Origin of the sequence: Saliphagus sp. GCM10025317 (assembly GCF_042663665.1) — an archaeon.
GTDB lineage: Archaea > Halobacteriota > Halobacteria > Halobacteriales > Natrialbaceae > Natronosalvus.
On the sequence record NZ_JBHTAQ010000005.1, the window covers coordinates 2144604 to 2256756 of the forward strand.

General features: G+C 63.0%; 110 protein-coding genes and 3 pseudogenes (1 of these 113 running past the window's edge). 59 read left to right on the plus strand and 54 right to left on the minus strand.

Annotation, left to right across the window (positions count from 1 at the left end; all coding sequences use genetic code 11):
- Nucleotides 1–22 precede the first annotated feature (22 nt).
- Both ACFQS4_RS12465 and ACFQS4_RS12470 read right to left on the minus strand, forming a co-directional pair.
- Complete coding sequence (locus tag ACFQS4_RS12465; protein WP_497901815.1) at nucleotides 23–1549, minus strand: (R)-citramalate synthase; 1527 nt, start codon at nucleotides 1547–1549, stop codon at nucleotides 23–25.
- A 187-nt stretch (nucleotides 1550–1736) separates the two neighbouring features.
- A complete protein-coding gene (locus ACFQS4_RS12470; RefSeq protein ID WP_497901816.1) occupies nucleotides 1737–2099 on the minus strand; it encodes a DUF192 domain-containing protein in 363 nt (120 codons plus the stop codon).
- Between the two features lie 93 nt (nucleotides 2100–2192).
- Between ACFQS4_RS12470 and ACFQS4_RS12475 the strand changes: the two genes are divergently transcribed.
- Nucleotides 2193–2855 (plus strand): DUF7097 family protein, encoded by a 663-nt coding sequence (locus tag ACFQS4_RS12475; protein WP_497901817.1) that lies wholly within the window; start codon nucleotides 2193–2195, stop codon nucleotides 2853–2855.
- A gap of 75 nt (nucleotides 2856–2930) precedes the next feature.
- Nucleotides 2931–3065 (plus strand): DUF7128 family protein, encoded by a 135-nt coding sequence (locus tag ACFQS4_RS12480; protein WP_312908162.1) that lies wholly within the window; start codon nucleotides 2931–2933, stop codon nucleotides 3063–3065.
- A gap of 41 nt (nucleotides 3066–3106) precedes the next feature.
- On the opposite strand, the gene ACFQS4_RS12485 is transcribed toward ACFQS4_RS12480, so the two are convergent.
- Nucleotides 3107–3361, minus strand: coding sequence for a DUF7508 domain-containing protein (locus tag ACFQS4_RS12485; RefSeq protein WP_497901818.1), 255 nt, complete (start codon nucleotides 3359–3361; stop codon nucleotides 3107–3109).
- Entirely contained in the window at nucleotides 3361–3843 is a 483-nt protein-coding gene (locus ACFQS4_RS12490; protein ID WP_497901819.1) for a DUF5796 family protein, read from the minus strand. The genes ACFQS4_RS12485 and ACFQS4_RS12490 overlap by 1 nt, the downstream gene beginning before the upstream one ends.
- A 211-nt stretch (nucleotides 3844–4054) precedes the next feature.
- On the opposite strand from ACFQS4_RS12490, the gene ACFQS4_RS12495 reads away from it, so the two are divergent.
- Entirely contained in the window at nucleotides 4055–4933 is an 879-nt protein-coding gene (locus tag ACFQS4_RS12495) for a shikimate kinase (RefSeq protein ID WP_497901820.1), read from the plus strand.
- Nucleotides 4930–5259 (plus strand): chorismate mutase, encoded by a 330-nt coding sequence (locus ACFQS4_RS12500; RefSeq protein ID WP_497901821.1) that lies wholly within the window; start codon nucleotides 4930–4932, stop codon nucleotides 5257–5259. Before ACFQS4_RS12495 ends, ACFQS4_RS12500 begins: the two co-directional genes overlap by 4 nt.
- Nucleotides 5260–5460: 201 nt before the next feature.
- On the opposite strand, the gene ACFQS4_RS12505 is transcribed toward ACFQS4_RS12500, so the two are convergent.
- The 3 genes from ACFQS4_RS12505 to ACFQS4_RS12515 form a co-directional block, all read right to left on the minus strand.
- Nucleotides 5461–6261 carry a cupredoxin domain-containing protein gene (locus ACFQS4_RS12505; protein ID WP_497901822.1) on the minus strand — a complete coding sequence of 267 codons (801 nt, stop codon included), beginning with the start codon at nucleotides 6259–6261 and terminating at the stop codon, nucleotides 5461–5463.
- A gap of 53 nt (nucleotides 6262–6314) precedes the next feature.
- Nucleotides 6315–6941, minus strand: a complete 627-nt coding sequence (locus ACFQS4_RS12510) for a cupin domain-containing protein (protein WP_497901823.1) — start codon at nucleotides 6939–6941, stop codon at nucleotides 6315–6317.
- A 145-nt stretch (nucleotides 6942–7086) separates the two neighbouring features.
- Nucleotides 7087–8181, minus strand: a complete 1095-nt coding sequence (locus ACFQS4_RS12515) for a DUF7351 domain-containing protein (protein ID WP_497901824.1) — start codon at nucleotides 8179–8181, stop codon at nucleotides 7087–7089.
- Nucleotides 8182–8351: 170 nt separating this feature from the next.
- Here ACFQS4_RS12515 and ACFQS4_RS12520 point away from each other — a divergent pair, with 170 nt between their 5' ends.
- Nucleotides 8352–9716: a flavin monoamine oxidase family protein gene (locus tag ACFQS4_RS12520; protein WP_497901825.1), complete on the plus strand. Its 1365-nt coding sequence runs from the start codon at nucleotides 8352–8354 to the stop codon at nucleotides 9714–9716.
- A gap of 671 nt (nucleotides 9717–10387) precedes the next feature.
- Here ACFQS4_RS12520 and ACFQS4_RS12525 read toward each other — a convergent pair.
- From ACFQS4_RS12525 to ACFQS4_RS12545, 5 genes and pseudogenes are all read right to left on the minus strand, one after another.
- The gene (locus tag ACFQS4_RS12525; protein ID WP_497901826.1) at nucleotides 10388–11305 is read right to left on the minus strand and encodes a bacterio-opsin activator domain-containing protein; all 918 of its coding nucleotides are present in this window, start codon (nucleotides 11303–11305) and stop codon (nucleotides 10388–10390) included.
- 365 nt (nucleotides 11306–11670) lie between these two features.
- Nucleotides 11671–12390, minus strand: a pseudogene (locus ACFQS4_RS12530) (PAS domain-containing protein); the annotation flags it as partial.
- A gap of 150 nt (nucleotides 12391–12540) precedes the next feature.
- Nucleotides 12541–13212, minus strand: a complete 672-nt coding sequence (locus ACFQS4_RS12535; protein WP_497901827.1) for a hypothetical protein — start codon at nucleotides 13210–13212, stop codon at nucleotides 12541–12543.
- A complete protein-coding gene (locus tag ACFQS4_RS12540) occupies nucleotides 13205–13840 on the minus strand; it encodes a hypothetical protein (RefSeq protein WP_497901828.1) in 636 nt (211 codons plus the stop codon). The genes ACFQS4_RS12535 and ACFQS4_RS12540 overlap by 8 nt, the downstream gene beginning before the upstream one ends.
- Nucleotides 13833–14534, minus strand: a complete 702-nt coding sequence (locus tag ACFQS4_RS12545; protein WP_497901829.1) for a hypothetical protein — start codon at nucleotides 14532–14534, stop codon at nucleotides 13833–13835. Before ACFQS4_RS12545 ends, ACFQS4_RS12540 begins: the two co-directional genes overlap by 8 nt.
- 403 nt (nucleotides 14535–14937) lie before the next feature.
- Between ACFQS4_RS12545 and ACFQS4_RS12550 the strand changes: the two genes are divergently transcribed.
- The 3 genes from ACFQS4_RS12550 to ACFQS4_RS12560 all read left to right on the plus strand — a co-directional run bounded on the left by ACFQS4_RS12550 (nucleotide 14938) and on the right by ACFQS4_RS12560 (nucleotide 17500).
- Nucleotides 14938–15759, plus strand: coding sequence for an alpha/beta fold hydrolase (locus ACFQS4_RS12550; protein WP_497901830.1), 822 nt, complete (start codon nucleotides 14938–14940; stop codon nucleotides 15757–15759).
- 533 nt (nucleotides 15760–16292) lie between these two features.
- Nucleotides 16293–16715 carry a VOC family protein gene (locus ACFQS4_RS12555; RefSeq protein WP_497901831.1) on the plus strand — a complete coding sequence of 141 codons (423 nt, stop codon included), beginning with the start codon at nucleotides 16293–16295 and terminating at the stop codon, nucleotides 16713–16715.
- Nucleotides 16716–16867: 152 nt separating this feature from the next.
- The gene (locus tag ACFQS4_RS12560) at nucleotides 16868–17500 is read left to right on the plus strand and encodes a LysE family translocator (protein WP_497901832.1); all 633 of its coding nucleotides are present in this window, start codon (nucleotides 16868–16870) and stop codon (nucleotides 17498–17500) included.
- Nucleotides 17501–17650: 150 nt separating this feature from the next.
- Here ACFQS4_RS12560 and ACFQS4_RS12565 read toward each other — a convergent pair whose 3' ends face one another.
- Nucleotides 17651–19081 (minus strand): FAD-binding oxidoreductase, encoded by a 1431-nt coding sequence (locus ACFQS4_RS12565; protein WP_497901833.1) that lies wholly within the window; start codon nucleotides 19079–19081, stop codon nucleotides 17651–17653.
- A gap of 149 nt (nucleotides 19082–19230) precedes the next feature.
- Between ACFQS4_RS12565 and ACFQS4_RS12570 the strand changes: the two genes are divergently transcribed.
- From ACFQS4_RS12570 to ACFQS4_RS12580, 3 genes are all read left to right on the plus strand, one after another.
- On the plus strand, nucleotides 19231–20142 hold the full coding sequence (locus ACFQS4_RS12570; RefSeq protein WP_497901834.1) for a helix-turn-helix transcriptional regulator: 912 nt from the start codon (nucleotides 19231–19233) through the stop codon (nucleotides 20140–20142).
- Nucleotides 20143–20572: 430 nt separating this feature from the next.
- Nucleotides 20573–21619: an ABC transporter ATP-binding protein gene (locus tag ACFQS4_RS12575; RefSeq protein WP_497901835.1), complete on the plus strand. Its 1047-nt coding sequence runs from the start codon at nucleotides 20573–20575 to the stop codon at nucleotides 21617–21619.
- Nucleotides 21616–22506 carry an ABC transporter permease gene (locus ACFQS4_RS12580; RefSeq protein WP_497901836.1) on the plus strand — a complete coding sequence of 297 codons (891 nt, stop codon included), beginning with the start codon at nucleotides 21616–21618 and terminating at the stop codon, nucleotides 22504–22506. Before ACFQS4_RS12575 ends, ACFQS4_RS12580 begins: the two co-directional genes overlap by 4 nt.
- Before the next feature lie 28 nt (nucleotides 22507–22534).
- Here the strand turns inward: ACFQS4_RS12580 and ACFQS4_RS12585 are convergent, their stop codons facing one another.
- Nucleotides 22535–22930: a CopG family ribbon-helix-helix protein gene (locus tag ACFQS4_RS12585; RefSeq protein ID WP_497901837.1), complete on the minus strand. Its 396-nt coding sequence runs from the start codon at nucleotides 22928–22930 to the stop codon at nucleotides 22535–22537.
- A gap of 100 nt (nucleotides 22931–23030) precedes the next feature.
- Between ACFQS4_RS12585 and ACFQS4_RS12590 the strand changes: the two genes are divergently transcribed.
- Nucleotides 23031–23903: a hypothetical protein gene (locus ACFQS4_RS12590; protein WP_497901838.1), complete on the plus strand. Its 873-nt coding sequence runs from the start codon at nucleotides 23031–23033 to the stop codon at nucleotides 23901–23903.
- A 118-nt stretch (nucleotides 23904–24021) separates the two neighbouring features.
- Here the strand turns inward: ACFQS4_RS12590 and ACFQS4_RS12595 are convergent, their stop codons facing one another.
- Nucleotides 24022–26286: a CDC48 family AAA ATPase gene (locus ACFQS4_RS12595; protein WP_497901839.1), complete on the minus strand. Its 2265-nt coding sequence runs from the start codon at nucleotides 26284–26286 to the stop codon at nucleotides 24022–24024.
- Complete coding sequence (locus ACFQS4_RS12600) at nucleotides 26283–26531, minus strand: DUF7127 family protein (protein WP_497901840.1); 249 nt, start codon at nucleotides 26529–26531, stop codon at nucleotides 26283–26285. Before ACFQS4_RS12600 ends, ACFQS4_RS12595 begins: the two co-directional genes overlap by 4 nt.
- A 195-nt stretch (nucleotides 26532–26726) precedes the next feature.
- Between ACFQS4_RS12600 and ACFQS4_RS12605 the strand changes: the two genes are divergently transcribed.
- The 3 genes from ACFQS4_RS12605 (at nucleotide 26727) to ACFQS4_RS12615 (ending at nucleotide 29096) form a co-directional block, all read left to right on the plus strand.
- On the plus strand, nucleotides 26727–27503 hold the full coding sequence (locus tag ACFQS4_RS12605) for an alpha/beta fold hydrolase (protein ID WP_497901841.1): 777 nt from the start codon (nucleotides 26727–26729) through the stop codon (nucleotides 27501–27503).
- A 239-nt stretch (nucleotides 27504–27742) separates the two neighbouring features.
- Entirely contained in the window at nucleotides 27743–28738 is a 996-nt protein-coding gene (locus ACFQS4_RS12610) for a PhoU domain-containing protein (RefSeq protein ID WP_497901842.1), read from the plus strand.
- A gap of 130 nt (nucleotides 28739–28868) precedes the next feature.
- Entirely contained in the window at nucleotides 28869–29096 is a 228-nt protein-coding gene (locus ACFQS4_RS12615; protein WP_497901843.1) for a DUF7511 domain-containing protein, read from the plus strand.
- Between the two features lie 28 nt (nucleotides 29097–29124).
- Here ACFQS4_RS12615 and ACFQS4_RS12620 read toward each other — a convergent pair whose 3' ends face one another.
- Nucleotides 29125–29496: a 30S ribosomal protein S8e gene (locus tag ACFQS4_RS12620; protein ID WP_497901844.1), complete on the minus strand. Its 372-nt coding sequence runs from the start codon at nucleotides 29494–29496 to the stop codon at nucleotides 29125–29127.
- Between the two features lie 285 nt (nucleotides 29497–29781).
- On the opposite strand from ACFQS4_RS12620, the gene ACFQS4_RS12625 reads away from it, so the two are divergent.
- From ACFQS4_RS12625 to pstB, 7 genes are all read left to right on the plus strand, one after another.
- Nucleotides 29782–30870 (plus strand): PstS family phosphate ABC transporter substrate-binding protein, encoded by a 1089-nt coding sequence (locus tag ACFQS4_RS12625; protein WP_497901845.1) that lies wholly within the window; start codon nucleotides 29782–29784, stop codon nucleotides 30868–30870.
- A 63-nt stretch (nucleotides 30871–30933) separates the two neighbouring features.
- Nucleotides 30934–31902: a phosphate ABC transporter permease subunit PstC gene (pstC, locus tag ACFQS4_RS12630; RefSeq protein ID WP_497901846.1), complete on the plus strand. Its 969-nt coding sequence runs from the start codon at nucleotides 30934–30936 to the stop codon at nucleotides 31900–31902.
- Nucleotides 31903–33498, plus strand: a complete 1596-nt coding sequence (gene pstA, locus ACFQS4_RS12635) for a phosphate ABC transporter permease PstA (RefSeq protein ID WP_497901847.1) — start codon at nucleotides 31903–31905, stop codon at nucleotides 33496–33498.
- A gap of 472 nt (nucleotides 33499–33970) precedes the next feature.
- Nucleotides 33971–34945 carry a PstS family phosphate ABC transporter substrate-binding protein gene (locus ACFQS4_RS12640; protein ID WP_497901848.1) on the plus strand — a complete coding sequence of 325 codons (975 nt, stop codon included), beginning with the start codon at nucleotides 33971–33973 and terminating at the stop codon, nucleotides 34943–34945.
- Nucleotides 34942–35871 carry a phosphate ABC transporter permease subunit PstC gene (gene pstC, locus ACFQS4_RS12645; RefSeq protein ID WP_497901849.1) on the plus strand — a complete coding sequence of 310 codons (930 nt, stop codon included), beginning with the start codon at nucleotides 34942–34944 and terminating at the stop codon, nucleotides 35869–35871. Before ACFQS4_RS12640 ends, pstC (ACFQS4_RS12645) begins: the two co-directional genes overlap by 4 nt.
- Nucleotides 35871–36770 (plus strand): phosphate ABC transporter permease PstA, encoded by a 900-nt coding sequence (gene pstA / locus ACFQS4_RS12650; protein ID WP_497901850.1) that lies wholly within the window; start codon nucleotides 35871–35873, stop codon nucleotides 36768–36770. The genes pstC (ACFQS4_RS12645) and pstA (ACFQS4_RS12650) overlap by 1 nt, the downstream gene beginning before the upstream one ends.
- Nucleotides 36767–37642 carry a phosphate ABC transporter ATP-binding protein PstB gene (pstB, locus tag ACFQS4_RS12655; RefSeq protein WP_497901851.1) on the plus strand — a complete coding sequence of 292 codons (876 nt, stop codon included), beginning with the start codon at nucleotides 36767–36769 and terminating at the stop codon, nucleotides 37640–37642. The genes pstA (ACFQS4_RS12650) and pstB overlap by 4 nt, the downstream gene beginning before the upstream one ends.
- Nucleotides 37643–37907: 265 nt before the next feature.
- Here the strand turns inward: pstB and ACFQS4_RS12660 are convergent, their stop codons facing one another.
- Nucleotides 37908–38837: a DMT family transporter gene (locus ACFQS4_RS12660; protein ID WP_497901852.1), complete on the minus strand. Its 930-nt coding sequence runs from the start codon at nucleotides 38835–38837 to the stop codon at nucleotides 37908–37910.
- A gap of 268 nt (nucleotides 38838–39105) precedes the next feature.
- Here ACFQS4_RS12660 and ACFQS4_RS12665 point away from each other — a divergent pair, with 268 nt between their 5' ends.
- Complete coding sequence (locus ACFQS4_RS12665; RefSeq protein WP_500193533.1) at nucleotides 39106–40173, plus strand: DUF7972 family membrane protein; 1068 nt, start codon at nucleotides 39106–39108, stop codon at nucleotides 40171–40173.
- Nucleotides 40174–40213: 40 nt separating this feature from the next.
- Here ACFQS4_RS12665 and ACFQS4_RS12670 read toward each other — a convergent pair whose 3' ends face one another.
- Complete coding sequence (locus ACFQS4_RS12670) at nucleotides 40214–41035, minus strand: nucleoside phosphorylase (protein WP_497901854.1); 822 nt, start codon at nucleotides 41033–41035, stop codon at nucleotides 40214–40216.
- A 175-nt stretch (nucleotides 41036–41210) separates the two neighbouring features.
- Between ACFQS4_RS12670 and ACFQS4_RS12675 the strand changes: the two genes are divergently transcribed.
- Complete coding sequence (locus ACFQS4_RS12675; RefSeq protein ID WP_497903195.1) at nucleotides 41211–41633, plus strand: DUF488 family protein, N3 subclade; 423 nt, start codon at nucleotides 41211–41213, stop codon at nucleotides 41631–41633.
- Between the two features lie 81 nt (nucleotides 41634–41714).
- On the opposite strand, the gene ACFQS4_RS12680 is transcribed toward ACFQS4_RS12675, so the two are convergent.
- The 3 genes from ACFQS4_RS12680 to ACFQS4_RS12690 form a co-directional block, all read right to left on the minus strand.
- A complete protein-coding gene (locus tag ACFQS4_RS12680; protein ID WP_497901855.1) occupies nucleotides 41715–41999 on the minus strand; it encodes a hypothetical protein in 285 nt (94 codons plus the stop codon).
- A 4-nt stretch (nucleotides 42000–42003) separates the two neighbouring features.
- Nucleotides 42004–42180, minus strand: a complete 177-nt coding sequence (locus tag ACFQS4_RS12685; RefSeq protein ID WP_497901856.1) for a hypothetical protein — start codon at nucleotides 42178–42180, stop codon at nucleotides 42004–42006.
- Nucleotides 42181–42448: 268 nt separating this feature from the next.
- Entirely contained in the window at nucleotides 42449–43477 is a 1029-nt protein-coding gene (locus ACFQS4_RS12690) for a DUF4382 domain-containing protein (protein ID WP_497901857.1), read from the minus strand.
- 358 nt (nucleotides 43478–43835) lie between these two features.
- Here ACFQS4_RS12690 and ACFQS4_RS12695 point away from each other — a divergent pair, with 358 nt between their 5' ends.
- A complete protein-coding gene (locus tag ACFQS4_RS12695; RefSeq protein WP_497901858.1) occupies nucleotides 43836–44414 on the plus strand; it encodes a J domain-containing protein in 579 nt (192 codons plus the stop codon).
- Between the two features lie 92 nt (nucleotides 44415–44506).
- The gene (locus tag ACFQS4_RS12700; RefSeq protein WP_497901859.1) at nucleotides 44507–46108 is read left to right on the plus strand and encodes a GTPBP1 family GTP-binding protein; all 1602 of its coding nucleotides are present in this window, start codon (nucleotides 44507–44509) and stop codon (nucleotides 46106–46108) included.
- A gap of 13 nt (nucleotides 46109–46121) precedes the next feature.
- On the opposite strand, the gene ACFQS4_RS12705 is transcribed toward ACFQS4_RS12700, so the two are convergent.
- Nucleotides 46122–46685: a gamma carbonic anhydrase family protein gene (locus tag ACFQS4_RS12705; RefSeq protein WP_497901860.1), complete on the minus strand. Its 564-nt coding sequence runs from the start codon at nucleotides 46683–46685 to the stop codon at nucleotides 46122–46124.
- 138 nt (nucleotides 46686–46823) lie between these two features.
- On the opposite strand from ACFQS4_RS12705, the pseudogene ACFQS4_RS12710 reads away from it, so the two are divergent.
- Nucleotides 46824–47497, plus strand: a pseudogene (locus ACFQS4_RS12710) (IS6 family transposase).
- Nucleotides 47498–47510: 13 nt separating this feature from the next.
- Here the strand turns inward: ACFQS4_RS12710 and ACFQS4_RS12715 are convergent.
- The 3 genes from ACFQS4_RS12715 to ACFQS4_RS12725 all read right to left on the minus strand — a co-directional run bounded on the left by ACFQS4_RS12715 (nucleotide 47511) and on the right by ACFQS4_RS12725 (nucleotide 50347).
- The gene (locus tag ACFQS4_RS12715; RefSeq protein ID WP_497901861.1) at nucleotides 47511–48008 is read right to left on the minus strand and encodes a hypothetical protein; all 498 of its coding nucleotides are present in this window, start codon (nucleotides 48006–48008) and stop codon (nucleotides 47511–47513) included.
- 639 nt (nucleotides 48009–48647) lie between these two features.
- A complete protein-coding gene (locus tag ACFQS4_RS12720) occupies nucleotides 48648–49448 on the minus strand; it encodes an IclR family transcriptional regulator (protein ID WP_497901862.1) in 801 nt (266 codons plus the stop codon).
- Nucleotides 49449–49654: 206 nt separating this feature from the next.
- Entirely contained in the window at nucleotides 49655–50347 is a 693-nt protein-coding gene (locus tag ACFQS4_RS12725; protein ID WP_497901863.1) for a type 1 glutamine amidotransferase, read from the minus strand.
- 238 nt (nucleotides 50348–50585) lie between these two features.
- Between ACFQS4_RS12725 and ACFQS4_RS12730 the strand changes: the two genes are divergently transcribed.
- From ACFQS4_RS12730 to ACFQS4_RS12755, 6 genes are all read left to right on the plus strand, one after another.
- Nucleotides 50586–51836 carry a Zn-dependent hydrolase gene (locus tag ACFQS4_RS12730; RefSeq protein WP_497901864.1) on the plus strand — a complete coding sequence of 417 codons (1251 nt, stop codon included), beginning with the start codon at nucleotides 50586–50588 and terminating at the stop codon, nucleotides 51834–51836.
- 150 nt (nucleotides 51837–51986) lie between these two features.
- Nucleotides 51987–53624: an ABC transporter substrate-binding protein gene (locus tag ACFQS4_RS12735; RefSeq protein WP_497901865.1), complete on the plus strand. Its 1638-nt coding sequence runs from the start codon at nucleotides 51987–51989 to the stop codon at nucleotides 53622–53624.
- A 58-nt stretch (nucleotides 53625–53682) separates the two neighbouring features.
- Entirely contained in the window at nucleotides 53683–54642 is a 960-nt protein-coding gene (locus tag ACFQS4_RS12740; protein ID WP_497901866.1) for an ABC transporter permease, read from the plus strand.
- Nucleotides 54642–55523, plus strand: coding sequence for an ABC transporter permease (locus tag ACFQS4_RS12745; RefSeq protein WP_497901867.1), 882 nt, complete (start codon nucleotides 54642–54644; stop codon nucleotides 55521–55523). The genes ACFQS4_RS12740 and ACFQS4_RS12745 overlap by 1 nt, the downstream gene beginning before the upstream one ends.
- A complete protein-coding gene (locus tag ACFQS4_RS12750) occupies nucleotides 55520–57685 on the plus strand; it encodes a dipeptide ABC transporter ATP-binding protein (RefSeq protein WP_497901868.1) in 2166 nt (721 codons plus the stop codon). The genes ACFQS4_RS12745 and ACFQS4_RS12750 overlap by 4 nt, the downstream gene beginning before the upstream one ends.
- Before the next feature lie 2 nt (nucleotides 57686–57687).
- On the plus strand, nucleotides 57688–58359 hold the full coding sequence (locus ACFQS4_RS12755) for a DUF1028 domain-containing protein (protein WP_497901869.1): 672 nt from the start codon (nucleotides 57688–57690) through the stop codon (nucleotides 58357–58359).
- Nucleotides 58360–58694: 335 nt separating this feature from the next.
- On the opposite strand, the gene ACFQS4_RS12760 is transcribed toward ACFQS4_RS12755, so the two are convergent.
- Nucleotides 58695–59606, minus strand: a complete 912-nt coding sequence (locus ACFQS4_RS12760; RefSeq protein WP_497901870.1) for a DUF726 domain-containing protein — start codon at nucleotides 59604–59606, stop codon at nucleotides 58695–58697.
- A gap of 433 nt (nucleotides 59607–60039) precedes the next feature.
- Between ACFQS4_RS12760 and ACFQS4_RS12765 the strand changes: the two genes are divergently transcribed.
- From ACFQS4_RS12765 to ACFQS4_RS12780, 4 genes are all read left to right on the plus strand, one after another.
- On the plus strand, nucleotides 60040–61389 hold the full coding sequence (locus tag ACFQS4_RS12765) for a ribonuclease J (protein ID WP_254156682.1): 1350 nt from the start codon (nucleotides 60040–60042) through the stop codon (nucleotides 61387–61389).
- A 1-nt stretch (nucleotide 61390) separates the two neighbouring features.
- Entirely contained in the window at nucleotides 61391–62443 is a 1053-nt protein-coding gene (gene idsA3, locus ACFQS4_RS12770) for a geranylfarnesyl diphosphate synthase (RefSeq protein WP_497901871.1), read from the plus strand.
- A gap of 133 nt (nucleotides 62444–62576) precedes the next feature.
- Nucleotides 62577–63203, plus strand: coding sequence for a DUF8159 domain-containing protein (locus tag ACFQS4_RS12775; protein ID WP_497901872.1), 627 nt, complete (start codon nucleotides 62577–62579; stop codon nucleotides 63201–63203).
- A 129-nt stretch (nucleotides 63204–63332) separates the two neighbouring features.
- On the plus strand, nucleotides 63333–65048 hold the full coding sequence (locus ACFQS4_RS12780; RefSeq protein WP_497903196.1) for a glutamate--tRNA ligase: 1716 nt from the start codon (nucleotides 63333–63335) through the stop codon (nucleotides 65046–65048).
- 43 nt (nucleotides 65049–65091) lie between these two features.
- Here ACFQS4_RS12780 and ACFQS4_RS12785 read toward each other — a convergent pair whose 3' ends face one another.
- Together ACFQS4_RS12785 and ACFQS4_RS12790 are read right to left on the minus strand one after the other, a co-directional pair.
- Nucleotides 65092–65259, minus strand: coding sequence for a DUF8014 family protein (locus ACFQS4_RS12785; RefSeq protein ID WP_497901873.1), 168 nt, complete (start codon nucleotides 65257–65259; stop codon nucleotides 65092–65094).
- A gap of 71 nt (nucleotides 65260–65330) precedes the next feature.
- A complete protein-coding gene (locus tag ACFQS4_RS12790; RefSeq protein ID WP_497901874.1) occupies nucleotides 65331–65816 on the minus strand; it encodes a DUF456 domain-containing protein in 486 nt (161 codons plus the stop codon).
- A 131-nt stretch (nucleotides 65817–65947) separates the two neighbouring features.
- On the opposite strand from ACFQS4_RS12790, the gene ACFQS4_RS12795 reads away from it, so the two are divergent.
- The 3 genes from ACFQS4_RS12795 (at nucleotide 65948) to ACFQS4_RS12805 (ending at nucleotide 69593) form a co-directional block, all read left to right on the plus strand.
- Nucleotides 65948–66190: a CDGSH iron-sulfur domain-containing protein gene (locus tag ACFQS4_RS12795; protein WP_497901875.1), complete on the plus strand. Its 243-nt coding sequence runs from the start codon at nucleotides 65948–65950 to the stop codon at nucleotides 66188–66190.
- Between the two features lie 186 nt (nucleotides 66191–66376).
- Nucleotides 66377–68731 carry a PAS domain S-box protein gene (locus tag ACFQS4_RS12800; protein ID WP_497901876.1) on the plus strand — a complete coding sequence of 785 codons (2355 nt, stop codon included), beginning with the start codon at nucleotides 66377–66379 and terminating at the stop codon, nucleotides 68729–68731.
- A gap of 112 nt (nucleotides 68732–68843) precedes the next feature.
- Nucleotides 68844–69593, plus strand: a complete 750-nt coding sequence (locus ACFQS4_RS12805; protein ID WP_497901877.1) for an SDR family NAD(P)-dependent oxidoreductase — start codon at nucleotides 68844–68846, stop codon at nucleotides 69591–69593.
- 90 nt (nucleotides 69594–69683) lie between these two features.
- Here the strand turns inward: ACFQS4_RS12805 and ACFQS4_RS12810 are convergent, their stop codons facing one another.
- A complete protein-coding gene (locus ACFQS4_RS12810; RefSeq protein ID WP_497901878.1) occupies nucleotides 69684–70808 on the minus strand; it encodes a M24 family metallopeptidase in 1125 nt (374 codons plus the stop codon).
- Between the two features lie 154 nt (nucleotides 70809–70962).
- On the opposite strand from ACFQS4_RS12810, the gene ACFQS4_RS12815 reads away from it, so the two are divergent.
- On the plus strand, nucleotides 70963–71847 hold the full coding sequence (locus ACFQS4_RS12815) for a COX15/CtaA family protein (protein ID WP_497901879.1): 885 nt from the start codon (nucleotides 70963–70965) through the stop codon (nucleotides 71845–71847).
- Between the two features lie 133 nt (nucleotides 71848–71980).
- A complete protein-coding gene (locus ACFQS4_RS12820; protein ID WP_497901880.1) occupies nucleotides 71981–73003 on the plus strand; it encodes an LLM class flavin-dependent oxidoreductase in 1023 nt (340 codons plus the stop codon).
- 98 nt (nucleotides 73004–73101) lie between these two features.
- Here the strand turns inward: ACFQS4_RS12820 and ACFQS4_RS12825 are convergent, their stop codons facing one another.
- Nucleotides 73102–74382, minus strand: a complete 1281-nt coding sequence (locus tag ACFQS4_RS12825) for a cation:proton antiporter (protein ID WP_497901881.1) — start codon at nucleotides 74380–74382, stop codon at nucleotides 73102–73104.
- A 124-nt stretch (nucleotides 74383–74506) separates the two neighbouring features.
- Nucleotides 74507–74998, minus strand: coding sequence for a metal-dependent hydrolase (locus ACFQS4_RS12830; protein WP_497901882.1), 492 nt, complete (start codon nucleotides 74996–74998; stop codon nucleotides 74507–74509).
- Between the two features lie 185 nt (nucleotides 74999–75183).
- On the opposite strand from ACFQS4_RS12830, the gene ACFQS4_RS12835 reads away from it, so the two are divergent.
- The gene (locus tag ACFQS4_RS12835; protein ID WP_497901883.1) at nucleotides 75184–75756 is read left to right on the plus strand and encodes a peroxidase-related enzyme; all 573 of its coding nucleotides are present in this window, start codon (nucleotides 75184–75186) and stop codon (nucleotides 75754–75756) included.
- Between the two features lie 200 nt (nucleotides 75757–75956).
- Complete coding sequence (locus tag ACFQS4_RS12840) at nucleotides 75957–76415, plus strand: response regulator (protein WP_497901884.1); 459 nt, start codon at nucleotides 75957–75959, stop codon at nucleotides 76413–76415.
- A gap of 204 nt (nucleotides 76416–76619) precedes the next feature.
- Here ACFQS4_RS12840 and ACFQS4_RS12845 read toward each other — a convergent pair whose 3' ends face one another.
- The 5 genes from ACFQS4_RS12845 to ACFQS4_RS12865 form a co-directional block, all read right to left on the minus strand.
- The gene (locus tag ACFQS4_RS12845) at nucleotides 76620–77051 is read right to left on the minus strand and encodes an arsenate-mycothiol transferase ArsC (protein ID WP_497901885.1); all 432 of its coding nucleotides are present in this window, start codon (nucleotides 77049–77051) and stop codon (nucleotides 76620–76622) included.
- A 204-nt stretch (nucleotides 77052–77255) separates the two neighbouring features.
- The gene (locus ACFQS4_RS12850) at nucleotides 77256–77963 is read right to left on the minus strand and encodes a hypothetical protein (protein WP_497901886.1); all 708 of its coding nucleotides are present in this window, start codon (nucleotides 77961–77963) and stop codon (nucleotides 77256–77258) included.
- A gap of 102 nt (nucleotides 77964–78065) precedes the next feature.
- Nucleotides 78066–78869, minus strand: a complete 804-nt coding sequence (locus ACFQS4_RS12855) for a YihY/virulence factor BrkB family protein (protein ID WP_497901887.1) — start codon at nucleotides 78867–78869, stop codon at nucleotides 78066–78068.
- A gap of 57 nt (nucleotides 78870–78926) precedes the next feature.
- Nucleotides 78927–79685 carry a CAP domain-containing protein gene (locus ACFQS4_RS12860; protein WP_497901888.1) on the minus strand — a complete coding sequence of 253 codons (759 nt, stop codon included), beginning with the start codon at nucleotides 79683–79685 and terminating at the stop codon, nucleotides 78927–78929.
- A gap of 104 nt (nucleotides 79686–79789) precedes the next feature.
- Nucleotides 79790–80134, minus strand: a complete 345-nt coding sequence (locus ACFQS4_RS12865) for a lycopene cyclase domain-containing protein (protein WP_497901889.1) — start codon at nucleotides 80132–80134, stop codon at nucleotides 79790–79792.
- A gap of 102 nt (nucleotides 80135–80236) precedes the next feature.
- On the opposite strand from ACFQS4_RS12865, the gene ACFQS4_RS12870 reads away from it, so the two are divergent.
- Both ACFQS4_RS12870 and ACFQS4_RS12875 read left to right on the plus strand, forming a co-directional pair.
- A complete protein-coding gene (locus tag ACFQS4_RS12870) occupies nucleotides 80237–81394 on the plus strand; it encodes a CBS domain-containing protein (RefSeq protein ID WP_497901890.1) in 1158 nt (385 codons plus the stop codon).
- Nucleotides 81395–81476: 82 nt separating this feature from the next.
- Nucleotides 81477–81659 (plus strand): multidrug transporter, encoded by a 183-nt coding sequence (locus ACFQS4_RS12875; RefSeq protein ID WP_497901891.1) that lies wholly within the window; start codon nucleotides 81477–81479, stop codon nucleotides 81657–81659.
- A 4-nt stretch (nucleotides 81660–81663) separates the two neighbouring features.
- Here ACFQS4_RS12875 and radB read toward each other — a convergent pair whose 3' ends face one another.
- The gene (gene radB, locus ACFQS4_RS12880) at nucleotides 81664–82362 is read right to left on the minus strand and encodes a DNA repair and recombination protein RadB (protein ID WP_497901892.1); all 699 of its coding nucleotides are present in this window, start codon (nucleotides 82360–82362) and stop codon (nucleotides 81664–81666) included.
- A 94-nt stretch (nucleotides 82363–82456) separates the two neighbouring features.
- On the opposite strand from radB, the gene ACFQS4_RS12885 reads away from it, so the two are divergent.
- Nucleotides 82457–83263 carry a hypothetical protein gene (locus tag ACFQS4_RS12885; protein ID WP_497901893.1) on the plus strand — a complete coding sequence of 269 codons (807 nt, stop codon included), beginning with the start codon at nucleotides 82457–82459 and terminating at the stop codon, nucleotides 83261–83263.
- A gap of 127 nt (nucleotides 83264–83390) precedes the next feature.
- Here the strand turns inward: ACFQS4_RS12885 and larC are convergent, their stop codons facing one another.
- Nucleotides 83391–84842 carry a nickel pincer cofactor biosynthesis protein LarC gene (gene larC, locus ACFQS4_RS12890; protein ID WP_497901894.1) on the minus strand — a complete coding sequence of 484 codons (1452 nt, stop codon included), beginning with the start codon at nucleotides 84840–84842 and terminating at the stop codon, nucleotides 83391–83393.
- A gap of 230 nt (nucleotides 84843–85072) precedes the next feature.
- Between larC and ACFQS4_RS12895 the strand changes: the two genes are divergently transcribed.
- From ACFQS4_RS12895 to ACFQS4_RS12905, 3 genes are all read left to right on the plus strand, one after another.
- Nucleotides 85073–87304 carry a CDC48 family AAA ATPase gene (locus ACFQS4_RS12895; RefSeq protein WP_253435949.1) on the plus strand — a complete coding sequence of 744 codons (2232 nt, stop codon included), beginning with the start codon at nucleotides 85073–85075 and terminating at the stop codon, nucleotides 87302–87304.
- A gap of 183 nt (nucleotides 87305–87487) precedes the next feature.
- Nucleotides 87488–87775, plus strand: a complete 288-nt coding sequence (locus ACFQS4_RS12900; RefSeq protein ID WP_497901895.1) for a DUF8028 family protein — start codon at nucleotides 87488–87490, stop codon at nucleotides 87773–87775.
- Between the two features lie 196 nt (nucleotides 87776–87971).
- Nucleotides 87972–88277, plus strand: a complete 306-nt coding sequence (locus ACFQS4_RS12905; protein WP_497901896.1) for an FUN14 domain-containing protein — start codon at nucleotides 87972–87974, stop codon at nucleotides 88275–88277.
- Nucleotides 88278–88311: 34 nt separating this feature from the next.
- On the opposite strand, the gene ACFQS4_RS12910 is transcribed toward ACFQS4_RS12905, so the two are convergent.
- The 7 genes and pseudogenes from ACFQS4_RS12910 to ACFQS4_RS12940 form a co-directional block, all read right to left on the minus strand.
- Nucleotides 88312–89037: a ribosome assembly factor SBDS gene (locus tag ACFQS4_RS12910; RefSeq protein WP_497901897.1), complete on the minus strand. Its 726-nt coding sequence runs from the start codon at nucleotides 89035–89037 to the stop codon at nucleotides 88312–88314.
- 126 nt (nucleotides 89038–89163) lie between these two features.
- A complete protein-coding gene (gene psmA, locus ACFQS4_RS12915; RefSeq protein ID WP_254156725.1) occupies nucleotides 89164–89931 on the minus strand; it encodes an archaeal proteasome endopeptidase complex subunit alpha in 768 nt (255 codons plus the stop codon).
- 380 nt (nucleotides 89932–90311) lie between these two features.
- Nucleotides 90312–90653, minus strand: a pseudogene (locus ACFQS4_RS12920) (Rpp14/Pop5 family protein); the annotation flags it as partial.
- A gap of 16 nt (nucleotides 90654–90669) precedes the next feature.
- The gene (locus ACFQS4_RS12925) at nucleotides 90670–91293 is read right to left on the minus strand and encodes a class I SAM-dependent methyltransferase (RefSeq protein WP_497901898.1); all 624 of its coding nucleotides are present in this window, start codon (nucleotides 91291–91293) and stop codon (nucleotides 90670–90672) included.
- A complete protein-coding gene (locus ACFQS4_RS12930; RefSeq protein WP_497901899.1) occupies nucleotides 91241–91999 on the minus strand; it encodes an RNase P subunit p30 family protein in 759 nt (252 codons plus the stop codon). The genes ACFQS4_RS12925 and ACFQS4_RS12930 overlap by 53 nt, the downstream gene beginning before the upstream one ends.
- Before the next feature lie 325 nt (nucleotides 92000–92324).
- Nucleotides 92325–93143: a transcriptional regulator TbsP gene (gene tbsP, locus ACFQS4_RS12935; RefSeq protein ID WP_497901900.1), complete on the minus strand. Its 819-nt coding sequence runs from the start codon at nucleotides 93141–93143 to the stop codon at nucleotides 92325–92327.
- Nucleotides 93144–93522: 379 nt separating this feature from the next.
- Nucleotides 93523–95601: a hypothetical protein gene (locus tag ACFQS4_RS12940; protein WP_497901901.1), complete on the minus strand. Its 2079-nt coding sequence runs from the start codon at nucleotides 95599–95601 to the stop codon at nucleotides 93523–93525.
- Between the two features lie 160 nt (nucleotides 95602–95761).
- On the opposite strand from ACFQS4_RS12940, the gene glyA reads away from it, so the two are divergent.
- Nucleotides 95762–97009 carry a serine hydroxymethyltransferase gene (gene glyA, locus ACFQS4_RS12945; protein ID WP_497901902.1) on the plus strand — a complete coding sequence of 416 codons (1248 nt, stop codon included), beginning with the start codon at nucleotides 95762–95764 and terminating at the stop codon, nucleotides 97007–97009.
- A gap of 350 nt (nucleotides 97010–97359) precedes the next feature.
- Here the strand turns inward: glyA and ACFQS4_RS12950 are convergent, their stop codons facing one another.
- The gene (locus ACFQS4_RS12950; RefSeq protein ID WP_497901903.1) at nucleotides 97360–98208 is read right to left on the minus strand and encodes an ABC transporter permease subunit; all 849 of its coding nucleotides are present in this window, start codon (nucleotides 98206–98208) and stop codon (nucleotides 97360–97362) included.
- Nucleotides 98205–99155: an ABC transporter ATP-binding protein gene (locus ACFQS4_RS12955; RefSeq protein WP_497901904.1), complete on the minus strand. Its 951-nt coding sequence runs from the start codon at nucleotides 99153–99155 to the stop codon at nucleotides 98205–98207. Before ACFQS4_RS12955 ends, ACFQS4_RS12950 begins: the two co-directional genes overlap by 4 nt.
- A 343-nt stretch (nucleotides 99156–99498) precedes the next feature.
- On the opposite strand from ACFQS4_RS12955, the gene ACFQS4_RS12960 reads away from it, so the two are divergent.
- From ACFQS4_RS12960 to ACFQS4_RS12980, 5 genes are all read left to right on the plus strand, one after another.
- Entirely contained in the window at nucleotides 99499–100707 is a 1209-nt protein-coding gene (locus tag ACFQS4_RS12960; RefSeq protein WP_497901905.1) for a CNNM domain-containing protein, read from the plus strand.
- A gap of 229 nt (nucleotides 100708–100936) precedes the next feature.
- Nucleotides 100937–101824: a universal stress protein gene (locus ACFQS4_RS12965; protein ID WP_497901906.1), complete on the plus strand. Its 888-nt coding sequence runs from the start codon at nucleotides 100937–100939 to the stop codon at nucleotides 101822–101824.
- 114 nt (nucleotides 101825–101938) lie between these two features.
- Nucleotides 101939–102736: a ZIP family metal transporter gene (locus ACFQS4_RS12970; protein WP_497901907.1), complete on the plus strand. Its 798-nt coding sequence runs from the start codon at nucleotides 101939–101941 to the stop codon at nucleotides 102734–102736.
- 78 nt (nucleotides 102737–102814) lie between these two features.
- A complete protein-coding gene (locus ACFQS4_RS12975) occupies nucleotides 102815–103192 on the plus strand; it encodes a DsrE family protein (protein WP_497901908.1) in 378 nt (125 codons plus the stop codon).
- A gap of 70 nt (nucleotides 103193–103262) precedes the next feature.
- The gene (locus tag ACFQS4_RS12980; protein ID WP_497901909.1) at nucleotides 103263–103592 is read left to right on the plus strand and encodes a YbjQ family protein; all 330 of its coding nucleotides are present in this window, start codon (nucleotides 103263–103265) and stop codon (nucleotides 103590–103592) included.
- A 250-nt stretch (nucleotides 103593–103842) separates the two neighbouring features.
- On the opposite strand, the gene ACFQS4_RS12985 is transcribed toward ACFQS4_RS12980, so the two are convergent.
- The 4 genes from ACFQS4_RS12985 to ACFQS4_RS13000 all read right to left on the minus strand — a co-directional run bounded on the left by ACFQS4_RS12985 (nucleotide 103843) and on the right by ACFQS4_RS13000 (nucleotide 107290).
- Complete coding sequence (locus ACFQS4_RS12985; RefSeq protein ID WP_497901911.1) at nucleotides 103843–105012, minus strand: inorganic phosphate transporter; 1170 nt, start codon at nucleotides 105010–105012, stop codon at nucleotides 103843–103845.
- A 66-nt stretch (nucleotides 105013–105078) separates the two neighbouring features.
- Nucleotides 105079–105513: a DUF6691 family protein gene (locus tag ACFQS4_RS12990; protein WP_497903197.1), complete on the minus strand. Its 435-nt coding sequence runs from the start codon at nucleotides 105511–105513 to the stop codon at nucleotides 105079–105081.
- A gap of 32 nt (nucleotides 105514–105545) precedes the next feature.
- Nucleotides 105546–106034 carry a YeeE/YedE family protein gene (locus tag ACFQS4_RS12995; protein WP_497903198.1) on the minus strand — a complete coding sequence of 163 codons (489 nt, stop codon included), beginning with the start codon at nucleotides 106032–106034 and terminating at the stop codon, nucleotides 105546–105548.
- 62 nt (nucleotides 106035–106096) lie between these two features.
- The gene (locus ACFQS4_RS13000) at nucleotides 106097–107290 is read right to left on the minus strand and encodes an MBL fold metallo-hydrolase (RefSeq protein ID WP_497901912.1); all 1194 of its coding nucleotides are present in this window, start codon (nucleotides 107288–107290) and stop codon (nucleotides 106097–106099) included.
- A gap of 244 nt (nucleotides 107291–107534) precedes the next feature.
- Between ACFQS4_RS13000 and ACFQS4_RS13005 the strand changes: the two genes are divergently transcribed.
- Genes ACFQS4_RS13005 through ACFQS4_RS13015 form a run of 3 tightly spaced genes read left to right on the plus strand, consistent with a single transcriptional unit; the run spans nucleotide 107535 to nucleotide 108623 of the window.
- Nucleotides 107535–107780 (plus strand): sulfurtransferase TusA family protein, encoded by a 246-nt coding sequence (locus ACFQS4_RS13005; protein ID WP_497901913.1) that lies wholly within the window; start codon nucleotides 107535–107537, stop codon nucleotides 107778–107780.
- Nucleotides 107781–107787: 7 nt separating this feature from the next.
- On the plus strand, nucleotides 107788–108366 hold the full coding sequence (locus tag ACFQS4_RS13010) for a DsrE/DsrF/DrsH-like family protein (protein ID WP_497901914.1): 579 nt from the start codon (nucleotides 107788–107790) through the stop codon (nucleotides 108364–108366).
- 2 nt (nucleotides 108367–108368) lie between these two features.
- Entirely contained in the window at nucleotides 108369–108623 is a 255-nt protein-coding gene (locus tag ACFQS4_RS13015; protein ID WP_497901915.1) for a HalOD1 output domain-containing protein, read from the plus strand.
- 110 nt (nucleotides 108624–108733) lie between these two features.
- Here ACFQS4_RS13015 and ACFQS4_RS13020 read toward each other — a convergent pair whose 3' ends face one another.
- Both ACFQS4_RS13020 and ACFQS4_RS13025 read right to left on the minus strand, forming a co-directional pair.
- Nucleotides 108734–110257, minus strand: coding sequence for an aldehyde dehydrogenase family protein (locus ACFQS4_RS13020; protein ID WP_497901916.1), 1524 nt, complete (start codon nucleotides 110255–110257; stop codon nucleotides 108734–108736).
- A 301-nt stretch (nucleotides 110258–110558) separates the two neighbouring features.
- Nucleotides 110559–112153, minus strand: partial view of a PQQ-dependent sugar dehydrogenase gene (locus tag ACFQS4_RS13025; RefSeq protein WP_497901917.1) — the 3' portion only. It continues 706 nt past the right edge of the window; the window shows 1595 of its 2301 coding nt (coding positions 707–2301); the start codon falls outside the window, past its right edge; it ends in the stop codon at nucleotides 110559–110561.

Below are 112153 nucleotides of genomic sequence, written 5' to 3' on the forward strand. Positions count from 1 at the left end.
CCAGTTGGCCAGGCAACGTCGATCAGTCGTCGGCCGACGCCACGACCTGCCGCTCGTCTTCGTCCTCGAGCAACCGATCTAGCGCGTCGACCATCGCCTCGACGCTCGCGCGGGTGATGTCGGCCTCGCTCCGGGCGACCGTCACGCTGCGGTCGTCTCGAGCCATCGTGACCTCGACGGTGACGACCGCGTCCGTGCCCCCGGTGACGGCGTCGACGTGGTAGGCCTCGAGGTCGGCGTCCGCGGCGGATCCGATCGCCTCGCGAACGGCGGAGACGGCGGCGTCGACGGGACCGGACCCTGTTCCCGAAGCGATGCGCTCCTCGCCAGCGACGGAGAGTCGAACGCTCGCCGTGGGCACTGCGCCACCGCTGGTCGCGTTCAGGTCGAGCAGTTCGACCGTCCGGTCGCGGTCGGCGCCGGTGACGTCCTCGGCGATCGTGAGGAGGTCGGCGTCGGTCACCCGCCGCCCGCGGTCGCCGAGTTCGGTGACGCGGGTGGCGATTGTCCCGACCTGCTCGTCGGTCGCGTCGACGCCGTGTTCCTCGAGCGCGGCTCTGACGCCGGCCCGGCCAGTGTGCTTGCCGAGCGCTAGTCGTCGCTCTCGCCCGACCGTCTCGGGCGGGTAGGGTTCGTACATCCTGTCGTCCTTCAGGGTGCCGTCCGTGTGGATGCCGCTCTCGTGGGTGAACGCGTTCTGCCCGACGACGGCCTTGTTCGGCGCCAGTTCCACGCCCGTCGCCCTGGCGACGCGCTGGGCGAGGTCGTAGAGCTCCTCGAGTTCGACCGTTTCGACATCGTAGACGTGCTCGAGCGCGATGGCAACCTCCTCGAGGGCGACGTTCCCGGCGCGTTCGCCGAGGCCGTTGACCGTGCAGTGAACCAGGTCGGCGCCCGCGGAGACGGCGGCGAGTGCATTGGTCACGCCCAGCCCGAGGTCGTCGTGGGTGTGGGCGCTGACCGGCCCGAGTTTGGCCAAGCGGGAGACGGCCTCCGCCGTTCGCTCCGGACCCGTGTGGCCGACGGTGTCGGCGAAGCAGGTTCGATCGGCTCCGGCCTCGAGGGCGGTCGCCATGAGCGTCTCGAGGTAGTCCAGGTCGGCCCGCGAGCCGTCCTCACCGATCACTTCGACCCAGAGGCCGTGATCCGCGGCGTACCCGACCAGGTCGGCGGTCGTCTCGAGGACGTCCTCGCGGGTGCTTCCGACCTTGCCCTCGACGTGGCGGTCGCTCGCGGGCACGACGAGGTGGACGCCGTCGACGTCGCACTCCAGGGCGAGGTCGACGTCGTTCCTGACGCCGCGGCAGAAACTCGTCACGCGCGCCTCGAGGCCGAGGTCGGTCACGCGCGAGATGGCTTTGCGCTCGCCAGCACCCGTACAGGCGCTCCCGGCCTCGATGACGCCGACGCCGGCGCGCTCGAGAGCACGGGCAATTTCGACTTTCTCGTCCGGCGAGAGCGAGACACCGGGGGCCTGTTCGCCGTCTCGGAGGGTCGTATCCAGCAGTTCGACGGACGTGTCCGTAATCGGGGTAGGTGGGCGGGTCATAGGATCGGTCGAAAAGGCGTTATCGGCGAATTTCGCGGCCAGCCGGGTCGCCCCGACTTCCTCTATCCTCTGACGGTGAGAACGAGTCTCGTGTCATTGTATCTCAGCCGTGGCCCCGTCGGTGGTTAAAGGCGCCGGTCACGGCACTACCTGCCAATCGTCGCTGGCGGGCTGACACGACGGCGGATCAGTTTCGGTTGGAATCAGCCTCGAGAACGAGTCGCTCGCCGGGTTCGACGACGTCGGCGGCACCCGCCGGCAACTCGAGGATGAGGTCGGCCCGGTCCCGGGCGAAACCCCGCCACAGCCGGAGGGTTTCCACCCGCTGGACGACGCCGTCCGCGACCCAGATTACGTCGAGCGGGACGAACACGAACAGCATGTGGATGTCGCGGGTTTTCGCCCGCTCGAACCGAAAGGCGAGCGCGTAGTCGTCGGGCAGTGAGCGACGAAACATCAGCCCGCGAGTCTGCTCGAGGAGGGAGTCGGCAATGTCGACGGTCGTCGCGAGCGTCCGCGCCGCACCATCGGGGTCGTACACGACTGGCACGGACTCGAGTGGTGGCGGCAGGGTAAAAGGCGTATCGGCACCGAGGGTGGGCACAGACCACAGATTCAACTTCGCTCGAGCGTACACAGTGGTATGGAGAAGACGCCACGGGGCACCTCAGTCGGTGTCGACGATCCCTACGCGTTCGCCGGCGTCTGCGATTACCTCACCAGCGACGGGAAGTGCCGGTACGCCTTCGATCACTACCAGCACGACCCCGAGTTCGCCCGCGAGCGAGCCGAGGCCGACTACGCGTGCGTGGTCGCCGACGCGGAAGGCGACCGTATCGGATGTCACGGTGCGAGCGAGCCGACGTCGAACGCGAGCGATGGTATCGACGGGCTCGACGCGAACGATCACGGCGAGGCGAGCGACGCGAGCCAACCCTCTTCCTGGGCCGCGTGTCCCCACTTCCGGTCCCGGACGACCGAACGCGAGTGCGCTCGCTGCGGGCTTGAGGAACGCCGACTCGGCCAGGTTCCCGACGAGTCGACCATCTCCGGCGAGCGCCCGCTACTCGAGGAACACCACCTATCCTACGCTCGAGACGGCGAGACCGTCGGTCACGAGATTACGATCTACCTCTGTCGGTGGTGTCACGCGAAGGTGCACAACTCGTGGGCGCGGATCACCGACAACGTCGCCCCAGATCCGGAGGCACTCGCCGAACGCGAGGGTCGTCGGTCGCTCGAGCAGTCCGAACTCGGGTTCGAGACCGCGGCGGACCGGGCCGGCCGCTCGAATGAAGAGCGCTAGAATTCTATAATTGGTCGCCGTCCGTGACCCACTGCCGGAGTAACGGTTTTCCCCCTTCGCGTGCCATGGTATGGTATGGTGGTCACTACCCAGCGCGACGACGCCACCTGGTACGAGTGTGAGGAGTGCGGCCTGTTGTTCGACCTCCAGGACGACGCCGAGGAACACGAACGACACTGCGACGCCGAAGGTCCGTCGTACATCCAGTGAGTCTGGTACGAGTCACGCTCGGCCAGCAGTGACGTCGTCGCTTACTCCTCGAGACCGGCTCGAGCGCGGTGCTCGGCGGCTCGGTTCTCGGCTTCCTCGAGCGTGTGCGTCGCCTCCCAGCGCACCCGGTCGGCGCTCTCGTAGGCGAGCGCCGTCTTGAGTTCGTCCTGGAGGACGCCCGAGTCGATCGTTCGGACCTCGCCGTCCGCGTCGCCGAGTTCGTAGACACCCGGACGATCCGGCGCCTGCGCGACGGTCGAGCGCTCGAGGGGTTGCCACTGTTTTCGTAGCGGCATCACTCGGACCTGTCTCGTTCGTTTCGCTCGTCTGGCCCGCCTCGCTCGTCTCGACCGTCTCCCTCGACCAGTTCGTACGCGTGCTCGCTCATCTCGTCCTCGGCGAAGACGAACACCCGGCCGTCGACGACGTCGTGATCCGCCTCGACGCGAACGGAGTACCCCTCGGTCGTCACGGTAACCCCGGGAAACAACTCCTCCTCGTCCGTCGACTCGAGCATCACTCGCCCGACACCCGTCGCCTCGAGGATGTCCTCGTGGGTATTTCGATCGTTGACGTAGGTCATCACGCCTTCGACGCCGTCGGGATCGGTGACCAGGACGTGCACCTCCTTTCCCGGCGGGGACCGAACGCTTCCCGCCTTCGGTTCCGGGACGCCGTTGTAGAACGTCTCCCGTCCGTCGAGGTAGCGAACGACGACGCCACCGTCGACCAGTTCGACCGGCAGCGTGCTCGGGGCGACGTTGCTTCGCGTGCTCATACGCACCTCTTGGGGGCGGGCGGCAAAAGCACCACGGACTGCCCGTGGCCCTCGAGGGCGGTACGATGGCGCTGCTACCGGCGATGCACCCAGACGCTGCTACTGGCGACGCACGATGGTACTGCTACCGACCGATACCGGCGACTCGGCGATTGCGGCCAGAACCGCACCGACCATCAGCCGTAAATAGTCCGTGCAAGAGAGACACCGTATGGACGGCCGGGCGACCACACCCGCTGCTGGGACGATACTCAACGCCCTGGCGACCGGCACGGGCGCCGCGTTCGCGATCGACCTCGAGACGACCGCGACGGTCGAACTCGACGGTTCAGAGGGCGTCTCCGGAACAATCGAGAGCGCTCCCGACGCCGACACTACGCTGATCGAACGCTGCGTCGAACGCACGCTCGAGCACTACCGGGAGGCGGCCGATATTGAGGAGTCGATCCAGGGCGGAACGGTCGCGACCGAGAGCGAGGTCCCCCTCGCCTCGGGGCTCAAGAGCTCGAGCGCCGCCGCCAACGCGACCGTGCTCGCGACGCTCGACGCCCTCGGACTCGCCGACGACGTGGACCGACTCGAGGCCTGCCTGGTCGGCGTCGAGGCCGCCAGGGACGCGGGCGTCACCGTCACCGGAGCGCTCGACGACGCGAGCGCGAGCATGCTCGGGGGCGTCACGATCACCGACAACACGGAGGACCGCTTGCTCGAGCACGACCGATCGGACTTCGCACGGCACGCCGCCATCTACACCCCACCGGAACAGTCGTTCAGCGCCGACGCCGACGTCGACGCCTGCAAACGGATCGACTCGATGGCCGACCTCGTCGCCGAACTCGCCCTCGACGGCCGCTACGCCGAGGCGATGACCGTCAACGGCTTCGCCTTCTGTGGCGCCCTCGAGTGTTCGACTCAACCGATGCTCGAGGCGCTTCCGGACGCTGCGGGCGTCTCACTCTCCGGGACGGGCCCGAGTTACGTGGCCGTCGGTGATCGAGACGCACTCGAGACGGTGAGTGAGCGGTGGCGAGACAGACCGGGGACGACGCGATTGGTTCGAACGCGAACCGAGGGAGCCACAACGTTATGACGAACGATTCAGAAACAACGGCCGACGAACCGGACGACGAGGGACGGGTGCCCGAGGAGATGGACCTCGAGGAGCTACGCGAGGAGATCCAGGAGATCGACCAGGACCTCGTCGAGCTGATCGCGCGTCGAACCTACGTCGCAGACACCATTGCGAAAGTAAAAGCCGCCGAGGACTTACCCACGACAGACGAAACGCAAGAGGCTCGAGTGATGGAGCGAGCGGGCGAAAACGCGGATCGGTTCGACGTCGACGCGAACCTCGTCAAGGCGATCTTTCGGTTGCTGATAGAGTTGAACAAGGTGGAGCAACGGGAAAGCAGGTAGTCTAATTGGGGAGATTCAGGGCTTCTATTGCTGTTTGAGTAGCTGTTTCTGCTTCCGACAGTTGCCCTTTCGGTCGTCGATCGACCATCGATAACACAGGCATCTTTCAGCAGACAGGCCTCACGTACTGCATACGGTGACTGTATCCTTCACCCCATTCCAACTCGTTTATAGACAGCAGCAGTCAAAATAGGCGAGATATCAGGTTGGACTTGGGGCCGTTATCGTCACCTCGAGATCGATACCCAAGTCGTGCCCAGAGATCGGCCCGTTGTCGATGATGTTCTGCGGCTCCAGGGCTGGATGGCCGATATCTCCGCCTAGTCCCGTCCCGAGGAGTGCGGCGGTCATCGGAAGCGGTGGACGGCCGGGAGCCCGCACGACACCACCCGGACCGTCCCCGACGACGATTCGCATGCCCATCCCACCCCATTCGTGCGGGGCACAGAATAGGTCGTATACGCCTTCTTCCTCAAAGCGATAGAGCCAGAACCCGTGATGCTCGTTGACCGTCGAAGAGAACGCCGGAACGCCGTCGGGAACGCGTTGCTGACGTTCTTGACCCGGATGGTACGCCGTCGCCGTGTGCTCCGGAGTGTTGAATACGAATTCGACGATTGCCCCCGGCTCCACGTGAAGCCCCACGGGAGCGAAGTGGAACGCACCGAACTCAACCGTCAGGGCCGGGAGATTCGAATCGTCGATTTTGTCCTCGTCGGCGTGGAGTTCGACGGTTTCGTCCGGCTCTAAACGGTTCGGAATCTCGTCATCAGTCGTCCCTGAATAGCCGAAGTGGGAGTGGATAGTCGGTGGGCTGGCAGTATCGGCCTCATCCCGCTCGTTTGGCGGTTCAGAGGCACTCTCTTTCGCCGTAGCAACTTCTCCGAATATCGGGAGTGTCGCGCCGAGTCCGGTGGCTCTGAGGACGGTTCTGCGTCGGCAGATCGGTTGACTGTTCGACTCGTCTGGTTTCTCCGTTCGATGATCTGATGATCGTGTCATTGTCGATTTCGAATCGCATTACTGGAAGTCACTGGTGTTATCTGTGGTGTCGGTTAGTCAGGCAGACGGTATCTCAACACCCGTCCGAGGACAGTCAGGGCCTTGAAGACCCAATGCGGCGGGCTCACCGCGTAGATATCGTCCTCGTGTTCCGTCGTCAGCATCGCTAACAGCAGGATGTCGTTGAATCCCTCCGGAGGCAACGACACACCCCGCTCCGTGACGAGCTGATGGAACCGGCGGAAGAACACCTCGTGCTGTAGGGCGGGCTCATGGACGTTTATGATCTCGGCGGGGGTCGCGTTCCTGAACGTATGGGCCGTGCCTGGAGGGACGGTGTGCTCCTCACCAGCCGTTACCTCCATCCATTCCCCGTCTACGTACACTTCCAGCACACCTGAAACCACTTCGTAGCGCTCCTGGGCGTGTGGATGGGTGTGGACGAACGGGCCTTCTTCCGGGACGGTTTCGATCTCGAATCGCATTTCCAACAGTTCGCCGTCCGTGTCCGCCGTCGAACGCGTGATTTCCCAGCGGCCAGGGAAACCGCCCCAATCGAGGACGCGATTCTGCTTGCCGTGATCTACTACGGTCATGGAGTTATCCCCGTGGTACACCCACTGATCGGCATCGAGTTGCTTGTCATGGTCATTCACCACCTTCTGTGTCGTCCGTTCCACCGCTCGTGTCGGCTCGAGGCACCTCCACGTAACGGACGCCACGTTGCCGGATCGTGCTCTGATCCGAGCAGCTAGTGCTAGCGTTGAGATCGAACTTATGTGTTAGGAGAACAACATTTCTCTCACAGGGCCAGACGTCTCCGGATTACGAAATAACGGTGTCAGTCCGTGGCTCCCGATCGAACTCGACGACGTTCATCTCGTCGTCCAACGTGAGAGTGAACACCGTCGTCTCGACCTCGATAGAGAGCGATACGCGGAGGGGCTTCGTCGAGACATCGGTCTCGACGTTGTTCTGAAGCAGTTCGATGGCCTCGTCGACCGCCGGTGAGTCGATGTCCAACTCGGGATTGCCGGTCAGTTCGGTCGCCAAGACGAGACCAGTCGCGAACATCTCGACCGGTAACCGCTTGGCGAACCCACAGGTATCACACTTCATGTCTGCCCAAACCGGGAACGGTGTTCCACAGGTATCGCAGGGCAGACCGTTTTTCACTTCGTGCACGTCACAGACCGTCACCGACGACGAGACCTGTCCTGCACACTCACGACAGATACCATACATCAGATAGGTTATGTCCAGGGCACACCGATAGAGTCCGGTTGCGAGTGCTTGCTCAGAGTCACGGGTCGTCAGACCTGCTGCTGGATAGCTCGTGAGGAAGAGCGTCCCAGCCGGTGCCTGATCGCCGAACAATCCGTAGCACTCGGTACACCTGACTCGGAGCCATTGATCCTCGTAGGTGACCGCAACGGCTGCCCCGCATAACGGACAGCTCTCGTCGAGTTCCCGAGAGAAGTCGAGGCGCCCCGCTCCGGATACGGCTATCACCGTTCTGGCGATTTGCTTACCCGCACTGCTCAGCCGGTATCCGTCGTCAGTTCGTCGGACGAAATGGGGTGCGAGTTTCGAGAGGTGGTAGTTGAACTTCCCATTATCGTCGATCTCAATCTCGGTTTGTAACTCAGAGTACGACACCGTCTCGACGGCGTCAGAGCCGTCGTCGTATTCGTAGGTGGCACCTGCCCGCCAGAGTACGCGGATGATGTCTAGCCGTATTTCGTTCCCCAACGTGGCGAAGGCCTCGTCCGGGGAAAGCTCGTTAAGTTCGAGATCGGGAGTGAATCGAGTATGTTCCATGCTAACTATACACGTCCCAAATTCATAAAACGCACCTCCGGACAGTCCGCAGAAGACTGAGAAAATTGTAAAATGCGCGCCGTGTATGGAGGATATCACTTGGCCACGAGGGCGGGTCACCACTGTCTCACATCTGCCATCTGGTAGACATTCGATCAGTGGTTAGTGTGAACAGTTAACAGGGGCGGCGTAGAACAGGGATTTGTATTCATTGTCTTCATAGCGGTTTCCAGAACCGGTGAGATGAGTACGACCGAAGAGGAGCAACCATGACAGAACGGCAATATGGGCGTTTCGACGCCATCATCGTCGGTGCTGGCCTAGCAGGGCTTAGCGCGGCTCGGTCCCTCGTGAACGACCGTCACGGAGTAACAGTACTTGAAGCCCGGGACCGAGTCGGCGGTCGGACAGTAACTCACCGGTTGGCGAGCGGTGAACACGTCGACCTCGGCGGTCAGTGGATCGGTCCGACACAGAACAGGGTGAACGAACTCGTTGCGGAGTTCGGCCTCGACACTGTCCCACAGTTCGACGACGGACTTGACCAGCTTTCCATCGATGGCACTGTGAGCGAACACGACGATGCACTCCAGGCGTTACCACCGAAGTCGTATTCGGAACTGATGGAGGCGTTCGGAACGATCGAAACGCTTCGAGCGCAGATTCCACTCGAGGCACCGTACGACGCACCGAACGCCGAGGAGTGGGACGCGACCACCGTGGAATCGTGGAAACGAGAGACGCTCGAGACGGCGGCGGCGAGAGCAGCCTTCGATACGGTCCTGCGGGCACTGTTCACCACCGAGCCATCCGAAATATCGCTCCTGTTTTTCCTCTCGTACATCCACGCCGCTGGCGGGATCGAGACGATAACCGGCGTGGAGGGGGGTGCCCAGGAACGCCGTATCGAAGGCGGAGCCCAGCAACTGTCCCAACTGATGGCTGACGAATTGGCCGATGTCGTGCATCTTGAAGCGCCGGTCCGAGCTATCACACAGGACGAGTCGGGTGTGACCGTCGAATCCGATGGTGGGACGTACACCGGGACGTTCGCGATAGTGGCGATTCCACCGACGCTCGCCGGGCGAATCGCCTACACTCCGACACTCCCGGCCCGACGGGACGCGCTCACACAGCGGATGCCGATGGGCGCGACTATCAAATGCATCGCGACGTACGAGGAGCCGTTCTGGAGGAGCGACGGCTACTCCGGCTTCGTCCTCACTGAAGACGCTGTCGTCGGTTTCGTATTCGACGATTTGGCCGCCGAGAGTACGACTGGGGCCCTGGTCGGCTTCGTCGTGGGGAGCCAGGCACGCACGTGGAGTGAGAGAGACGCGACCGACCGACGCGAACGTGTGTTGGACGATTTCGCCCGCTATTTCGGGGATCGGGCTGTGGAACCAGTCGAGTACGTCGAGCAATCGTGGTCGAACGAGCAGTGGTCGGCTGGGTGTTACGCCGGAAACATGACGCCAGGGACGATGACCGCCTATGGATCAGTACTCCGTGAACCTGTAGGCCGTATCCACTGGGCGGGGACGGAAACGGCAACACAGTGGTGTGGTTATATGGACGGCGCGATTCGATCAGGCAACCGAGCGGCAGATGAGGTGAGCGAACGTCTTGCGTAATCATCGATGCCTCCGGCGCCTCATTCAGTAAATAATCGACCAAAATCTGCCATGAATGCAGACCGTGTATTCAGCATCACTGCGGCAATGTCCAGTCGACTGAGGGTTTCGACGATGTTTCACCGCCGGTGGCACACGCTTGTTTATTTGTGGGCTCGTGAAAACGTCCACATCGGTTGCTTTCGGAAGGCTGAATTTACCAAAATGAATTTATTCCATTAGTTTGTGTCACGGATTTCAGATACCTGAACAAGGTGGAGCAAAGGAGCAAGCGGTAGTCGAATTCGGGTGTTTCAGGGCTTCTATCACCGACTGGTTAGCTAAATTTTCTTTCGGCAGCAGTTCTTCCCTCCGCCGCTCGGTTAGTGAGAACCGAAATCGGAGCGACTACCGATTTATTTAGAGATGGTTTGAGGAGGTGCTTTTCATTAACACCGCGTGTATCGGGACTCGCCCTCTCCGGAAGGGGTCCACCAATGACCAGCGCAGGCACTGAAGAATCCGGCCAGCGTCAACCGCAATCCCTCGACCGGCTGCGAAATCAACAGGGCAACCACAATTCGCTGTAGGACCACCATCTATTGACGTTTTCAGACGTGACGCTCGAAGAACTCTAAAAACGACGGATCGTTCGCTGCATCACGTCCCTGTTGTGTCCCACGCCGATCCAGTCAAACCTCCCAGTCCTTTTCGAGGCCGATGAGTGCCGACGAGAGTGTTTCGAGGGCATTACGCAGGTGATAGTGGAACGTGGTTTCTGCGACATCCATCGATGCAGCGATGTCGCCCGCGGTATTCTGACGCGGCCAGTCGAAGTATCCGGCGTGATACGCGCGCATGAGCGCTTCCAGTTGCCGATCAGTCAGTTGATCGTTGACTGATTGGCGTATCTCATGCGCTTTCTGGGCGGGGCGGTCGAATTCACGTTGCGCAATCAACGTCGAGTCAGGGTATTCGGCTTGAAGTCTGTCAGATAACCTGCGAATATCTGAGGTCTGAGGTGCTTCAATGCAGAACCGCCCTTGCCCGTCATCGACATGCCCTGAAGTAAGGATACCCCCGTGTTCGGTGATGTTGTTCAGGGCTGGTTCCTTCATGACGAACTCGAGAACTCCGGTGTCCTCCTCGTCGGCGATAACCCGAGTTTCGTCCACGTCTGAATCGTCAGCTGCGACGTCGCAAACAGTTGCCGGTGGAGCACCGTCGACGGTGAGGTACACACTCCAATTGCCAGATTCCGACTCGACGTAGCCAGTGATGTTGAGCTCACAATCAAACTGTTCAGATGCCCGGACGAACACTAATCTGGGATCGGTGACCCCGAATTCAAGTTCGACGATCGAATCGGCGAACAGGAGCCTACGGTTTTCAATGGCGTTGATGGCGAATCCAACGGCCTTACCGAGGGTTTCAAACCCCGCTTGTTCGCGGTGGCTAAATGCGAGTGGGCGGGACGCGTATACGGCTAAGACTCCGTACGTCGTATTACCGTTAACCAGCGGAATCGCAGCAGCCGATTTGATGCCACGGTCCAGAGCCTTTTCACGCCAAGGTTCGAACGCCGGGTCCGTGCGGACGTCCTGACACACGTGCACGTTCTCGTGCGGAATGCCCGACCGCCGGGTCCTTGACCGGTTTCGGTTTCCGTCGCCGTAACCGTTATCGACTCGACATAGCCCTCGTCGATTCCAGCACTTGCGCGTGGAGCGATTCGCTGCCTAACCGAGTCGGGGGCACCGATCCAAGCAAACTGGTACAGGTGGGAAGTAGCCAAGCGATCACAGACCATCTGCTCGATCTCCGTCCGTGTTGGTGACGAAAACAGGTCACGGGCTATCTGGAGGAGGAGTTCATTGATTTGGTTGAGCGTCTCAAGTTCGTCGCGCCGGCGTTCGAGTTGTCGTTCACGCTCTTCGCGTTCAGTCACGTCGCGGACAACCCCGATGCTCCCGCGGTACTCGCCGTCAGGTTCGGGATGAAGTCGGTACCGCGCTTCCAGAATACGCTCTCCGTCGGACGTTGGTAACGTCCCTTGAATAGTTCCAACGCTAGTGTCGCTCTCGAGGACGCGCTGGCGGATCTCCGCGGCAGCTGCGACCTCGTCGTCGTACTCGAACAACTCTGTGACGGGAGTTCCGACCAAATCCTCTCGAGACATTTCAGTCATCTTGCACAGTCTATCGTTGACGAACGAGAACCGGAGGTCTTCGTCGAGCGCGTAGACACCATCATCCACGGTTTCGATGGTGGTTTTGTACCGTTCCAACTCGCGTTCCCGCCTAAGAAGCCGTTGGCAATCCGCTAGCTCATTTTCCGCTTGCCCGTTGCTATCGATCTCCCGAGCGGTATAGATGAAGTGGTCATCCAAACGGGCTATTGTGAGTTCCTGCGAAACGATACCGTCGTCTCGTCGGCGCCCGGCAACCCTGCCGCGCCACTGTCCGTCTGCACGACACATCGGGAGGATTTTCCTTTCAAAGCGCTCGCGCTCGTTCTCGGCGAGGCAGTACTCCCACGACTCGCCAGCGAGTTCGTCCGGGCGCGAAAACCCGTACAGATCGGCGAACGGCTGGTTGACCGACACGTATTGTTCGCCATCGATGATGGCCATCGGGTTCATCGACGCAGCCAACACTTGCTCTCCGTCCCAACCGATTTCGGCTGCGTTTGCCATATCGTGGTATTCGTTAGCATGGGTATTAACGTTCAGTCCCCGCTGATTCGTGAAACCCGTCGAAGGCTATAAAAAGCAAGAGGCGAGTCGTGAGAACCCATCAGCGACCGAGTTTCGAGAATTTCTCACCGAGTCACGCTGGTAGCCGTCTCAGTCATGGCGAACCTCCACCGGCGCTCGCTCTGTCCGTTTGGTCGAGATAGCCTCAGTCCGGAGGAAATAACCGATGCCAATGTGGGCGAGTGCCTGTCCCCCGGCCAGGCCGACAGCCGACCATGCCATGAAGGTCTCCGAGAACAGCCCGAACTGGGCAAAGAGAACTGCCTGTGACAGCATTACGCCGAAGACGGCTGGTGGGGTTAGCATAAGCAGGCCGAGATACCGCGAGTGGTTGCCGGTCTGGAGGCTGGCAACACCAGTCCCAATGTACGCCAGAATCATCGCTGCACCTGAGGCGAGGATAATAGTAAATCCGAACACGCCCATCTCTTCGAGGGCGGGGAGGCTTCCAACGACCTCGATAAGAGCGTACACCGTGATTAGTAACCATCCCACTGCGGCGATCCCTGTTCCGACGGCACTGACGCGCGCCAGCCGAGGGGCCCGGTCAGCGAAGCCCGGATACAGCCCGAGCAACCCGACCATCGCCAAGAAAAATCCGGGAGGTCCAAAGAGGTCTTCCGGGGCGGGCATGTCCGTGAACGCCTCGTAGCCGAGGAGCGCCGCGAAGACGACCAATAATACCCCGGCGACGAGAAACGCAATCGGACTCCACTGTTCGAGCGATTCCCACCGCGTCGTGTCGGGAGCTGTCTCAGCCATAGCGAGCCTCCGTCGGTGCTGGCTCCGCTCTCTTGGTTTCCTTCAACTCGGCGTTGAGGAAACGCCAAATTGCAAGGAAGGCGATGGCGTTCACCCCCTCACCGACCGCCCCTCTCACGTTCGTAGAGAAGACTCCTTGGCTGACCAACACGCCGATCACGGCGAGGGTGGCCACCAGCAAAAGCGCTCCAACAACGGCGGGATATGCATCGGTACGGAGTCCCGCCACACCAAACAGAAGGAACGTGAGAATTGTCAGTATGACCGTTCCAATCCCGAACACTGCGATAATCGAGGTGGTGACTCCGACGATATCCAGTACCGACAACGCCAACAATCCGACGGTGAACAGAGCCGCGACCGAGACCACCCCACGGCTCAGCTTCCCAAATCGGGGATTGGTGTTCACAACTCGTACTGAGAGGCCTGCTAACCCGAGGAGGACAGCTAACCGACCGAGGAGGACAGTCGGATAAAGCCAATCAATGAACGAGATGGCTTCTACCAGATACGCTAACCCGTGGTTCACGGCGAAGACGAGTTCAAGCGCGAAGCCGACGATGAATAGCGTTGGACTCCACTGTTCGAGCGTGCCCCACCGCGACGTCCCAGTGGCTCGATCAGTCATGACGTACCTCCGCTGGCGTTGGTTCCGCACGGTCGGTCGGAACACCTTCAGTACGGAGGACGTACCCGATGGCCAGCATCGCCAGCGCGTCTCCGATGACGATACCGAGGGTTATCGTCGCAGATTCCATCCCGGCGATAAATCGGAGGATATTCGTGACAACGAGGATGGCGGGTACCACCAGGAGAACGCCGACGGTCCGTGACGGGATACCAGTACGAAGACTGATAGTACTGAACGTGACGAACCCCAGCACACTCCCAATGAGTACTCCTGGGAGGAAGAACCAGCTAATTGCATCGTAATCCCCGGATGGAATCCCAACGTAGTAGAGGAGCGACGTCATAGCCATGACGCCGAACGTCACCACGCCGATGACGGCGAAGACAGCACCGACGCGGGAGAGCCACCGACTCCGGTCGGCAAATTCTGGATATAACCCGAGCAGTCCGACGAGGGCGGCGGTCCATCCAGCACCGACAAACGTCTGTCCCAGTATCAGCCAATCGGCGGCGCCTGTTCTGATGTTTGCCACTACGGGGAGCACGTCGAGGAGTAAAATTAGACCGCCGATCAGAAACAGCGTCGCACGCCACTGTTCGAGCGATTCCCACCAAGTCATCGTATCGCCGATCAAGTCGGTGTTGTTCGATATCGATTCGCCGGTGATGCTGCGCTCAGGATCAGGCGTCATATGATACAACGAGAATTGCACCCATGTACTGTAAAGCGTGACTAGAGCCTTCTCTAGAGGCGTACGTGCGCTACGCAGTGTTGCCGTACGACGAGATCGCATCGAGCACCTCGACGTGGTGGTCCACACATGCCAGAAACTCAATCTCGCCAAGGGGAGGCTACACCGAATTCAGGCGTATAAGGGCCCTATTGCGGGTCAGGTAGCCGATTCTCCTTCCGGCAGTTGTTCTTTCCTTCGTCTCTGGAAGCGAGAACTGCCTCGCAGAGCAGGCAACCAAAGTACGGTTAAAATTCGCTGGCTAATTTCTAGCGTGTCACGCTCTCTGTGCGGGACGTGCAGGTTTTTCACGAGATGACGCTGTGTCATTGCGGTTCGTAGGGGAATGGTGGTGAGCCGTCCCATGGTCAACGCAACACCAGACACGGGTAAGAAAAGGGGAACAGTTACGTCAGCAGATGGAACCACAATTGCATTCGAACGGACGGGGAGCGGACCACCGCTCGGGCTCGTCCGCGGGGGCGCCTGCGACCACCGGTTCTGGGAACTCTCCGGGGTTCGTTCCGCTTTTGCGGACCACTATACGGTGTACGCGATGGATTGTCGTGGCGTCGGCGAGAGCGGCGATGCCGACGAGTACGCATTAGAACGAGAGTTCAAGGACGTGGCTGCGGTCGTCGAGGCGATCGACGAACCTGTAACCCTCCTTGGACACTCATCGAGGGCGCTCTTATGGCTGGAGGCGGCCCTGCGAACCGACGACCTACTCAAACTCGTTCTGTACGAACCACCGATTGTGTTCGGCGATCACGAACTCTACTCCGATGAAGTACTCGTTGAAATGGAGCGGCTGTTGAAAAACGGCGAGAACGAGCAGATGCTCGCCCTGTTTCTGCGAGAAATCGCCCAATCCACGCCGGAAGAAATCGATGCGCAACGCTCGGCCCCGGACTGGCAGGATCTCGTGGACGCGGGACACGTCTGGCCCCGCAGCTTATCAGCGGTCGGCGAGTACGAGTTTCGACGCGGCCCGGTTCGCCAACGTGACGACGCCGACGTTGCTGTTATCCGGCAGCGAGAGCCCTCCACTCATGAAAGATGCGACGCCCCCGGTCAACCACGCGCTCCCGAACAACCGGATCGTTACCTTCGATGGGTACGCACACGAAGCGATGCTCACCGCGCCAGATCGCTTCATCGACGAGATGCTTGCATTCATCCGTAAAAAGAGCTAACCATCGGCGACTGATCACACCAGCATTTCTGGCGTCCGTTCGATACGCACCATGCATTCGGCACGGGTGTCGAAAGATATCCCCGTTTGAGAGGTTCTACAGAGCCACAGCTCGTACCATCGTGGGTAAGATCGCCGGTAGGTCGACAGGCGTTTCTGAGAGTAGTTTGCGGCGGACCGCTAACCGCTGGACTCTGTTATTTATGTGCGGCGGCGAGTAATTGGTTCTACTTGCTGTATTTGTGGGTTTCAGATTCGAAAAGCTCCTTTTTTCACTCGAATGTGTTACGGATTTCAGCTACCTGAACAAGGTCGAACAGCGCGAAAGCAGGTAGCCGAATTCGGGCGCTACAGAGCATCTATCGCCGGTCGGTTAGTCAGATCATCTTCCGGCAGTTGCTCTTTAGATTTCCGATCGATGAACCACGTTACAGCTCTCCAATTTTTACGAAAGCCTATTTCATCACCCTCCCATCTAGATACTGGTCAGCGGTTGGTTCTCAGCCCACGCTAGACCAGTGACCATGGAACCACGCATTACCGTCGTTACTTTGGGAGTCAGTGACTTAGAAAAATCCCTCACTTTTTACCGTGATGGCTTAGGATGGCCAACAGAGGGAATCGTCGGAACGGAGTTTGAAGGAGGAGCAGTCGCCTTCTTCCCTCTGAATAACGGCTTGCAACTCGCACTCTACCCTAAACATCAAATCGCGGAAGACGCAAACGTCGACGAAACTGCGTCGAGTCCTGCGGAGTTCACTATCGGCCACAACGTCGCGTCGAAAGAAGAAGTCGATGACGTAATGCAGACGGCGGAAGAAGCCGGTGCGAAGATTACCGACTCTCCTCGTGACCGCGAATGGGGCGGGTATTCAGGTCACTTCCAAGACCCGGATGAACACCTGTGGGAAGTAGTCTGGAATCCGCAGTTCGAGAGTGGAGAGTAGTCACTCACTCCGCCGACTCTTCCTCCGAAAGCGGCAAAGTAGACGAAATCTGGAACGTCAGTTTGAGACTTGAACAAAGTAGAACAGCGCGAGTCTCGGTAACATGTCACTTAGCGTCTGGGTATAAGGTGTTTATCCTCGAGCACTAGTGCATGTTAGTACCAGGTGCCGTCCTTGCGTTCGTTCCCGTCGCAATCGCCCTCATCGTCTCACCCGGGCCGGATAGTATCTACACGCTAACCCGGAGTATCAGCGACGGACGCACCGTCGGTGTCACCGCCGCATTAGGATCTTCGGCGGGGAGTGTCGTACACACGACGGCGGCCATGCTCGGACTCTCGGCAATTCTCCAAACGTCCGCGCTGGCATTCACCGTCGTCAAATTCGTCGGTGCGGTGTATCTCGTGTATCTCGGCGTGCAGACGTTGAGAAATTCGGAGGAATTCGAGATTTCGTCGGAGAGCACTACCTACACGCCGAGTGAGTCGTTTCGAAGTGCTCTGCTGATCAACGTCTTGAATCCGAAGGTGGCGGTGTTCTTCCTCGCTTTCCTGCCGCAGTTCGTCCGACCAGGGAGTTCTACCGCCCTCCAAATTTTCACGCTCGGCGTGCTGTTTGCGAGTCTCGGATTCCTTTATCAAGCAATGCTCGCGGTATTCTCGGCGCAAGCGAGACAAGTCATTACTGACCGCGAACTCGTGAGAGATGTCCTTCGTGTGGCCAGCGGAAGCGCCCTCGTCGGATTCGGGGTTAAATTGGCGTTCGGACGAAGAACTCCAGCGTAGGTTCACGAGAGAACATTCGCGGTATCGACTGCCATTTCGGGCGCTATGGAGAAATCGGCAATATAGACGGAGTCTGTAACCGCAGTCCGAAACCTGAACAAAATGGAGGAGGAATAGACGATCAATTATCGCCGTAAGGTTCCCACTGGTTCACTCTCTAACGTGCTCGTCAGCCCTGGCGACTCCAGACGGTGGGATGTTCTGGTTACGGCTGAAGAAATTCGTCGGGTCGTACTCGTCCTTCAACGCAACTAATCGCTCGTACGAGGGTCCGAACGTGGTCCGCATCATGTCCTCACCTTCTTCGAGGAATCCCGGAAAGTTGAGGTAGACCGACCCGTCCGAGAACTGTCGCATGTCGTCGAGACAGTCACGCACCCACTCGACGTTGGCATCGTCGGCCTCCGGACGTTCCCAGTTCGCTTCGACGCCGAGCAAGAACGGAGCGTGCCGCCCCGCGAACGCACTATCCTCGACACCATCTTGGGCAATTGCGCCCCCTAACTGCCAGACGTCGACCGTCGAAAGCGGGGAGGGCGCCACGTCGGCCCAGTAGGCAATGCGATCGATAGCGGACTCCGACAGGCCGTCGAGATACAGCGACTTCCAGTAGTAGCGCATCCCGTCGGGGTAGTCCTCGTCGAGTATCTGCTGGAGTTCGGTGTAGGGCACCACCCCGCTGAAATCGGCGATCGGCTCCGCGAGTTCACGCAGGGCCGACAGCACTCGTGTCCCGTCGTCGACGGGCCCGGCGTAGCACCCCATGATGGCGAATTTCTGCCGATGAACGTCGTCGCCCTCGAACAGTTCTTCGTCGGGCAGTTCGCCCGCAAAGACGAGCGTGCTAACCGCATCGGGCGCCGATTCGGCGTATTCACGGTACGTTCGCAGGCAATCGGCCAGCTGGTCACTCGGATAGAACACCAGGCAGACCGCCACGTCGGGTCCGACCGGGTAGAGCTCGAACTCGAAGCCAGTGACGACGCCAAAGTTCCCGCCGCCCCCGCGAAGGCCCCAGAAGAGCTCCTCGTGCTCGTCCTCGCTGGCAGTCAGATACTCGCCATCCGCGGTAACGAGGTCTACGGAGCGGAGGTTGTCACAGCTGAGCCCGTACTTGCACCGGAGATGGCCGATGCCACCGCCGAGGGTGAGTCCTCCGACGCCCGTATCCGAGACGACGCCGCCGGGAGTCGCCAGCCCGAACGCCTGCGTCTCAAGGTCGACGTCTGCCCACGTAGCGCCGGCTTGAACCCACGCCGTCCGTTCGTCAGGATCGACCCATACGCTCCTCATCTCGGACAGGTCGATAACGAGCCCATCGTCGCAGACGGCAGTCCCGGCGACATTGTGGCCGCCGCCACGAATAGCCACCGCCAGGTCGTGTTCGCGGGCGAAGTTCACCGCGCTGATGACGTCGGCGACTCCACGACACCGCGAGATGAGTGCGGGTCGCTTGTCGATCATCCCGTTCCAGACGGCTCGTGCGTCGTCGTAGGTGGGATCAACGGGTCGGATCAAGTACCCGTGGAATACTCCTTCGAACTGTTCGATCTGATCGTCGCCGACCTTCTGTCGTGTCATGCCCACCTGTACGACGTCACAGTCGTTGGCCTCACCTGTCGAGCACTGTTCGATGGAGTGAGTGCCGTTTCAGACCGTGAGAGGAGTTACGAAGCACGAACGGGATAGAGTTACTGTCGTTGCCACCAATTCTCTAAGGAGTGAGCCAGATGGCGCCTGACGAATACGACAGATACGATGACGATAGTCGCCTCCGACCAGGCTCGCCGATCTTCGAGGCCATTCTGGAAAACGAGCGAAACCGTCGCCAGCTCGGCCACCGCTTAAACACAGCAGGTAATCGCATAGATACGGACCGACTCGGCGATATCGTCCGGCATGGCCCCGTCCTCGAGGCGCTCCTGGAAGAACCGCTCGACCGGGGAGAGATCGAGGACCGTCTCGACGTTTCTCGAGCGACGAGTCACCGCTTCACACAGTGGCTCGACGAACAGGGATTCGCCGAGAAAGTCGACGGGCGATTGCAATTGACCGGTCGCGGCGAAGTCGTCGCAGAGGAGGTGCTCCGGTTCGAGGCGAACGTACATACTGCACAGAAACTGACACCACTGCTCGACGTGATCTGTGAGGATCACCGGGAATTCGTCGTCGAGCCGTTCGTGGATGCGACTGTGACCGTCGCAGAACCAGATGACCCGTACCGGCCTGTCGAGCGGTTTATCTCACTCGTTCGGGAGTCGGAGACGTTCCGTGGGTTCAATACGACACACATGGCACCACTTGCTCTCGGTGGATTCCACGAGCAACTGTTCGATGCAACCGACACCGAAATCGTCTACCTCCCCCACATCGCCGAGAAGCTCTTCGACACGTATCCCGAGCGTGCTCAGAAGGCGATCGAGAACGGCTACCTCGCCCTTCGAACGCGCAACCGCCTGCCGTATGGACTCGCTCTCTTCAACGAGTGCGTCGGAATAGGAGGATACGACGAGACGACGGGGCTCATGCAGGTGTTCGTCGAGACTGATTCTCCGATTGCAATGGAGTGGGCCGAACGTGTGTACAACTCGGTCAGGGCGGATTCAGAATTGCTCGACAGCCGGCACGGCCGAACAGACTGACAGTTCTTGTGCCGTTTTGTGCACACCGATTTCACGAGTGGGTGAATGATATCGACGGTATCGATCTTCAGGCGGTTTCGTGCGAGTCGTCCCACGGTCTGCGGGAGGTATTTTAGAGAGGGACCGTCGTCGTTCAAGTACGTTCTTTTAGCTAAAATTTCACGGTATTTCAGTCACCTGAACGAAGTGAAAACAGCGTAAGACTCGGCAACGTCAGTACACGCGGAACAGCGGAGATGCAATTTTGGAGATCGGTTCTTCGCGTGTGGTTTGTGTTCAGGGCTAGTGAGAAACGACAAAACAGCAGCCTAGCAATGAAACGGTGATCCCGTTGCTGGCTGATCTCCCCCATCCTCCCACCACCTTTCCGAACGAGCCAGCCTTCGCTTCTTGGTCGAACCTATATCACGCTATCTCCACTAGTACGGGTATGCCATCGTCGGGATCGGACGACGCAATCGAGTCGCGCCACGACGGGCGAACCAGCCCACCAGCGGCTATCGAGGTCGAGGGGCTCGAGCTCGTCTACGCCGACGGGACCGCCGCCGTACAGGGGGTGGACATGACGGTCCCGGAAGGGGAATTCTTCGGGTTTCTCGGTCCGAACGGCGCCGGCAAGACGACCACGATCAAAGTCTTCGCGACGCTCCTATCGCCGACAAGCGGGAGCGCTCGCGTCAACGGGTTCGACGTTCGAACAGAACCGCGAAGCGTGCGAGAGACCATCGGGTACATGGCCCAGGAGACGAGCGTCGACCCTGAACTCACCGCCGAGGAGAACGTTCGATTCGCCTGCGAGGCCTACGGAGTCCCTCGAGGCGAGCGATCCGAACGAGTCGACGAGCTACTCGACCTCGTCGATCTCGTGGACGTCGCCGACAAGCGGGCCGAAGAGTTCTCCGGCGGGATGAAAAAGCGCCTGGACGCCGCGACCGCGCTCGTTCACCGGCCGCCGCTGGTCTTCCTCGACGAACCGACGACCGGGCTCGATCCGAAGGCTCGGAACCGGTTGTGGGACTACTTCCGACGCATCAATGGACGGGGGACGACGATCTTCCTGACGACGCAGTACCTCGAAGAGGCCGACCAGCTCTGCGATCGGCTGGCGGTCATCTCGGGGGGCGAGATTGTCGCCGAGGGGAGCCCCGCCGAGCTGAAACGACGGGTCGGCGGCGAGGTCCTCGACGTGGAACTGGAGGGCGGACCCGCCAGTCGAGAACGGGCCGCGACGATCGCTCGAGCGTTCGACGCCTTTTCGGACGCCGCCGTCACGGAAAACGACGAGGGGATCAGCGTCACCGCCGAATCGGCCCGCCAGTACGGGACGGATCTCCTGGTCGCCCTCCGAGACGCCGAGTTGATCGTTACGGGGTTCAACATTCGAGCGCCGACGCTCGACGACGTGTTCCTCGCGATCACCGGCGAGGCGGTCGATTCCGACGGGAGCGACGCCGCGCGAACGGAGGTGTCACGGTGAGCACCTCCGAGACCGACGGTTCTGCTGGGACGGCTGAAGCGCAACAGCCCGCCAAATCCGGAAACACGTTCGTCGGGGACGTCTGGGTGAACTTCAAGCGATGGAACCTCAAGGCCGTCCGAAATCCGTTCGTCCTGGTCGTCTCCCTCGTTCAGCCGATAATCTTCCTCGTCCTGTTCACGGAGGTGTTCGGAAACGTCGCCGGAAGCGCCGTCGACCGCGGCATTCCGGGCATCAACTACGAGACGTTCCTCGTGCCGGCGATCGCTATCCAGGTGGCCCTCGCCGCGGCGGTCACCTCGGGAATCGGCCTGGTCAACGACATCGAGAACGGGATGTTCGAGAAGGTCCTCGTGACGCCGATGAACCGAACGGCCGTGTTCGTCGGCAAGACCGCTGCAGAGGTGTTTCGAATCTCACTCCAGATCACCATCATCCTCGGTCTCGGCGTTCTCCTCGGGGCGGAAATCGTCACCGGGTTCGTTGGTGCCGTCGGCATCGTCGCCGTGGGCGTTCTATTTTCGCTGTGGTTCGTCGCCCTCTCGAATTCGCTGGCGCTCCTCACCAGGGACCAGGAATCGACGATCATCGGCGCGAACCTGTTGCAGTTTCCCCTGTTGTTCCTGTCGAGCGCGTTTCTCCCGCTCGAGGTGCTGCCGAACTGGATCCAGACCTTCGCGCGCTACAACCCCGTCACCTACGGCGTCGATACCGCGCGCTCGCTCATGCTCGATCGGGACGTGATGACGGTGATCGACGTGACCTGGTTCGACGGAACTCTCGATGCCGTCGTCCCCGGTGTCGCCGTCCTGGCAGGGTTGGCTCTCGCGTTCGGTGCCGTCGCCGTCTACCTGCTGTCTCGTGCCTCGAGTTCCGACGTAGTGTGAACCGTCGGAACGTCGTTCTGGACTCGAGTCAGTCAACCTGGTCCTGGATCACCATCACCTTCACCCGGCGTACTCCGTCGAAGTCGCGCAGTCGATAGGTGAGTTCTCGAACGCGGTCCGCGCTCCCCCGGCAGAACAGCGACTCGAGACACCACTCCTGCTGGTGGGTGTGACTCGTGTTGAGGATGACGTCCTGGAACTCGTGCTGGGCGGTGTGGAGTTCGCGGATGACTTCGTGGTGGCGATAGTCGAAGCCGATCAGGGCAACCACCTCGCCGGTCGTCTCCTCGAGTCGCGAGTGAGACTCGATATATTCGAGCATCGCCTCTCTGACGGCTCGAGAGCGGTTGTCCAGTCCCTGGTCCTGCCAGACCTGGTCGAACGCGTCGACGACGTCGTCGGGAATGCTAAAACTCGTTCGCATGGTGGTAATTCGTTGGTGGAAAAAGCGCACCGCGTATGATGAATCCCCCGTTCCGGTAGTAACAACGGTTAAGCAGGGGGTCCTGCGATATGCGACACGAATGATTCCGTCCGATCTGACAGGGCTGTTCCTCGGGGCGGTCGTCCTCGGGGCGATACACGGCATCGAGCCAGGGCACGGGTGGCCGGTGGCGGCGTCGTACGCCCTCGATCAGACGAACAAGTGGATGTACGGATTCGCGGCGAGTTTCATTCTCGGCGTCGGCCACCTCGTGAGCAGCATCGCGATGGTGGGGGCGTTCTTCTACGCGAAGTCGTACTTCGAACTCACGCAGGTGAACGAACCGCTGACGATACTTGGTGGTGTGCAGATCGGCGGTCCGGTCAGTCTGGTCGCCGGCATCTTGCTCATTGGGCTCGGCATTCGTGAGTATCGTCACGGGCACAGTCATGGACACGGGAACTCACACGAGTCCCATCACCCCGATCACGACCATGAGAATCACGAGCACCACCAAGGCGACGACCACACTCACGACAATCACGATCACCACGACCACACACACGACCACCACGAAAGCGCCGGACCACTGACCCGACTGAAACGCGCACTCCCGTTCGTCGGTGGCCACGACCACGACCACACTCACGACCACGGGCACGGGCACGGCAACCTCGAGGACGCCGCCGACCGTGGACTCCTCGGCATCGCCTGGTTCGCCTTCCTCCTCGGATTCGCCCACGAGGAGGAGTTCGAAATCATCGCCCTCTGTTCGGGGTCGAACTACTGCCTCGAGTTGATGGCCGCCTACGCGATCACCGTCATCATCGGGATTGTCACCCTGACCATGCTCCTGGTCGCGGGTTACGAACGTCACGAAGAGACGGTCGAGAAGTACACGCCGTACCTGCCGGCGTTCTCGGCGGCAGTGCTTATCGTAATGGGACTCGGGTTCGTGGCAGGTGTGCTGTAAGGGACCCTGATTCGCGGCAGGTGTGTTGTAACTCCGCTCAGTAGTTCATCAGTGAATCGATGAAAAATCGCCGCAAAACCGCGTTTCAGCCTTCAGGCTCGCAAGGAGAGCAGTCGGCTTACTGGAACGTTCGGCCGACCTGCTCTTCTTTCGGCTGGGGTTCGCTCGACTGGAACTGCGATTCGATCTCCTCGTAGCGCTCGCGCGTCTCCTGGGTCACGCTCGGCGGGACCTCCTGGAGCGCTTGCTCGAAGTGGGCCTCGCTGACCCGAACGTTCCCGACGGCGTCGCCGATGTCCTCGGGATCGACCGTCTCGATGAACTCGCGCGTCGCGGCCATCGACGCCTCACGGCAGACGGCTTCGATGTCAGCGCCGACGTAGCCCTCCGTCTGGCTCGCGAGCCACTCGAGGTCGATTCCCTCGGCCAGCGGCTTGTCGCGGGTGTGGACCTCGAAGATCTTCTTGCGAGCTTCTTCGTCCGGGACGGGCACGTGGATGTGGCGGTCGAGCCGTCCGGGCCGGAGCAGGGCCGTGTCGATCAGGTCCGGCCGGTTCGTCGTCGCGATGACGACCACGTCCTCGAGTTCCTCGAGGCCGTCGAGTTCGGTCAGTAGCTGGGAGACGACCCGCTCGCCGACGCCGGAGTCCATCTGGCCGCTGCCGCGTTCGGTCGCGATGGAGTCGATCTCGTCGAAGAAGATCACGGTCGGTGCGTTCGACCGGGCCTTCTCGAACACCTCGCGGACCCCCTTCTCGGACTCGCCGACGTACTTGTTCAGCAGTTCGGGACCCTTGATCGAGATGAAGTTCGACTGGGCCTCGTTGGCGACGGCCTTCGCGAGCAGCGTCTTGCCAGTCCCCGGCGGACCGTACATGAGGACGCCCTTCGCAGCCTCCATGTCCATCGCCTGGAAGACCTCGGGGTAGTCGAGCGGCCACTGGATGGTCTCCTGGAGCCGATCTTTCGTCTGTGTGAGGCCGCCGACGTCGTTCCAGGTGACGTTCGGCACTTCGACGAAGACCTCCCGGAGCGCCGACGGCGTGATGCCCTTGAGCGCCTCCTTGAAGTCCTTCTCGGTGACGCGCAGGCGCTCGAGCACCTCGGCGTCGATCTCCTCCTGTTCGAGGTCGAGTTCGGGGCGGATGCGCCGGAGGGCGTTCATCGCCGCCTCCTTCGTCAGGCTCTCGAGATCGGCGCCGACGAATCCGTGGGTGTTCTCGGCGTACTGATCGAGGTCGACGCTGTCCGAGAGGGGCATCCCGCGGGTGTGAACCTGCAGGATCTCCGTCCGGCCGTCCTTGTCCGGGACGCCGATCTCGATCTCGCGGTCGAACCGGCCGCCACGTCGGAGGGCGGGGTCGATGGCGTCGACGCGGTTCGTCGCGGCGATCACGGTGACGCGGCCGCGTTCCTCGAGGCCGTCCATCAGCGAAAGCAGCTGGGCGACGACGCGTCGTTCGACGTCGCCGCCGGCGTCCTCGCGCTTGGCCGCGATCGAGTCGAGTTCGTCGACGAAGACGATCGCCGGGGCGTTCTCCTCGGCTTCCTCGAACACCTCGCGGAGCTTCTCTTCGGATTCTCCGTAGTACTTCGACATGATCTCCGGCCCGGAGATGGTCTGGAAGTGGGCGTCAATCTCGTTGGCGACGGCTTTGGCCATCAGGGTCTTCCCCGTTCCCGGCGGGCCGTGCAGGAGAACGCCCTTCGGCGGCTCGATCCCGAGCTGCTGGAACAGTTCCGGGTGGCGCATCGGCAACTCGATCATCTCGCGAACCTGATCGAGTTCGCTGTCGAGACCACCGATGTCCTCGTAGGTGACGTTCGGGATTCCCTCCTGGCCAGGGCCGCTGCCGGCGCTGATCTGTTCGGCAGGCGTCTCGGAGATCTGAATCTCCGTCGAGTCCGTGATCACGACTGTCCCTTTCGGGGACGTCGAGGCGATCTTCAGAGGGACCGACTGACCGGAGCTGGCCATCGGGCCGAACGAGAGCGAGAAGGGCACCGTCTGGCCCTCGGTGACGGCCTGGCCACTCAGTTTGTCGCGTACGAGCGGGCCGATGTCACCGCGGATCCGGAGATTCTGAGGAAGCGCCACGGTGACGCTCGAGGCCTGTTTCACGTCGGCTTTCTCGACAGTGACGCGGTCGTCGATGCCGACGCCGGCCTCCTGGCGGATGCGACCGTCGATGCGGACGACGCCTCGGCCCTCGTCCTCGGGATACCCTGGCCAGACGCGGGCGACGGCCCGGTCCTCGCCGTTGCCCTCGATCAGGATGTAATCGCCGTTCTCGAGGCCGAGTTCGCTCATCGACGAGCGGTCGATGGCGGCCAGTCCGCGACCTGCGTCTTTTTGCTTGAGGGGTCTGACGGTGAGTTTCATTGGGATGCCTCCAAGTCGATAGTGAGGACGCCGTTTTTCATAAACGCTTGCGCGTCACTCGCCTGTGCCGGCACCTCGAGTTCGTACTGGTCGTCACCGGCGACGACGAGAACGGTCCCGTCGACGACCTCGACGGATGCGTCGGCGGAGTCGCCGCCGAAGTCGATGACGATTCTCGATCCGTCGTCGTTCTCGAACCGACGGACCAGCCGATCGTCGTCGCGAGCAAGTTGTGCTATTTTCATTGTAACTAACCCCAGGTAAGCTGTGCTACTATAAATACCTTCCGCAAAGGAATCGCAATACGTGAGTAGAAGCACCCTATACCGATGGTGTAGCGGTCCCCACTTCGTCTGGTCGACGAGAACCGACGACGACAGTGACGGGGCGAACGATCACCGTCATCCCCACTTATCAGGGCGCCCGTCGTGTATCTACGCATGCACACGGTGGAACACCAAGGACGCGAAACGGCATACGTGCGTGCCGACCGCGACGGATCAGGGGATCCGATCTGTTTCGTTCACGGAAGCGGCGGTTCGAGCGCCGTCTGGAAGTCCCAGCACCGACTCGGTAGCCAGCGACCCATCGTCGCGCTCGACCTGAGCGGTCACGGAGATTCCGAAGAAGTCGAGGCAAATGCGGGCTACACGACGCTCTCGGCGTACGCCGACGACGTCATCACAGTCCTCGAGGAGACGGGCGCTCGCGTGCTCGTCGGCAACTCTCTGGGTGGGGCTATTACCATGCACGTCCTCCTGGAGCGAGCGGACGAAGTCGACCTCGACGGAGCGATACTGACCGGAACGGGGGCACGACTGGGCGTGCTCGAGGACCTCCGGTGGTGGCTCGAAAACGACTTCGAGCGGGCGATCGAGTTCCTGCACGAACCGGATCGGCTCTTTCACGACCCGGACCAGCGCCTGCGGACGATCTCGATGGAGACGATGCGCGAGTGCGGGCAGACGGTCACGCGACGGGACTTCCTCACGTGCCACGAGTTCGACGTCAGGAACCGGCTCCACGAAATCGACGTTCCCGTCCGGGCAATCTACGGCGAACACGACCAGCTGACGCCGCCATGGTTCCACGAGTACCTCGTCGAGGAGATTCCGGACGCCGACGGGGTCGAGATCCCCGACGCAGCCCACCTCTCGATGCTCGAGCGACCGACCGCGTTCAACGAAGCGCTGGTCGGATTCCTCGAGAGAATATAGATTGCATCAGTCTATATATCACTACGTATGTGACGTATTCTCGAGTATCTCCTCACGATCAAAATAGTCCGGTATAGAATCTCGGGTTGACAAGTGACGGTTTCCGGCAGCCCTATTCCGTACGCACGCCTGCCGAAATTCACACAGGCGGTACGAATCTACCGGGGGGTGTACTGTTGAGACGAGCACGATCTATAGATTTGTATAGATTTATATGTTCGTGATTGCGTGGTTCCGGTATGGAGACGCGAAAAGTCCAGGTGACCGGCGGGTCGACGTACACCGTCTCGCTCCCGAAGTCCTGGGCAACCGCGAACGACGTCAGCGCCGGATCGGTCGTCGAGTGCTACCCGGAGGACGACGCCCTCCTATTGACGCCCCAGCGCGAGAGCGACCGCCAGAAGGGGACCCTCGACATCTCCAACCTCGAGGGCGAGCGCCTCACGCGGGCGGTCATGACGATGTACGTCAGCGGCTTCGACATCATCGCACTCGAGGCCAGCCGCATCACGACCGACCAGCGCCGGGCGATCAGGAGCGCGACCCAGGGACTGGTCGGCGTCGAAGTCCTCGAGGAAACAACCAACAGCGTCGTCATCCAGGACCTGCTCGACTCCTCGGAGCTGTCCATCGTCAACGCCGTCAATCGTATGCGCCTGATCGCCGCCTCCATGCTCGAGGACGCCGTCACGGCGCTCATCGAGAACGATGACGACATCGCTCGCGACGTTATCGAGCGCGACGACGACGTCGACCGACTCTGGCTCGTCGTCTCCCGTATCTTTCGCGCGACGCTCCGCTCGCCCCGGGCCTCCGAGGAACTCGGTGTCTCGCGGGAGGACTGCTTCGACTACCACTCCAGCGCCCGCCAGCTCGAGCGCGTCGCCGATCACGCGGTCAAGATCAGCAAACTCGCGATGAAGCTCGAGGACATCTCCGAGGAGGTCGCCGACGCGCTGGTCGAGCTGTACGACGAGACGTTCGACGTCTTCGAGAAATCCCTCGACGCGCTCTTCGCCGACGACAGCGACGAGGCGACGGAGCTGGGTCACGACGCGCTCGAGGCCGTACTCGAGATCGACGAACACACGCGATCGATCGACCACATGCTCCGTGACCTCGACTCGGTCCAGGCCCAGTCGCTCGGCCTGATCGTCGACTCGCTCTCTCGAAGCGCCGACTACGGCGGGAACATCGCGGAGACGGCGCTCCAGAAGGCGGCGCCCCGTCCCTGATCGAGGTTCTCGCCAGCCCTCAATAGCGATACGTAGCCGTCCGACCGCGTCGGGAGTACAATTAGCAGCGATTTTTACGAGGTCGCTCGAGGCTCCGAATACAGGGTCCCAGGAGGACGCTGGTACGCCAATGACGACTGTGTCCAACGGTTCCGAGACGCGAACGGCGACCGAGCCCGACAATAGAAAGACGGCACCACCGATGTACACTGCAATTATCGTCCGCTACGACGATCGTCCCGACCGCTGTACGATCGCACCGAGGGAAGCGTCTGCAGCGGAAGACGGGTTCGACACGATGACGACGTGGCTCACGGCGAACGCAGACGTGTTCGTCGACCTCGAGGAGATGCGGTGACAGTGGCGGTAAATCGACGATCGAGCGCTTACTCGAGAAGGACGGCGTTGACCTGGCCGACCTGCCCGGGTCGCGAGGTGACGCGGGCCTGGCCTTCGCTCGTGTCGATGACGGCACCTTTCGTGATGATGTTTCGACGCACGTAGTTCGGGTTGGCGTCGTTCTCGACGACGTCCGTGATCTCGGCGGTCACCGTCTCCTCGCCCGTGCTGACGCTGACGACGTTCGTCGCGAGCGCGCGAGTCTTCTCGCCGTTGCCGCGGGCGTCGATGGTGCGAAAGCGAGGCTCGCCGACCTGGGTCTCGGTCGGGTGGCGACCGAGCTGGTGTTTTCGCCGGTTGTTGAAGGACTTCAGTCGTCCGCCGGTGCGCTTGCGCGTAGAGCGTCCCTGATCTTTCATACGCTCACGAAGTCGCGGCGCATACTTGAATGCACCTCTTCGGATCGGCGCCTCGAGCCACCCGTCCCGGCGACGTTCGCTCGAGCGATCGGCACCGGTGGAGGCATCCCGAGGCGACACTGACGATGGCCCTCGAGTTCCGTTCGATATGTCCGATATGTCCGATATGTCCGATACGTCCAATACGTCCGATTACGGTCTCAGTGATACCGGTATTGACGACTCTGTAGCCGTATATACCGGTCATAGCATCGTACTTACGGAGATAGGCAAATCCCTCACTCGATGGTCGACAACCAGCTTCGAACGGTGAGCAGTCTGGCAACGCGACGGAAGTTCATCGCGGCAACTGGCGCCCTGGGGACAGGTCTGATTGCCGGATGTGCAGAGAACGAAGCGAGCAGCGACGGAAACGGTGGTAACGGCGGCAACGGAAACGGAAATGGGAATGGGAATGGCAACGGCAACGGCGGAAATTCCGTCGAGGGAACCGTCCGAATCTCCGGAAGCAGCACCGTCTTCCCCGTCTCGGAGGCCGCCGGCGAAGAGTTCTCCACCATGCACGACGGGTTCGAGTACGAACTCTCGAGCGACGGGAGCACCGGCGGGATGGAGAACTTCTTCATCCCCGGTGAGAGCGCCATTACCGGGGCGAGCCGGCCGATTCTCGAAGAGGAGATCCAGAACTGTCGGGACAACGGCTTTCAGCCGATCGAGTTCCAGTGTGCGGGCGACGCCCTGACGGTAATCGTCAACCCCGAAAACGACTGGCTGGACTGCGCCGACTTCGACATCCTGCAGGAGATCTGGTTGCCCGACAGTGCCCCCGAGACGTGGGCCGACGTTGACTCGAGCTGGCCCGACGAGGAGATCGAACTCCACGGCCCCGCCACGACGTCAGGGACGTACGACTACTGGACGGGTGAGGTGCTCGACGACTTCCGGAGCATCCGCGAGGACTTCCAGGGAACCGAGGAAGACGACCTCATCGCCGAGGGCGTGTCCGGAAATCCCTACGCGCACGGCTATCTCCCCTACGCGTACTACGACAACAACCCCGAGGGCATCAAGGCCCTCGAGATCGACGGCGGCGACGGGTGTACGGCGCCGAGCCTCGAGGCCGCCTCCGACGGATCATACCCGCTCACCCGGCCGATCTTCTGGTACGTCAACCAGGAAAAGCTCCAGGAAGACGAAGCGGTGCAGGCGTTCGTGGAGTTCGCCATCGAACTCTCGGGGGACTTCGAGGTCGTCTCCGAGGAGATCGGCTACGTCGCGATGAGCGACGAGGACGTCCAGGACAACCTCGACCGCCTGCAGGCGGCTATCGACGGTGACATTAGCGAAGAGTCGGCGATTCCATCGGCGAACTGACCGGTCGACACGTCTCCAGAACGCTCCAATGTTTTCGACACCACAGCAAGAGAGGGCACGCCGATGAACGGCGACGTCTCGAGGCACGAGTGGCAACGCCCGGCGGCCGACCGTCGCCGCGAACGACTCTACGAGTACGCGCTCCTCGGGTGTGCGACCCTGACCGTGGCGATCACGGTCGGCATTCTCTACACCCTCTTTTCGGACGCGCTGTTCTTCTTTCAGGCGTACGCCGGGCTGCTCGACGGCTCGATTACGGAGGCCCTCTCGGAGTTCGTCACCGGAAAGAACTGGCGACCGACGATTCGGCCGTACGCCTACGGCCTGTTGCCGCTGCTGAGCGGCACGATCGTCGTCACTGTCGCTGCCGCCGCCATCGCACTCCCGTGCGGCCTCGGCGCGGCGATCTACCTGAGCGAGTACGCTCGCCCGACGACGAGGGCGTACCTGAAGCCAGCCCTCGAGGTGCTGGCGGGCATCCCGACGATTGTCTACGGTTACTTTGCGCTCGCGTACGTCACGCCGTTCCTCGACCGATTCCTGCCACTATCGACGTTCAACGCGCTGTCGGCGTCTATCATGATGGGGATCATGATCGTCCCGATGGTCTCCTCGATCAGCGAGGACGCCCTGAGTGCCGTTCCGGACTCGCTTCGACACGCGGGCTACGGCCTGGGGGCGACGAAGTTCGACGTCTCGGTCCGCGTCGTCGTCCCCGCGGCGTTCTCGGGGATCATCTCGTCGTTCATCCTCGCCATCTCGCGAGCGATCGGCGAGACGATGATCGTTACCGTCGCGGCCGGACAGAACCCGAAGATGCTGATCCTGGATCCGAGCAGGCTCGACGAGAACCTGTACGACTCGATCCAGACGATTACGTCCGCGATGGTGCAGGCTGCGGGCTCCGACACGGCCGGTGGTACGCCGGTGTTCTGGTCGATGTTCGCCCTCGGAATGGCACTGTTCGTCGTCACCTTCGCAATGAACCTGGTCGCCGACGCTGTCCAGCGTCGCTACAGGGAGGTGTACTAGATGGGAACCCGCACCGGCGAACGCGAGTGGGTCGGCCGCTCGAGCACCCTGGCGAGCGTCCGCGGCGCCGCGTTCGAGTACGCTTGCCTCGGCGCCGCTCTGTTCGGCATCGTCACGCTCCTCGTGTTGCTCGCGTACGTGACCGTCGACGCGATCGAGTTGCGCGAGGCCGACCCCGCCTGGTTCGCCATCGTCGGGCTGACGTTCGTCCTCCCGTTCGCACTGTTCGTCTGGCGAATCTGGGGGACCACAGCGGCCGACGTCGCGAAGACGAGCGTCGGCGGCGTGTTGCTCGCGGCGGGCCTCGGCGGCTTCCTGATCGTCGCGTTCACGATCGTCACCCCCTACGTGTGGGCGGCTTACGTTCTGCTGGCGGTCGCGCCCACTGTCGCGGCAGCGCGGTACGGCGACCGCCTCGAGCGACTCGACGACTCCGGCCCGCTCGTGATGGCGATCGTCGTGCTGGGCGTGATCGTCGCGACCGCCCTGCTGGGCCCGATCACCGCCGTCCTCGAAATGGCGAAGCCGTGGGTCCTGTACCTGCTCACGGCGGCCGTCCCCGTCGCCGGTGCGCTCTTCTGGTGGGCGAGGACTCGAGACGACCGGGCGGCCGGCGTCGTCGCCGCACTGACCGTCGTGGCGACCGTCGGACTCGGCCTCCTCGTCGAGGTCGGAGCGCTCGAGAGCGCCGGCGCCCCGATCGTCTTTTCGCTCGGGTTCGTCGTGCCGGCGACAGTCGTCCTCGCGGACGGCTACCGTCGCGGCCCCACCGCCAGGATCGGTCTCCTCGCGATTCCGATCCTCCTGGGCGCCGCGGTCGCGGCCGTTGCCGCCTCTTGGTTGCTCGGCGTGCCGATGCCCAACTCCTGGCTTCGGCCGGAGTTCTTCCAGCAAGGTCCGTCTCGGACGCCGGAAAACGCTGGCCTCTACCCGCCGATCGTCGGCTCGATATTCATGCTGATCGTGATGATCGTCGCCGTGTTCCCCCTCGGCGTCGGTGCGGCGGTCTACCTGGAGGAGTACGCCGCGGACAACTGGCTCACTCGCCTCATTCGCATCAATCTCACTAACCTGGCGGGCGTGCCCTCGGTCGTCTACGGCCTGCTCGGTCTGGCGATCATCGCCCGCCGCTTCGGATTTGGGCGGGGAACGGTCATCACGGCGGGGTTGACCGTGGGGCTGCTCGTCTTGCCGATCGTCATTATCTCCGCCCAGGAGGCCATCCGCTCGGTACCGAACTCGGTTCGGCAGGCGTCCTACGGAATGGGCGCGAGTCGCTGGCAGACGACGCGAGAGGTCGTCCTCCCGGAGGCGTTCCCCGGCATCCTGACCGGGACCATCCTGGCACTCGGCCGAGCCATCGGGGAGACCGCACCGCTCATCATGATCGGCGCCGCAACCTCGGTCTCGAGCGCGCCCGACTCGCTGTTCGGGACCGTCACCGCGATGCCGCTTCAGATCTTCTCCTGGCGGAGTTACTTCGACCCGGACTTCCGCTATGGCGTCGTGGCGGCGGGCGTCATCACGCTCCTCGTCATCCTGCTGGGGATGAACGCGGCCGCGATTATCCTGCGAAACCGCCTCGAGAAACGGTGATCGTAGTGACGAGAGGCCAGTCTCGAACCTCGCTGGTAACCTGTTCGTTGCGTTCGACGGCGGTGCGGTCGATTGAACTGCGCTCGACGGAACCGTGGGCGATGGAACCGGGATCGATGGAACCGCGACAACCGTTAGACGTTCGGCACGGTGACACGCCGAAAACGACGGCATCGACGAGTACCACTCATCTCGGGGCTCCCCTCGAGGTTCCATCCGTCGTCGAGAGCGCGCCAGGTCGAACTCGCGACAGATGGATCCGGGCATATATAGCGTGGCCGCGTATTCGGGAGTTCAGAGATCGCTCCCGCCTCGAGTCACAGTTCGGCATTTTCACAGAAGACCCACACTGCCAGTACGACCCTCGAACGCGCTCGGCACGTGGAGATTCGCCGTTCGCCACGTATGACTATATAGCACTATGTTCCAATCATAGTAGACTATTTACCTCGTCTGGGGTATCCATCCAGTGATGTCGAGAGACGCCTCTGGCGTGCCGTCGCCCGTTCTCGGGAGACGGGAACTGCTCGCCGCGACGGGGGTCGCGGCGACCGCCGGGCTGGCCGGTTGTACCGACGTACTGGCTGAAGAGGGGAGACAGGTACCGATCGCCGGAAGCAGCACGGTCTTTCCCGTGACCGAAGCCGTCGCCGCGGCGTACTTCGAGGAACGACCGAACGTCAACGTCTCTATCAGTCAGACGGGGACCGGTGGCGGCTTCTCGAACTTCTTCTGTCCAGGCATGACCGCGATCAACAACGCGAGTCGCGAGGTCGCGGACATCGAACGCGAACAGTGTAGCGAGAACGGAATCGAACCGATCGAGTTCACCATCGCGACGGATGCACTGACGGTCGTCGTCAACCCCGGCGCCGACTGGGTCGACTGTCTCACCGTCGAAGAGCTCCGGGAGATCTGGCGCACCGACGGCGCTCAACGCTGGAGCGACGTGCGAGACGACTGGCCCGACGAGGAGTTCGAACTGTACGGGGCCGACACCACCTCGGGGACATTCGACTACTTCGTCGAGACGATCATCGGCGAGGACGCCAATCACCGGAGCGACTATCACGGAACCGAGAAGGACCGGACGATCGTCCAGGGCGTTCGTGGCTCCGAACACGCCATCGGCTACTTCGGCTTCTCCTTTTACGCCGAAAACCCAAACCTGATCAAGGCCGTCGGAATCGATAGCGGCGACGGCTGCGTCGAACCGTCGCTCCAGACGGCCATGGAGGGGGAGTACACCCCGCTATCGCGCCCGTTGTTTATCTACGCGTCCGACCAGGCGCTCACCGATCCCGAAGTGCAAGACTTCTTGCGCTTTTACATCGAGCAGTCGGCGACCGACCTCGTCGAGGAGGTCGGTTACGTCCCCGTCACCGAAGAGGTGCGTGACGAGAACCTCGAGAAACTCGAGGCGTCCATCGACGAGGTGACCGAATGAGCGCGATGGACCTCTCCCACGACGGGAGTCGGACGGCCCGTGGCGTTTTCTTCAAATACCTCTTCACGCTGTGTGCGCTGCTGTCGATCCTGACGACGGTCGCCATCGTCCTGACGCTGTTGCTCGACGCGGTGGACTTCTTCGCCGCCGTCTCGCCGATCGACTTCCTCTTCGGCACCCGCTGGAGTCCGACGAACGAGCCCGTCGCCTTCGGCGTGTTGCCGCTGATCTCAGGGACGCTCACCATCACGTTCGGGGCCGCCGCCATCGCCCTGCCGATCGGCCTGCTGACGGCCATCTACCTCAGCGAGTACGCCTCGAGTCGCCGCCGAGCGTACCTGAAGCCGGCCCTCGAGGTGCTCGCAGGCGTCCCGACGGTCGTCTACGGTTACTTCGCGCTCGTGTACGTGACGCCGGCGCTGGACGCGATTCCGTTCGTGGAGCTATCGACGTTCAACGCCCTGTCGGCCTCGATCATGGTCGGCATCATGATCATCCCGATGGTCTCCTCGATCAGCGAGGACGCGATGAGCGCGGTGCCGGACTCGCTCCGACAGGCCAGTTACGGGCTGGGGGCGACGAAGTTCACCGTTTCCACGTCCGTCGTGGTCCCCGCGGCGCTGTCGGGCATCTTCTCGTCGTTCATCCTTGCCATCTCGCGAGCGATCGGCGAGACCATGGTCGTCGCCATCGCGGCGGGGCAGACGCCCAAGCTGATCGACCTGACCGATCCGGCCGGGCTGTTTCTCGAATCAGTCCAGACGATGACAGCGGCGATGGTCCAGATCGGGACGAACGACGTCGTCGGCCAGTCGGTGGCCTACAAGAGCCTGTTCGCGGTCGGCCTGACGCTGTTCGTGATCACCTTCGTGATGAACCTCGTGAGTGAATTTATCGCCTCGCGCTACCGGGAGGTGTACCAGTGATGGCGGCCGAAACCGGCACCAACGACCAGTCGGTCGAGGACTCCGGGTTCGGACGCGTGAGTCGAACGAAGGACGTCGCCTTCCGCTGGCTGACTCTCGCGGCGGCGCTCGTCGGCATCCTCTCGCTCGCGATCTTGCTGGCGTACGTCGCCGTCGACGCGATCGGCTGGCTCGACTGGCAGTTCCTCACCAGCCCGCCCCACCCGAACCCGTTCGAGGCGGGCATCCTCCCGGCGCTGGTCGGTTCGATCGCGCTCATGCTCTTGATCGCGCTCGTGACCTTCCCGCTGGGCGTTGGCGCGGCGATTTACCTCGAGGAGTACGCGAGCGACGGGCCACTCACGACGTTCATCCAGATCAACATTGCCAACCTGGCGGGCGTCCCCTCTGTCGTCTACGGCCTGCTCGGACTTGGACTGTTCGTGAGCCTCATCGGCCTCGGCTTCGGGACCCTGATCGTGGCCGCGTTCACCGTCGCCCTGCTCATCCTGCCCATCGTCATCATCTCCGCCCAGGAGGCGATCCGGGCCGTTCCAGACTCCCAGCGACAGGCCTCATACGGAATGGGCGCGACGAAGTGGCAGACGATCCGCAACGTCGTCCTGCCGCGGGCGATGCCCGGGATCTTGACCGGAACCATCCTCGCACTCGGTCGAGCCATCGGCGAGACGGCCCCGCTCATCATGATCGGCGCGCCGACGACCGTCTTCGGCGTTCCGAACAGCCTCCTCAGCAAGGTCAGCGCGATGCCAATGCAGATCTACACCTGGGCGCAATACCCCGAAGCCGAGTTCCAGTACGGGGTCGTCGCCGCCGGCGTCGTCACCCTGCTCGTCGTCTTGCTGTCGATCAACTCCGTCGCGATCCTCATCCGGAACCACTACCAGCACGACCAATGACCCGAGAACCCATGACCACCTCGAAGACCGAATCGAGCGACGACCACGCCTCCCCGACGCCGAAGACCGACAGCCTGGCCGACCGGGGCACCGACGCTGATTCGTCGACCACCACCGACGGCCGGACGATCCTCGAGAGTCGCGGCCTCGACGTCTACTACGGCGACGACCAGGCGCTCCAGGACGTCTCCGTGGAACTGCCCGAGAAGCAGGTGACCGCGGTTATCGGTCCCTCTGGCTGCGGGAAGTCGACGTTCCTCCGGTGTATCAACCGGATGAACGACCTCGTGGACGCCGCCCGCGTGGAAGGCGAACTGCTGTTCGACGGCAAGAACGTCTACGATGACGACGTCGATCCGGTCGCCCTGCGCCGCAAGATCGGGATGGTGTTCCAGCAGCCCAATCCGTTCCCCAAGTCGATCCGGGACAACGTCGCCTACGGCCTGAAGGTCCAGGGCATCGACGATAACGTCGACGAGCGCGTCGAACGCGCCCTCGAGCGCGCCGCGTTGCTCGAGGAAGTCGAGGATCAACTGGACTCGAGCGGCCTCGACCTCTCGGGTGGCCAGCAACAGCGCCTCTGTATCGCCCGTGCAATCGCGACCGATCCCGAAGTCATCCTGATGGACGAGCCGGCGAGCGCGCTCGACCCCGTCGCCACCTCGAAAATCGAGGACCTGATCGAGGAGCTGGCGAACGACTATACCGTGGTCATCGTCACCCACAACATGCAACAGGCGGCTCGCATTTCGGACAAGACGGCCGTCTTCCTCACCGGCGGGGAACTCGTGGAGTTCGACGACACGACGAAGATTTTCGAGAACCCCGAGAGCCAGCGCGTCGAGGACTACATCACCGGTAAGTTCGGATAGCCTCGAGGGCGAATACCTCGGCACCGTTTGATAGAGGATTCGACGTTGTGGAGGTTCGGACGTACGCTTTTCCAGATCGCTCCCGTCGCACTCGTGGGACTCTTTGGACTCTTCGGACTTGAGCGGCAGCCGTTCGTTCTGTTACCTCGTGATGGAGTGCGTGACTCGCGACGTCGTCAGCAGTCAGCTTCGACCGCGACAGTGAACGATTCAACGGTCACCGGCTGTCGTGACGAGAGCCATTGAGAACCAGCAAAAGCCAGCGTTAGCTCCCGGTCGTCGCACGCAGGTTCACGAACTCGTCGCGGATGGCCCGGCGCTTGACCAGCACGAACCCGATCGCGATCAGGACGAAGCCGAACACCGTCGTCCCGGTGATCACCTCGTCGAGGAGCAACCAGCCGAAAATCGCAGCGAAGACCGGCGCGACGTAGGACACCATATTGATCTCGATCGGGCCGAGGCGCTCGAGCAAGGTGAAGTACAGGAGGAAGCCGAAGGCGCTCGAGGCGAGTGCGAGGTACGCGAGCGACCAGAACGCGTTCGGGTGGAGCCACGTCGCCGGTTCGATCGGTTCGCGCAGCCCGAGGCTCAGCAGGTGCATGAGGATCGCGCCGCCGATCATCGACCAGGCCTCCATCGTCTCGATTGGCATCTCGGCGTCGAGCCGACGGGTGAGGACGCTTCCGAGGGCAAACGACGCCGCGGCAAGGAAGACGAGGGCGGTCGCGATGGCGTTCGCCGAGAGCAAGTCGTTGGGATCCGGTTGGGCAATGACGATCACTCCGCAGAGGCCGATCCCGACGCCAACCAGTCCGACCGCCGAGAGCGCGTCCGACGGGACGAGCGCGCGGGCGAACCCGGTCGTGAGGACGGGCGAGAGCGACACTACGATTGCGGCGGCGGCCGCCGTCGTGTTTAGCTGACCGACGAAGAGGAAGGCGTGGTAGGCCGCGATGAGAAGCACCGACCCGATCGTGACGAGGAGCCACTGGTCGCGCCCGCTCGGGAAAAAGTCACCACCGTCAACGACGTACGCGGCGTAAGCCAGCATAATGACGCCAGCGACGTCGTATCGAAGCGCGGCGAAGAGCACGGGCGGGAAGTACTCGAGTCCGGCCCCGATGGCGACGAACGCGGTTCCCCAGACGGCCGCTAGTACCAGAAAGAGGGCGAAGTTTCGGTATCTGCTCACGAGTGTGGATTCGCCACGGGCGACCTATGCGTTTCGATTCGAAGCTCGAAAGGCCGAGACGATGGTCGTTTTTCGACGCGAAAATCGTTTCAGAAGCGACCTCGTCGATGATCCTCGGCGGAGAGTACAGGGACAGACGTATAGTAGCTAGCGAGTGGAAAGGGAAACGACGAGTTAGACGGAGGCTTCAGTTGGTGGCCAGGATGGCCACTCGAGATACAGATTCAAGTCGGTTAACGAAAAAAGCGAAAATGCAACACAGAGCCACATGAGCGAGTCAGATACTCTCCTACGCCCAGCAGATACGATGCGAGAACGGGTCGGCGAAACCCGTGTCAAGGTCTGGTTTTTGATCAACGCAAACCGGTGGTTCGTTACCGGAGTTATACTGGTGGCTGCGTATCTCGTTATGCTTCTCGTTCACGTTTTCGGTCCGAGTTCTTCGCAGAAACTCATCTCGACGAACGTGATCAGTTCGCTATTCGGGTCGATGGTAATCGCCGTCGTCACGAGCGTCACGCTCGTTTTGACGATCTCACAGTACGTGCTTGCCGAAGAAATTGGCCCCCTCGGAGAGCAGCGCGACCGCATGTCGAACGAGGTCGATTTTCGAGAAGCCGTCGAAGAGACGGGGGACATCGGCGTCGCCCCAGCGGACCCGGCTCGGTTCCTTCGAACACTTATCGAGATTTCGGATACGCACGCACGACAGATCGCCGACACCGTTTCCGAGAGTCCGAACGCGGACCAACTCGATGAAATCACAGAATTCGTAGACGGTCTCGTCGAGCACAGCCAGAAGATTAGCGCCGACCTCGAAGAAGCGGAGTTCGGATCGTTCCAGACGCTACTGCCCGTCCTGAACTACAACTATTCCTGGAAGATATTCGCTGCCCGAACGCTTCGGAACAAATACGCCGAATCGATTTCGGAAGACACCGACGAGGCGTTCGGCAGGCTACTCGATTCGCTCCGGTTTTTCGGTCCGGCACGAGAACATTTCAAGACGCTCTACGTGCAGTGGGAGATCATCAATATCTCGCGCGGAGTGCTGTACGGAGCAATGCCCACGCTGGCGGTTGCGGGGTACATGGTCCTGGAATTTGACGCCGCAAAGATGACCGGCACTATCGCCGGCATTAGTACGGCCTATCTCGTCGTTAGCGCCGTTTACGTACTGACGCTCATCCCGTTTGCTGTCCTTCTCGCCTACCTGCTCCGTGTTCTCACCGTGATGAAACGAACGCTCGCAATCGGCCCGTTCATTCTTCGAGACACCAAGCAGCTAGAGGGCGTTCGCTACGAGGAATCGACCGAGATTCAATCTGAAAAGTAACTGACGATGATGCGGGGGTCGGCGGATTCGTAATAGAACCCTACTCGAGGCTGAGCCCGGCGTGCCAGCGGTCGACGCCGGCCTCGCGCTTGACCGCGTCCATCTTCGCCAGCAGGTGCGTCGCCAGCGAGGCGGTTTCGGCGGCTCGAGACTCGCCTTCGGTGCGGAATTCGCCGGTCACGCGGTTGGCGTAGACCGAGCAGACCGCCCCGGCCCGGAGGCCGTAGACGTTCGCGATGGTGAGGATGGCGCTGGCCTCCATCTCGATGTTGGCGACGTTGGCCTCGGTGAGTTCGTCGATCAGGTCGTCGGCACCGGCGGCCTCGAAGCCGTCGAATCCGGGTCGACCCTGCCCGGCGTAAAACGAATCGGCGCTCATCGTGATCCCCGTGTGGTAGTCGTAGTCCAGGCGCTCGGCGGCGGCGACCAGCGCGCTGACGACCTCGTAGTCAGCCGCGGCCGGGTAGTCCTCACGGACGTACTCGTCGCTCGTCCCCTCCTGGCGAACGCCACCGGTCGTGATCACGAGGTCGCCGACGCTCATCTCGGGCTGGAGCGCCCCACAGGACCCCACCCGGATGAACGTCTCGCAGCCGACGCGGGCGAGTTCTTCGACGGCGATGGCCGCCGAGGGGCTACCGATTCCCGTCGAGGTGACCGAAATCGACGTCCCGTCGTAGGTACCTGTCGCCGTGCGGTACTCGCGGTGGTGTGCGCGCTCCTCGTGGTCGTCCCAGTGGGCGACGATCTTCTCGACACGCTCAGGATTCCCCGGCAAGAGGACGGTGTCGGCCACGTCGTCGGCCGCGACCTCGAGGTGGTACTGTACGTCGGCGTTCGGGTCTTCGCTGTCGCCGGCCATAGAGACTCGAGAATAGTCGCGCCATTGTATATAAATGCTGGAAGACCGTACGGGGCGTATGGGCACCGATCCGGACGCCGGGGCGGGAGCGGAACCCGGAACGGAGGGGAACGCTACCGGAGAAGCGGACACGGGGGAGCGGACGCTCTCTGATACAGCGGGCACCGCGAACAGCATGTTCACCGACACCTACGTCGCCGCCCTCCAGCACGACCTGGTCGACCTCGAGCCCGGGACCACGCTCGTCGGCGTCGTTCGCCAGCCGACCTCTTGGTTTCACGCCGCCGTCGACGAGAACCTGCCGGCGCTCGGGCCGCCGTCGACGTTGCTCGAGGACGCCAAAACGGCCACGGAGGACCTGAAGATGGCCGGCATGTGCGACGAGGGCGCCCACAACGCGTCCTGGGAGCAGGTGGGTTTCGAGGACCGGTACCGGGAGCACCTCGAGACCGAGATCGAAGCCCGGGAGGCGCTTGCAGAACTCGAGGAACGGCTCGAGGAGGGCGAATCGATCGCGCTCGTCTGCTTCGAGAACACGGGCAAGAAGCGCTGTCACCGGACCGTGTTGCGAGAGGTCCTCGAGGCCAGACGGGCCTAACTGCCTGCCCCGAGGTCGAACCTAACTACCTTCCTCGTCACACGGACCTGGCTGTCGACTCGTCTCGAAACCGAACCTGTGTCAGTCCACGTTCTCCGGCGACGCACACGACGGGGAGACGACTCGTCCGGCGAGACGACCGTCCACGACGCGGCCGAGTATCTCGACTTCGACCTCGAGCGGTCCCTCGGACGTCTCCGTCGGCGAATCGAGGCGTTCGAGCCCCTCACAGACCACGACGTCCATCGGGCTCCGATCGGAGGGGTGCGCGGCGATCAGCGTTCCGTCGTCGGCTCTCGTGACCTCGAGGCAGTAGCGCTCCCCGATGCCGAGTGAACCGCTGACCAGGTCGCGAATCGACGTCATCGGTTCAGAGACGGTTGATGTCCACGTCGTCAGGGTCGTTCGGATTCACCGTGTTGGCGCAGTTCGCACAGAGGCCGACCCCCTCCTGGTAGTGGACCTGGCAGACGAGGGCGCCGCAGTTGTCACACCGCTCCTCGGCCGACCGCGTTTCACAGATCTGACAGAGGCCGCTGACGCTCATACTCGAGGTACGGACTCGAGTGGCTTCAAACCGGTGCCGGCACTGGGGACGCGACGTCGCTCGAGCAGGAGAAACGGTCAATGGTGCACGTTCTATAGCAACTTCAGAAAGTGCACCATTATCCGCGAGGAGATGAGATTTCGGTTCGATTCGCTCGAGGTTGACCCGAAGAGAGGTGATTCCCGGCGGGAACTGAGGCCCAGGAACGCTGAGGGCTGGCGAGGCGCTGAGAGCCGAAGTTGAGTTCCCTCGAGGGACTCGTCCGTCGCTACTCGTCTTCGCTGTCCCCGTCGCCGTCCGTTTCGGATTCGTTGGCTTCCTCTCCGGTATCTTCGTCGGCGTCTTCCGATTCGTTGGATTCCTCCTCGTCCGCTTGGTCGTCCGTCTCTTCTCCACCGTCAGTTTCGTCTTCGCGTTCTACTTCCTCGACCTCGACATCCTTGCCTGCGACCCCGCTTTCGGAGATTACGGGTTTCAGGTTGTAATCGGACCCCTGTCCACGTTTGACCACGTTGATGTCGAAGACGAAATCGACGGGGTCGTCGGCACCGATCTCGAAGGGGTGCGTGATCTGTAATTTTTCGCTCGGGAGCTTGACGTTCGCCTGCTCGCCATCGACGATACCCTCGACCGCCGAGACGTGCAGTTCGATCTTCTCGTACGTTCCCGGAGAGAGTTCTCCTTCGAACACGGAGACTGCCCGCTCGCCGACCAGCTCCGTGAGGTCGACCGTCCTTCCCTCGAGGTCGACGATGTAGAACCCGCGCTTTCGTTCGACGCCGTCGGCGGTGTCGTTCTCGTCTTCGTCGCCTTCGTCGCCGTCGGATTCCCCGTCCGCGTCTACATCGTCCTCGCCATCGTCACTCGAGTTCTGCTGATCGTCGATGTCCTCTTCAGTTTCGTTCGATTCCTCGCCTCCGTCCTCGCCATCGGTTTCGGTCGAGTCCTCGTCGTCACCCTCGCCCTCACCACCGTCGAAGATTCGGGCGTAATCGAGCGTGACATCCAGCCGTTCGAAGTCGCCGATGTCGGCCGGCATGTCGCTGACCAGCAGTCTGAAGTTCCCCTGCTGTCTGCTCTCCTCGGAGCCATCCGTCTGTGCCCCGTCGTCGGACTGCGTGTCCTGGTCGGGCGTCCCATCGTCGCCTGATTGCTCCGGACCGTCACCGGAGGTGCACCCGGCGAGTGCCGTCGCACCGACGCTACCGCCGGCGGCGATGAACGCTCGGCGTCCCACGCCGGGTTTCGATTGGTAGTTCGCCCGCCTCGACTCGTCGCTTGCTCGGTCGTTTGGCATTACTCCTTCCAGACAGGAACCGGGTAAAGCAGTGCCGTTCGTTCTGGAGATTCAGAATCGTTTGTGAACGGTTTTGCTCCCGTGCTCAATGGGCTGAAATGCCCGCCAGACCGCCCCAACGATCAGTTTGAACGGAAGGTTGAACTGAAGGCCGTTCGTTCTTAGCTCGAGGCCGCGTCCCGGCTACACGTCGTCACCCCTCGGCCCGCCACTACTCGCCTCACCAACTCTGGGCCGCATCCCTCGGTGAACACAAACGGTCGCGTATTCGACGCGGCGGCCGGACGACACTGCGAGTCGAGACTGACGCGTGTTCGGTCGCCGCATCCTTTAGGCCGCTCGAGTCCCTATCTCGAGTGTGCAACGGTCACCGATTGTGTTGCTCGTCGCCGCGCTGTTCGCGGGCATGACCGCCCTGCTCGTGATCGGCTCGTTCGTCTCGCGCTCGCCGATCCCGTTCGTCGTCGCGGTTCCGCTCGGAGCGACGGCCTACTTCATGTACTACCACGGCAGCGGGAAGCTCGTGGAACGACTTCGCCGTCGCGAGGTACGGAGTCAGCAACGTCAACGCGAGCGGACGCGACGCGCCCGGGACGGCCGCGGCGGCTTCGGGGCAGGCCCACGTGCTCGAGGCGGCCCGCGAACGCGTGCGGAGCGCGAAGCTCGATTCGGTGCCAGTCTTGGTGGGGGCGGACCCGGAACCAAAGCCGGTCCCACAGGTTGGCACGGCGAAGATCCCCGAAATCGAGTGTCCGCGACCTCGAGCGGTCCCACGACCGCCGAAGCCCGGAGCGTGCTCGGCGTCGATCCGACGGCCGACCAGGCGGCGATCAAACGGGCCTATCGAGACCGCGTCAAGGACGTCCACCCCGACCGCGGCGGCGACGAGGCGGAGTTCAAGCGGGTGACAGCGGCCTACGATCGCCTCCGCGAGTGAAGACATGACACTCTGTGTCACAGTCGCTCTCGAGAGACACACGTTGACATTCGGCAGGAAGGCTTTTGCCGTGTGACTCGCTATCACCGGATATGAGCCGTGACCGGGCCCTGCTGGAGCGGGCCCTGGAACGTGGCGAACAGGACGGTGGGAACGTCGAGTTCAAGGAACGGCTGCTCGAGTCGATCCACCTCGAGGGCGGGCGACGGGAGAGTCTCGCCGCACAGCTCCGTCACCGCGTCCTCTCGGGCGACGGCGAGGCGACGTACGTCGTCGGCGTCACCGACGACGGCGGCCTCGCCGGCATCGACGTCGACACCTTTTCGGAGTCGATGGACGTGCTCTCGCTGCTCGCCGAGGAAGCCGAGTGTCACATCGAGGATGTCCAGACCTGGGGCATCGAGGGCGGCGTCGTCGGCATCGCCCTGATCCGCGAGGGCGCCGTCCTCGAGACGGACGACCAGCACGTCGTCGTCGGGACGGCCGGCCACGTCGACCACGGAAAGAGCACCCTGGTCGGCTCGCTCGTCACGGGCCGCCCGGACGACGGCGACGGTGCGACGCGAGCCTTCCTCGACGTCCAGCCCCACGAGGTCGAGCGGGGGCTGTCCGCGGACCTCTCCTACGCCGTCTACGGGTTCGACGAAGAGGGGCCGGTGCACGTTACGAACCCGAACCGGAAACAGGACCGGGCGGCCGTCGTCGAGGAGGCCGACCGCCTCGTCTCGTTCGTCGACACCGTCGGTCACGAACCCTGGCTCCGGACCACGATCCGCGGTCTCGTCGGTCAGAAACTCGACTACGGCCTGCTCGTCGTCGCCGCCGACGACGGGCCGACGCGGACGACCCGCGAACACCTGGGAGTGTTGCTCGCCACGGAACTCCCCACCGTGGTCGCGCTGACCAAGACCGACCTCGTCGACGACGACCGCATCGAGGAGGTCGTCCTCGAGGTCGAGCGCCTCCTCCGGGACGTCGGCAAGTCTCCCCTCCGGGTCGGCCGCCACGGTGTCGACGCCGCCGTCGAGGAAATCGGCGACACCGTCGTCCCCATCGTCGAAACCAGTGCGATCACGATGGACGGCCTCGACGTCCTCGACGAACTGTTCGACCGACTGCCGAAGACCGCCAGCGACGACGGCGAGTTCCGGATGTACATCGACCGAAGCTACGCCGTGACCGGCGTCGGCGCCGTCGCTTCGGGGACGGTCATGCGCGGCGAGGTCGAGGCCGGCGACGAACTCCTGCTCGGGCCGATGGCCGACGGCTCGTTCCGCGAGGTCGAAGTTCGATCCATCGAGATGCACTACCACCGCGTCGATCAGGCCCAGTCCGGGCGGATCGTCGGCATCGCGCTCAAGGGCGTCGAGGAGGCGGAGATCGAGCGCGGGATGGTCCTCCTGCCCGGCGACGCCGATCCCACGCCCGTCAGGGAGTTCGAGGCCGAGGTGATGGTACTCAACCACCCCACGCGAATCGGCGACGGCTACGAACCCGTCGTCCACCTCGAGACCATCGGCGAGGCCGCGGCGTTCTATCCCGAGGACGGTCGCCTCCTGCCGGGCGACAAGGGGAAAACCCGAGTACGGTTCAAGTTCCGCTCGTACCTGGTCGAGGAGGGCCAGAAGTTCGTCTTCCGCGAGGGTCGAAGCAAGGGCGTCGGGACGGTGACGGACGTCTCACCGGCGACGTAATCGGGGATTCGACCTAATCGGTATCGATAGTTGAATCTGTCTCAGTATCGGTACCGACATCGGGCTCGAGCGTCCCACGCTCGAGAACCTCGGACGTCTCGGCGTACCGCCCCGCGAGTTCCACGTAGTGGTCCGCAGCGGTTGCCCGCGGCGAATCCTCGACCTCCTTCCTGACTTCTGCGGGAGCGCCGACGACCAGCACCGACTCGGGGACCGTCGCGTCCTCCGTGACGACACTATTTGCAGCGACCAGGCTCTCTGCGCCGACCGTCGCCCGATCGAGGACGATCGCCCCCATCCCGACCATCGCCCGCTCGCCGACCGTCGCGGCGTGCACGATCGCGTTGTGGCCGACGGTCGCGTACGGGCCGATCGTCGACCCCTCGTGGACCGTCGCATTGTCCTGGACGTTCGCGCCTTCCTCGAGGACGATTTCGCCGTGGTCGCCCCGGAGCACGGCCCCTGGCCAGACGCTGGCATCGGCTTCGATCGTGACGTTGCCGATGACGACCGCGCGCTCGTCGACGTATGCCGAATCCGCGATCGTCGGTTCTCGGCCGTCGAAAGATCGGATCATGGCCACCGTTTGGGAGGAGTCGAGTTAGTGTTGGTGAAATTTGACCGGGCCTGGTGGCTCGAGTTCAGTAGGTATGGTGGGCAGTGTCTTGTTAGGTCAGTTTGAGGAACGGGTAGGTCGTGGAGATAGTTTGGAACAATGCTTGCAGACCTGCTCAGCGAATCCTACGCAGCGGAATTTGATGTTGTTGAGAGCGTGAGTGGACGGCGACGCCTGTCAGGGTGTTCGCTGTCCGCCTCCACACGAGTGGTTTTTCGCTTCGAGAGACACGAGCGATGCTTCGTTTGATCGGTGTCAAGCGCTCTCATCAGGCCATCTGGCAGTGGGTGCATCGGCTGGCTGACAGCGTGCCAGATCCGCTATCGGCGAAGCCCTCGCGGGTCGCGGTTGATGAGACCGCTGTCAAGATCAACGGCAACTGGTCTTGGGTGTATGCGGGTATAGATCTCGACTCTCGATTACTCCTCGATGTCGCAGTCTTCGGACGACGGGGTACCGATCCAGCTGCTGCGTTCCTGCATCAATTGACCGAGAAACATGATCTTTCCGACACCGTGTATCTCGTCGATGGCTATGGGTATCTGACTGTCCTCTCTCGGTTAGGGTTAAGCGGTCAGCTCGACTACGTCGAGCGAAATCTGATCGAGAAGTGGTTTCACACGCTGAAGATGCGAGTTGACCGCTTCCACACTTCGTGGGTGGGCAGTCGGGCGAGTGTCAGAGAATGGCTTGAACAGTTCGTACACTACTACAACACACAACGACCGCACCAATCACTCAACGGACAGATGCCAGCAGAGCTGTTAAACTAGATAGTTCTCCTGATCAAATAATGTATTCCTCGTGATCAAAGTACTCTATCCCTGCGCGAATTCCAGTGGATTTCTCATCACATCCTTCTGCAAATAGGACAAGAGTTCTGTTTTCTTCTATGAGTATTGAGAAGTCTGTCGATTCGTTTTCATGGACACAGGTATCTTGTACAGACCACTCATATTCTTCCAGGTCACCATCATACTGAACAGCAGTTTCATACTCTTCCCCTTCTATCCCAACCTCCGGGATTTCAATTCCGGTCTTTTCTGGAATCCTATATCGATTGGATATCTCCTTATTATTATTTTCATCGTGGATAACAATCCCCACACGTACTTCGGTTTCGCTAAGATTCTCAATGAACACAGAATCTACTCGACCTTCGACTGGTCCGTCTGTTGAACCGTTCTGATCGGGTTTTGAATCATTGGAGGGGCCACTCAGACACCCACCAGACGCTACAGAACAGGCAGTAATGGCTTTGACGAGGATAGTTCTCCGGTTCATACCTATGTGTTAGATGTATTAGTCAAAGCCTTTGTGTTGGCACATATTTATTATGGTGCTGTGATTTCCGGGTGACGAAAAACTGTATTCATATACTCTGCGAAAGGGAGACCTTGAGCCAGAGCTCGTGCTCGGCGGCGACCGCCTCGGCGAGTGATACGCTCGATCACGTCGGTCGACATCAACCGTACCAGTCACTCACCGGACAGACACCAACGGAGATGCTAAACTAGACAGTGCCGTGTGATGAAAATAGACACTATAAAACTATAAAAATTTAGACTACATAATCTCGTTCACCCTACCCTAAATTCGTCATGTTCCCTCCCACAAATCACCAATATATGCAAATATGCGTAACAAAAGCACAAATATTAGCTTTAAACGATTTTATTCGCACTAAGAACACGTAAATGATTGAGTGTGCAATTGAACATTTCGACGAGTTAAATAACAGAAATAACATACTAACCCTATATGATCAGAATTAAGATATAGAATAGTGACCGCTCGAGCGTGATCAGATGTCGGCTCACACGTTCACCGATCGTCGTTCCCGAAATGAGAACAGAGAGCTTCGTTACACTCCATTACAATCTTAAGCGTGTAATGCCCAGACGAGTCGAGCGAAGTAACGTCTCAGAGCGTCTCGCTGGCAGTGGACATGTTGACGCTCGCTTCGGTCACGTTCGCACTCTCCGTGACCATCCGTGGCAGTTCGTCGTGATAGTACTCGTCGTTGAGTCGACTGGTCGGACCAGACACGCTAATCGCCCCGAGCACCTCGCCGTTCGCGCTTCGAATTGGAGCGCCGACAGCACGAATTCCCTTGATCTCTTCCTCGTCGTTGACCGCGTATCCGCGTTCGCGTATCGACTCGAGCTCCGCGAGCAACGCGTCCACGTCGGTAATGGTGTGTTCCGTCTTCCGAACGAGCCCATACCTGTCGACGATCGATCGGACCCGATTCTCGGGGAGGTGGGCGAGAACGGCCTTCCCGGTCGACGTGAAGTGGAGGAAGTCCGGCTTCTGCTCTTTCGCCGTGTGGTAGTCGTCGCCAACGGCGTTCTCCCCCGGGACTTTGTAGATGTTCCGCTCGAGGCCGTGCTGTTCGCACATCAGGTGGGCGTACTCGCCGCTCCGCTCGGCAAGGCGGTCGACCGTCGACTTGCCGTGCTCGAAGAGGACGTGCCGATGGCGAACTGATTTGCCGAGATAGAGGAACTCGAGGCTGAGGTGGTAGGTGTCGCCGCGTTTGACCACCAGCCGTTTCTCGCGGAGCGTGTTGAGGTAGGAGTGGGCCGAACTCTTCGAGAGGTCGAGCGCCGTCGCCAGTTCGGTCACGCCGACGCCGTCGCGTTTTTCGAGCGTTTCGATCACGTCACAGGCTCGAGCGACCGTCTCGAGGGTCCGGGCGGAACCGGTTTCGTGGTCGTCCATATGTGTCACTGGTGAGCATACCTCAAAACTGTTCGCATTTGGCGAACCACCGGTAGCGTTAGCCAGTGGTCAGCTCAATCCGGAGAACGGTTCGGGTGCACACGCTCGCGATAACGCTCCCATCAAACGAACGACGACGTTCTCATTTCGAGGGAAGCGACGGTCGAGGTCGACCCGACGATATCGATGGTTCAGCCGGCGACGACTCAGTCCACCACGTACCGCTCGAGGAAGTGCGTGTAGAGTCGTCTGGACTCCTGTGCCTTCGCGTACCGGTCGGGTGTGGTCGAACGCGAGAGTTGCTGGCGACACCGATCCGAAGCCAACCGGTCGCGGAGAATAGTCTCGACCATGGACTGGTCGAATTCGGGGTGGAACTGTATGCCGAAAGCGGGCACCCTGGTCGATTCGAACGCCTGTACGCCGGTTCGATTCGTCGCGAGGACTCGCGCGTCCAGGAGCGGTTCCCGGACGTGGTCGCGGTGCCAGCAAAACGACGTGAAGGTGTGGTCGAAACCGGCGAACAGGTCGTGATTCGACCCCGCCGCGGTCAGGTCGATGTCCTCGAAACCGGCCGAACGCTCCGGGAGCGTCTCGATCGTGCCGCCGAGGACCGACGCGAGGACCTGGTGGCCGAAGCACACGCCGAGGATCGGAATCGCTTCGGCGATGGCGGCGCGGATCGCGTCCTCGAGGTGGACGAGGAACGGGGGCCGTCGGTTGATGCGTGCGTGTGAGCCAGTGATGATCACCGCATCGGCGGTCACGATCGGGTGCAACCGATCGTGTCGGGGATCGAGGACGCGAAACTCGACGTCCGGGAATCGATCGGTAACGATGCGCTGGATCGCCGTTCCGTAGTCGAACCGGTTCGGAGGTTGAATGCACGCGAGTCTCATGGTGGGCGTTCGAATTCGTCTCGAGACCGGCCCGCGACGGCCGGTGACGGTCCACTCTCGTGGACGCCGACCGGGTTTGGATTCACGGCTCGACCGACTGTCGGGGGCTCGAGCGTACGCAACGTTCTAACGGAACGTCGCATAACTGTTCGGGTGTCGTCGAATCGTTCGGATCGGAACCAAGGTGCTGTCAAACGCAAACACTTAACACAGCAGGCTTCGCATCGGTCAGGTGTACATGATGGTCTCCGAGGAGAGGCTTCGGGCCGACATCGAAGCGAACGCCCAGTTCGGCGCGTTAGCGGACGTCGACGGCCGCGGGCGAACGGTACTGACGGGAACGGAGGCGAACGAACTGGCGCGTGACCGATTCGTCGATCGTCTCGAGGACGCGGGTCTCGAGGTGCGAATCGACGCCGTCGGTAACGTCGTTGGCCGGTGGGACCCGCCCGAAGCCGATTCGTCGGCGGCTCCCGTCGCGTCGGGGAGCCACCTGGACTCGGTGCCAGTCGGCGGCATCTTCGACGGCCCACTCGGCGTCTACGCGGCGCTCGAGGCCGTCCGGGCGATCCAGGAGTCCGACCGATCACTCGGCCAGCCGATCGACGTGGTGTGCTTCACGGAGGAGGAAGGACAGCGATTCGGCAACGGATTGCTCGGTTCGTCCGTCGCGACGGGTCGGACGAGCGTCGACGAGGCGCTCACCTTCGAGGACGATTCGGGGACAGTGCTCGAGGACGCCCTCGAGCACATCGGCTATCGCGGGTCGGGTCGCCTCGACGCCGCCGCGTGGGACGCCTGGCTCGAACTGCACGTCGAACAGGGGACGAAGCTCGAGCGGGCGGGGGCGTCGGCGGGCGTCGTCACGTCTATCACGGGAATTACCCACTGTTACGTCGATGTCGCCGGCGAAGCCGACCACGCGGGCTCGACGCCGATGGACGACCGGAGCGATGCTCTCGCCGCCGCGAGCGAGATCGTCCTCGACGTCGAGGACGCAGCCAATCGAATCGTCGCCGACGACTCGGCGTCCGCGGTCGCCACCGTTGGAAAGTCGTCGGTCTCGCCGAACGCGACGAACGTCATTCCGGGGTCAGTCAGACTGGGGGTCGACGTCCGGGACGTCGAACTCGAATCGATGGAAGCACTCGTCGAGGCGCTCGAGGAGAGCGCGCGTCGGGTCGAGGCCGAGCGCGACGTCGACGTAACGGTGACCCGGCCGTACGACATCCCGCCAGAGCCGATGGCTCCTCGGTGTCGTGACGCGATGCTCGAGGCGGGAACGGCGACCGGCGTCGGGACCGTCCGGATGCACTCCGGCGCGGCCCACGACACGATGAACGTGGCGCGGGTAACCGACGCAGGACTACTGTTCGCCCCGTCTCGAGGTGGGCTCTCCCACAACCCCCAGGAGTGGACCGACTGGACGGATTGTGCCAGAGCGACGGCCGTCCTCGCCGAGACGATTGCTCGTCTGGCTAACGCGTGAAATCGCTCGTTTAGCCGACGCGTGGAGGTGCAAGTGTGAATTAGTGGCCGAGCGAATCCACGTCTCGAGTGGCCGAGACGCCCTTCTATGGGATTCGAACGCAAAAATGCGTACATTTATATGTGATGACTATGGTACTCATAAACAGGCATGGCAAGTCATAACAGTAGCCCGGAGACTGCCGATTCGTCGACGGGCCCGAGCCGTCGACTCTTCGTGAAGGCGGCCGCCGCCGGGGTGCCGATCGCGTTCGCCGGGTGCCTCGGTGGCGGTGGCGATGGGAATGGAAACGGAAACGGCATCGGCAACGGGAACGGCAATCAGACAGGACCCGACGCCGAGGAGGGCGACCCGGTCGAGGGCGGGGAACTCCTCTGGGGTGGCAGCGTTCCCGTCCAGAGTCTCGATCCGCACTTCGAGAGCGCAGCGGCGAGCGCACGCGTCCTCGAGAACATCACGCAGGGGCTGGTGCGAGTGAACTGGGACTACGAACTCGAGCCGCTGCTGGCCGAGGACTGGGAGAGTTCGGACGACAACCTCGAGTTGACGTTCACTATCCGCCAGGGGGTCCAGTTCCACGACGGCACCGAACTGACCGCTGACGACGTGCTCGCCTCCTTTACCCGGATCGAGGAGAACGAGGGACTGGCCGCGGATTACATGGCGCTGGTCGACTCGATGGAGGCGCCGGATGACCACACGTTCGTCATGCAACTCAGCGAGCCGTTCGCACCGATGCTCTCGCGGATGGCGACCTCGCACATGCACGTCCTCACAGCCGAGCAAGCCGAACAGGACTCGATCAGCGAACCAATTGGGAGCGGTCCGTTCCAGTTCGAGAGCATGGAACTCGACTCCGAGTTCGTGATGACGACGTTCGACGACTACTGGGACGACGAACTCCCCTACCTCGACAGGGTCACCAAGTCCGAGATTTCGGACGACGACAACCGCCTCAACACGTTCGAAGCCGGCGAGGTCGACTTCATCAATGACGTCCCCCCGCGACACGCCGAGTCCCTCGAGGGCGACTCGAGCGTCGACTTCATCAGCCGGTTCCCGAAGTCGCTCGTCTACCTGGGCGTCAACTGTACGGAGGAGCCGTTCGACAGCCGGGACGCTCGACTGGCCCTCGAGTACGCCATCGACAAGAACGAAGTCATGGAGGCGGCGCTGTACGGCCAGGGGCAGGTCGCGACCAGTCCCGCCGCGCCGGGGAGCGAGTGGGAACACCCGGACCTGGAGCCGCGGCCGCAGGACTACGAACTCGCCCAGGAGCACCTCGACGCCGCCGGGTACTCGGACGGGTTCGAAGCGACGTTCCAAATCCCGGAGCAGTACAACGACCAGGTGACTGCCGCGCAGGTCATCGAATCCCAGGCGGCCGAGGTCGGCATCGACCTCAACATTCAGCTCATCACCTGGAGCAACTGGCTCAGCGACGTCTACACCGACCGGAACTTCCAGGCGACGACGAGTTCGTACCTGGCGCTGTGGTTCCCGGACGCCGGCTTCCACCGACCGCTCCACTCTGAGGGGGCGTTCTTCTTCACCGGCTGGGAGGACGAGGAGTACGACGACCTCATCGACGAGGCACGCCAGCTCTACGAGATCGAAGAGCGCGCGCCGCTGTACCACGAGGCCGCCGAGATCCTGCAGGAGCGCCGGTCGGGCCACATTCTGCTGTACTGGATGCCAACGTTGATGGCCCGTCAACCCAACTACAAGGGCGAGGTCATGTCGCCCGACGGCTCGACCTTCAGATTCGAAAACACCTGGATGGAGTAATCCGTGAGTTCACGTGCTCACTACGACCAATCCCACGCGACACAGATCACTCGCATAGATGGCGTTCGTTAGCTACCTGGCCAAGCGCCTCGGGTTCATGGCGATCACGCTGTTCCTCGTGTCGCTCATCACCTTCGGCCTCACGAACATCCTGCCCGGGAACGTGGCGCTGTTGATCCTCGGTCCGAACGCGAACGACGCATCGATTGCCCAGCTTGAGGCGCAGCTCGGGCTCGATCAGCCGCTGTATTTGCAGTACGTCGACTGGGTCGTCGGCTTGCTCCAGGGAAACATGGGCACGTCGCTCCGGTACGGGACGCCGGTCGTCGACCTGATTGGCGTCCGACTGCCACGGTCGCTGCTGCTCGCCATCTCCGCGACGATCGTGTCGGTGACCCTCTCGATCCCACTTGGCGTCATCGCCGCGGTCAAGAAGAACACCCCGACGGACCTGACGGCGTCGATGCTCGCGTTCGTGGGCCTCTCGCTCCCCATCTTCCTGTGGGGGCTGGTGTTCATCTACGTGTTCGCGCTCACCCTGGGCGGCTTCCCGACCCGCGGGTACGTCTCGCCGATGGAAGATCCCGTGGCGGCGGCTCACCACCTCGCGCTTCCCGCGAGCGCGATGGGCGTCGCACTGACGGCCTACATCATGCGCATGACTCGCTCGAGCATGATCGACGAGCTGAGCGAGGACTACGTCGAATTCGCCCGGTCGAAGGGGCTCAGCGAGCGGGCGGTCGTGGTTCGTCACGCGCTGAAAAACGCTGCGATTCCCGTCATCACGGTCATCGCGTTCCAGTTCAGCTACGCCTTCGGGGGCGTCGTCGTCCTCGAGCAGGTGTTCTCCTGGCCGGGCATCGGCCAGTTGACGCTGACGGCCATCGAGAACCGCGACATCCCCCTCTTGCAGGGGTGCATCATCGTGATCGCACTGATCTACATGGTCTCGAACTTCCTCGCGGACACGTTCTACGCGTACGTCGATCCGCGAATCCGCTACGGAGGGTCCGAGTAATGTCGACCGAACGCTTCCGGCTGACCGACGAGAAGAAGGCCCACTACGGCCGATTCGCCCGCCAGTTCCGCCGGAACCAGAAGGCGATGATCGGGTTGCTCATCGTCATCGCGCTCTTCGCGACGGCGATACTCGCGCCGTTCGTCGTTCCCCACGATCCGGAGGCGACGAACGTCCAGGACCGCGAAATCGCGCCGTCGCTCGAGCACCCGATGGGAACCGACGACCTCGGCCGCGACATCTTCAGTCGCGTGATAATGGGGGCCAGGATCTCGCTGTACGTCGGGTTCACCTCGATCAGCGCGGCGATGGTCATGGGGACGACCATCGGCGTCGTCGCCGGCTACTACCAGGGGCTGATCGACGAGGGGCTCATGCGCGGCATGGACGCGATGATGTCGTTCCCGCCGATCCTGCTGGCGCTGACCATCGTCGCCGTCCTCGAGCCGAGTCTCAACAACGTGATCCTTGCGCTCGCGTTCGTCTATACGCCGTTCATCGCCAGGGTCGCCCGCAGCGCGGCGCTGTCGGTGCGCAACGAATCGTTCGTCGAAGCCGCCGTCGCCCGCGGGGAGAGCGACGGCTACATCATCTTCCGGGAGGTGCTGCCCAACTGCGTCGGCCCGTTGCTCGTCCAGGGGTCGATCAACGTCGCGTTCACCATGCTGCTCGAGGCGAGCCTCTCGTTCCTCGGGCTGGGCGTCCAGCCGCCGACCCCCTCGTGGGGCCTGATGATCAACCAGGGCTGGTCGTTCATGGGCGACGCGCCGTGGCTCGTGTTCTTCCCGGCGGGAGCGATCGCCGTCGCCGTCATCGGGTTCAACCTGCTGGGTGACGGCCTTCGCGACGTCCTCGATCCCAAGGGGGAGATCATCGAATGACCTCGAGACAGACCACCGACACCACGCCGACGACAGACGCCGACGGTATCGCCAGCGACTCGCTCCTCGCCGTCGAGGACCTCCGCACGCAGTTCCGGACCGAGGACGGAGTCGTTACCGCAGTCGACGACGTCTCGTTCGACCTCGAGCGCGGCGAGGTGATGGGCATCGTCGGCGAGTCGGGGGCGGGAAAGAGCGTGACGGCGAAGTCGATCATGCGCCTGATCCGCTATCCGGGAGAAATCGTCTCCGGGTCGGTCACCTTCGACGGGACGGACCTTCTCACGCTCACCGAGAAGGAGATGCGCAGCGTCCGCGGGAACAGGATCACGCTGATCCCGCAGGATCCGATGACCTCGCTCAACCCCGTCCTCACCGTGGGCCAGCAGATCGTCGAGACCATCCGGCTCCACCAGGACGTCGGTGAGAGCGAGGCGCGCGAAATCGCCATCGAGGCGATGGAGGAAGTCGAGATTCCGGACCCGGCGTCGCGCATCGACGAGTACCCCCACGAGTTCTCCGGGGGGATGCGCCAGCGAGTGCTGATCGCCATCGGACTGGCCTGCGAGCCGGACCTGATCATCGCCGACGAGCCAACGACGGCACTCGACGTGACGACCCAGGCGAAGATCCTGGACCTGCTGAACGACCTCCGCGAGGAGCGCGGCGTCTCAATCCTGATGATCACCCACAATCTGGGCGTCGTCGCCCAGACCTGCGACCGCGTCGGCGTCATGTACGCCGGCAACCTCGTCGAGACGGGCCGCGTCGACGACATCTTCGAGCAGCCGAGACACCCCTACACGCGCACGCTCATCGACGCGATTCCGGCGGTCGACTCGGACCGGAACCGACTCTACGCACTCGGTGGATCGATGCCGGACCTGAAGAATTTGCCCGACGGCTGTAACTTCGCCGACCGGTGTCCACACGCCGTCGAGGCGTGCCGTTCCGGCCGTGACCCGCCGCTCGAGCCGGTCGCTGGTGCCCCGCCGGGCGCCCAGGCGGCGTGCATTCGAACCGACGAACTCGACCTCTCGGAGCCGGCCGTCGAGGAGGGCGTCGAGCGTCGCCAGCGCGAGCCGCGAACGGATACGGAGCCGTTGCTCGAGGTTCGCGACCTGCAGAAGCACTTCTCGGCGGGGGACGGATTCTTCGGGAATCTCTCGCTGGCCCGAACCGAGAGCGGCGGGCTGACGCTCGAGCGCCGCTACGTCGAGGCGGTCGATGGCGTGAGCTTCACGATCGACCGCGGCGAGACGGTCGGTCTGGTCGGCGAGAGCGGCTGTGGCAAGTCGACGGTCGCCCGGACCGTGATGCAACTGCTCGAGCCCACCGGTGGCGAGGTCTACTTCGACGGCCACCCATTGCACGAACTCGGGAAGAAGGACATTCGGAGCCTCCGCAAGGAGATGCAGATCATCTTCCAAGACCCCAAGAGTTCGCTCAACCCGCGCAAGACGGTCGCCCAGATCATCGGCCGGGGGATGGCGAAACACGGCATCGCGACGGGGGACGATAAGCGCGACCGGATCGAGGAGTTGCTCGAGCGCGTCGGGCTCTCGGCGAGCGACGCCGACAAGTATCCTCACCAGTTCTCGGGCGGCCAGCAACAGCGAATCGCCATCGCGAACGCGCTCGCAGTCGAACCCGACCTCATCGTCTGTGACGAACCCGTCTCCGCGCTGGACGTGAGCGTCCAGGCACAGATCCTCAACCTGCTCGACGACATCCAGGACGAGTTCGGTCTCTCGTACCTGTTCATCTCCCACAACATCAGCGTCGTCCAGCACCTCTGTGACCGCGTGGCGGTGATGTACCTCGGGAAGATCGCCGAGTTCGGCACCGTCGAGGAGGTGTTCGAGCCGCCGTATCACCCCTACACGGAGAGCCTGCTGTCGGCGGTCCCACACGCGAATCCGAACCGGGAGACCGAGCGTATCCTGCTCGAGGGGACGGTTCCGAGCCCGATCGATCCGCCGACCGGCTGTCCGTTCCACACGCGCTGTCCGAAGAAGATCGGCGAGGTGTGCGAAACGGACGAGCCGCTCCCCGAGCCGGTCACCGCGGAGAGCGATCACCGGATCGCCTGCCACCTCTCGGTCGAGGAGATGAGCCACCCGGTACACGGCTGGTCACCCGCACCGTCGGAGACGGACTAACCGTGACGTTCTCGATCTGTGCGACCGTCGACGGTCGCCATGGCGTCGCGGTCGCGACGAAGGCCATCGCCGTCGGATCGACCGCACCGTTCGTCTGCCGGCGAGGCGCCGTCTGCACGCAGGCGACGACCAGCACGCCTCTCGGAGTGCGGGCGGTCCGGGCCCTCGAGGTAGGAACGACCATCAAGGACGCCGTCGAGTCCCAGCTCGCGGACGACACACACGCTGCCGTTCGGCAGGTTCACGGCATCGACGCTGGCGGCGACACGGTCGCGGTGACCGGTTCGGAGTGCGTACCCGTCGCCGATGACCTCGAGGGGGAGGGATACACCGTCGCAGGCAACATGCTCGAATCGGCGGACGTACTGGCGGTTATGGCCGACACCTTCGAATCCTCGAGCGGGAGTCCACTAGACCGGCGACTCCTGGACGCCCTCCGGGCGGGCGAGGACGCCGGGGGCGACAAACGCGGCGAACACGTCCAGAGCACTGCCCTGTGCGTATTCGACCCCGACGAACCCCGTCTCGCTCACGATCTCCGGGTCGACGAGCACGACGACGCAGTCGCAGAACTCGAGCGGATTCACCACCTGGCGACGACCGTGGGAAAGGAGTGGAAAGAAGCGTATCCTCGAGCAGACGTACAACGATATCCCGAACGCATCTCTCAGTAGACAACTATACTCTAAAAATATATGTTAGTTGTTAACTATATTCGAACTGAAGAAGCCATGTTACGGGTATGCCCCCGTAATTTACCAATATAGGCGGATTCGATCTTTTCACCCCGCCTCATAGCCTATTTCTAAATAGCCACCTATTGTTGTCGTGTATGGGCATTAGAACGCCGTATTGAGCAATATTCAAGTTTTGATGGGTTTTGAGAGAAACATCTAAGAAATAAGGTACTTTAGACTATAAGTAATTAAAATTGTACGACTAGCAGCTAGACAATTCACCGCCCAGCGGCGCTCAGACAGCTGGAGAAAACGAAGCGAAGCGGACGGGTTCAGAACGTCGCGACGACCTCGTGGATGCAGCCGTCGGGCTTGTAGTGGGTGAAGTGATCCGGAACGTAGTCGACGTTGTGGTCGGTGTAGTTCCACGGCGGTGTGCCATCGATCGTCGTCGCACCAATCGCGGTCCCCATCTCGGCAGTGCCGTAGGCCCAGTCGAGCACGGCGTCGTCGTTCATCCAGAAGTTGTCGAGGCGGCCGGTCGCGTTTGCGATTGCGGAGCCGTAACTCCCCTCGAGCGACGGTGCGTCGTCGTCGGCGGCGCCACCCAGGAGCGTCACGCTCTCGAGGAGGTCGTGGTACCCCCACGACGAGAGCGCGTCGACCGCACTGAGGGCGACTCGGGCGCCGAGGGAGTGCGAACACAGCCGGACCGTCACGTCGGGATTCTGGGCGCGGTAATCGACCAGGAAGCTCGCGAGTTTGGCTCCGTTTCGTTCGGCAATTTCCGTTGCGTTGTACCAGCCGTAGTCGGCGTCCCAGGTGTAGCCGACGACCGGGTGGTCGTAGCCCTCGAGGTCGAACGTGTTCGCGGCGGTGCTGGTCGAGCAGACGCCGCCCTCGCGGTCGTTGTTCCAGCCGTGGGCGTGGATCAGGAGTTCCCCACTCGCCGGCCGGCCGAGTCCAGGGATTGGATCGCCCGCGAGGTCGTAGTTCGTCTCGGTGTTTCCGTCGGTGACGTAGACGCTCCCGTACCAGTTCGTGTCGAAGTGGCCTCGAGTGCTCACGCGCGGGAAGTCCATCGGCGGGTCCTCGCAGGAATCGCTTTTCCCCGCCTGGACGGACGACGTCGCCGCGCCAAGCGTGCCAATACCGACGGCAGAGACGCCGAGACCGCGGAGGATAGTTCGTCGCGAAACAGGTCGATCGGTCGTGCCATCGTCACTCGTGCGTCGTGGTGGCATAGGTCGTGCTTCAATGCACCTGAATATTAATGTTATTGTGAGTGTCCAAGTAGAATAACATTCGGGACAACGTGCGAGCCGTTTATTCTATCTGTTCGCCTGAATGAGTGTATTTCAGATACGGCCAAAGATATCCGTAACCCTCTACTCGAGCGACAGTGGTCGCGTTCATCGACAGTCAGTGACGTGCCTGCACCGACCGGTCGTCGAACCCACGGACTTTATACTACCTGGGTGTGTAGACGGGGGTAGCGAAACCCGCGGGCAAGTGCGTTCGCGCGACGTGGACACGGCCTCGCCGTGTTCGACGTCCGGAATCGATCCCGAACGCATAGCGGGACCCCGACCGACGCGACACCGTGGCGGTCTTTCGTACCCGGGAGTCCGCGGACCGTTTCGACGAGCGCGCACACCGCGCTCAGTGTATACAACCATGGAAATCGAAATTGCAACCATCGGCGGTTACGAAGAAGTTGGACGGCAGATGACTGCCGTTCGCGCAGGAAACGATGTCGTCATCTTCGACATGGGTCTGAACCTCTCGCAGGTTCTCATCCACGACAACGTCGAAACCGAACGCATGCACAGCCTCGATCTGATCGACATGGGCGCCATCCCTGACGATCGGATCATGAGCGATCTCGAGGGCGACGTCCAGGCGATCGTCCCGACCCACGGCCACCTCGACCACATCGGCGCGATCTCGAAACTCGCCCACCGCTACGACGCCCCAGTCGTCGCGACGCCGTTCACGATCGAACTGGTCAAACAGCAGATCGAGAGCGAGCAGAAGTTCGGCGTCGAGAACGACCTGGTCAAGATGGACCCCGGCGAGTCGATGACCATCGGCGACCACGGGTGTGAACTCGAGTTCGTCAACGTCACCCACTCGATCATCGACGCGATCAACCCGGTCTTGCACACGCCCGAGGGCGCCATCGTCTACGGCCTGGACAAGCGTATGGACCACACGCCCGTCATCGGCGACCCCATCGACATGAAGCGCTTCCGCGAGATCGGGCGCGAGGGCGAGGGCGTCCTGTGTTACATCGAAGACTGCACCAACGCGAACAAGAAGGGGCGAACCCCCTCCGAGAACGTCGCCCGCGAGCACCTGCGCGATGTCCTCTACAGCATCGAGGACTACGACGGCGGCATCGTCGCCACCACGTTCTCCTCACACATCGCTCGCGTGAAGAGCCTCGTCGAGTTCGCCGACGACATCGGCCGTCAGCCCGTCCTGCTCGGACGCTCGATGGAGAAGTACTCCGGCACCGCGGAACGACTCGACTTCATCGACTTCCCGTCGGACCTCGGAATGTTCGGCCACCGGAAGTCCGTCGACCGGACGTTCAAGCGAATCATGAACGAGGGCAAGGAGAACTTCCTGCCAGTCGTGACGGGCCACCAGGGCGAACCCCGCGCGATGCTCACGCGAATGGCTCGCGGCGAGACCCCCTACGAACTGGACGACGGCGACAAAGTCGTCTTCTCCGCTCGCGTCATCCCCGAACCGACCAACGAGGGCCAGCGCTACCAGGCCGAGAAGCTTCTGGGCATGCAGGGCGCGCGCATCTACGACGACATCCACGTTTCCGGCCACCTCAACCAGGAGGGTCACTACGCGATGCTCGACGCGCTCCAGCCCCAGCACATCGTCCCGGCTCACCAGGACCTCAAGGGACTTTCCGGCTACGTCAAGCTCTGTGAAGGCGAGGGCTACCATATGGGCCGTGACGTCCACGTCTCGCGCAACGGCAACCTGATCCAGCTTGTCGACTGATATGACATCACCCGAGGCACGCGAGAAAGCGGTGCTCGAGGCCGTCGGCGAGCGACGCGAACTCGTCAACGAGGCCATCCCCGAAGAGCTACCGATCACGCGGCCGGAACGTCTCTACGAGGCGTCCCGATACCTGCTCGACGCTGGCGGCAAGCGGCTTCGGCCGACGGTCCTGCTGGCCACCGGGGAAGCGCTCACCGACGTCGAGCCGCTGTCGACGCCCTACCGGGAGTTCCCGACGGTCGAGGGACCGTCGACCGTCGACCTCATGGCCGCCGCGGTCAGCGTCGAGGTCATCCAGTCGTTCACGCTCATTCACGACGACATCATGGACGACGACGACCTCCGCCGTGGCGTTCCCGCCGTCCACAAGGCCTACGACCTCGAGACGGCGATTCTCGCGGGCGACACGCTGTACTCGAAGGCCTTCGAGATCATGCTCGAGACGGGCGCCGAATCCGATCGAACGGTGCAGGCGCTCGACGTCCTCGCGAACACCTGCACGCAGATCTGTGAAGGACAGTCACTCGACGTGAGCTTCGAATCGCGCGAGGACGTCACGCCCGAAGAGTACCTCGAGATGGTCGAGCAGAAGACCGCCGTCCTCTACGCAGCCTCGGCGGCGCTCCCGGCAATCTTGCTGGGGGCCGACCAGGACACCGTCGACGCACTCTACGGCTACGGACTCGACGTCGGGCGTGCCTTCCAGATCCAGGACGACGTGCTCGACCTGACCGTCCCCAGCGAAAAGCTCGGCAAGCAACGCGGGAGCGACCTCGTCGAGAACAAGCAGACGCTCATCACGGTTCACGCCCGCGAGCAGGGCGTCGACGTCGAGTCGCTGGTCGACACCACCGACGTCGACGCCGTTACCGAGGCCGAGATCGACGACGCCGTCGCCACGCTCGAGGACTCCGGGTCGATCTCCTACGCGAACGACAAGGCGCGCGACCTCGTCGACCGCGGGAAGAACCGCCTCGAGGTGCTCCCCGACAACGAGGCTCGCGAATTGCTCCTCCAGGTCGCCGATTATCTGATCGAGCGCGGTTACTGAACCGGTCGGTTGGGTAGTCCCTCGGCGATTTTTCGCTGCTCGAGTTGATCGACGACTCAGCACTCGAGTTGGCCGACGACTCACGGCTCGAAATGGAACGGAGGTTTTTGCCCGTGTTGTCGCTACGAAGGGTATGGACAACTCGAACGGTTCGCTCTCTCGCCGCCGTCTGCTAGGCGGTGTCGGGGCGGCGGGGCTGGCCGGCCTCGCCGGCTGTCTCGGCTCGTTTCTCGGCAGTTCCAGTCAGAACATTCGACCAACCGAACCATCCGACCCGCCACAGGGCACGCCCGAAGAATTCTACTACGTCCTCGAGAACGGTATCCAGGACTACGACATCACCGTCGAAGCACTCTACGAGAACGACGGCGACCTCATCCTCGAGTATCAGTCGACTGTCGGCGACGACCTCGAGGGCGATTCGAACTCGTCGGACGACGAATCCGCCAACGAGTCAGACGACCCGCCAGCGACCAGCGTCGACCACGACCTCTACCAGACCACCCTCGACGAGATGGGTGTCGTCGTCCAGGCGTACAACCAGACCGTCGTCGCGAACGGCGACAGCGACTACGGCATGCTCGTCGGCGACATCGTCAACCCGCTCGAGGGGCAGGCCTACGGCTGGGGCGTCAAAAACGAGTGGCTCGAGGCCCACAACGAGGGCGAGATGCAGCAGATGGCGCTGTGGATGAACATCCAGCAGATGATGGTGTACGAGGAGGATGTTGCCGAGGCGTCGAACGTCTCCGAGGACTAATCAGCGCGTTCGAAGATTAGAGCGTTCGAGGACTGATCGATGCCTCCGAGGACTGGTCGACACGCTCGAGCACGAACTCGGGCGCACACCGCGGCTGTTTTGAACGCGCGGGCGAAACTGTTCGCCAACATGGACGAGGAGTTACGAGGCCGCGTCGAGCGCGAGGCCGAGAAACACGCACTGCTGAACGCGGTCAAACACGGGAGCGAGGCCAACGTCGGCGCCGTCATGGGGCCGCTGATGGGCGACAACCCCGACTTTCGCGAACACGCCGACGACGTCCCCGGCGTCGTCGGTGGCGTCGTGTCTCGAGTCAACGGCTTCGACCCCGACGAGCGCCGCGCCAGACTCGAGGAACTGGCACCTGAGGAACTGGCCGAACTCGAGGCCGAGGACGAAGAAGACGACACGGTCCTGCCTGATCTCCCGAACGCCGACGAGTACGACGAGATCCGGATGCGCTGTGCGCCGAATCCCAACGGCCCCTGGCACATCGGCCACGCGCGGATGCCCGCCGTCATCGGGACCTACAAGGAGCGCTACGACGGCTGGTTCTGCGTTCGCTTCGACGACACCGATCCGGAGACGAAGCGGCCGAACCTCGAGGCCTACGACTGGATCCTCGAGGACATCGATTACCTGGGGTTCGACCCAGACGCGGTCTACCGCGCGAGCGACCGGGTCGAGAGCTACTACGACCACGCTCGAGTGCTCATCGAGATGGGCGGTGCCTACACCTGTTCGTGTCCAGGCGACGAGTTTAGCGACCTGAAGAACAGCGGCGAACCGTGTCCCCACCGCGACAAGGACCCGGAGACGGTCCTCGAGGAGTTCGAGGACATGGTCGCAGGCAAGTACGGAAGCGGCGAGATGGTCCTCCGGGTCAAGACGGACATCGAACACAAGAACCCCGCCCTTCGGGACTGGGTCGCCTTCCGGATGGTCGACACGCCCCACCCGCGTGAACGGGCCGCCGACTACCGGTGCTGGCCGATGCTCGACTTCCAGTCCGGCGTCGACGACCACCGCATCGGCATCACCCACATCATCCGGGGAATCGACCTCCAGGACTCCGCGAAGCGCCAGCGGTTCCTCTACGAGTACTTCGACTGGACGTACCCCGAGGTCGTCCACTGGGGCCACGTCCAGGTTGACGCCTACGACGTGAAGATGAGTACCTCCCGAATCGGAGAGTTGATCGAGGCCGGTCACCTCGACGGCTGGGACGACCCGCGGGCGCCAACCATCCAGAGCCTCCGGCGCCGCGGGATACGCGGCGAAGCGATCACCGACGCCATGATCCAGCTCGGCACCTCGACGAGCGACGTCGACCTCGCGATGAGTTCCATCTACGCGGCCAATCGAGACCTGATCGACGAGGAGACCGACCGGCGGTTCTTCGTTCGCGAGGGCGCCGAAGTCGGGCTAGCCGGGAGTCCACCGGACGAAGCGACGCCGCCGCTCCACCCGAACCACGAGGATCGCGGCGTGCGCCACATCCCCGTCGGCGACGCCGTCGTCCTCGAGCAGGACGACTTCCCCCAGCGAAAGGAGCGCATCTGGCTGAAGGGACTCGGCTGTTTCCAGTACACCCGGGATGTCCTGCAGTACACGGGCGACTCCATCGATGTGGTCCGCGAGGGTGACGTCGACGTGATCCACTGGGCACCGGCGGCCGAGAGCGTCCCGCTCACGCTGCGAACGAAGGACGGCGACGTCGAGGGACGAGCCGAACCCGAGGTCGGGGACCTTTCTCCCGACGACCTCGTCCAGTTCGAGCGGGTGGGCTTCGCCCGGATCGACGAGGTCGACGACGAGGTCGTTGCCTACTACGCCCACCCGTAATCGGCGTCAACGTCTCGAGCGACCCGCTTTCGGTCGAAGCACCTCACTCCTCGAGCAGGTCCGGCCCGCTGTCTGGAAACGGATCGGCGACGACACCGTCTTGGCGACCCAGCACGCGGGCGTGGGCCGCGCACACGACGCGGTTTTCGGCCCACGGGATGTGTAACTCCACGGCGGCGTCCCGGTCGCAGCCGTCCTCGCTACAGCGCATTATGCCGACTCTGGGCGGTCCAGTGACACAATCGTTTCGGTGGTCGGCGATGCGGCACGCAGTCGAGGCGGTCAGAAGACGAACACGGCGAGGAGAAATCCGACGAGGATCGCACTCGTCAGCAGGAACTGGACCGCCGTCGACGCGAGCGTTCCAGCGGTGGCGTAGCCGGCCGCCCGGAGGCTGTTCTCCAGGTCGCGGTTCCCGACGAACTCGAGGGCGAAGACGGTGCCGAAGAGGCCGACCAGGAAGCCGAGCGGCCCGGTTACGATCATCAGTGCGATGCCGACGGCGGCAGCGAGCGCGGTCGTTTGCCAGGAAGCGCCACCGGCGCGGGCGGCGACCGACCCGGCGAAGAACTCCGCGAACAGCGTGGCCAGGCCGAGCGCGGTCAACGCGACGAACGGGACGACGCCGGGTTCGGTGTACCCGGTGTGCCACCAGTAGAGGAAGAGTCCGGCCAGTGAGAGCCCACCCCCGGGAACGAGCGGGACGACGGTGCCGGCGATGCCGCCGACCAGGAGGACGACCGCGAGCACAGTGAGGGCGTCGACCATGGCTCGATAGTCGTTCGGCAGGGGGAAAGACGTATTGCCTGCCGTGTAACGGATTTCCCGATTTCGCGGCTCGAGCGCTCGGTCTGGCTGACGTGGCCACCGTTTTGTACGATACGGTTGTCTCTCCCGACATGGCACGACTCGTCCGCCACGACGCGACCGGCCCACGAAAGCTCGATGAAGACGACATCGATCCCGAGAAAGGAAACGTCGCGATCTGTCAGTGTGGACTCGCGGAGACGTACCCGTTCTGTGACGGGACCCACCGGACGACGCGAGACGAACGAACCGACGAACTCTACGTGTACGAGACGGACGAGGACGGCGATCGGTCGCGGCGCGTCGTCGAGGACGTTGTTTGCAGCGACGAGTGACGGTGGCCGGGTATCGTCGAAGGATAGGGTCGACCGGGTATCGTCGAGGGGAAGGGCCCACGACCGGCCGACGGTACACTCGACGATCAGCGAGAGCGTCAACTGATCGTTCGTCTCGGTCCAGTATTATAAGACAGTCGTACCGAACGAAAGGATTTACAGACGGACGCAAATAGTTCAATAGCAATGGAATCGAGTCCGGGTGCGGACAGCGAACTCCGCACGAGGGTCCATCAGCAGGAAGTCGTCGCCGAATTTGGCCAGCAGGCGCTCGAGACCGACGACCTCGATGGGTTGCTGCACGACGCCTCGGTCGCCGTCGCGGAGACGCTCGAGACCGAGTACTGTAAGGTGCTCGAATTGCTCCCCGGCGGCGACGAGGTCCTCCTCCGGCAGGGGGTCGGCTGGCAAGACGGACTCGTCGGAACCGCGACGGCGCCGACCGACTTGGACTCGCAAGCGGGCTATACGCTCCTCTCCGAAGAGCCAATCGTCGTCGACGAGCTGCGGACCGAAGACCGCTTCTCCGGGCCCGACCTGCTGGTCGATCACGACGTCGTCAGCGGGGTCAGCGTCATCATCGGCTCGCTCGAGGACCCGTGGGGCGTACTGGGCACGCACACGACGGAACGCCGAGCGTTCACCGAATACGACGTGAATTTCGTCCAGAGCATCGCGAACATACTCGCCTCCGCTATCGAAACCAGGCGAGCGGAGCGATCCGTCGAGGCGGAAAAGGAGGTCAAAGAACAGATCGTCGAGACCAGCCCCGTCGGAATCGTGGTATTCGACGCGAAGGGCGACCTGCAGTTCGCGAACGAACACGCCGAGGACATCCTCGGACGCGACCGCGAAGAGATCGAGTCGGTCGCGTACGACGATCCGCGCTGGAGGCTGACCGATGCCGATGGAAACCCCCTCTCCGGAGAAGAAACACCGTTCATGCGGGTAATCGAAACCGGTGAGCCGATCTTCGACATGGAGATTGGCCTGGGCCGTCCCGACGGCGAGCGCATCTGGGTGACGGTGAACGGCGCCCCGCTGGACGCCGATGGCGACGGCAGCGACGCGACCGGCGCCGTTCTCGCGCTTACCGATGTCACCGACCAGAAGCGCCTCGAGAGCGAATTCGAGGAGATGCTCGGGCGGGTTACCGACGCGTTCTACGCCGTCGACGACGAGTTCCGGTTCACGCACGTCAACGAGCGCGCCGCGGAACTGCTCCAGCGACCGAGAGCGGAGTTACTCGGGGAGAAACTCTGGGAGATGTTCCCCGAAGCGGCGGAGGTGGACGAGGTCTGGGACGCATTTCACACGGCGCTGAACGACCAGGTGCCGACCAGCTACGACCTGTACTTCGACCCGCTCAACTTCTGGGTGGAAGCGAACCTCTACCCCTCCGAAACGGGCGTCTCTGTCTATTTCCGCGACATCACCGAGAGTAAACAGTACGAACTGGAACTCGAGCGATACCGGGCGCTGACGGAGGCGGCCAACGACGTCATCGTGACAATCGACGCGGAGAGCACGATCCGATCGGTGAACCCCGCTGTGGAGGACGTCTTCGGCTACGAACCCGACGAACTGGTCGGTGAGTCGCTTACGACGCTCATGCGCGACGACCTCGCGGCTCGTCATCGGGCGGGACTACAGCAGTATCTCGAGACCAGCGAGCGAACCCTCGACTGGGACTACGTCGAGATTCCGGGCCAGCGTGCCGACGGCTCGGCGGTGTCGCTGTCGATCACGTTCAGCGAAATCGTCTACGAGAACGACCGCTACTTCACCGGCGTTATCCGGGACATCACGGACCGGAAAAAACGGGAACGACAACTCGAACGAGCGAACGAGCGGCTAACACAGTCGAACAAACGTCTCGAGCAGTTCGCCCACGCGGCCAGCCACGACCTCCAGGAGCCCCTTCGGATGGTCTCGAGTTACCTCCAGTTGATCGAACAGCGCTACGAAGACGACCTCGACGCAAACGGGACGGACTACCTCGAGTTTGCCGTCGAGGGTGCCGACCGGATGCGGGCGATGATCGAGGGATTGCTCGAGTACTCCCGTATCGAGACGGGAGGAAAGCCGCTCGAGCCGACCGATCTCGACGCCGTCTTCGAGGACGTACTCGACGATCTCGAGGGACAGATCGAACGGAGCAACGCCACCATCACGTCTGATTCACTTCCCCAGGTCCGAGGAGACCGTACGCAACTCCGCCAACTGTTCCAGAACCTCCTGGACAACGCGATGACCTACAGCGGCGACGAACCGCCACAGATACACGTCTCGGCCGAACGAGACGGGAGGGAGTGGGTCGTGTCCGTCTGCGACGAAGGGATCGGACTGGACCCGGCACACGACAGTCGAGTTTTCGAGGTCTTCCAGCGGCTCCACAGCCGCGAGGAGTACTCGGGGTCCGGTATCGGCCTGGCGCTCTGTAAGCGCATCGTCGAGCGTCACGGCGGCGACATCTGGGTCGATGCCGAACCCGGAGAAGGGGCGACGTTCTCGGTTACGCTCCCGGCCCCTGAGACGTGAGCGCTTTCTGCCGTCCACTGCCAGACGTCGGTACGGCCGGTGGAAGCATCGATTGTTGGTCAGTGACCGCTCGAGTCAACACGACTATACCCTCTACGCCGAATGCACGCCCATGTCCACGACTCGAGGGGCGATCGTCGTCGGCGCCTCCTCCGGTATCGGAGAAGCGCTCGCCCGCGAACTCGCCGCGGAAGGGTACGAACTCGGCCTCGCGGCGAGGCGAACCGAACGGCTGTCGTCGATCGGCGAATCCCTGCCGACGAGCGCCTACGTCGCGACGATGGACGTCACCGACGTCAAGGACGCCAGGGCCGGCTTCGACCAGTTGATCGAGGCCATGCCCCCGGTCGACCTCGTCGTCCTCAGCGCCGGCGTCGGTGGCCCTAATCACGGTCTCGAGTGGGACCACGAACGGGAGACGATCGACGTCAACGTCCGGGGATTCACCGCGCTGGCGACAGCGGCGATGGAGCACTTCGAGAGCCGCCAGGCGTTCGAGAGCGAGCGCGACGGCCACCTCGTTGGCATCTCGTCGGTAGCCTCCCGGTTCGGGAACCCCAGTTCGCCTGCCTACAACGCTTCGAAGGCCTTCGTCTCGACGTACCTCGAGGGACTCCGGTATCGGCAATCGAAACGGTCGGCCGACGTGACGATCACGACAGTCGAACCCGGGTTCGTCGACACCGACCTCATGCTCGCAGACGACCCGTTCTGGGTCAGTTCGCCGGAGACGGCGGCCGCACAGATCGCTCGAGCGATCCGTCGGGAACGCTCGCACGTCTACGTCACCCGGCGCTGGCGGCTGGTCGCGTGGCTGTTCGAGGCGTTGCCCGAGCCGGTAGTTCGGCGAATAATGACCTGAATCTGCGTCGAAGCGCGAGGCTACTTGCTCGAGAGGAAAGCCAGTTAAAGGTCACTCGAGAGCGAAATCGAAATCAGAACCGGACGCAACTCACTCGAGACCGAGCACCGCAGGCCGCTCGAGTTCGAGGTCGTACTCGCCGATTGCCTCGGCCTTGACGGTCGGCCAGTCGTCGTCGGTACCGTTTCCAGTTCCGGCGTCCGTCAGCGTCTCGAAACCATTGTCCGAGACCAGGACGGTGTCCTCGCTCTTGGCACCCTGGACGGTCGGATTCCAGGCATAAGCCATCGGCGCGGTCACGGGCGCCTCGTGGTCTGGCGTCGCGATCCACTCGCGGCCTGCGAAGCCGGCGGCGCCCCCCTGGTGGTGGCGTTCCCACTCGCCAGCGTGGCCGAGGGCGTCGTAGGCTGCCCGAATCTCGGCGAAGACGTCGGCGGCGGTGCCGCCCGCCGCGGCAGCGTCCCGGGTCGCGGCCAGCGCCGTCGTCTCGACCCGGGCGGCGTGACGGTGGCGCTCTTCGAGCCACTCCGGCGGGTCGAAGGCGACGGCGCGGGTGCAACTGGCGTGCAGGCCGTGGCGCTGGGTGGTCACCGAGACGAGCGCGTAGTCGCCGAACTCGGCAGATTTGGGGGTGTAGTGGCGGTATTTCTGCGCGCGCTCAGAGCCACCCACGAGGACGACCGGGGCCTCGATGTTGCGGGCGGCGAGCGAAACCGTGAGCGCCGCGGTGACCTCGTCTTCCGTGTCGTCGGGCTGGAGCTCCCGGCAGACGGCCTCGACGGCCGCCGCCGTCTCCCGGCCGAGGTCGCGGTAACGCTCGCGGTCGGTCGCCGTCAAGGGCTGGCGAACCCTTGCGGGGTCGAAGCGCTCGAGGCCGGGGACGTCGACGTCCGCGGCTGCTTGGCCCTCCACGCGTTCGGCAATCGCCTCGACGAGCGAGCGTTCGTACCAGGGGAACGATTCCCGGGTTACCGATACACCTGCGGCCTCGAGGTCGAGCAGTTCTTCCTCGTAGAGACGGTCGATCTCGATGATGTCGGCCAGCAGCGTCACCTCGTCGCCGTCGTAGCCGAGGGCTCCGACGCCGAGGTCGCCCTCGCGGTCGACGACCGAACTACCGCCGCTCAGCCACGCGAACGAGTTCGGGCGGGCGAACCAGACCGACGCCAGGTCCTTCGCCTCGAGAAGTGCGTCCAGTCGCTCGAGTTTTTCCATGCCGGTGGGTCGGGTGGCGGGTTCTTGAATCCGACGAAGGGCGCGTCTCGGTGTCGCTGACGCGCCGCGTCGATGACGTTCGGCCCGGTTCCCACGCGGTGGGACGAACGCGGACGATTCAAATACGGGCGCACCCAACCTCCGCTTAGAGACCGTGTCGTACGATACTCACACGTCCGATTCCTCGCGATTGCCGATCGACCTCGGTCGACGGGGGTTCTCCGCCCTGCTCACCGTGACGGTCGCGCTCGTGGCGGGAACGATCGTTCTCGGCGTCGCCACGCGAACGACCGGTTCCGGACTGGCCTGTGACGCCAACTGGCCGGTCTGTGACGGCGGCTTCCTGAACCTGCTCCCGCAGGGACGGCCGAGCTTCTGGGAGTGGTTCCACCGTCTCGTTGCGATGTTCGCCGGGTTCGCCATCGTCGCCTCCGCGCTCGTCGGGTTCTTCGACGAGGCCGTCGACCGACGGATCACGGGCCTCGTCGTCACCGGCGCCCTGTTGACGCCGATCCAGGTACTGCTCGGCCGAGAGACCGTCCTCACCTACGAGTACGAAATCCTCAACCTCCACTTCTGGACGGCCATCGTGATCTTCGTCTGCTTCGTCCTTGCGCTCGTCATCGCCCTGGGACACCGTCTCGAGGGTCGACACCTCGTCGCCGCGCTCGTCGTCGCGGCCCTCACGGTCCCGGCCCAGGTGATCCTGAGCCCGCTGTTCATTTCGCAGAACACGCCCACGACCCTGACGATCCAGATGGTGTTGCTCCTGACGCTCGTCGGGGCCGTCGTGCTGGCGACGGTCGTCGGCCGCGCCGTTCTCGAGGGCCGGCTCCCTCGCGTGGCGATCGGTTCCGGCGTCGTGCTGACCGCGGTGACGCTGTTCCTTAGCCGCGAGTCCGTGATGACCGTCTCGCCGGCGCTCGATCTGCTCTACGTGCTCGCCGCGGGGGCCCTGATCGTGACGCTCCTCGCCGGCGCCTGGGTGAGTCGAAGGGAGCTTCGAGGTGGACGGTCCGGTGTGCCGCGCTCGAGTTGATTCGCGCCGTTCTCGCCGTTTCCGTAGACGAACGTTCGAACTTCGAGCGTCCGAGCGTCCGAACGTCCGAGTCTGGCACGTCCGGATTTCCGCCTCGAGAACCCTTTTCCACCGCGCTCGCTAGCCTCGAGACATGGACCTCTCCATCGTCGACCTCTCGCCCATTCGCGAGGGAGAGACGGCAACCGACGCCTACGAAAACACGGTCTCACTCGCGAAGCTGGCCGAACGAGTGGGCTACGAGCGGTTCTGGGTCGCCGAACACCACGGGATGGCCGATTCCATCGCAGGGACAACCCCCGAGGTTTTGATCGGCCACCTCGCTGCCCGAACCGAGGAGATCAGGCTCGGGTCCGGAACGGTCCTGCTCAATCACTACAGCCCGTTCAAGGTCGCCGAGGCGTTCGGCGTCCTCGATTCGCTCGCCCCCGACCGGATCGACCTCGGCCTCGGCCGCGCGACCGGAATCCCAGCCGCCGACAGTGCACTCCAGACCTCGCGGGTGAGCGAGAATCCCGACCGCGACCACGCCGAGAAGATCGAGGCCGTCGCGAACCACCTCTACGACGGGTTCGGGGACGACCACGCCTACGCCGACCTCACCCTGGCGCGATCCGGCGCCGGTCCGCCCGACCTCTGGGTGCTCGGCTCGAGTCCCTCGAGCGCGAAGATCGCGGGCGAACTGGGCCTCCGCTACTGCTTCGCGGCGTTCATCAGGCCGACGTTGGCCGAACGCGCGTTCGAGGTCTACCGGGACGCGTTCGAGCCCTCCTCGATCGGTGCCGGACCCGACAACCCCCACGGAATACTGGCGATCAACGCCGCGTGCGCCGAGACCGATCGGGAGGCGGCCCGTCTGCGAGCGACCGCGGAAGCCTCCTACAAACGGATGCAACGCGGCGTCGTCGGCTCGATGCCGTCGGTCGAGACGGCGATTTCGGAGCTCGGTGGGGTACCAGAGCCAACGCCGGCAGAACTCCAGGACGGACAGTGGCCGCGGGCGATTTCGGGCGATCCGGACACGCTGGCGGGGCTCCTCGAGCAACTGACCGACCGCGTCGGCGTCTCCGAGGTGATGGTCCAGAATCTCGTCGCCGATCACGAAGACGTATTGCGATCTCACGAACTCCTGGCCGAGAGTGTCAGCCTCGAGTGAGTCGCCACCGGCAAAGCGGTGGATCGTGGGCGCACGCTCCTCGGGACACGGGATGGATACGCGGAACGAGGGCGTGAAACCGACGCTCGAGATTGCCACTATCCATCCGCGGGGCGGCGTTCGTCTACGGCCCGCATCACGGGACTGGCCGCGAACCCGTGAACGAACACCGAGACGAGGACGACGAAGCCGACGAAGGCCCACAACCACTCCGCGGCGATGAGCAACTCGAGTTCCTCGAACGACGCGTGGGCCAGCGCGAAGGACAGGTAGTAAAACGAGCCGATACCGCGAATGCCGAAGAACGAGACGACGGCGCGGTCGGCCGTCGGTGCGTCGGAGCCGAGAAAGGCGATACTGCCAGCGAGGGGACGGATCACGAACAGGAAAGCGAGGCCGAGCGCTGCGCCATCCCACGTCAGCGGCGTCAGTAGCCCGCCCGCAATCGCGCCACCGAACAACACCAGCACCGTCGCCATGAGGAGCCGTTCGACGATAGCGGCGAAGTCGTGCAGGTGTTGGTAGTAGTCGTGTTCCCACTCGAACCGGCGGAGCTCGAGGGCAGCGACGAACACGGCGATGAATCCGTATCCGCCGAGCAACTCGGCCAGGCCGTAGGCGAAGAGCGTCGCCGCGAGCGCCTCCGATCCGGCCATCACTTCCTCTCGCCGCGACAGCGACGGCGCGTAGAACACCACCCGGGCCATGACGTGTCCCACGACGTATCCCACGACGAGTCCCGCGCCGATCCTGTACAGCACGTCGACCAGGAACCAGTCGGCCAGCCAGCCGTACCCGGCCGTACTCGCTGACGCGGTCGCAATCGCGAGGTACGTGAACGGAAAAGCCAGCCCGTCGTTGAGACCCGCCTCCGACGTGAGCGAGAATCGAACGGATCCCCACTCGTGCTCGTCCGATCGTTCCTCCTCGAGTTCGGTGAGCGGGGCGCCGGACTCGACGTCCGACGCCAGAACGGGGTCGGTCGGCGCGAGAACCGCGCCGAGGAGAATCGCCGTCGGGACGAGCAGTCCGGCGACGTACCATCCGAGAACGGCCAGCAGCGCGATCGACACCGGCATGGTGATCGCGAGGAGTCGCCAGGTCGATCCCCACCCCAGCACGTCGAACGGGCGGTCGATTTTCAACCCGGCCCCCATCAGCGCGACGATCACGACGAGTTCGGTGAGTCGTTCCGTCACGCCGGAGTTGGCGACCGGATCGAGCGTCGGAAATCCGGGGACGAGCCAGAACAGGGCCGCGCCGAACCCGACGTAGATCATCGGGAGCGAGAGCGGTTTGTCCGTCAGAAACCGCGGGAGCAACACAGCGCCCACTATGGCGAAGGCGACGACGATCAACGCGATTTCGTAGGCGCTCATCCCGCGTGTACTCCGACAACCGCGGTGAAAGGTGTCGGGGGTCGACGAGGAGAGGGCGTCACCGATCGTCGACGAGTCCGAGCACCAGAACAACCGACTCGACGAATCTGTCCTGCCGGATCGGCTACCAGCCACCCGTCACGACGACGATCGACGCAACGCTCGCGGCGATTCCGAGCGCGAACAGGGCGTAGTTGGCGATCGGATTCTTCGCAGTCGTAACCCGGAGCGAGACGTGGTACGAGGAGAGTGGCCAGAAGGGAGTGACTCCCATCGGCGTCAGCGCGTCGGCCAGCAGGTGTGAGCCGAGCGACAGTGCGGTAACGCCGTAGACGAACCCCACGGCGGTCGGATCGGGCGATCCCATCGTCACCTCGAGGGCCGCGTACGCTACGCCGGCGACTACGGCCGGGACCAGGAGGACGAACCCAATCGTGTGGGTGATCCCCCGGTGGGCGACGAACGGCAGGCTGTGGTCGCAGTCCGGAAGCGTCGAGAAGGAGAGACAGATGACGGCCCCCAGGAGGGCGACGAACTCCTCGCCGGCGAGACCGAGCCAGACGGCGACGGGTGCGTAGAGGAGCAAGGCGACGCCGTAGTGGCCGAGTTGGTACATTTACTTCTACTCGAGGGCACGTACAGCCGTGGCATAATCTTTCTGAACCTTCCTCTCGATCCGACTCGTGTTTCCGAATGATCGGCTCGGGGTGTTCGATGATCGAGAGCGCTCGAGGTACCATCCTGACGACTCGGACTCAGCGGACCCGGAACGTTTTCCTCGAGGCGCCCGTCCTCGAGACCATGGCTAACGTCGATCCGATGACGCGATTTCCAGTACCGGACGTCGAAGACCTGCCCGATGACCTCCGTGAGCGTATCGAAGAGGAGACCGAACGCGCCGGCTTCACGCCGAACGTGTTCCTCGCCTACGCCTACCGACCCTCCCACTTCCGGGCGTTCTTCCAGTACTACGATGCCCTGGTCGAGGACACCGAACTCACGCGCTTCGAGATTGAGATGATCATCGTGGCCGTCAGCGGCGCTAACGACTGCTACTACTGCAACACGGCCCACGGCGCGCTCGTTCGCCTCTACGGAGACGATCCGCTGCTGGCCGATCAGCTCATCTCGAACTACCGGAACGCCGACGTCAGTGACCGCCACCGGGCGATGCTCAACCTGGCGGTCGCGCTTACGACCGACCAGGCGACCGTCGAGGAGGCGGACCTGGAGCGCCTCGAGGACCACGGGTTCAGCCGCGAGGCGATCTGGGACATCGGCTCGGTAGCGGCGTTTTTCAACCTCTCGAACCGGATGGCCCAGCTCGCGGACATGCGCCCGAACGAGGAGTTTCACACGCTGGGTCGTGAATAGTTGCTACGCGCTTGCCGATGTTTTTGCACGCCTCTGTCGAAACTCTTCGACCCTGACAGGGGTCGCGTGCTGAACGCACAGCGCGAATGCGGCACGAGAGTTTGCTCGAGCTTCGTCGTGGTGAGCGGTTAATACAGGGAAATCACAGATCGATGCCAATTGGCCGCAGCCTTTTCACTGTTCGTCTAAAATCATCTACAATGGCTTCAGACAGTGAGCACGAGGGGAGGCTGGTAACCATATTACTGGTCGAACCAAATCCCGGGGATACCCGCCTCTTTACGGAATCGTTCAAAGATGCGAAACTCAAGAATAGTCTCTACACCGTCGCTGATGCCGACGCAGCCCTCGATTTCGTCAATCAGCGAGGAGAGTATGCAGACGAACCGCGTCCTGACCTCATCCTGCTCGAACCGAAGTTACCTGGAAGAAGTGGTACGGACGTCCTAGCTGAACTGAAGAACGAACCCTCACTCCGTGAGATCCCGGTTGTTGTCCTCACGAGTTCGGAGGTTGGAGCGGACATTTTCAAATCGAAGGGGCTCGATGTGAATCACTTTGTCCAAAAGCCAGTTGAACCAGAGGATTATATCGAATTCGTCCAGGAAATCGAGGGGTTTTGGATGGCGCTCATTCAAGAGGAACCCGAAGAAGCCTGAGAACCTACTGGCGATTCGATATCTGAGTGCTTCACGTGTGACATAATAAATCGATACTATGGCACGGTCAGTACGCACGTGGGGTGGATGGTTACCCGCACCGGTAAACGCACGTGAGGTGTGCAGCTACCCCACCGGTAATATTCTCTGAATACAGCACAGCAGTACAAACCTATCAGAGAGGGTTCAACAGAGCTTTTGCACCTACTCCGTGACGGGCTCGAGATCCCGCCCCGACTCGAGTTCGTCGAACAGCGCGGTGACCCGTCGTCGGACGTCCTCGCGAATCTCGTGCACTCGCTCGGGTGCTTTCCCGTGAGGATCCTTGAGGTCCCAGTCGCGAACGTCGACCTCCGCGTCGAGGTCGAGCGTCGAACAGCCCATCGTCGCCACGACGTCACAGGACTCGAGTTCGTCGGTGCTGATAGACGTCGGCGTCCGCCCGGCGAGGTCGAAGCCCTCCTCGGTCATGGCCTCTTGCACTTCGTCGTGGACCTCGTCGGCCGGACGGGTTCCGCCGGAAAGGATCTCGACCTCGTTCTTGAGGCCGCGGACCGCACGCTCCCGTTCGGCGTAGGCGGTCGCCATCTGACTACGGCCGGCGTTCTGGACGCACACCAGTGCGATTCGCGTCATGGTCGACGTCGTCGCTCGAGGAACCTAACGGTTCGTACGAGCCGAACGGTGTGATACGGTTGCATAGGGAATCGAGAGCGACGAGCCGACGCGATGAGTCGGAGGTAACAGACGAAAACAACAATCGAGGGCGACGAATTGGAGGCGACAGTCGAGCGTTCCTGAATGAAAATCTCGAAGGCCGCGCGACCCGCGGACGTCGACTCACCCCGAGAACAGGTCGCGTAGGCGAGCGAGCAGTCCACTCGAGTCCGCCTGGTCGTCGGCTTCGTCGCTCGAGGAAGCAGCGTCGTCGACCCGGTCGGAAGGGGGCGATGCCGTCGTCCCGACCGCCGCGGATTCGGACGCCTGGCTTGTCTCGATGTCGTCGAGCGAGAGGTCGATTTCGTCGATATCGGGGGTTCGCTCGCGACCCTCGCCGGCTTCGGCGGCCCGGACGTCGGCGCCCGTCACGGTTCCGTGTTCGATGCGACTCGAGAGGTCGTCCGGGGTCGGGGTATTCTCGGTCGGTTCGTCGTGGTGTGCTTGCTCGGGTTCCGTTTCTCCATCGGCCCCTTCGGCGGTCTGGGCCTGTTCGGATTCTCCACCGTTTCCGTCGGCGTTCTCCGCACCCGCTTCTTCGGCTTCTTCGTCCTCCTCGAGGGTCGCCTCGTCCTCGAGTTGCCCCCTCGAGTTAGCGGACGGCCCGGACTGAGCGCAAGTATCGCCAGTCGGTCGAGGGCTCGAGTCGCCGGCGTTCGTCTCGTTCAGCGAATTGAGAATGTCGTCGACGCTCGTGTTCGAGACGACCCGTTTCGGCCCGCCGCCAGGTCCCTCGTGTTCCCTTTTGCCCCTCTGCTCCCCTGGGTCGTCGTCTTCGCTTTCGGCCCCCTGCTCCCCCGAGTCGTCGTCCGCGCCGTCGTGCTCGCTCATCGCTCACGTCTGGCGCTCGAGTCGGCATAAATTTTCCCCGTTCGAGGGGGACGAAACTCGCCTCTCGTTCGCCTGTTGAGCCTGTTGAGCCTGCGGTCGCGGCTACGTCGGGACGAGTCGCGGTCGAGACATCACCACGTTGATGACTGCCCCCAGCAGGATCAGGATGCCGGCGAAGTAGAGCCAAGTGACGAACAACAGGATGGCGCCGATCGCTCCGTAGGCTTCGTACTGCCCGGCGTTCGCGGCGTAGAGCTGGAAGCCGGCCTGGAGGAGTACCCAGCCGATCGCTGCGAAGAACGCGCCCGGAATCACCTCACGAATGTCGACGGGAATCGGGGGCAACACGTAGTAAAGCGGCAGGAACACCAGGACGAGCCCCAGGAGCAAGCCGAGCCAGCTGAGGACCCCGACGTAGGGAACCCGCCCGGCGAGGAGGCCGATCACCGCCCCGACGAGGATCATGAGCAAGAGCGCGAGGACGATGGTCAGGATGACCGTGATCCCGTCGCGAATCTGCTCGAGCAGGGAGTTTTCGGCGACAGTGTCGTAGACGCGGTCGAACGCGAGGCTCAGCCCGCGGAAAACCTTCAGCGCGCCCCACGTCGAGACGGCGAGGGCGACGACGGTTGCCTCGGTTCGTCCTGACTCGGCAGTGAGCGCCTCGAGCACGAGGTCCTCGCCGGCGTCGGGGAGGAAATCGCCGGCTAGCATGACCAAATCCTCCGCGACCTGCTGGCCGCCGACGAGGGTGCCGACGACGAGCGCCAGCACGATCATCGGAAAGAGCGAGACGAACGCGTAGTAGGCGAATCCGGCGGCGAGGAACGTTATCTCTCGCTCTCGCGCGGTGCCGACGACCCCTCGTACGATGGTACGAACGTCGCGGTCCGACTGGTGGCTCATGCCGTCGGCTTCCACGAGCAGAACTTAAGAGTATGTGAAGTATCGACGACGAAGGTGTTACCAGTCGAACGGTTTGCGCACCGTACAGAAGTTATGGGTCGCGAACACCCGCCCGTCGTCGTCGATGTAGACGCCGACGCCGCCCCGGTCCCAGCCCTCGATCTCGTCGCTCTCCTCGAGAATTGTCGCCCGGTGTTCGTCGGAATGCATCCACTGCTCGACGAGCCCTTCGGCGAGTTCGTCCGCGGTCTGGTACTCGACGTGTTCGCCGTCGTGAGAGCGTTCGACCGTCGTCCCGACGCTCGTGAGCGCGATGTTCTCCCCATACGCTCGGCAGTAGTCGGCGACGTCGCCGAATCGGTCGTATGGCGACTCGCCGTCGGCGTTGACGTGGGCGAACCGATCGTCCGCGTGCATGTCTCGACTGTGCGCGCGGGACACCGAGGCGACCGTCCCGTCCCACGCGAGCGGCTCGAGGCCGTGTTCGGCGCGTCGCTCGTTGATGAGTTCGTGAACCCGGTCCTCGACGACGCTCGAGTCGACCCGTTCAGTATCGGTTTCGTAGCTCGACCGGCCGGGGTCGTCGGGATCGGTGACGGGCGGATTTCGGTCGCCCGGTTCCGGTGGCTCGACGGAGGGCCCGAGTTCGTCCTGGACGAACGCGATGACCTGCGGGGCGAGCACGACGCCCGCGAGAACGAGCGCACCGATCAGAACCGCGGTCATCACGAGCGACGTGAGGTTCAAATTCGCTCTGTTCGTCTGGCGCTCGCTGTAGGACTTCGTCCGCTCGAGGCGACGACCGCGTCTGCTCATGGGTACAGGTGTACCTCCACGAACGACAGTAACTAACTACCGATTGTGAGTGTCGTCTGGCCAGATAGGTCGCGCCGAGGCGGTCGTTCGCGACGACGTGCGGACTACCGCTCGGCTGACGATGGGTTGTCCTCGAGACGGGTGGCCGCACTCGAGCCAAAAATCGTCTCGTGAAACGCGATGACCAGGCCAGGGACGACGGCCATGAACAGGTGTTCCTCGATCGGGATGCCGCCGACCTCGTAGCCCGTTCGCAACTGGATGTCGAAGACGCCGACCTCGAGCGTGTACCAGTCCCAGAAATAGGCAATTGGGTACAGCGCGAGGATGGTCACGGCGGCTCGTTTGAGCGCACCGACCCGTCGCAGCAATACGAACGCGACGGCACCCCAGAAAATCTCCGTCGCGAGGTAGGTGTACCGACCGAAGACGGAAATGTCTCGAGCCATGTCACGACCAGGATGGCGGTACATAAAAACACCAGGTAGTCACGGGTTACATGGGCGGGCGGTACGTTAAATAGTCCAGCGAGAGAAGGGGCAGGTGGAACGATGAATATCGCCGATATCGCCACCACGGAGTACATCGAGGTCGACGTCGGGACGCGAATGGGGAAAGTCCGTTCGACCTTCGAGGACGGCAACCCCAAGGGCCTGATCGTAACCGACGACGGAGAGTACGCTGGCGTGATCAGCGAACGCGAGGTACTCCAGTCACACGTCGAAGACGACGCCAAGGTGGCAGCGTTGATCAAGCCGAGTCGCAACGACCCGGCGCCGAAAGTCGATCGGCACGAGGACGTCCGGGAGGTCGCCCGCATGCTCGTCGAGGGCAACACCAAGGTCGCGCCGGTGTTCGAGGGCGACAACCTCTGGGGCGTCATCACCGAGGACGACCTGCTCACCGCCGTCCTCGAGAACCTCGACGCGATCACCGTCGGCGACATCTACACCACCGACCCGATCACGCTCGCGGAGGACGACGGCGTCGGCAAGGCGATCAATCACCTCCGAGAACACGGCATCTCTCGACTCCCCGTGGTCAACGAGAACGGCTACCTGACCGGCGTCGTGACGACCCACGACATCGCCGACTTCGTCATCCGGGAGAACGAGCGCATGACGACCGGCGACCGCGTCGGCGACAACCAGCGGATGCTCGACGTCCCGATCTACGACATCATGAACAGCCCCGTGGTCACCACGACGGCCGACAAGACCGCCCGAGAGGCCGTCGAAACCATGCTCGAGGACGATTACGCCGGGCTCGTCGTCACGCCGACGGACGACGATCGCCTCATCGACGGCGTCGTCACCAAGACCGACGTGCTCCGGGCGCTGACGTTCACCGAGGAAGAGCACATGGACGTCCAGATTACGAACATCTCGCTCATGGACACCATCTCCCGGGAGTCCATCGTCCAGAGCATCGAACAGGTCTCTGATAAGTACGCGGACATGCAGGTCCACCACGCCCACGTCCGATTCCACGAGCACAAGGAGAAGCTCCGCGGCACACCCCTGATCCAGTGTCAGATCCGCCTCCGGACGAACAAATCGCAGGTCGCCGGCTCCGGCGAGGGCTACGGTGCGGAGAACTCGTTCCGCGTCGCCTTGGACAAACTCGAGCGAAACGTCCTGGAGCTCAAGGGCGTCCGGAGCGACGAGGAGTACCGCGGGCAGTTACTCCGGAAGTTGAACGAACTGTAGGATCGGAGTACAGTAGAAGCTCGGCCGGAACCGGCAGACGTTATACATTTTTATCACGTTAGGGCTCGTCGTCTCAGGTACTATGCCCGCATACAGCGACCAGTCCTCGCTCGTCGGCGTGCTCAGCCTACTTGCCGCCGTCGTCGCCATCGTTGGTACCCAGGTGCTCGGGTGGGAGTGGGGATCCGGCCAGCTCGTGCCGACGATCATCGGCGTCGTGGTCGCCGCCATCACCGTGCTCGTCGTCGTACGGCGACTGGCATAAGCTGCTACGGCCGAGCGTCGTCGGCGCCCTCGAGTCCCGACCCCGTGATCCGGAACGTCGCCGACTCGCCCGCCGGTTTCGAACGGTGTTTCGTGAGCGTCGCCCGTCGATTGCCGCCGCGGAATCGCTCGAGTCGAAGTACCACGCCCGTCCAGTGCTCCAGGGTGTTCCCCCCGAGCGGACGCGTCCGGTCGCTGTCGGGGTCGGCGAACACCTGGTTCGTGACGACCACCGCGAGGTCGTGTTTGCGCGCGAGCGAGAGCAGGTGGGTGATCTGGCTGGCCACCTGCCGGAGGGCGTCGCCCGCCTCGCCGTCTTCGGCGCGCTCGATTCGGTAGAAGCCAGTCGCGCTGTCGAGGACGATCAAGTCGGCCTGGGTCGCGAAGTCCGCGGCGTCGCGGACCGCCTCGGCCTGCTCGTCGAAGTCGTAGGCGTCCTCGATGATGATCCGGGAGGCAACCGACTCGACGTCGTCGGTGCGAGCGGAGAGGAGCTGTTCGAATCGGTCGACTGAGACGCCCTCGGTGTCGATGAAGACGGCCGTCCCACCGTCGGCGGCCGTCTCGACGGCGGCCGACAGCGCGAGGTTCGTCTTCCCCGACGCTGGCGGGCCGTACACCTGCGTGACGGCTCCGCGTTCGAACCCGCCCTCGAGCAACGCGTCGACTGGGGGACAACCGGTCGATATCGCCTCGTCGTTCACGCGCTCAGTTGGGAGGTAACGGGCAAAAACCCCCCGGAACCGATCGCTCGTCCGGAGACGGAGCAATTTATTCGGTGGCGGTCGAAGCACGGTTATGATCGTCGTCGCCACCGTGGACTTCGAAGTGTATCACGAGGTCGTCGCCGACCTTCGCGAGCGAGGCGCGACGTTCACGACGATCGAGCCCGACGATCCGCTCCCGTCGAAAACCGCCGTCGTCCTCACCGGCGCGGAACACGCCGAGTCGTTCGGGGACGCCGACGCGCCGACCATCGTCGTGGACCCCGATGACAGCCGACAGGCGGTCGATCAGGCGCTCGCGACCATCCGCGGCGAGCACGGCCGAACCGTCGTCGGCGTCGATCCTGGACGCCAACCCGGCATCGCCGTGCTCGCAGGGGAGACCGTCGTCGCCGCGTTCCAGGTGCCGCTGGGCGACGCCGTCGACGTCGTCCTCGAGGAGGTCCGCGGCGACGACGCCGTCGACCCGGTCGTCCGCATCGGCGACGGGTCGCGCCTCGAGGGAGCCAAACTGATCAACGAACTCGAGGATGTCCGCGTCGAGATGGTCGACGAGACGGGGACGACGCCGTACCTCGGCACCGGCGCCAGGGGAATGGGTGACGTCCTCGCGGCAGTGAACATCGCCCGTCTCGAGGGAGAGGCGATCGACACGCGCGAGATCGAACCGACGCCGGGAGAGCTCCAGGTGATCAAGGACCGTTCGCGCGAGCGAAGCGAGACGAACCGGGCGATCGACGAGACCCTGGCCAGGCGGGTCGCGAGCGGGGAGTTGACGGTCGAGGAGGCGCTCGCGGAGCATCGAAACGATGTCGACGGGAGAGACGGGAGAGACGGCGGCGACAGGGGAGACGACAGCGATAGCGGCGACGCGAACTGATTTCGAGGTCGTGGCTCGAAGTCGTAGCTCGAGGTCACGTATAGAGCCCTCACACTCAATGATATAAAATAAATAGTGAATTGATACAATATATGCATCGTTTACTATAGCAGTTATAGTTTCGTCGTCAGGGCGAATTGTCTGCCCAGAACGCCCGCTCCGCTCGAGCCACGATCGACTGAATCGGCTCGCCGGTTTTGGCGGCGACGGCTGCGGCGTCGTCGTACTCCGCGCTCACGTCGTAGACGTCGCCGGCCTCGTCGCTGGCCACCTTGACCGTTACCTCGTAGGCGTCGCCGCCGACCTCGAGCGTTACCGTCTCGAATGCACGCTGGGCGATCCAGCGGTGAGTGACGCCGGCGTCGCGGATGCCGAGCGTTCCCGTCTCCTCGGCGAGTCGCCGGGCGACGCGTTCCCTGTCGGCGGGTCTGCAGATCACCTTGACCAGGTGGCCCGGCCGGGACTTCTTCATCGTGACCGGAACGACGGATACGTCGCGCGCGCCAGCGTCCTCGAGCGTCTCCTGGAGGCCGCCGAGCACTTCGGGGGTCGCGTCGTCGAGGTTCGTCTCCAGGACGGCGATGTCCTCGCGCTGGAGGCGTCCGCGAGTCGTCCCGACCAGCGCGCGGAGCACGTTTGGGTGCGAATCGAGGTCGTACCCACCGGCTCCGTAGCCCGAGTTTTCGACGTTCATCGTCGGCAGGGTCTCGACTCCCTCGGCGACGTGAGCCAGGATAGCGGCCCCCGTCGGCGTCAGGAGTTCCGCCTCGACCGGGCCGCCGGAGAGTTCCCAGTCGGCCCGCTCCGCGAGCTCGAGGACGGCCGGTGCAGGGACCGGGTACTCGCCGTGGCTCATCGAGACGGTACCGCCGCCGCCCGAGATGGGCGTCGTGACGATGCGGTCGACCTCGAGGTCGTGCATCAGTAGGACGGCACCGACGATGTCTGCGATGGCGTCGTCGGCGCCCACCTCGTGGAAGTGAATCGACTCGAGGTCGGTTCCGTGGACGTCCGCCTCTGCTTCGCCGAGTCGTTCGAAGATGGCGAGGGCGTCGGCTTCGACCGCCTCCGCGAGGTCCATGGTTCGGACGATGTCGCAGACCTCGAGGTAGCTCCGGTGGGGGCCGTGACCTTCGGCGTGGACGTGATCGTCGTCTCCGTGGTCGTGGCTGTGATTGTGGCCGTTACCGTGGCTGTGATTGTGATCGTGACCATGGCCATTATCGGCGGCGTGGCTGTGTTCGTCTCCGTGGCCGTGGTGACGGTGACCATCTGCAACCTCACTTTCCGAACCTTGCTCGTGCACACCGTCGTCCTTATGCTCGTCCCCGCGCTCTCTATCGTCGTGACGGGCCGCCTCGAGGTGGGCATCCTGGCTGCTGGAGGTGGGGATCACGACGTCGACCGTCGTCGCGTGAATCCCACACTTCGAGGTGCGTCCGATACGATACTCGACGTCGAGTGCGCGCTCGACAGGCTCGAGGGCCGCCCGGTCGGCACCGGCGGCGAGCAAGGCGGCGAGCAGCATGTCGCCGCTGGCACCCATTCGGCCGTCGAATGCGAGCAGTCTCCTGGTCATAGCTAGGACGGCGGGCAGCGTGACCAAAAACCCACGCACTCCCGCGCAGGGAAAGGCCGTCGTTCCGTCTCGGAAAACGACCGAGGCCGGTACATCTATGTAGCTCCCTGACTCAGTCTCATATGACAGGCGCTAGCACAGGTGCGTTTGCGGTTCGATGCGTCTGCTGTGAGCAAAACACCTATCCGACACCGAGTCGGAGTCAGGAACATCCCCGTCTACCCCAAACCATGAACGAAGTGCAACTGGAGGTCGCGAAAGCGTACCCGAACGACTCGGGCCGCGGCATCGCCCGTCTCGACCCGGACACCTTGCTTCACCTGAAGCTGAGTCCGGGCGACATCATCGAGATCGAAGGGTCGGAGACGACCGCTGCGAAGGTCTGGCGTGCAGACCGACAGGACTGGAACACGGACACCGTCCGGATCGACGGGTTCACCCGCCAGAACGCCGACGTCGGCATCGGCGAACGCGTCACGATCCGGAAGGCCGAGGCCACGAAGGCGAACACGCTGGTGCTCGCTCCCCCGGAGGAGGCCTCCGTCCAGTTCGGCTCCGACGCCGCCGGCATGGTGAAACGCCAGATCCTCAAGCGGCCGGTCGTCGGTCACGACATCGTCCCCGTGATGAGCTCGACGAACCACCCGTTCATGCGCTCGCCGGGCCAGGCGATCCCGCTGATCGCCGTCGAAACCGATCCCGAGGGCGTCGTCCTCATTACCGAGGATACCGACGTCGAACTCCGCGAGGAGCCCATCTCGGGCTTCGAGAAGACCGGTGGCGGGATCACCTACGAGGATATCGGTGGGTTGCAAAACGAAATCCAGCGCGTCCGCGAGATGGTCGAACTGCCGATGAAACATCCCCAGATCTTCAAGAAGCTGGGAATCGAGCCCCCGCAAGGGGTGCTCCTGCACGGCCCGCCGGGGACGGGCAAGACGCTGCTCGCGAAGGCCGTCGCCAACGAGACCTCCGCCAGTTTCTTCTCCATCGCCGGCCCCGAGATTATCTCGAAGTACTACGGTGAGTCCGAACAACAGCTCCGCGAGATTTTCGAGGACGCCAGCGAGGAGTCACCCGCGATCATCTTCATCGACGAACTCGACTCGATCGCGCCCAAGCGAGAGGACGTCACCGGCGAGGTCGAACGCCGCGTCGTCGCCCAGTTGCTGACCATGATGGACGGCCTCGAGGCTCGCGGCCAGGTGATCGTCATCGCCGCGACCAACCGCGTCGACAGCGTCGACCCCGCCCTCCGACGACCAGGCCGGTTCGACCGCGAGATCGAGATCGGCGTCCCGGACGAGGTCGGGCGCGAGGAGATCCTGCAGATCCACACCCGCGGGATGCCCCTCTCCGACGACGTCAACCTCTCGCATCTGGCCGACGAGACCCACGGCTTCGTCGGCGCGGACATCGAGTCGCTCACGAAAGAATCCGCGATGAAGGCCTTGCGGCGGTACCTCCCGGAGATCGATCTCGACGAAGAGGACATCCCACCGAGCCTGATCGACCGGATGATCGTCAAGCGCGAGGACTTCCGCGGCGCCCTCGCCGAGGTCGAACCGTCGGCGATGCGGGAAGTCCTCGTCGAGTTGCCGAAGGTTAGCTGGGACGACGTCGGCGGTCTCGACGAAGCGAAAGACCAGGTCAAGGAGTCCGTCGAGTGGCCCCTGCGCGAGCCACAGAAGTTCGAGCGGATGGGCATCGATCCACCCGCGGGCGTCTTGCTGTACGGGCCACCGGGCACCGGAAAGACGCTCATGGCGAAGGCCGTCGCCAACGAGACCAACGCCAACTTCATCTCCGTGCGCGGCCCGCAGTTGCTCAGCAAGTGGGTCGGCGAGTCCGAGAAGGCCATCCGTCAGACCTTCCGGAAGGCCCGGCAGGTCTCCCCGACGGTGATCTTCTTCGACGAACTCGACTCGCTCGCCCCCGGCCGCGGCGGCGAGGTCGGGTCGAACGTCTCCGAACGAGTCGTCAACCAGCTCCTGACCGAACTCGACGGCCTCGAGGAGATGGAGGACGTGATGGTGATCGGCGCGACGAACCGGCCGGACATGATCGACCCCGCCCTCCTCCGGTCGGGTCGCTTCGACCGGCTGGTCATGCTCGGCGAACCAAACACCGAGGGTCGCGAACGCATCCTCGAGATCCACACCGACGACACGCCCCTGGCGGCAGACGTCAGCCTGCGCGAGATCGCCGAGATCACGGAGGGATACGTCGGCAGCGACCTCGAGTCGATCGGTCGGGAGGCGGCCATCGAGGCCCTTCGCGAGGACGACGACGCCGACCTCGTCGAGATGCGTCACTTCCGGAAAGCGATGGAAAACGTGCGCCCGACGATCAACGAGGACATCCTTGAGTACTACGACCAGATCGAACAGCAGTTCAAGGGCGGTGGAAACCGGGTCGAACCTGGCACGGGTCGCCGGGGCAGTCGTATCGGGTTCCAGTAACGGACGATCGTACGACCGGCGTAATTCGGATGCCTGCCGGTCGTAATCGGTTCTTTCTCGCGGGCATCGAATCGACTCGGCCCGGTAATCACGGCTTACACGAGTGAACTGAACCGATTCCACTGAAACGCAGTATCCGATATTTACGCGTCCGCGGTGAAGGGATTGGCGATCAGGTAACCAATGCCAGGGCCTCGAGCGACACAGAACAGTCGCCTCGCAACCGACCAGGAAACGCCCGAAGAAGCCGGTTCCACGCCCGGACAGGAAGGCGAGCGCGGATCCACGACTGGGAGTTTCGTCGACCGCCTTCGCGTCGCGAGTTTCTGGACGGCAATCGTACTGCCGATCGCGTACCTACCGATACTGGCCATCGGTTCAGACGGGACACGAACGGGGTTGTTCGTCACCCTGCTCGCCGTCCACCTGGTGGCGCTCTACGCCGGTCACGCACACGAGCTCGAGCGGTAGTTCGTGGTTCCAGTTTCGAATGGTGGTTCGCGGTACCAGTTTCGAACGGTAGTTCACGCTGGTAGTATTAAACGGTAATTCACGTTGCCAGTCCGCAATGTGGTCGCCGTCCATCCCCTCTGCGGTCGTCCATCTGATTCCCGAGAATATCCACCTACCACAAAAGTCATGGTAACCGACTCGAATTCTCTCTATCATGGTCAATATCGATCCAACGGCCCTCGGACTCGAGTTCGGTGGTGGTGCAGCCATCGGCGCTCTCATGGGCTTCGCCGCGAAGAAAATCGCGAAACTCATCGCCGTCATCATCGGCGTGCAACTGGTCATCTTCCGGTACCTCGAATCACAGGGTATCCTCATCGTCGACTGGGAGGCCCTCTCGATTGGCCTGATCGACACGACAGAACACGCGGACCCGACCTACCTTGAGTCGTTCATCTCGACGATGTCCGTCGGGGCTGGCTTCACGGCTGGCTTCCTGATCGGGTTCCGACGCGGATAACTGTTTTTTTCGAATTTCATTCGTCGAACGATCGCTACCGCGTGCTCAACTCTCCCTTGTCGCTGACGATCTGCGTTTCGGCCTCGCCGCTCGTGTTCTCGTTGACGACGTCGTAGAAGTCGTTCTGCAACCCCGCCGGGAACGTGATGACGCCGATCCAGGAGCCGTCGGGCTGCCACTCCTCGCGCTCGAGGTCGCCGTACTGACGGATCTTCGCCTGGGCGCTCCCGGCGTACTCCGGGGGAATCTGGACGGCGATGGTGATCTCTTCGAACCGGATCGGGATGACGGGACGGAGGGCGTCGAGGGCGTCGTCGACCTGCTCGCTCGCCGGTTCCATCGGATCGACCGTGAATCCGGCCTCCTCGAGGGCGTTCTCGATCCGCTCGGGGGGATGGGGTGCGTCGTCCATCTGCGGGTTGATGGCGTTTCGCGCGATGGTCGTGATCAGTTCCCTTCGCTTCTGTTCTTGCATCTCGCGGCGCTGATCGGCCGTGATCTGGATTTCTCCGCGCTTGATGACTTCGGGGATGATCTCGAGGGGGTCCGTGGTGTCGAACACGTCCTCGAGGTCGTTCTCGGCCGGCCGGTCGCCCGTCGAGGCGTTGTCGAAGACGTCCTCCGCGGCGATGACGTCCTCAAGGTCGCCGTCGAACTCGCCGCGTTTGATCGCTAGTGCTGCGTCCGGGTCGACAAGCACTTCGAAGCGCGCGCCGTGTGACTCGAGTCGCGCGGTGACTGCCTCGTCGAGCGATATCATACCCGAAGATATCCGCGGGCGGTTACAAGAGTGTTTCCCGTCGGGCAGTGGCGATGTCGGGATGGGGGCGGGAGCGGGGCGGGGCAACGTCCTTCGTGTCCTGGGTCGCGGTCGCGATTGCGAAGGTTACTCGTCGCCGTCGCCTTCGGCTTCGTCGTCCCCTTCGTCGAGCAGTTCGTTCTCCACGAGGTACTCCTCGATGCGGTCGTCGTCGAACTGAACGAACGATTCCGTCTCGGCGTCGATCGTCGCTAGACCCACTTCGGTGGGGAGGAGGGAGTCGTCGTTGACCGACGCGAGCGCCTCGAGCGCGAGCGCGACGCCGCTGTCGAGGTCTGCCTCCTCGTCGTAGTTCTCCTCGAGGAAGCCCTGGAGTTCGCCGCGCTCGGCACCGACGGCGAGGGCTTTCCACTCGTAGGGTGTTCCCGACGGGTCGGTCTCGAAGAGGCGGGGTTCGCCGTTCTCGATACCGCCGACGATGAGCGCGACCCCGAACGGGCGGGCGCCGCCGACCTGGGTGTACTGCTGGATGTGGTCGGTGATCTCCTTCGTGAGGCTCTCGACGCCGATGGGTTCGCCGTAGCGGAGGTGGTTGACCTGCGCGCGCCGGCGGGCGAAGTCGATGAGCTGGCGGGCGTCGGCGACGTGGCCGGCGCTCGCGATGCCGATGTGGTCGTCGGCCTTGTGGATCTTCTCGACGCTCGAGTCCTCGAGCAGCGGCGACGGGATCCGCTTGTCGACGGCCAGGACGACGCCGCCAGCCGTTCGGATGCCGATGCTCGCGGTGCCACGTTTGACCGCCTCGCGGGCGTACTCTACCTGGTAGAGTCGGCCGTCTGGCGAGAAGATCGTGATGCCGCGGTCGTACGCCTGCTGTTGGGCTTGTCCCTGCATAGTATCACGTTAACGTTAGATCGGAATCGAGGGGTGTCGTGGTGACGGTCGCGTCATCGAGTCGTGGTGAAACGGCGTCGGCACCGGTTCCATCGGGACGGGTGACTGCCCCCGGATGACCGCTATCGGCACCAGTCATCGCCACAGGATGGAAACGACGCTCGTTCGCCCGACGACTCGGTCAGCGATGTCGAACACGACGAATCTCTCTACCCGACCTTACCGGCGGCGTCCTAAATAGTTTTCTTCCTCCGGCCTCGCTTACCGCGGTCCGGGGACGTATTCGTCGTGAGTGTTCGTCCCGAGCGTCGGGTTCAAGCGTCGGGCTCGAGCGTCGAACTTGAGAAACAGGGACCTCGTCGACGAGCGGCCCATCACAGGTGCGACTCGGCCCCACGAATCGTCCCACTCACCCCCCGAACGATTAGACCCAGCGGCGCGTCGTCGACGCTGTGGACGCAAGCGACTGCGGCTCGAGCGCGTTCGACCTCGCCGTGGCGAACGCGAATTATCGCCTTCCCGTTTCCTGTATCGGCGTCGAATCGGAATCGGACGACCGCCAGGTCGGCGTCCGCACTCCCCGGATCGCCGAGGAGGTTCTGGCCGGCGTACCAGACCTCCCGCTGGAAGGCCCGCCGACCGATAGCGTCGTCGGGCCGAGTCTCGAGGGCGACGGCGAGGTATCGCCAGCGCGGCCGGAGGTGTTTGGGGAGGTGTTTCATGGGCAAGTACAGCGGCTCACGACTCCTGGTTCTCGGCACGCTCGGCGACCAGGACACCGACCTGGTCGTGAACGCGCTCGACGGCCGTCAGCGAGAAGCCGGCGTCGGTGAGCGCGTCTGCCAGCGTTCCGACCGTCGCCGGGTCGTCGACCGAGGGGTCGTAGAACGGCTCGCTCGGGTCCGGTTCGCTGAAGAACATCACGTCCCCGAGGACGAATCGTCGGGGCTCGAGGGCGGCGATGACGTCGATCGCTTCGCGCTTCTCGTCGTCCGCGAGGTGGTGCATGGCGAAGTTCGAGGTGACGATATCGACGGAGACGCTGTCGTCGATGTCGGGTTCGCGGAAGGTTCCGTAGTCGAAGGAGATGTTCTCGAGGCCGCGTTCCTCGGCTTTCGCGCGTGCTTCGTCCATCATGCCTTCACTGATGTCCCGGCCGATCACAGCCTCGGCGTCGGGGGCGAGCACGAGGGCGATCGCCCCGGTTCCGGCGCCGAGGTCGAGGACCGTCTCGTCGGATTCGGGGGCCGCGTGTTCGATAACCAAATTCGCGCACGCGCGGTATTCGTCGCTCTTCGAGTCGTCGTACTCACTCGCCTTCTCGTCGAATCGAGCCGCGTGATCCGCCACGCTTCGTTTCATATCGTCCACGTTCGACCCCCGGTTCAATGAACGAATCGGACTGGATCCGTCGGTTGCGCGCCGCGAGGGTTTTCCAGGCTTCGAGGCCGTCGACGATCCACTCCCGATCGAAGCCGAGTTCGACGCCGAGCGCACAGAGTTCTCTCGGCGCCCGTACCTCGAGTGACCCCTCGGGATCGCCGCTGACGACGTACGGCGCGTCGTAGTAGTCGACGATCTCCCGGAGTTTGCGAAGCGACTGGATGGCCCGAACCCGCCGACCGCCCGTGGTTCGGAGAACGTCCCCGAAGGAGAACTCGAGGCGAACGCCGTTGGCCGCGGCGGCTTTCGCCAGAACGTGGTTGACGTCGCCGGAGCCGTCCATTGGGTGAGCGAGCACGTCGACTTTGTCGGTTTCGACGGCGAACCGGTTGAGTGCGTTCGTGCCGCCGTGGATAGCCAGGATCGTGTACTGCGGTCGGTAGTTCCCCACCGAACCGCTGGCCTGGTGCGGGTCGTCGGCCCGAATTTCGATGCCGTCGACGACGTCGATGCCGTGCTCCTCTCCGAGTTCGTCGGCATCGAACTCGAGTCGCGCGCCGTCGTGATTTCGAACGACCACGCCCTCGAAGCCGTAGCTTGCGGCAGTTTCGACGACGCGGGAGACGGCCTCGGCGTCCGTCTCGACTCCATCGGCGTCGGCGTTTACGCGAACGGCCTCGTACATACGCGTCTCGAGGGACGGTGGTGACTTGTGGTTTGCGACCGTATACGTGGAGAATTGCCACCGATGAGAACAGCCCCGGACAACCGGCGTGGCCGGACGCGGGGCTCGAGCACTGCGAGAGCCCCGCGTTTCGGGGGAGGGCAGGCCCCACACCAGTTTGTAGCGCGAGCGAACGCAGTGAGCGAGCGGACCGACGACTGATGTGAAGGTGAGTTTGCTCACCGAACGGAAGGAGGAGTGTTTTTGGTCCAGCTTTTGCCGAGGGACGCTTCGCTGGCGGCGAAGCCGTCAGCGAAGCAAGACCGCAGCGCAAAAGGTGGGTGCTCTAGTTCAGAATACTCTGAGCGACCGTCGCGAGCTGGCCGTTGTCAGCCTCGTCGAGGCGCTCGTCGCCGATCTTGAGGCGCAGGCGCGGACGACCGACGTCGATTGGGACCTTCTCGGTGTCGATCAGGCCCATGTCCTCGAGCTTGGTCTTCGTTCGGCTGAACGTCGCCTTGCTGGCGATGCCGACGTCCTCGCCCCACTTGCTAATGTCGTAGAGCAGGGCCTCGTTCTTCGCGGCCACGAGCAGCGAGATTGTGACCTCGTCCAGGCCGTCACCGTCGCCGCGGGCGGTCTCGAGCGAGTTGAGGATCGCCGTGAAGTCTTCTTCGGCCTCGGCGCTGATCTCGTCAGTGAGCGTCTCACGGACGCGCGTGATCGGCGGCGTCCGGAGGTTGAAGGCGTCTGCCTCCTCCCAGCGGCCGGCGTAGGTGTCGAACGCGGCCTCGACGAACTCCTCGTCTTCGGTGACGAGGCCGCCGACGCGGTCGCCCGCGTGGACGACGGCGACGACGCTGTCCTCGGTGATGAGCAGGGAGTTTTCGGGGGCCTGCTCGAGGGTGCGCAGCTCGAGGGCGCCGTCGGCGATGAGGTCAGCGGCGTTGGAGGCGACGATGAAGTCGTCCATGACGTCCTTGAGCGTGCGGTCGTCTGCGAGCATGTGGACGGTTGGGAGGTCGCCGTCGAAGGCCGTCGCGACGGTGACGAACTCGTCGATGGCGTCCCAGGACGGGTTGATCATGTATACGTCGCCTGTCGTCTCCTCGAGAACGGACTCGAGGATATCGTCAATCTGGTGGTTGAGTAAATTCGAAGCCATGCGTATACACAAGTAATTGATCGCCAACTACTTAATATTATTGGCCCAAATTCCCCCAGACCTTGTGGTTAACGCCCAGATGAGGTGATTTTTGTCGGTTTTCTCGGCATTTCTCCCGATCGTCAGAGAGTTTAGCTAGCAATCCACATACAGAAAGCCGTCCGGCACCGGTCCGTACCGAAATTCCATCGACAGTGACAGATAGTCCCTCATCTATGCTAGATAGTCACACAATAGCAACAGTTAACTCCCCTGAATGCCATTCCTGTTGTCGTATGGGTGTCACGGATACGCGACCGTGGAGACGAGAGCGAGGATCCTTCGAACAGCCGATTCAGGATCACGAGACGACGACCGACGCGTCCAGCCGAATCAGCACTTACGGAGGACCTTGACCGCCGAACTCGCCGGCAAGTTCGGTCGACCAGTAGACGTCACCGTCGTAGATGACCGCGACGTTCGATTCCGCGAGAAACGCCGCGAGTTCTGCTCGATCGAGCGTAAACGTCGCTGGTGACCCACAGAGGTAGCTGTACTCGTTGTCGGCCGCGTGCGGGAAGTAGTAGAGGCCGTTGACCCGCGTGGAGTAACACTCGAGTTCGAGTACGTACCGGCCGTCCTCCAGCCGGTCGATGGTCGCCGTCGTCGGCAACTCGAGGTTGCCGCCCGTCAGCGCGTGCGTGCCGTCGCCGACAACGGCGTAGTCTTTCCCCATCATAATTCGCCGGCGAGCGAGTCGCATCGCACGCTCGAAGCTGAAGCCGTGGACGAGGAGTTTCGCGAACGTCGCACCGACTTTCAGCGCGTGGTCGTTGAGCACCTGCGTGAACGTCACCGCCCCCGCGACGCTCCCGCGCTCGATGAGTTCCATTCCCTCGTAGTAGGAGCCACAGGCGTTCAGGAAGAAGGTCTCGACGCGGCACTGTTCGAGACTCGAGACCGAGAGCGATCCGTCGGGACACCGGAACCCGCCGGTCTCGCAGTGGCCGATGTAGTGGACGAACGCGTGGTCGTCCTCGAGCAATCGCGCGAGCGCGTCGGTCGTGAGGTGTTCCTCGACGCGAACGTCGAGAGAGAGTTCCTCCGCTCGCTGTTGATAGATTTCGGCGACCCGTTCGCGTTCGCCGGCCATCTCGGGATCGTTCAGGACGACGCGGATCGACGTCGACTCGGTGTCGCGCTCGAGGAACCGGAGGCGATTCCGGTAGGCGCCGACGGTCGATTTAAACACGTCGATGGGGACGCCATCTGCGAGCCAGCCGTGGACGCGTCCACCGCGGAGTTCCGGTTTGACGATGTTGACGGAGGCGACCTTCCCGGTTCCTGACGACCCGCTGCGGTAGAAGTCGGTGAGCGAGCGTTCGACCAGTTCTCGCCCCTCGAGCGTCGACGTCCTGGGCGTGAAGATCAGGCTGAGGCGGTCGAGCAGGTAGGGAATCCCCTCGACGCTCGCCGCGTTTGGCTCGACGTACGTCGAGAGGTGCCACTCCGGCAGGCGATGTTTGATCGCGGCGTAGGGAACGTCGAGGTACGTCGATAGCCGTTCTTGAGGCGTCGCCTGATACAGTCGCTCCGCATCGAGGTCGAGGACGTCGAGCAGGCTCGATTCGGCGAGCGTGGTGCCGTAGGGACCGGCGTTGCGAACGAGACAGTCCAGGAAGAACCACTGACGCAGGCACTGTTCGACGTCGCGCTCGAGGTCGGGCATCGGCGCGAGTTCGTGCTCGCGAGCGACCGACGGGAGGCGAATCCGTGGCGTCGCGTCGGGTTCGGTCCTGACCGTCGCCTGCAGGTAGTACGCGAGCGGTGCCGTCACGAACAGCGTATCGTAACACGGCGGGACGACGAGTTCGATGCCGGACTGAGTCGCCTGCTCGAGGACTGAGTCGGGTGCCGAAAACGTGGGCCCGGTCTCGAGCAGCGGCGGATGACCGCGGAGTGTCGGGTACGTCCGATCAGGTGAGTCGGTCTTGATCGACGACGAGAGCGCGGAGAGTCCGCGAGCGAATCCGGCGGGCGTATCGGGGATCGTAATCGTCTCGGCTGGTAGTTCGTGACGGCTCCGGAAGCCCAGGATGGTTCGCGTGCGCTCGGGAAAGGAGACGATCAGCGATGAATAGTCCGGCGCGCGCTGGACGACCGCCTCCCCCGAGAGCCGGAGGTAGGTCTTGATGCCCGTGTCGATGTCGAGGACGTACTCCCCGGGCGGAAGCGTCATCGTGTGTTGATCCGGCTCGAGGTGGAATCGTTTGTCGCGGCCGAGCGAGAACGCGTAGACGACGGCGTGGGGGAATCGGAAGGCGGTCGCCGTCACCGCGACCGTGTTGTCAACGGGCCGCGAGATGTCCGGGCCGGGGCCTTCGACGTCGAGACCGATTCCCTGCACGCGGAGTTCGGCGTTGTCCGCGTCGACGACTCGCAGGTGGGTGTCATCGTCGGCCACCTCCCACTCTATCATTCGAGTTATTGAATCTCTGCCCGTGAAGTTAGTTGTATCGCCTTAGTAGTTGTATATCTTTCATTTTTGTGCCTCGGCTCTGCTGCACGGTTCCGAACGTTCGCGGCCCACGTTGCCGGGGAAAGGTACACTTATACAGCGTCCGGGCGCCACTCGAAATATGGACCACGACCACGTCCGAGGGGTCGACCCCGCCGTCGCCGACGCGCTCGAAGGTGAGCTCGAACGACAGCAGGACACGCTGTCGATGATCGCCAGCGAGAACCACGTCAGCCGCGCCGTTCTCGACGCCCAGGGGAGCGCGCTCACGAACAAGTACGCCGAGGGTTACCCCGGCGCGCGCTACTACGGCGGCTGTCGGTACGCCGACGAGGTCGAACAGCTCGCCATCGACCGCGCGACGGAACTCTTCGGCGCCGAGCACGTCAACGTCCAGCCCCACTCGGGCACCCAGGCCAACCAGGCCGTCTACTTCGCGATGCTCGAGCCCGGCGACAAAATTCTCTCGCTCGACCTGACCCACGGCGGCCACCTCAGCCACGGCCACCCGGCGAACTTCACCGGCCAGCTCTACGAGGTCGAGCAGTACGAGGTCGACCCCGAAACGGGGTATCTCGATTACGACGGCCTCGCCGACCACGCCGCCGAGTTCGAACCGGACGTCATCGTCTCGGGGTACTCCGCATACCCGCGCGAGGTCGAGTGGGAGCGCATCCAGGACGTCGCCGAGAAGGCCGACGCGCTTCACCTCGCCGACATCGCCCACATCACGGGTCTCGTGGCCGCGGGCGTCCACTCCTCGCCCGTCGGCGTCGCGGACTTCGTTACCGGTTCGACCCACAAGACGATTCGTTCCGGACGGGGCGGCATCGTCATGACGAACGAGGAGTACGCCGACGACGTCGATTCCGCCGTGTTCCCCGGCGGCCAGGGTGGTCCGCTCATGCACAACATCGCCGGCAAGGCCGTCGGCTTCGGCGAGGCGCTCGAGCCCGAGTTCGAGACCTACGCCGAACGGACGGTCGCCAACGCGAAGGCCCTCGGCGAGACCCTCGCCGACCACGGGTTCTCGCTGGTTTCGGGCGGCACCGACAACCACCTCGTGCTCGTGGACCTCCGGGAGTCCCATCCCGAAACGACCGGCGGTGATGCCGAAGAGGCGCTCGAGGACGCCGGCATCGTCCTCAACGCGAACACCGTCCCCGGCGAGACGCGCTCGGCGTTCAACCCGAGCGGCATCCGGGCCGGGACCCCGGCGCTGACGACCCGAGGCTTCGACGAGGACGACCTTCGAACCGTCGGTGACCTCATCGCGCGCGTAATCGATTCGCCCGACGACGAGGACGTGATCGCCGACGTGAGCGAGTCGGTCGACGAGCTGTGTGCGGCGAATCCACTCTACGAGTGAGTCGGTGAGGAAGGAAGGGCTCCGAGGAGTCCGTAGGTAGTCAATTCGTCCCGCTACCCTCGAGATGGTCGAACAGGCGTATTTGTAGCTTCGTACCTCGAGAGAATTGCGTCGAGGTGTGTTTCTTCCCAGAATCGGATTCGTCCAATCTGCAAGACAGGATCTGCGTCGTCCCGATCACGATGTGGATCGCCGTCCCGACGTACGTGGGATTTGTGCGTTTGAGGTGGACTCATCTCAATTGAGGATCGGCTTCGGCCGCTCGGAGAACGGTTTCAAGACTTCACGGGGCGAACTGCAAGACCAGTAGAAGACGGGTGAGACGATTCACGGTTTTTGCGAGTCGACGCTCAGCTCAGGATCGCGTTTTTGAAGCGGAGATACCCGAGGCTGACCGGGACGACGATCCAGAGGACCACGATGATCCACGCGAACCAGTTTTCGAGGTAGAACGGGACTTCGCCCGCGACGCGACCAGCAGCGGTGAGGTCGAGATCCTCCGCCCCCGCGATCTCGATGAGGGTCAGCGCGATCGCCCCCAGTGCCTGCCCTGGGCTCAGTCGAAGAACGAAGAGGTACCAGGCAGGGAGTCCGTCGAGTCCAGGTAAGCTCCCCTCGAGGGCCCAGTACGTGCCCATCAAGACGAACTCCCAGAGGAAGTCGAAGATGACGAAGAACACCAGCACGCCCGCCAGTGCTTTCGCTCGAGAACTGACGCTGGCCGAAATACCCACGGCTACCGACACGTAGACGAGACCCATAACCAGCGAGAAGACCAAGAGACCGAGGTAATCTGAAACGATGAAACCGTCGTACAACGCGCCGATCACGACCGCACCGACGAGGAAGCCGATCAGGGTCGGAACGGCGACGACGCCGGCGCGCCCGATAACTTTCCCGAGAATCACGTCGCGACGGGTATTTGGGAGACCAAGAAGGAAGCGAATGCTCCCCGATTCGCGTTCGCTCACGATCGCCTGGTAGCCGACGACTAATCCGATGATCGGGATGAGCAAGCCGATCGGCGTAAAGAGGAAGTAAAGCGCCGCTTCGAACGTCGGCGTCGTCTCTTCAGCAAGCAGGTACGGGATCGCCGACACGCCGGCGACGAGCAGGACTAACAGGACGGTGAGCGCCCACAACATCATCGACCGACCGGCGTCGGCGAAGTCCTTGCTGGCGACGTGCATCCAGCTCATGCGTTGACCTCCGCCGAATTGGCGTTCTCGAGTCGGCCGGAATCCGACGTCGTGAGCACGGCGAACAGTTCCTCGAGCGACGGTTCCTTCGAGGTGATGTCGGTGATCTTCACGCCCCGTTCTTCGACGGCGTTGATGATGGCCGCCTTCTGGTCCGAGTCCCGCAGGCTGACGACGATGTCGGTTCCCGAGACCTGTGCGTCGGAGACGCTCGCCATGGATCGGAGAGAGGAGAGGATCCCGTCCGGCACCGTATCGACGGTGAGGACAAGCCGTGATTCGGCGTCGAACTGATCTTTTAGCGTGTCGATCGTGTCCTCGGCGACGAGTTGGCCGTCGCGCATGATCCCGACCCGATCGCAGATCGCCTCAACTTGCTCCATGATGTGACTCGAGAAGAACACCGTCGCGCCGCGGTCGACTTCGTCGAGGATGATCTGGCGCATCTCCCGGGCGCCGTTCGGGTCGAGTCCCGACGAGGGTTCGTCGAGGATGAGGAGGTCGGGCTCACCGACGAGCGCCATCGCGAGCGCGACGCGCTGTTTCATCCCGGTCGAAAAGCCGCCCGCCTTCCGGTCAGCGGCGTCCTCGAGTCCGACTCGCTCGAGTAGTACGTCGGGGTCGTCACTCGCGCCTTTCGTGTCGATCGCGAACTGGACGTGCTTTCGCGCGGTCAACCGGTCGTACATGCCGAAGTCTTCCGGGAGGACCCCGGTCGCCTGTCGGATAGCGAGCGATTCGTCCACGATGTCGTGACCGAGAACCGTCGCGGTTCCGGACGTCGGCGGGGTGAACCCGAGGAGCATGTTGATCGTCGTCGACTTCCCGGCACCGTTCGGACCGAGAAAGCCGTACACTTCACCTCGCCTGACCTCGAGGTCGAGTCCGTCCACGGCCGTGACGTCGCCGAACCGTCGTGTGAGTGAATTTATTTGAATTGCGACCATAGTATCGTCAGTATCTAAACAAAGTGGATGGACAAATAGTTTTAGCTATCGATCGCTGAATTTCGCTTCAGATGCCGTGGTTACCGTTTCACCCCCTCTTCTGGAGGCAGTCTCGAGTTCGTTCGTTTCGAGGAGGCAGTCTCGTGTTCGATCAGTCTGGAAGGGTACTGCCAGCTTCGCCTTTCAATCCGTCGAGCAAACGGTACCGTCGTCAGTATCTCGAACGAAAAAACGGGAGCGGGCCGACTCGTGTAATCGGATACCCACCTGACCACTCTGACCGTCCACTCCGCGGCTGTCGCGGCACCAAGACGTTTGTACGCGCTCGTTGAACCGTCCTCGAGTGAACAGTCTCGAGATCGGTCTCAGGTTGCTCGCCGGGGCTGGATTGATTCTGGTGAACGCCTACTTCGTCGCCACCGAGTTTGCACTCACTCGAGTCAGGCAGTTCCCAGAATCGGAGTTCGACAAGCCAGGCCTGCGACGAGCGTGGGAGATGACGGAGGACCTCGAGTTCTACCTGACGACCTGTCAGATCTGGATTTCGGGGACCAGCATCGCACTCGGCATCGTCGCCGAACCGGGGCTGGCGGCCATCTTCGAACCCGTCTTCCAGAACTCGTTTCTCGCGTCCGTCGGCGCCGGCTCCCTGCTGGCGTTCTTCATCATCAACATGATCCACCTCACTCACGGCGAGCAGACGCCGACCTACCTCGGCGTCGAACGCTCGAAGCAGGTCGCACGGTACGGAGCTGGGCCACTGTACTGGTTCGCGTGGGTGATCTCCCCGCTGATCGCCGTTGGCGACTGGGTGGCGAAGGCGACGCTCAAGCTCTTCGGCGTCGAGATGACCGGCGCCTGGCTCGAGGCCGAAACCGAGCGGATCGAGACGCGCGCCGAACTCCACCGAGAGCTCGGCTCCGTCCTCGAGCGTGGCGAACTGTCCAGGGAACGTCGAGAGGAGGTCTTCAACGCTCTCGCCGTCGACGAACTGCTGGTAAGCGACGTCATGACCGACCGAGAGGACATCGTCTTCCTCTCGACGGACGTCTCGGTCGCCGAGAACCTCGAGCGGATGGGATCGAGCCCACACACGCGATTCCCGCTGGTCGAAGGGGACCTCGAGCGATACGTCGGGATCGTCTACGTGCCGACGGTCGTCGATCGAATCGATGGGCTTCGGTCGGGCGACACCTCGTTCGAGGACATCTCGACGCCGCCGATGTCGCTGGCGCCCGACACCCCGGTGAGCGAGGCGATCGACGAGTTGCAGGCCGAGAACCAGGAACTGGGCCTCGTTCAGACGGCCGTCAAGTCCGATGAGGAGTCGGCCGAGGCCAGCTCATCTGCAGGTGACGAACGTGCGTCTCGAGAGAGCGACTCCGTTGGCGGCGGGAAGGATCCCGAGACGGACCAGCAGATCGTCGGCCTGATGACCGCGACCGACGCCCTCGAGGCAATCGTCGGGGCGTTCGAGGATCCGCTCGAGACGGAAGAGTTCCAGGCCGGCGACCCAGATTCTTCGCGTAGACGCGAATCGAGACGTGAGTAGTGGCACGAATAGCGTCACTGGGTTTGGGGTGGTCCGTTCGCTCTAGCGGTCCAGTCCGCCACACGCCGATAGCCGTTCTCGGACATCGGTAGCCGTTCGTCGGATCTCTGCAGCAATTCCTGGACATCGGTTAGTAGTTTTCAGACTTCAGTAGCCCTTCGTCGACGTCGATCCAGAACCGGCCTGAAAACGCCTCACAATTATGGTCGGCCCGGTGGAACTCCGCCCCATGTACGACTTCCTCCTCGTCCCGGTCGACGGGAGCGACGGGTCGACCGTCGCGCTCGAGTACGCCCTCGAAATCGCCGTCGACTACGACGCGACGGTCCACCTGTTGTACGTCGCGGACACGAACGAACCGAGTCTCGTTCGATACGAGGGCAACGTCGTCGACGTGCTCGAAGAGGAGGGCGAGGACGTGCTCGAGGACGCGCGCGAACGGGCCGAGGCCCGCGGCGTCTCGACTGTCACCGACACGATACAGGGGCAACCGCGGACGGTCATCACCGAGGTGGCCGCCGAGGACATTGTCGACCTGGTCGTGATGGGGACGAGCGGTGAACGCAGTCTGACCGAACACGTCCTCGGGAGCGTCACCGAACACGTCGTCAACGCCAGCGACAAGCCGGTTCTCGCGGTTCGAGCGGCCGGCGACGCGAGCCAACCGTACCCCTACGAGGACGTGCTCGTGCCGACAGACGGGAGCGACCACGCGGAACGAGCCCTCGAGTTGGCGGGCGAGATTGCTCGAGAGCACGGTGCGACGCTCCACGTCCTCTCGGTCCTCGAGGACTCGCTGTTCGCCATTGGAACGGACTCGTCGGACGAAAACGCGACGGCGTCGCGTGACCGCGCTCGAGACGCGCTGGCCGAAACCGCCGAGACGATGCGAGCGGCCGGTGTCGACGAGGTGACGACGGCGGTCGAATCGGGATCAGTTCCGCGCGGAATTCGCTCGTATGCGGTCGAGCACGGGGTCGACCTGATCGCGATGGGGACACACGGCCGATCCGGATTCGATCAACGCCTGCTCGGTTCCAGGACCGAGCGCGTGCTTCGGATTACGCCGGTTCCGGTGCTCACGACGTCACGTCCCGGTTCGATCGATGACCAGTAGATACAGATAGTACGAATCTCGACCGCCGTGTCCACGAAGCGCGCCCTCGAGCGCGCCCGCGGCGGCGAGTAGACACAACAGGTACGTATCTCCAATCCGAACCGATCACCGACGATGAGCCTCCTCGAGAACCTGACGCTGGTATTCGTCGCCGGATTCGTGACTGCCCTCGCAACCGGACTCGGGGCACTCCCGTTTTTCTTCTTCGACGAGATTAGCAACCGGCACAACGTCGTCCTCTGGGGACTCGCGTCCGGGATCATGGTCTCGGCGTCGGTGTTCGGCCTCATCGAAGAGGGGCTGGCCGAGGGAACCGCCCTCGAGATTGCGGTCGGAATGGCGGTCGGGGTCGTCCTCGTCGTCTTGGCCCACGACGTGCTCCTCGACGCGGATCTCGACCCTCGAGAGTACGAGGAGGCCGACTTCAAAAAGCTCGTGCTCATCCTCGGCATTCTAACGGTACACAGCTTTCCGGAAGGTATCGCCGTTGGCGTCTCCTTCGCCGATCTGGGACTCGAGGGCGGGTTCGGATTCCTGGGATTCACCGTTCCGCTGCTGGCAGTGTTCATGACGGTCGCCATCTCCATCCACAACATCCCGGAGGGGACAGCGATTTCGATCCCGCTGAAGGCCATGGGCGTCGATCGCTGGAAGATGGTCTGGTGGGCCGTCTTCTCGAGCCTCCCACAACCCATCGGCGCCGTCATCGCCTTCGCGTTCGTCCAGGTGGCCCGGGACTTCCTCCCGTTCGGATTTGGGTTCGCCGCGGGAGCGATGATCTACCTCGTCGTGAGCGAATTCATCCCCGAGGCGCTCGACATCGGCTCGGCGTTGCCACGTGGCGGAAAACCGGAGCTAGCTGGCGGGCTCGTCGCGGGGGTTCTGGTGATGGTCCCCCTGGCGTTCATCTAGCGTCAGTGTGCCGCACACAAACGACGAGTGAGGTGCTGGAACGAGTGTTTTATAGGATTGGGAAAATAATGCACTACTATGTCCGATACAGGTGACGAAAACGAGCGAGCACACGCACGAACCGACGCAGCCGATCGAATCGGCATCGTCCTCGAGACCGCCGACCCCGAACGGGCGTGGAACGCGTTTCGATTCGGCATCACCGCTCTCGAGGACGATCACGACGTCTCCGTGTTCCTCCTCGGTGAGGGCGTCGAGGCCGAAACGATCTCCGGGGGGCAGTTCGACGTCCGCGAGCGAATGGAGGCGTTCGCCGACGCCGGCGGCAACCTCCTCGCCTGCGGTACCTGTCTCGAGATCCGAAACAGCGAGGGGAGCGACGTGTGTCCGGTCTCGACGATGAGCGACTTACTCGAGATGGTAACCGACGCCGACCGCGTGCTGACGATCGGGTAGGGTCGGATGCTGTGACGAGTTCGATGGAGAGAGTGAGTTTCTTGTCGGTCCAATTCCAAGATAGAGTCGTATGTCTGACATCACCATCACGACGACGGACGGACTCGAGGGACGGGAAGTAACGGAGTACCTGGGCGTGGTCTCCGGGGAAGCCGTCATCGGCGCGAACGTGATCAGCGACATCGCGGCGGGAATCCGCGACGTCGTCGGCGGACGGAGCGGGTCCTACGAGAAGAAGATCGAAGCGGGACGCCGGGAGGCGATCGCGGACGTGCGAGCGGACGCAGCGGAACTCGGTGCGGACGGCATCGTCGGCGCATCCTTCGATTACGAGGAGATGGGCGAGGGAATGCTCTGGGTCAACCTTTCTGGTACCGCAGTCGAGACGCGACGGCGGTAGCTGTGTTCGGCCCGGAGGTGGTGACAGTGACCTGGATTGGCGGCGATGACGCTGACTGGATTAGCAGCGATGATGCTGAAGCGACCTGGCAGCCGGACGCTTCAGAAGGCACGGTCGAACTCGAGCACGCCCTCGTGTCGATTGCTCCTCGAGTCCGTCAATCGAGTCGCTAATGCCGCGAACCCAATTTTGTCAGTCGAATCGTCAGTTCCAGAAGCTCGAGAACGTCGGTGGACGGGTTGAACCTCCGCTACAGGACGACGACTCCGTACCCGAGGCCGAACGCCAGGACGAACGACCCGATCCAGGCGAGGACCGTCACGCCGAGTTTTCGAGGACTGACTCCGCCGCTCCCACCCACAGCCAGTCCGCTGCCGATGATCGCACTGACGATGATCTCGTTGAACGAGACGGGAACACCGAGTACGACGGCCGTCTGGGCGATCAGAAACGAGGGGACGAGCGTCGAAATCGACCGCCGGGGGCCGAGCGAGGCGTACTCCTGGGAGATCGACTTGATCATTCGCGGCGCGCCGGTCCAGGAGCCCACGAGGATCCCGAGTCCGCCACCGGTGAGGATCGCCGTGGTCGAGACGGTCATCGCCGCCTCCTGTTCGACCAGCGGAAGCAGGGGGCCGACCGCGAGTCCGACCTGACTCGCCCCCGCAGAGAAGGCGACGAGTCCCCCGAGCGCGAGCAGAAACCGGCGAAGGCCCCCGGCCTGGTCACGGCTGACGTCCCAGCGGACCAGCAGGCCCACTGGAATCGCGACGAACGCGGATGCGACCCCCGATCCGACGAGTCCCTCGAGCGGGATAAACCGGCTTCCGGCCGCCGCTAGCGTCCCACCTGCGGACGCGAGGAACGCGAACTCGAGGTTCGCGACGACGGCGCCGACGAGTACGGCCAGGATCGGCACGCTCACCCGTTCGGGGACGTCAGCGCGCGGCAGGACGCTCGCGATTCCGTAGGCGATCCCACCGCCGACGAACGGCGTCAGGACCCACAGCGCTCCGATTTCGGCGTACTTCGAGGGAACGGGTTGTCCACCGAGTGCGAATCCGACGCCGATCACCGCGCCCGTGACGGTGAACGCGGTCGCGATCGGATACCCCGTCACGATGCCAATCGCCATCAGGCCGGCGCCGATCAGGAGAACGACGATGACGGTGCTGGGCGGGAGCGTGACTCCCTGCACGAGGCCGCGGCCGACGGCGTCCGAGACGCTTCCGCCCTGTGTAACCGCGCCAGCGAATCCGAGGAGACCGACCACGAACGCCGCCCGCATGGTCGAGATGGCGTTCGCGCCGACCGCCGGGGCGAACGGCGTCGCGCCGCTCGAGCCGGCGCCGATCACCCAGGCCATGAACAGGCTGGCGAGTGCCGCGACGCTGAAGAGCGCAATCGTTGTGGGGTCCATCGTTGGTGTCGTGTTGACTGGAAAAAGTGTGCTCATTCACTCGAGTGAGTCGTCAGTCGTCGCCTCTCAGTCCGCACTCGACGGTGTCGTCCCGCTCGAGGCACGCTGGCTCTGCCAGACCCCCTGGAGGTAGGCGCCGGCGAACATCCCGACGATCGCCCACAGGATCGTGACGTTCCCGATCCCGAGGCTGGCGTAGGCCGCGCCGGGACAGATTCCGGAGAGGCCCCAGCCGACGCCGAAGATACCGCCGCCGATCAGGACGTTCCGATCGAACGACTTCAGGCGGCGACCGTAGGTGTCGCCGGTCAGCGGCGCCCGTTCGCGGAGCCGCGGCGTGACCCAGAACGCGATGCCCGAGATGATCGCCGCGCTGAACATCACGAACAGCAGTCCGAAGTCGTCGAACTGGAGGAAATCCAGCACGACCTCCGGCCGGGCCATGTGACTGTAGGCGAGACCGAACCCGAAGATCAGGCCGCCGACGAGGATTAGCGGCATGAACAGCGGGTGTCGTTCGGGTGCACTCGCGCTCATGGGCTCACCCCCAGTGCGGAGACCAGTTGTGCGGTCACGATTGCCACCGCCAGGAACGTCACGACACCGACGATCGAGGTCTTCGAGGCCGAGCCGACGCCGCAGACGCCGTGGCCCGACGTACAGCCCTTACCGACGCGCGTGCCGATGCCGACGAACACGCCGCCGACCAGGAGTCGCCACGGCTGGACGTCGGTCGTCCAGGCACTGCCCTGCCAGACGACGGCGTAGACCGCCGCCCCCAGGACGATTCCGAGGGTAAAGACGACGCGCCAGTCTCGAGACGCCCGATACTGCTGGAACCGGGACTGGTCCGAGACGTACGACAGCGTCGACTCGAGGAACGTACTCGCACCGGCGGCGATGCCCGTCCCGAGGTAGATAATGACCGCGCCGAGACCGACGAATAATCCCCCGATGGCGTACCGCGAGATGCCGTTCGGGAAGAGGTTGGCGGGCGGCGCCAATTGCAGTGGCAGGTGCAGTTGTAAGGGCAGTTGCGGGTACAGTTGTAGGGGCAGGAGTTCAGCGATCACGGGTATCTGGATCAGTCGTCAGCCAGGGAATCCTGGCTGGCGGCGCAGTTGTTCGGGCCGAGCTCGAGTTCGAACGCCTCGTCGTCCTCGGCGGTCTGCTGTCCCAGGTTCGTCGCGATGATGTCCTCGTAATTAGCCGGACGAGGCGGCATGTTCGAGAGGATCAGGTCGACGAACTCGTCTTCGTCCATCGTGAGTGCGTCCATGCGGTCGACGAGGTCGCCGATCGGCGCCGTGTACGTCCCGTCCTCGGCGGGGACGGCCGCGTCGCTGAAGTGAGCCCCGCCGACGAGCGTGTCCTCGGGTAAGGTCAGCACGCGCTCTTGCAGCGATTCGTACAGCGTGCGTGCGGCGTCTTCCGCGCCGTCGTCGCCCTCCTCGAGGTCCGGTCGGGCGACGCTCTCGATGAACAGGCCGTCACCGGTCGCGAGCAGGCCGTCGTCGATCAGGTAGGAGGTCATCCCGGAGGTGTGCCCGGGCGTGTAGACCGCCTCGATCGTGGCGTCGCCGACCGCGAATTCGTCACCGTCCTCGGCCAGCGTCACGTCGTCAGTGTAGGTGACCCCGCGGTCGGTTGCGGGCACGGGGAGAACGCCCTCGACGCCCTCCTCGGCGAGCGATCGAAGCCCCGAGATGTGGTCCGCGTGTACGTGCGTGTCGAACGCGTACGTCAGGTCGACGCCGAGGTCGTCGGCGTCCTCGAGGTAGCGGTCGGTGAAGGCACGTAGCGGGTCGATCACGGCGGCGTCGTCACCGTCGTAGAGCAGGTAGCCCAGACAACCCGAGGAGGGGCGCTGGTACTGGACCAGGGTACCGGCGCCGTCGTAGTTCGTGACTTCGTGGGCTTCGTAAATGCGCGCCCACCCGTTCATCCCGTCCTCGAGGTGGTTGACATCGTAGCCGCGTTCCTCGAGCGCCCCGGCGACGAACTCGCTGGCGCCGCCTTTCGCACAGAGAACGGTGACTTCGCGGTCGTCCGGAATCTGTGCAAGCACGTCGTCGTCGATTTCGTCGTCCAGGAATTCGAAGTACGGAATATTGATCGTCTCGACGATGTCATCCTCGATACGCCACTCGTCGTAATCTGATTGCATGCGAGCGTCAAGGATCGTGACCGAATTCCCCTCGTCGATGCTGGCTTTCAACTCCGCAGGCGTGATCGAATCGACTGCAACGTCGGGCGTTGGAAAGTCCATTTCGCTCATGGTGTACATCCCTCTGTACCGGGTGCTCCCACTTAAGGGTTTGTATGGTAGTTCCATATTTGTGCAATACTGCCTCCGTCGTTTGGTCGACGATATCTCGAATAACGCACGTGGCAGTGCGCACAAGCAGATATAGCCATCACCCCTGCATTGCGGTGGTTCATCACCAGGGCAATAATCGATACTCTTTTATTCTCCCAATCGGTATTGTGGGATAGCTCCAATACAGAGCACACAATCATCAATGAGTTCAGAGTACACCGTTACGGAGACGCTCGACGTGAAAGGACAGTCCTGCCCAATGCCTATCGTGAAGACCAAGCAGGCCATCGACGACCTCGACGACGGCGACGTCCTCGAGGTCGTGGCGACCGACTCGGGTAGCATGAGCGACATTCGAGGCTGGGCCGAGGGAACCGACGGCGTCGAACTCCTCGACCAGGTCGAATCGGACGATCTCTACACGCACTACGTGAAGAAGACTGCGTGAGCATACAATGAGCACCGACAACGCAACCCCGTCCATCGACGACACCGAGTTCGACGCCGCCGACGTGGAGGCCCTGCTCGAGCGCGTCGAGGAACTCGAGGACACCGTCGCCGACCTGGACGACGACCAGAAGAAGATGACGATCGTCGCGACCCAGGGCAGTTTCGACATGGCGTACCCGCCGCTGATCCTCGCGAGTACGGCAGCAGCCTTCGGCTGGGACGTCGTCGTCTTCCACACGTTCTGGGGGCTCGACATTCTCCACGAGGAGAAGTCCCAGAACCTCAAGCTGAGCGCCGTCGGAAACCCGAACATGTCGATGCCGAACGCCCTCGCTGCGCTCCCCGGGATGGACTCGATGGCGACGAAGATGATGCAGAAGAAAATCGACGAGAACGGCACGGCCACCATCGAAGAGCTCATCGACCTCTCACTCGAGACCGGGGTCGACCTCCAGGCCTGCCAGATGACCATCGAGCTGATGGACTACGACGAGGACGACTTCTACGACGGCGTGACGACCGGCGTCGGGGCCGCGACGGCACTCCAGCATATGGCCGAGTCGGACATCCAGCTGCTGGTCTAACCGTGCACACGACACCAGACGATGCAGCCGGTTCGTGGGCGACGGATCCGAGTTTGCGCGTCATCGAAACCGTCGCCGAGGCCGATGGAATCGATCCGGAAGCCTGTCATCCACCGCTCAACGACGTCGTCGATCCGTCCGCTCTCGACCAAATCTTTCCGGAGAGTGGACCAGCGGCACCGTTCAGGCAGGTGAGCTTCGAGTACCGTGGCTACGCCGTCACCGTCCACTCCGACGGTCGTGTCACGCTCGAGTGAGACACTCCTTTCTGTGACTGCGTTCGGGGTCGAGAAGTGTGTGACTGCGTACGGATTCGAGAAATATTGCTCGCACCGAACCCGAGCGGAAGGTCGCTCACGCGTACGTATTAGAACGGATACTCCCGGCGGTCGTGCTGGAGCGAGATCCACTTCTTCTCAGTCATCTCGTCCATAATGTCAGTGCTGTTGTAGCCGCCGACGCCGGACGCCTTCGTTCCGCTGAATGGAACGTGGGCCTCGTCGTTGACCGGCTGATCGTTGACGTGAACCATCCCCGTCTCCATCCGCTCGGCGATTTGCATTCCCGTTCCGACGTCGCCGGCGTGGACCGATCCCGAGAGGCCGTACTCGGTGTCGTTGTGGACTTCGATCGCCTCGTCGACGCTCGAGACGCTGATCACCGGTGCAATCGGGCCGAAGTGTTCGTTGCACGCGGCGGCCATGTCGTTCGTGACGCCGGAGAGTACAGTCGGGGCGACGAGCAAGGAGTCGCTGGTCTCGTATTCGCGCTCGTCAGGTCCTCCATCGCCGCTATCCATCGGCACCGTCTCGCCGCCCGTCTCGAGCGTTGCCCCGGCCTCGACCGTCTCATCGACGTAGCCCAGCATCTCATCGCGCTGGGATTCGTCGATGACCGGACCGACCACCGTGTCGGAGTCGTGGGCGCTTCCCACCGGGAGCGACTCGGCGCGGTCGGTGAGTCGGTCGACGTACTCGTCGTAGACGTCCTCGTGCACGATGTGGCGGTTGATGGAGATACAGACCTGTCCCTGGTGGACGAAGGTCCCGAAGACCGCCGAATCGACGGCCGCCTTGAGGTCGGCGTCGGCGGTCACGATATGTCCGTTGTTTCCGCCCAACTCGAGGGCGATCACGGAGAGGTTCTCGCCGCCGGTCGTCGCGACGCCACGGCCGACCGGGGTCGAACCGGTGAACGCGACGACGTCGCTCTCGGGGTGGGCGACCACCGGATCGCCAATCTCTGAGCCGCTCCCGGTGACGACGTTCAGCAGGCCGTCCGGCAAGCCCGCCTCTTCGTACAGTTTCGCGATGAGGAGCCCACCCGTGATCGGCGTGTTCGACGCGGGTTTGAGCACGACGGCGTTGCCCGTCGCGATGGCGGGCGCGACGGCCCGCCCCGAGAGATTGAGGGGGAAGTTCCACGGCGAGATGACCGTGACGACGCCCTGCGGTTCCCGCCTGACGAGGTTCTCCTTGCCCGGGACGTTCGAGTCGACCTGCTCGCCCTTCATGCGGCGAGGGAGCGTGGCCGCCTCCATCGCCTGGTCCGCAGCGATCTGGACCGACGTTTCGCCCATGATCCGGGACCCGCCCGCCTCGTGCGCTAGGAGATCGACGATTTCGTCTTCGTACTCCTGAAGCAGGTTCGCCACCTCGAGGGCGACGCGCTCGCGCTCGATGGGTGGGGCCTCTCGCCACTCGTGCTGGGCCGCTGCGGCTGCCTCGAACGCGGCATCGACGTCGGCTTCCGTCCCCGCGGGGACGCGGGCGACCTCCTCTCGAGTCGAGGGGTCCTCGACCGAGATCCCCTCGTCGCCGTCTGGTTCCGCCCATTCGCCGCCGATGAAGAGTGCGTTCCAGTCTGCGTCGATCGAGAAGGTATCCGGCATATTCTCTCCCATGGGAATCCGCTGTGTAATACCCAGGCTTGCCTCTTCAGACGTGGTGGAATTGATGGACAGGCGCTTCAACTGCCACGCAGATATACTGTCGTACAGGTCGAGATTTCCCCGATCGTTGTGCTGGGCTCACAGACCGTCTCGAGCCTGGTCGTCCCAACTCGAGGTAGGTTCGTCGCCGTTACTGATGCAGCGTTTCGTCTCCGGTCTCGAGACGAAGTTGCGTCACCGTCCTCCGGGGCGAACGTTGAGTTGCGTCACCTACCGAGACGAAGTTACGCAACCATCACGATCACGCGGTATCGTTCCCGTCACCCCCGTTGGAGTCGGTTTCGTTATCGTTGGCGGTTTCGTTATCGTCGTCCGTTCCTTCGTTCTGCTCCGTATCGTTACCCGCGTCGCTTTCACCGTCGTCCGTCTCGCTTTCTTCTCCGTCGCCCTCTTCTCCTTCGCCTTCTTCACCTTCTCCGTTGCCTTCCTCTCCCTCACCCATTTCCTGTGCGATCGAGTCCTCGTGCGGTTCGATCTCCTCACCGTCCTCCTCCGAGACGATGCGGAACACTTCGCCCGTTTCGCCGTCAGTGTACCGTGCCGTCGTCAGGACGTACAGCTCGCCGTCGTGATCCCGACCGAACGAGAGGATGAACCGGTTGATCGCGTTCTCGGGCGCGTTGGCAACCGAAAGTCGGTTGATGTCCCACAGGTCCTCCTCGCTTCGATCGGCCATCGGTTCGTACTCCTCGAGCGGCGACGCGAAGAGCGCCCCCGAAGGTCGTTCGAACGCGTCGCTCCAGTCGCCGAAGACGTAGTGACCCTCGAGCGCCGGTGCCGCCTCGCCCTCGTAGACGTAACCGCCGGTGATCGAGATGCCGAGCGTCTCGTCGCCGACCTGGTGAGGGTAGTGGATGACGGGATCGAGCAGCGGTTCGCCGCCGCGAACGTCGTCGGGGGTTTGCGACGGGCACTCCGAGGGCGACTGGCTCGGATCGGCCGTCGAGAAGCACTCGATGCCCTCCTTGACGTTCCAGCCGTAGTTGCCGCCGTTCTCGACGATGTTGACCTCCTCGTACAGGTTTTGCCCAACGTCCGCGACGAAGAGACGACCCTCGCCGTCGAACGAGGCCCGCCACGGGTTGCGAAGCCCCCAGGCGAAGTACTCGTCGAAGCCGTCCTCGCTGTCGACGAACGGGTTGTCGTCCGGGATGGCGTAGGGTTTCCCGTCCTCGCCCTCGTTGTCGACGTCGATCCGGTGAATCCCGCCGAGCAGGGTTTCGGTCGTGTTCTGGGCGTTGCCGCCCTCGTTCTCGTCGTACCAGTCTTCCAGGTGGCCGAAGCCGACGTCGTCCGCTCCGCCGCCGTCGCCTAATGCCCAGTACAGGTAGCCGTCCGGCCCGAATACGACGGGGCCGCCGTTGTGGTTGAACTGCGGTTCGTCTACCTCGATGAGAATCCGCTCCGAATCGAGGTCGACCGACGCGAAGTCCTCCGTCGCCTGGAACTCGGCGAGGACGGCGGTGTGGTCGTAGGACTCTTCCGCTTCGTCCTCCTCGCTCGAGTCTTCGCTGCCGTTCTCCTCGTCGGTCCCGTTGGCATCGTCAGTCCCGTTGTCGTCGTCGGTCTCGCTGTCGTTGTCGTCACTCGCGTTCTCGTCGGTAGTACTGTCGGTCTCGTTGGCCTCGTCACTCGAGTCGTCCCCGGTTTCGGACTCACCCTCGACGCCACCATCGCTCGAGTCCTCACGCAGTGGGGCGCTGTAGTAGACGAAGAGTCGACGGTTCTCCTGGTAATCGGGGTGGAACGCGAGTCCAAGGAGGCCGCGCTCGTCGAATCCCGCATCCGTCGCGGCGCCGACGTCGACCATCCGATCGCTGAGGTCGAGGAACTCGG

Bases quoted from the DNA above. Each gene is read 5' to 3' on its own strand.
- ACFQS4_RS12465 (WP_497901815.1), bottom strand. From the start codon at position 1,549: ATGACCCGCCCACCTACCCCGATTACGGACACGTCCGTCGAACTGCTG.
- ACFQS4_RS12475 (WP_497901817.1), top strand. From the start codon at position 2,193: ATGGAGAAGACGCCACGGGGCACCTCAGTCGGTGTCGACGATCCCTAC.
- ACFQS4_RS12480 (WP_312908162.1), top strand. From the start codon at position 2,931: ATGGTGGTCACTACCCAGCGCGACGACGCCACCTGGTACGAGTGTGAG.
- ACFQS4_RS12485 (WP_497901818.1), bottom strand. From the start codon at position 3,361: ATGCCGCTACGAAAACAGTGGCAACCCCTCGAGCGCTCGACCGTCGCG.
- ACFQS4_RS12490 (WP_497901819.1), bottom strand. From the start codon at position 3,843: ATGAGCACGCGAAGCAACGTCGCCCCGAGCACGCTGCCGGTCGAACTG.
- ACFQS4_RS12495 (WP_497901820.1), top strand. From the start codon at position 4,055: ATGGACGGCCGGGCGACCACACCCGCTGCTGGGACGATACTCAACGCC.
- ACFQS4_RS12500 (WP_497901821.1), top strand. From the start codon at position 4,930: ATGACGAACGATTCAGAAACAACGGCCGACGAACCGGACGACGAGGGA.
- ACFQS4_RS12505 (WP_497901822.1), bottom strand. From the start codon at position 6,261: ATGACACGATCATCAGATCATCGAACGGAGAAACCAGACGAGTCGAAC.
- ACFQS4_RS12520 (WP_497901825.1), top strand. From the start codon at position 8,352: ATGACAGAACGGCAATATGGGCGTTTCGACGCCATCATCGTCGGTGCT.
- ACFQS4_RS12535 (WP_497901827.1), bottom strand. From the start codon at position 13,212: ATGGCTGAGACAGCTCCCGACACGACGCGGTGGGAATCGCTCGAACAG.
- ACFQS4_RS12540 (WP_497901828.1), bottom strand. From the start codon at position 13,840: ATGACTGATCGAGCCACTGGGACGTCGCGGTGGGGCACGCTCGAACAG.
- ACFQS4_RS12545 (WP_497901829.1), bottom strand. From the start codon at position 14,534: ATGACGCCTGATCCTGAGCGCAGCATCACCGGCGAATCGATATCGAAC.
- ACFQS4_RS12550 (WP_497901830.1), top strand. From the start codon at position 14,938: ATGGTCAACGCAACACCAGACACGGGTAAGAAAAGGGGAACAGTTACG.
- ACFQS4_RS12555 (WP_497901831.1), top strand. From the start codon at position 16,293: ATGGAACCACGCATTACCGTCGTTACTTTGGGAGTCAGTGACTTAGAA.
- ACFQS4_RS12560 (WP_497901832.1), top strand. From the start codon at position 16,868: ATGTTAGTACCAGGTGCCGTCCTTGCGTTCGTTCCCGTCGCAATCGCC.
- ACFQS4_RS12565 (WP_497901833.1), bottom strand. From the start codon at position 19,081: ATGACACGACAGAAGGTCGGCGACGATCAGATCGAACAGTTCGAAGGA.
- ACFQS4_RS12570 (WP_497901834.1), top strand. From the start codon at position 19,231: ATGGCGCCTGACGAATACGACAGATACGATGACGATAGTCGCCTCCGA.
- ACFQS4_RS12575 (WP_497901835.1), top strand. From the start codon at position 20,573: ATGCCATCGTCGGGATCGGACGACGCAATCGAGTCGCGCCACGACGGG.
- ACFQS4_RS12585 (WP_497901837.1), bottom strand. From the start codon at position 22,930: ATGCGAACGAGTTTTAGCATTCCCGACGACGTCGTCGACGCGTTCGAC.
- ACFQS4_RS12590 (WP_497901838.1), top strand. From the start codon at position 23,031: ATGATTCCGTCCGATCTGACAGGGCTGTTCCTCGGGGCGGTCGTCCTC.
- ACFQS4_RS12595 (WP_497901839.1), bottom strand. From the start codon at position 26,286: ATGAAACTCACCGTCAGACCCCTCAAGCAAAAAGACGCAGGTCGCGGA.
- ACFQS4_RS12600 (WP_497901840.1), bottom strand. From the start codon at position 26,531: ATGAAAATAGCACAACTTGCTCGCGACGACGATCGGCTGGTCCGTCGG.
- ACFQS4_RS12605 (WP_497901841.1), top strand. From the start codon at position 26,727: ATGCACACGGTGGAACACCAAGGACGCGAAACGGCATACGTGCGTGCC.
- ACFQS4_RS12610 (WP_497901842.1), top strand. From the start codon at position 27,743: ATGGAGACGCGAAAAGTCCAGGTGACCGGCGGGTCGACGTACACCGTC.
- ACFQS4_RS12615 (WP_497901843.1), top strand. From the start codon at position 28,869: ATGACGACTGTGTCCAACGGTTCCGAGACGCGAACGGCGACCGAGCCC.
- ACFQS4_RS12620 (WP_497901844.1), bottom strand. From the start codon at position 29,496: ATGAAAGATCAGGGACGCTCTACGCGCAAGCGCACCGGCGGACGACTG.
- ACFQS4_RS12625 (WP_497901845.1), top strand. From the start codon at position 29,782: ATGGTCGACAACCAGCTTCGAACGGTGAGCAGTCTGGCAACGCGACGG.
- pstC (WP_497901846.1), top strand. From the start codon at position 30,934: ATGAACGGCGACGTCTCGAGGCACGAGTGGCAACGCCCGGCGGCCGAC.
- pstA (WP_497901847.1), top strand. From the start codon at position 31,903: ATGGGAACCCGCACCGGCGAACGCGAGTGGGTCGGCCGCTCGAGCACC.
- ACFQS4_RS12640 (WP_497901848.1), top strand. From the start codon at position 33,971: ATGTCGAGAGACGCCTCTGGCGTGCCGTCGCCCGTTCTCGGGAGACGG.
- pstC (WP_497901849.1), top strand. From the start codon at position 34,942: ATGAGCGCGATGGACCTCTCCCACGACGGGAGTCGGACGGCCCGTGGC.
- pstA (WP_497901850.1), top strand. From the start codon at position 35,871: ATGGCGGCCGAAACCGGCACCAACGACCAGTCGGTCGAGGACTCCGGG.
- pstB (WP_497901851.1), top strand. From the start codon at position 36,767: ATGACCCGAGAACCCATGACCACCTCGAAGACCGAATCGAGCGACGAC.
- ACFQS4_RS12665 (WP_500193533.1), top strand. From the start codon at position 39,106: ATGAGCGAGTCAGATACTCTCCTACGCCCAGCAGATACGATGCGAGAA.
- ACFQS4_RS12670 (WP_497901854.1), bottom strand. From the start codon at position 41,035: ATGGCCGGCGACAGCGAAGACCCGAACGCCGACGTACAGTACCACCTC.
- ACFQS4_RS12675 (WP_497903195.1), top strand. From the start codon at position 41,211: ATGTTCACCGACACCTACGTCGCCGCCCTCCAGCACGACCTGGTCGAC.
- ACFQS4_RS12680 (WP_497901855.1), bottom strand. From the start codon at position 41,999: ATGACGTCGATTCGCGACCTGGTCAGCGGTTCACTCGGCATCGGGGAG.
- ACFQS4_RS12685 (WP_497901856.1), bottom strand. From the start codon at position 42,180: ATGAGCGTCAGCGGCCTCTGTCAGATCTGTGAAACGCGGTCGGCCGAG.
- ACFQS4_RS12690 (WP_497901857.1), bottom strand. From the start codon at position 43,477: ATGCCAAACGACCGAGCAAGCGACGAGTCGAGGCGGGCGAACTACCAA.
- ACFQS4_RS12700 (WP_497901859.1), top strand. From the start codon at position 44,507: ATGAGCCGTGACCGGGCCCTGCTGGAGCGGGCCCTGGAACGTGGCGAA.
- ACFQS4_RS12705 (WP_497901860.1), bottom strand. From the start codon at position 46,685: ATGATCCGATCTTTCGACGGCCGAGAACCGACGATCGCGGATTCGGCA.
- ACFQS4_RS12715 (WP_497901861.1), bottom strand. From the start codon at position 48,008: ATGAACCGGAGAACTATCCTCGTCAAAGCCATTACTGCCTGTTCTGTA.
- ACFQS4_RS12720 (WP_497901862.1), bottom strand. From the start codon at position 49,448: ATGGACGACCACGAAACCGGTTCCGCCCGGACCCTCGAGACGGTCGCT.
- ACFQS4_RS12725 (WP_497901863.1), bottom strand. From the start codon at position 50,347: ATGAGACTCGCGTGCATTCAACCTCCGAACCGGTTCGACTACGGAACG.
- ACFQS4_RS12730 (WP_497901864.1), top strand. From the start codon at position 50,586: ATGATGGTCTCCGAGGAGAGGCTTCGGGCCGACATCGAAGCGAACGCC.
- ACFQS4_RS12735 (WP_497901865.1), top strand. From the start codon at position 51,987: ATGGCAAGTCATAACAGTAGCCCGGAGACTGCCGATTCGTCGACGGGC.
- ACFQS4_RS12740 (WP_497901866.1), top strand. From the start codon at position 53,683: ATGGCGTTCGTTAGCTACCTGGCCAAGCGCCTCGGGTTCATGGCGATC.
- ACFQS4_RS12745 (WP_497901867.1), top strand. From the start codon at position 54,642: ATGTCGACCGAACGCTTCCGGCTGACCGACGAGAAGAAGGCCCACTAC.
- ACFQS4_RS12750 (WP_497901868.1), top strand. From the start codon at position 55,520: ATGACCTCGAGACAGACCACCGACACCACGCCGACGACAGACGCCGAC.
- ACFQS4_RS12760 (WP_497901870.1), bottom strand. From the start codon at position 59,606: ATGCCACCACGACGCACGAGTGACGATGGCACGACCGATCGACCTGTT.
- ACFQS4_RS12765 (WP_254156682.1), top strand. From the start codon at position 60,040: ATGGAAATCGAAATTGCAACCATCGGCGGTTACGAAGAAGTTGGACGG.
- idsA3 (WP_497901871.1), top strand. From the start codon at position 61,391: ATGACATCACCCGAGGCACGCGAGAAAGCGGTGCTCGAGGCCGTCGGC.
- ACFQS4_RS12775 (WP_497901872.1), top strand. From the start codon at position 62,577: ATGGACAACTCGAACGGTTCGCTCTCTCGCCGCCGTCTGCTAGGCGGT.
- ACFQS4_RS12780 (WP_497903196.1), top strand. From the start codon at position 63,333: ATGGACGAGGAGTTACGAGGCCGCGTCGAGCGCGAGGCCGAGAAACAC.
- ACFQS4_RS12785 (WP_497901873.1), bottom strand. From the start codon at position 65,259: ATGCGCTGTAGCGAGGACGGCTGCGACCGGGACGCCGCCGTGGAGTTA.
- ACFQS4_RS12790 (WP_497901874.1), bottom strand. From the start codon at position 65,816: ATGGTCGACGCCCTCACTGTGCTCGCGGTCGTCCTCCTGGTCGGCGGC.
- ACFQS4_RS12795 (WP_497901875.1), top strand. From the start codon at position 65,948: ATGGCACGACTCGTCCGCCACGACGCGACCGGCCCACGAAAGCTCGAT.
- ACFQS4_RS12800 (WP_497901876.1), top strand. From the start codon at position 66,377: ATGGAATCGAGTCCGGGTGCGGACAGCGAACTCCGCACGAGGGTCCAT.
- ACFQS4_RS12805 (WP_497901877.1), top strand. From the start codon at position 68,844: ATGTCCACGACTCGAGGGGCGATCGTCGTCGGCGCCTCCTCCGGTATC.
- ACFQS4_RS12810 (WP_497901878.1), bottom strand. From the start codon at position 70,808: ATGGAAAAACTCGAGCGACTGGACGCACTTCTCGAGGCGAAGGACCTG.
- ACFQS4_RS12820 (WP_497901880.1), top strand. From the start codon at position 71,981: ATGGACCTCTCCATCGTCGACCTCTCGCCCATTCGCGAGGGAGAGACG.
- ACFQS4_RS12825 (WP_497901881.1), bottom strand. From the start codon at position 74,382: ATGAGCGCCTACGAAATCGCGTTGATCGTCGTCGCCTTCGCCATAGTG.
- ACFQS4_RS12830 (WP_497901882.1), bottom strand. From the start codon at position 74,998: ATGTACCAACTCGGCCACTACGGCGTCGCCTTGCTCCTCTACGCACCC.
- ACFQS4_RS12835 (WP_497901883.1), top strand. From the start codon at position 75,184: ATGGCTAACGTCGATCCGATGACGCGATTTCCAGTACCGGACGTCGAA.
- ACFQS4_RS12840 (WP_497901884.1), top strand. From the start codon at position 75,957: ATGGCTTCAGACAGTGAGCACGAGGGGAGGCTGGTAACCATATTACTG.
- ACFQS4_RS12845 (WP_497901885.1), bottom strand. From the start codon at position 77,051: ATGACGCGAATCGCACTGGTGTGCGTCCAGAACGCCGGCCGTAGTCAG.
- ACFQS4_RS12850 (WP_497901886.1), bottom strand. From the start codon at position 77,963: ATGAGCGAGCACGACGGCGCGGACGACGACTCGGGGGAGCAGGGGGCC.
- ACFQS4_RS12855 (WP_497901887.1), bottom strand. From the start codon at position 78,869: ATGAGCCACCAGTCGGACCGCGACGTTCGTACCATCGTACGAGGGGTC.
- ACFQS4_RS12860 (WP_497901888.1), bottom strand. From the start codon at position 79,685: ATGAGCAGACGCGGTCGTCGCCTCGAGCGGACGAAGTCCTACAGCGAG.
- ACFQS4_RS12865 (WP_497901889.1), bottom strand. From the start codon at position 80,134: ATGGCTCGAGACATTTCCGTCTTCGGTCGGTACACCTACCTCGCGACG.
- ACFQS4_RS12870 (WP_497901890.1), top strand. From the start codon at position 80,237: ATGAATATCGCCGATATCGCCACCACGGAGTACATCGAGGTCGACGTC.
- ACFQS4_RS12875 (WP_497901891.1), top strand. From the start codon at position 81,477: ATGCCCGCATACAGCGACCAGTCCTCGCTCGTCGGCGTGCTCAGCCTA.
- ACFQS4_RS12885 (WP_497901893.1), top strand. From the start codon at position 82,457: ATGATCGTCGTCGCCACCGTGGACTTCGAAGTGTATCACGAGGTCGTC.
- larC (WP_497901894.1), bottom strand. From the start codon at position 84,842: ATGACCAGGAGACTGCTCGCATTCGACGGCCGAATGGGTGCCAGCGGC.
- ACFQS4_RS12895 (WP_253435949.1), top strand. From the start codon at position 85,073: ATGAACGAAGTGCAACTGGAGGTCGCGAAAGCGTACCCGAACGACTCG.
- ACFQS4_RS12900 (WP_497901895.1), top strand. From the start codon at position 87,488: ATGCCAGGGCCTCGAGCGACACAGAACAGTCGCCTCGCAACCGACCAG.
- ACFQS4_RS12905 (WP_497901896.1), top strand. From the start codon at position 87,972: ATGGTCAATATCGATCCAACGGCCCTCGGACTCGAGTTCGGTGGTGGT.
- ACFQS4_RS12910 (WP_497901897.1), bottom strand. From the start codon at position 89,037: ATGATATCGCTCGACGAGGCAGTCACCGCGCGACTCGAGTCACACGGC.
- psmA (WP_254156725.1), bottom strand. From the start codon at position 89,931: ATGCAGGGACAAGCCCAACAGCAGGCGTACGACCGCGGCATCACGATC.
- ACFQS4_RS12925 (WP_497901898.1), bottom strand. From the start codon at position 91,293: ATGAAACGAAGCGTGGCGGATCACGCGGCTCGATTCGACGAGAAGGCG.
- ACFQS4_RS12930 (WP_497901899.1), bottom strand. From the start codon at position 91,999: ATGTACGAGGCCGTTCGCGTAAACGCCGACGCCGATGGAGTCGAGACG.
- tbsP (WP_497901900.1), bottom strand. From the start codon at position 93,143: ATGGCTTCGAATTTACTCAACCACCAGATTGACGATATCCTCGAGTCC.
- ACFQS4_RS12940 (WP_497901901.1), bottom strand. From the start codon at position 95,601: ATGATAGAGTGGGAGGTGGCCGACGATGACACCCACCTGCGAGTCGTC.
- glyA (WP_497901902.1), top strand. From the start codon at position 95,762: ATGGACCACGACCACGTCCGAGGGGTCGACCCCGCCGTCGCCGACGCG.
- ACFQS4_RS12950 (WP_497901903.1), bottom strand. From the start codon at position 98,208: ATGAGCTGGATGCACGTCGCCAGCAAGGACTTCGCCGACGCCGGTCGG.
- ACFQS4_RS12955 (WP_497901904.1), bottom strand. From the start codon at position 99,155: ATGGTCGCAATTCAAATAAATTCACTCACACGACGGTTCGGCGACGTC.
- ACFQS4_RS12965 (WP_497901906.1), top strand. From the start codon at position 100,937: ATGTACGACTTCCTCCTCGTCCCGGTCGACGGGAGCGACGGGTCGACC.
- ACFQS4_RS12970 (WP_497901907.1), top strand. From the start codon at position 101,939: ATGAGCCTCCTCGAGAACCTGACGCTGGTATTCGTCGCCGGATTCGTG.
- ACFQS4_RS12975 (WP_497901908.1), top strand. From the start codon at position 102,815: ATGTCCGATACAGGTGACGAAAACGAGCGAGCACACGCACGAACCGAC.
- ACFQS4_RS12980 (WP_497901909.1), top strand. From the start codon at position 103,263: ATGTCTGACATCACCATCACGACGACGGACGGACTCGAGGGACGGGAA.
- ACFQS4_RS12985 (WP_497901911.1), bottom strand. From the start codon at position 105,012: ATGGACCCCACAACGATTGCGCTCTTCAGCGTCGCGGCACTCGCCAGC.
- ACFQS4_RS12990 (WP_497903197.1), bottom strand. From the start codon at position 105,513: ATGCCGCTAATCCTCGTCGGCGGCCTGATCTTCGGGTTCGGTCTCGCC.
- ACFQS4_RS13000 (WP_497901912.1), bottom strand. From the start codon at position 107,290: ATGAGCGAAATGGACTTTCCAACGCCCGACGTTGCAGTCGATTCGATC.
- ACFQS4_RS13005 (WP_497901913.1), top strand. From the start codon at position 107,535: ATGAGTTCAGAGTACACCGTTACGGAGACGCTCGACGTGAAAGGACAG.
- ACFQS4_RS13010 (WP_497901914.1), top strand. From the start codon at position 107,788: ATGAGCACCGACAACGCAACCCCGTCCATCGACGACACCGAGTTCGAC.
- ACFQS4_RS13020 (WP_497901916.1), bottom strand. From the start codon at position 110,257: ATGCCGGATACCTTCTCGATCGACGCAGACTGGAACGCACTCTTCATC.